Genomic DNA, 115,343 nt, shown 5'->3' on the forward strand with positions numbered 1-115,343 from the left:
CGTCAGGCTCATAACCTGAAGGTCGTCAGTTCAAATCTGGCCCCCGCAACCAAAATTATAGAGAATACAATGCACTAAAGGCCTCCTCCGGGAGGCTTTTCTGCGTTCTGAGCCCCAAATCGTCTAGCACCGGCCTAGCACACGATTAGGTATTTTACCGCAAGGGTGGTAACATCGTCTTGTACTCGTTTTTGCTAGGGGCAGACGATGGCACGACATGAGATTCTGGCTGGCAAGGTCCAGCTCTATCGCCGCACAAACCGGATCTGGCATTGCTCTGCCAGCGTCAACGGCGTGCAGCATCGATCGAGCACGAAGGAAGAAGACCTTGAGTTGGCCAAGGTGGCCGCCGAGGACTGGTATCTCGATCTGCGCGGCAAGTCGCGCTACGGCCTGATCAAGAAGAAGGAGATCACCTTCAACAAGGTCGCCGATCAGTTCGAACTGGAATACGAGACCATCACAGAAGGCTTGCGTAGCCCGCGCTGGGTCGAAGGGCACAAGCATCGCCTCCGGTTGCACTTGCGGCCGTTCTTCGGCTCCATGGGCATCTCAGAGGTGACGGCGGGGCAGGCGCAGGCCTACCGGGTGTGTCGCGCCGGGCAGGCGGGACGTAAGCCGAGGGCCAGGGCTGATGGTGAAGAGGAAAGGGCGGCAAAGCCGCCCTCCCGTTCCACTATCCATGATGAAATCGTCACCCTGCGTCAGGTGTTGAAGACCGCGCAGCGGCACGGCTGGTTGAGCCATCTGCCGGACCTGTCTCCACCCTACGGCACGCGCGGCAAGATCAGTCACCGGCCGTGGTTTAGCCCTGCCGAGTATAAGGCGCTGTACATGGCAACGCGCGAGTACGCGAAGACCGTTCACGGCCGCCACCGTTGGAACGCTGAGCAGGTGCATGACTTCGTGCTGTTCATGGGGAATACGGGCTTGCGGCCCGACGAGGCGAAGAACCTGCAGCATCGCGACATCAGCATTGTGAAAGACCAGGACACGGGCCAACGTATCCTTGAGATCGAGGTGCGGGGCAAGACCGGTGTTGGCTACTGCAAGTCGATGCCGGGCGCTGTGGTGGTTTATGAGCGGCTATTGGCGAGAGCTAAGCCGGAACCTAAGATCAAGCACACCGCCCGGCAAAAGCGGGCAGGGGGCGACATCGTCATGCCGGCCGTTTCTTATCCGCAGCCGAAGGACGCCGTCTTCCCTGGCAACCATATCAAACTGTTCAATAAGCTGCTTGAGCGCAACGGCCTGAAGGGGGACCGCGATGGTCAGTTACGAACGGCCTACAGTCTCCGCCATACCTATATCTGTCTGCGTCTGATGGAAGGCGCTGACATTTACCAGATCGCCAAAAACTGCCGCACATCCGTCGAGATGATCGAGAAATACTACGCCGCTCACATCAAGAACACCCTCGATACCTCCGCTATTAATCGCCGCCGCCCACGGCGCAAAGGTGAGGCGCAGGCCGACCTGCACTCCGATGAGTGGAGCGCGATCTGAAGCGCCGGCACCGGCGCCGCGCGAAACCTGCCAGACCGGTACCGGTCTGGCTTTGCCAGGCGAACGCCGATCAGGCAAACATGGCCGAACGGCCCATTTTATCGTGTGATATTCTGCTTCGGTAATTGGTTCGGCGCAAATCAATCAAGTTAATTGAACGGTAGCCGTCGCAGAGCACGAGACTGAAGCATCGTATCCATATTTCAACTTTCTATTGTAGCTGCGTCACGCTGCACTGAATTGGACAATGATGTGCCCATATTCCGCTCTCAGATTTGGGAGCAAAAAAACTCGCGAAGGTGGCAATGTGGCAGTAGACGCCCCTAGATAACTGATGCTAGCTTATCAAATAGGCTTACAGGTAGATTTGTTGTCGCGTATGCGCGGCATATGAAAGAACGTCTCGACACCACATGAGACGCTATGGACTGCTCGGATTAACGGGCCGTTGGGAATAGGAGTGCCTGTAAGCCGTTCATTTCGGGGGGAACGTATTGTCAAAACTTAAGGCTCTAAAGGCTGCCACGACTCTAATTGATTTTGCTGCACTGCTGGATACGCCGACGAGCACCTTAATTCACACGCTCTACAAGAAGCCTGAGGCGTCAAAGTATAAGACATTTTCGATACCCAAAAAGAGCGGCGGCGATCGAACAATTCACGCACCGATTGGGAAACTGAAAATCTATCAGCATGAACTCGCCCAGCTACTGGCAGATTGTAGGGATGAGATTAATGCGGAGAAGCCTCGTAAACCCCTTTCCCATGGTTTTCGCAGAGGTTTGTCCATCATCTCAAATGCTCATCAGCACAAAAACCGCAGATTTGTCCTCAACCTGGACATTGCCGACTATTTTCCGACCTTTAATTTTGGCCGTGTACGCGGATTTTTCATCAAAAATGGAGAGTTTGAGCTAAGCCCGGAATGCGCGACGATCATTGCGCAGATTGCTTGCTTTCAAGGGGCTTTGCCGCAGGGGAGCCCATGCTCCCCAGTAATCGCAGACTTGATTACTCATATATTAGATGTGCGTTTGGCAAAACTAGCGAAACAAAATGGAGCAACTTACTCACGCTACGCTGACGATTTAACGTTCTCGACCAATGCGAAGACCTTTCCTCCGGGTTTAGCCACGGGAGGAGCCTCGCCGGAAGACCCGTGGCTACTTGCGGAACAACTTGTTTCTCGAATTGCAGGGGCGGGGTTCAATATCAATCACGATAAGACGCGAATGCAAGCCAAGGCCTCGCGCCAGATGGTGACGGGTCTTACTGTCAATGAGAAGGTGAACATCTCCCAAAGCTACTGGCGTGGTGCACGGACGATGTGCCACTCTCTCTTCAAAACCGGTAGTTTTTATCTGCCATCGTCAATTATTGAAGGGGAGGAGCCAAAGCCAATCGACAACCGGAAAATCCTAAGAGGGATTCTCGGTCACATTTACCACGTCAAAAACAAGAGCCCCATAAAGCCAGCCAATAAGCGTAAAGACTTCTTCTTCGGTCAAAAATTGCACGAAGATTTCTGGTTCTATGATTATTTCATAGCACTTGATCGGCCCCTCATTGTGCCGGAAGGGCCTACAGATACAATCTATCTAAGGAACGCAATTCAACGCCTAGCTGTTAGCCACCCCTTGCTAGGAAAGCTATCTGGAAAAGAATTCAAATACGGTATTGGATTCTTCAGCTACGAAAATGCCGCCAATAAGATTTTGCGCGTTGCGGGTGGTAGCGACCAATTAAAGACGCTAGTCAATTCTTATGGAAGCCGCCTCAAGAAATACGGCCACAAGCCACTTGCCCATCCCGTTATTATTCTTCTCGACAATGATGCTGGGCTTAGTGAATTTTCAAAAGCTATAGAAAATGGGTATGGCAAGATAATCAGCATAACCACTACAGATGACTTCTACCATCTGACAGATAATCTATATGTCGTTAAGACGCCAGAAATTGGTGTCGGCGGACAGTCTGCTATAGAAAATATGTTCGATAACACCACCCTTAGCATCCCCCTTGGTGGTAAAGTGCTTCATCTAAATAAGAAAACATTCGATGAGACCAAGCATATAGGCAAGGTGCCCTTTGCAAAGAAGGTAGTCCCGGCACATGCTGGGACGATTTCTTGGGCTGGCTTCGATCCTTTACTAAAAAGGATTGAAGCGGCTATTGCCCATTATAAAACTCTTTAAACTCACCTTCAGACTACAAACAGTCTTTAAATTTGCGCCATCAATGGGGGGCACGCATAACCCGGCAGACTAGAAATGGTTCGGGTTTGCCACTCGAACACCGAAAGCGTTAGCATTACGCCTTTACGTGCCACCGGAATCGAAAGAAGTGCAGAGCCTAGCTGACTTGTCGGCGGCTTATCAAGCAGTTAGTGTCTTACCATGTCAGCAGATCTACTCACTCCCGAAAAGGCGCTTATCTTTAGAATTGTCCATAAGGACAATATTGGTGAAGTCCTACAATCGGGCTGTCACTGCCGCACTACAATGGTGGGGCAATCCAAGTACGTGGAGATCGGAAACCTCGAACTTATCCAGAAGCGGACTCAGCGTGAGGTGCCATGTGAGCCTGGCGGCACGTTAAGTGACTACGTGCCGTTCTATTTCACGCCCTATACGCCGATGCTGTACAATATCAAAACGGGGCATGGCGTTCCACAGAAGCCGGTTGGTGATATCATTATCCTGGTGTCCTCCCTGCATAGGTTGGCAAAAATTGGGCTTCCTTTTGTTTTCACCGATCGGCATGCCTATCTCAAGACCGCGCAATTCTCGAACGACTTGAAGAATCTAGATTGGATCATTTGGAAAGTGTTACAGGCGCGCGACTTCAAAAAAGACGACGTGGACAAGTTCGAAAAATACCAAGCGGAAGCGCTCATACACAAACATGTTCCGATAAGCGCATTGGTTGGCATTGTATGTTATGACAAACATACACGCGATGCGATTCGAGGAATGCCCGCTGCACAAAGCGTGGCCAAAAATATTATTGCTCAGCCGAGTTGGTTCCTATGATGATTAAATTTACCGAAGGAAACCTCCTAGATTCGGATGCCGAGGCCCTTGTGAATACCGTCAATACGGTGGGGGTAATGGGCAAGGGTGTCGCTCTGATGTTTAAGGAAGCGTATCCGGACAATTTCAAGCAGTATGAAGCCGCCTGCCGAGATAAAGTGCTGCATGTCGGCAAGATGTTCGTAACCCACAGAGACTCGTTTATCGGGCCGAGGTGGATTGTCAATTTTCCGACGAAGGCTCATTGGCGTTTCCCATCTAAGATGGAGTGGGTGGCCCAGGGGCTTGACGATCTGAAGGTGGTCATCACCGAGAACAACATTAGATCGATTGCCTTGCCCCCTTTGGGAGCTGGTAATGGCGGTTTAGAGTGGCCTCATGTTCGCAAATTGATGATAGAAAAGCTAAGCGATCTGGAGGATGTCCAGATTGTGATCTATGAACCAACGAAGAAGTATCAAAATGTCGCAAAGAGGGCGGGCGTCGAGAACCTGACGCCAGCACGTGCTTCGATCGCCGAGCTAATTAGACGATATTCCATCTTAGGAATTCAATGCTCGCTGCTTGAAGTTCAGAAACTTGGCTATTTTCTGGATCGGTTTAACGCAAAGCTGAATATAACTGGCTTCGAGTTCAATTTCTCGGCCAACAAGTTCGGTCCGTATTCCGAGAAATTGCGTCATATGCTGGATGGCCTTGATGGAAGCTATTTGCATTGTGATAAGCGATTATCTGACGCGGGGCCATTCGATCCTATCGGTTTTGATGAAGCGAAGCGCGAGGTCGTCGCATTGTACCTCAAGACGGAGGGCAAGAACACATTGCCGGCAATGGAGGCAACTTCAGCTCTGATCGACGGTTTCGAGTCTCCATTAGGTATGGAACTCTTGTCCACGGTGGATTGGCTAGTCCACGAAATGGGGGCGGAGCCGAGTGTGGCGGGCATCAAGTCGACACTTGAGGCTTGGCCAGGAGGAGCAGAGTCTGCCGAGCGCAAAATCCGTTTGTTCGAGGACCGGATTATTGCGATTGCTTTGGCCTCTTTGAAAGACGCCGGTCTTGTGCACTGACATTCGATACGTGGGAACGCAAATTTTTCCCGCAATTGATCATACGATCGCGAGTGAGTTAAGAGTTCCTCCTAAACGGAACAACTACACCGTCCGTACCGGTGGCACGATCCCTTAACTGTGGCTTCAATTGCACCACTTCGCCGGCTTTGGAGGTGAACCAACCGAAGGGCAGGGAAGTGAGCCGTTCGATGTCTTCGCCAGCCATTGTGAATTCGACCGACGCCAAATCTTCTTTGGTGCGGGTGCCAGACTCCACAATCAATTGCAGGGAGTCGCGCAGCAGTCTCGGCTCGGACACTGCCCATAGTTTGTCTAACGGCTCTTCACTGTTCCACCCCTTTGCAGAGTAAAGCTTATACATTTGAAGAGCGTGTTCGGGGGGGATCATATCGAGATAAACCAAGCGACGTATCTGAGCCTTGATCGATACACGCCAGCGTTCCTTCAAGGTTTGCAAAGTTGCAAGTGAAGGACGGAACACGTCCAACGGATAAGTAGTCGAGGGCATGAGGAAAGCGCTTGCTAACCGAAATGCCTGGGCTTCGATTGCTTTCAGATTGTCGCGTAGTTCATCTTCCGAAACGTTTCGGTGTAGAATAGCGTGTGCCAACTCATGGGCCGCGTCCATCTGACGTCTTGGGTAGCACATCTTATCAGTGGCTAGCAGAATATGGGGCCTGTCCTCTAACCGGGACCAACTGCAAAGGCCGTCCAGCTTGGAGGTCCCCATCTCAATCGTGCTTACGATGACGCCTATGCGTTCAAGAAGAGCGATCATGTCGGGGCAGGGGCCTTCACCCAACTGCCAATGCCGGCGTAGTTCCACGGCAATGATGTCCAGGTCTTCATCTCTTAGCTGTTTATAACTGGCTCCCGCTAGCACATCAGGTACATCAACAGCAGGTAAGTCTACATAGTGCTGAACTAGGTCACTTATCTCGTGTAGCCAGTTCATTTGTGAATGTTGGTATGCCAGATCGCCAACGAGAGTGCTCGATAGGCTCCGATGAAAAAGTGGCCTAGAAGGAGAATATGACGGCCTAAGGAAGTACTCGCGACGGAGGCTGAACAAGCGGGACAGTTCACCGAGGGCATCGGGATCGGGAGCGCTAGAGCCGTCTTCCCAGCGCGTAATTGTGCTAGGAGCGACGCCCAGCCGGCGGGCGAGTTCGGACTTGCTCCCGATCCGCCGCGCCTGCCGCGCCTCGATCAATCTTTCCGGTATAAAGCCTGGTGTTCCTACGCGCATATCAGTCCTAAAAGTTTACTCAGTGCCGGTTTTGTCTCCCACACCATTGCGCTTTTCAGGCGGAACAAAGGGGATGACCTTCTTTTTAAGCGCCACCGGGGTTGGTGGGGTAGGCGTTGGGTCCGTTGGATTGCTTGGATGGGGACTCGTCGTGTCCTCCTCGTCAGAGAGGAACTTGTCAAGTGACTCGTAGAGTATGTAGGTGTCATATTCCGCGCCGATCACACCGATAGCTATTTCCTCGATCTGGCCGGCCCGTTCACGATCTCTTGCCACCCCCAATATGGCGTAAATATCGCCTATTTTGGGGCCGGTGCCTTCAAAATCCAGCCTTGGAATCAGATCGTAGTTCAGTACTACCGCTGCCTTTCGGGACTTATTCTTAGACGGGAGTGACCTCGGTTCTGGCAAAGTTGCGAGCCCCAAAATGACGCCTTGCCCTTCAGCCTCCATTCGTACAAATGGCTGAAAGACCTTGAGGTCAGTTCCAGGAAGCACATCATTATCCAGGGGAAGCCAACCATGAAGCTTGGCAACCTCTTCGAATCTATGTTCCATCATGGGGAATCTCAGCCTCCCCTCTGATACTCGGCCACGCCTTGCATCTAGGCCCGTGTGGTCACGAATAACTGTGTGCGCTTTTAATACTTCACCGCGAACGCCATCCTCAACGTCAATGAGGAATTCTTTGGTAATGCAGCGGCGTAAAAGATACTTCAACTCGTGTGTCATGCGAATTATCCCAATTGCGATATAATGGAAATGATGCCATTAATTTTGCGTAAAGCAAGGGTCGTTAATTAAAAATTTTCGCGATAAGGCCAAATCGCCGAGCGTTCATTTAGGACATGCGCTTAGGAAGCGTCTTTGAATTGTACAAAGTTCGGTGGGTATTTTCCCGAGCAAAGAGGCTCCTCGGGTAGGTATTACCGCTTTGTTTCGGTTGCTGGAGAACATCTGCATGCTTGCTAAAGCACTTAAGAACACCTACGCGAATTGGGCGATCGGGCTAGCTATTGCTATGATACCCGCATCGTTCGCCTCGTCTGGCATTAACACGCTATGGGTTGCACGTCTCTGGCTCTTAATTGCCGTGGCGGGCGTCACTTGGGTCGTATTTGGCAGTGCCTATTCACGGTCGTTATCGCGCCGAACTCAGATTATTGTCTGGATCTGTTTCGTTATCGGCGCTGTCGTTATTGAGCGATACGAGACTGCTCACCAACCAAAATCGACTCCGTCAGCAACCGCTATTAATCACGGCAAAGCATCTCTTCCCCCCCTTCGCCTTATGTTTCGCCCCGGCGAACTTTTTGAGGTTCATTCCCCAGTGCTTATAAAAGATGAGGGGCTAATCATTGACTACATATCGTTCCCAGAAAGCGGCTATGCCGGATTTACCTATGATAACGATAAAGACGACGTTATGCTTGGCATTGATCGGATCAGTATTAGTAACGTAAGCGAAAAGCCGATGCGTCTTACCTGGGTGCTCCATATCATGGGCGAAGGCTCAGATTTCGAGCTGAAGGGCGATGGCAAAGGGCGCTGGCAACGACAGCTCAATGTAAACGACGTGCTCAGCACATCGAAACATCAATCGACAGATCTGTACTGGACACTTTCCCCTTACCTCTTGGTGCCAGGTAAGAAAATGACCGGCGCCTTCGCATTTGTCGCGCCGAGCGCAACGCCAGAGCTTCGCGACCTTTTAGTTGATGGCCAATTGGACGCCCGATATAAGGCAGAACTGATTTTTAGTGACATCAATTCTGGGAGGACCTTTTTGTTGTCACTGCCCTTTGGGTCAAAGCCGGTCGTCGATGAGAATTTAAAACGGAGCGTTGAATCACTTGGCGCTCGTTAATTTTTGAATGGCGCCCAGCCGTAAGAGTTGGTGCTGACATGGTATTAGGGCTAATCGCCGAACTCCGGCGCACAATTACGCTAGATCATTTTACCATTTCGCCATATAGTTGCCAGCGAAGCCGCCACATGCGACTTCCGGGCCGTAGTAAGCCTGTTAGCTAGTGGTTAGATGCCGGCCATCTCCGGTACACCTTCCTTTGACCCTACATGGTCGGGGAGCCTATGGCGTATGCAATAGGCTCGTCCAAAGGCCATAGGGACCGTCTAGCTACGGTTTACTAACTCCCCGATCACCAAAGGTTCGAAGCTCCCAGGCGGTTTGCCCGCTTGGCGACCTCGACTAGCGAAGGGGTTAGACATGCGTATCCGTAGAGTAGTGCGCCCAACTGCCGGCGCCTGTATTGTTAAAAACGACCGTAATCCGGTCGATATCCGCCTTGGCGAGCTGATGAAGCAACGCCGAAAGCATTTGGGCCTCACCAAGACCGGCCTTGCCGCTCAGTTGGCCCTCACAAAAGACGACATCCGTAAATATGAACGAGGTGATGTTCCATTCCGAGCCGACATGCTTGCGGTCCTCCCCATTGCCTTGAAGGTGCGGGTGCCATTCTTTACCGACCCAATATCCGGTATGGTCCGGAAGGGTGGGGTGGTGCGGCCATGAACGCGATGATCTACCCCTTGCCGGTAGGCTACATGACGGGCCAGTTCGCTATCGCCGGTCACATCCTGGCTAATTCGCAGTCGCCGGCGCAACTGCTGGATTTACTACTCCTCGCCGATCAGTTCGATTGTCAAAAACACAGCCTCGCTCCACCGCCGGTCGGTGAATGGGATCACTTCCGCGATAAGGTGGGCGGGACGCTCATGCGCTTGATGGGCGTTGATCAAGCTGAAGGAGGGAACGCCTGGCACGACATTCACGCGGTCTGGAAACCGAAAATGTTTCGTCATGCCCTCAAAGCCATCCCGGACATGGCGGGCGGTGATCTGCTGACCCTATATATCCAGGCATCGGAAGTCGCTTATCTCCACCAGGCCGAGCCTATGCAGGCCCGATGGGAAAAAGTGGCGGCCCAATGCCGTGCCGAAGTCGTTCGACGGGCAGGAGACGCTCAGCCTGCCCCCGTTATTGCCGGTATGATCGTTGTCGAGGACATGGAACCGGACTTCGAGTGCGAATGGCAGGACGAAAGCGGATACTCGACCCGCGAAATGCTTCGCGCTGCCGAGACAGCGTTCTCGCCCGATATGTCCGACACAAAACTTCTCGACCTGTATCTGCTTGTCGATGCCTGCGGCGGCCCGGACGATGATGTATTCGAAGAAATTCTTGACGACGTGAAAGCGCTGCTTTTTGCCAGACTCAGTGCAGGGGCACCAGAATTGGAAAACGTTCCGCCCGTCATCGGTTTCGATCCGGGCGAGCAGAGCCGGGCGCTCACACACGTAATGGGCGGCCAATTGTCCCATGCGGATCTGGTGATGGCCTATCGGATTTCATTCGATAATGCGCGTCCGATGAAGCCTGGCGATAAATGGGAAGCGATAAACGCCCTTTGCCGGGCGCAAATTCTCAAGCGTATGGCGCCTGTGAAGTCGTACAGGTGGCAGCAGACCGAATTTATGCTCCGCCTAACCGACACCGCCCCCATCGTCTCTGTAATTTCAGGAGGGACCGATGAAGCGCAAGACTGACATCCGCCTTATAGATGAGCTGCTAGACGTGGACGCACCCGCGCCGGGCTTTGGCCAGCGCGAGCTGGCGGTCATCGATAGGCTGTTTCGTCAAGATATGCCGGATGGCGAGCTTATCAATCTGTACTTCTTGGTGCACGATTGGGCGGATGACGACGCTTGGGTGTATGGCGACCGCTTCAAGCAGATCGAGGATGTGTTGATCGGCCGAATGTCCGGCCAGACGCCAGACGCGGGCGAGGAACGCGAACTGCCGGGCTTTGATCCGGAAGAATATCGGGTCGCGACCGAGGCAATCTGCACCGGGGCATTCTCCGACTGGCAGGTGCTTAAACTCCATGCTCTCGCCCAGTCCAACGCGGTTGACGAAGATATAGGGCATAGATGGCAAGCCATCATGGATATTTGCCGGGCGCAAATCCTCCGGCGCATCAAAGCTACCCGCCAAGCGTCGATGAATCGAAGTGGCAATGAAACGGCGCCGCGTCCCGGTCGTACGCCCGCCGAAATCGAGGCACGGCACGCGGCAAATGAAGTCTACGGCGAGCGCATCGGGGCCGCACGCATTAAACTTGCCATGTATCCAGAAACTTTGGCTGATGCCCTGTGCCTGCCGGACTCTGACGTTAAAGCGGCGGAAAAGGGCAACCCGCCCATGGATGCCCGGCTAATGCTTGCGCCGCTGCTGCTTGCGGCGGATTATTACCCGGACGATGAGGCAATTTGGCACCTGACCTCCAGGACCTATGTAGCGCATTTCTTTGAGGCTCAAAGGCGCATGACCCCGAAGGTACGGGAGATCTGGCTTTTGCATCACGCCGATGGTTTGACCGGACCCGAGATCGCCGAATGGCAAAACCTCAGCAAGTCCATGATCGTGCAGCGTCTGAAGGAAGGGGAAAGGGCCATTAAAATGTTTGGCCCACAGCCGCCGAAACCAACCCGGCGTAAACTTCGGGGCCCCAGGCTATGATGGCCGTAAACCGCCACCGCGCGACGTTGATCGGCGATATCGACGCCGATTTCCGCTTTAGGGGCGGCTGGCTTCGTTTCCAACCGCCTAGCCCAGTTCCCACCTGATCGAAAAACGGACTTGCAGCGCTTAGTTTTGCTTCTCCGATTATGGTGCAATATTACCTGATCGCCAATACTTCCACGGATCGGCATTCCGGGCTTCATGGTAAGACAACTTCTACTCCGTGCCGTCCACCTCGACGTGATGGCGCCTACCGACCCCTAAGACGCAACTCTTGATACCAGGTTACGCCCCGCCCGCAACGAAGTCCTCCACTGCGTTACGGCCCTGCGGGTGCAGGCGGATCAACCTGGCATCCTGATCGAGTAGCCTCGGGGTCACGATAGGCGCGATCCGAATTCAGAAGGATGTTTCTTATGGCTATCATAGGTACCTTTACCGCTTCGGGCGACGGCTTTACCGGCATGCTCAGGACACTGGCGCTGAAGGCGGAGATCCATATCGAGCCCGTTGAGTCGCCGTCCGAACGTGGCCCCGACTATCGATTGCTCGTTGACGGGGTCGAGTTCGGCGCCGGCTGGAAGCGAATCTCCAGGGACGGTGAACGCGATTACCTCTCCGTCAAATTCGACGACCCAACCTGGACTAATCCGGTCTTCGCCAGCCTGGTCGCGAGCCATGATCCGGACATATTCCATCTGATCTGGAGCCGACCATTGGCTACCTGAAAGCCTCAAGGTGGCTTTGTCCAAGTGTTTAGCCGTCCCCGTCAGGGCGGATCGCACCGTCCTCTGAATTCCGGTTGATCGTAGTATCTCAGCTTGCCGGCGAGGATCGGTCTCTGGCCCGTTAGGAACAGCAGTTGCAGGTCTGAGTGCATATTCCGGACCTCGTCCGGTGTCAGCAAGGCCCGGCCGACATGCTGCTCCGAATATGACAGACCGCTGCCTTCACTTGACGGGTTGCGCGACACGTTCTCCCAAACGATGGTCATCTGACCGGTAAGGTCCGAGATCAGTTTGGCGCTGTCCTGGTCGTTTACGCCGAAGACCTGAAGCACGCCGACATTGGACATGAAGGAGCCTGCCGACTTGCCATAAGTGGCTTTCAATTGGTGAATGTCCTGGAGAATGGGCCAGAGTTGCACGCCGTAGCCCGCCATCAGACCCATGGCGCGCTCAATCGGCGCGAGGTGGCCAAGCGCTGCAAACTCGTCCAGCAGGTAGAGGACGGGCGTAGCCGGTTTGCCGGCTACCGACCGCGACAGCTCCATCAGACTGCGCGTAATCATCAGGCGCAACCAGCGGGAATAGGTGTTCATTCGATCCGGCGGTAGTACCAGGAAGACTGTAGCCGTTTTTGTCTTTAAATCCGCGAAGCTGAAATCCGACTTCGACAAAACGTTCGCCATGCGCGGACTGTCTAGGAAATGCGTATGGCGTTGCGCCGACGACAATACACCGGCAGCCTCCCGGTCTGACTTCGCCAAGTGACGGTTGGCCGCGCGCCTGATCAATCCCTGACAGTCGTCGCAAGCCTGCATAATATGCAGAAGATCTTGAAAGGCGTCCGGTGCCAAGGTCAGGCAATCGCGCAATCGTGCCAGGTTTCTTTTGTCTGGTGGCTCACAGGCCGCAATCAACATAATTAGTCCGGTGATCAGCGCCTTTGCTTCTTCATTCCAATGGGCGTCGCCTGATGTACCTGGTTCATCGTAAACCAAAGCATCGGCCAAAGTCGCCGCGTCTTCTGCGATATCGATGCTATCGGCATCAAGCCCATCAAATGGGTTATAGGAGGCTGTTGGATCACCGGAGATGGCGAACGGATCGAGGATGTGAACGGCGCCGAAGCCATATCTCGCCCGACCAGTTACGCGCGTATTTTCGCCCTTTGGGTCAATGCAGATCACAGATCGATTCAAGAGGAGCAAATTCGGTATGACCGTGCCGACGCCTTTACCCGAGCGTGTAGGTGCCATCGTCAACAAATGTGTCGTGGCGGTGGACCGCAATAGTTTCCCTGAGTTCAGATCACGCCCAATCAAAACACCCTCAGAATGGTAGGTTAGAGGCGCAATTTCTTGTGGGGTGGAAAAGCGGGCGGAACCATGTGAATCACTTGGACCATAGTTAGGAAACATTGCGACTATTGGGCCGAATAAAAGTCGAATGAACGTTACCGCCAAGAACGTGAGAACCGCCACGGAGACGGCGATATTAAATGGACCTCTAAGCGGCAGGTGAAGCCAACGTGCGATGCCGTGATAATACAACAAAGACAGGACAATGCCGCACAAGAGGGTCACAACAAATGATCCAATGATGTGGCGAACGATTGCGATAGGCGAGACGACGAGATGGGTTAAGAACCAAATTGGATCGCGAATTGCGGCAACCGTCAGTTTGCATACGGCGTCCAGGATGCGAAGAAACATAATCAGACTTGAACCGGGGCTGCGTCGCGGTTCTTGGTGCCGCTAGGTAGTAAGTCATCGAACAATGCCACATCGGCCTCTCTTGTCAGGAAGCCGGGTAGTTCGCGTTTAAGCCAAGCCTCCAATTGTGCGGCTGAAACTTCGTCACGACGATCCTCCAGACGGTGCAGGACGAGGGCACCCAGCAACACCTTGCGCCGTGTATCTCGCGCACGCTCTTGCTTGGTCAATCGCGCCTGAAGCGCCTTTTTTTGAGCTTCTAGTTGCGCCAGCCGCTCCGCGATGGACTTTCTCGTCATGATGCCCTCCCACATCGGAATACCACTTACGGTATGCGCAAAACGACAACTGGCAAGTGCAAAAATACCACTTATGAGATGTTTCGTTTTTGAAATGAATGGGATTTTCCAAATTCGGGTGTAGACTTTCACTCAATCGGAGGTGCAGATGTGCGGCACACCGGGGTGATCAAGCGAAGCGATGAGCACACAAGGGCGCACTTACGAGTTGCAGGCAACTCAATGCGGCCGCAGGCGCTACAAGGAAGTGCAGGGAGGGCATGGCAATCTATCACTTGAGCATGAAACCCATCGCCCGTGGCAGCGGCCGTAGCGCCGTGGCGGCGGCGGCCTACCGCTCCGGGGAACGACTGGTCAATGAGCGCGATGGCCTGGTGCATGACTTCACCCGGAAGGGCGGCATCGAGCACAAAGAGATCGTCCTGCCTGACGGCGCCGACGCCGAATGGGCGAAAGAACGGTCAGCGCTGTGGAATGCTGCCGAGTTTGCCGAACGGCGCAAGGACGCCCGTGTGGCGCGGGAATTCGAGATTGCTCTGCCCCATGAACTAACGGCAGAAGAGCGTCTGGAACTAACCCGCGACTTCGCTAGGGGGATAGCGGATCGCTACAAGGTCGCGGTGGACTTCGCTATCCATTCGCCGGATGACGACAACACCGATGTTCGTAACCATCATGCGCATGTCATGATAACGACGCGTGAGGTGACAGAAGCCGGCCTGGGCGACAAAACGATCATGGAGCGTGAGAACCGCTGGCTGGTCGATAACAACCTGCCGACCTCGCACCAACAGCTCAAGACTTTGCGTCTGGAGTGGGAGGAACTGTCCAATCTGCATCTGGCGAGGGCTGGTCACGATATCCACATCGATCACCGCTCGCACCAGGAGCGCGGCCTGTCACTGGAGCCGACTCAGCATGTGGGCGTTCACGCGACCCAGATGGACAAGCGCGGGCTCAATGTCGAACGGCAACGGCTTGAAGCCGAAGCCGCCCGCCGAAATGCCGCGCGCATTCGGCAGGACCCCGCTGTCGTGTTCGACATGATCACCAGTGAGAAAAGCGTATTCGACAAGCGCGATATGGCGAGGACGCTTCACCGCTATATCAATGACGATCCGCAGGAGTTCCACGCGCTTCTGACAAGGATAATGGCGTCGGATCAGCTTGTGCAACTGGCGGAGCCAAACGCACAGACATCAGCCAAATATTCAACACGGGAAATGGTTGACCTGGAAACCGGCATGATCCATTCCGCCATGCGTATGAACGAGACCGGTAGTCACGTGACGGATCGCTCTTACGTCGATGCAGCAATCAGCGAACAGAACCGCGCGCTTATCAGGGCCAAACTCACCGATATGAAAGCGGAAATTCAGGCGAAGGGTTTAACGAAGGAGCAGGTCACAGAGCGCATCAAGGGCGTGGGCCTAAGTGCTGAACAGGCCTACGCCATTCGTTATGTGACGGTCGGCCGTCAAGTCAGCGCGGTTGTAGGCTATGCCGGTGCCGGCAAGAGCACTATGCTCACCGCGGCACGGGAGGCCTGGGAGGCGCAAGGCTACACCGTCCATGGCGCGGCGCTGGCTGGCAAGGCGGCGGAAGGGCTGGAGGAATCCTCTGGTATCACTTCGCGCACACTGGCATCTTGGGAACACGGCTGGAAGAAAGGGCGCGACCGGCTGACCACGAAGGACGTCTTTGTCATCGATGAAGCCGGTATGATCGGCTCCCGTCAGATGGCCAAGTTCGTAGACGAGGCCCGACAATCCGGCGCGAAACTCGTTCTAGTGGGAGACCACGAGCAGCTCCAGGCCATTGGCGCCGGCGCGGCCTTCCGGTCGATCGTTGAGCATGTCGGTTGTGCGGAGCTTCAGGAGGTCCGCCGGCAGCGTCAGGACTGGCAGAGAGAGGCGTCTATTTTGTTCGCGTCGCACCGCACGTCGGAGGCGCTGGAGGCTTACATCCGGCACGAGGCGGTTACTATGACGGACACGCAAGATGCCGCCCGTCAGAAGCTTGTCAGGGACTATGTGAGGGACGTTATAGACAATCCAAACGCCTCACGTTTGGCCATGGCACATAGTCGGGCAGATGTACGGCAGCTAAATTCCCAGATCCGGCTGGCCCTTCAGCAATCTGGTCGGCTCTCAGCTGGAGAACCGGAAATGGGGGGCAGCAGCGGATTCGAAATCGAGCACGATTACAAGACAAACGATGGCGCGCGCGTCTTTGTCAAAGGCGATCGGTTGGTATTTCTGGAAAATAGCCGCGAGCTAGGCGTGAAAAATGGCGTATTGGGAACGGTGGAGCGAACGGAAGTTGGGCGCCTGTGGGTAAATCTTGATGGCCGCAAAGGGTCAGTGATGATTGATGCCTCAAAGTATCGGGCGTTTGATCACGGATACGCCACGACGATACATAAAACGCAGGGGGCTACGGTTGACCGCTCCTTTGTTCTGGCCTCTCAATCGATGGACAGGCATTTAGCCTACGTTAGCATGACCCGTCACAGAGAAGCCCTCAACGTTATCGCATCACGAGAACACTTCAATACTGTCGAAGCGATGAGAGCCACGCTAAGTCGATCAACTCGAAAAGAGGTAGTTTTAGACTATACAATATCGGAACGGGGAATACCGTACCCAAGCGGGCGCGCTAAACCCCATGAGCGTGCGGTTGCATTCCGGCGCGATAGAGGTCTGGAGCGATAGGCGACATTGGCGGGGCTGTCACCGGGACCGCCATTGCCGCCTGTTCCCCATTTTGGGAGCGCTTTCGGCGCTTCCCCAGCGTATTCAACTGGCCGCGCGTGTAGTGAATGCCGGCCTTATTATACGCGTGTATGAGTGAAGCATACTGCGAATAAATCCATTTGCTGGGCGGCAATTCTGGATCAGCATCAATTAGTCGGCCGGAAATATACCCATTTTCTTTGTATAGTCGCTTAATGCCCGCAATTAGCTCCTCATTTGTAACTGATAAAACCTTTTTGCGTGGCGGTACACAAGTCGCACTCGGTCCGGCAGCATTTGCTGGTCGCGATCTCAGGAGGCCTCCCGTGATTTGTAAATTTGCCGAGGTCAAAATGCCAGCCGCGTTATATGCGTCAACAATTGTTCCGAAAGTCTTGTAGAACCAATGTACTCCTGGGAGGTGTTTAGAAACTCGAATGAGTGCAATGTTGACGTAGCCATGCTTCAGGTAGAGTGCTTGGATCGCTTTTATTCCCTCTTCCTTTGACATTTGTACGCGCCGGGGCCTTTTCCCCGACTGAGGAGGTCTTTTATATCCAATCAATTGCAGAGCATTCTCAACTGACCCGAAATAGCTGCATATTGTTTGTATACACGGGATGTAGCTACATGCTGCAATCTCGTTACAAGTAATTATACCTTTTTCTCTTAGCAGTCGTCTCATTCCTTTTAGTATTTTTTTCTTGGAATATTGATCTTGGCGGCCTAGGCGCTTCGCTGCCGCTTGAAAGAGCTTGTCGCTGATTATTGGAGGGAGGATAGGGGTTCGTATCCAAAGAGCTTCTGGGTTGTGAACCGTCGGACCTTTCAGAATCGTGGTCGTCTTCCCGAAGACATAGTTTCCAATCACCAGCTCTGAAGCCAATAAATGCCTAATGCGGTGATGTGTCCAATGGCCGGTATCGATCTTGACGCCTTTAAAATTTAATGTTCTCGCGATTGTTAAGATGCTTTGTCTCTGTTCAACGTATGCTCGAAAGATTTGGCGTATAACGGTTATTTCTTCTTTGGGGCCGTGGATTAAGGCCACGCGATCACTTTTCGAAAACTTGTGCTCTCCTGGTTTTAGAATGCGAAGTGGCTCACCCGTCTCGCTCACGAGCAATCTTCGAAAACCGTAAAGGCACGTTGAGCCAAGCTTTAAGCCGCGCTTAGCTTGGTTTCTTACCGCGCGTTGGATTTTTGCCGAGAGTTCGCGACTGTATTCAGCGGCCATTATCCGCTTCAGTCCCTTCATGATTGAAGACGTGGAGCTTCCGTCGTTCTCAAATGGCTCCGCTACGTATTCAATGTTTACGCCCATCTCTCGGCACAGGAATTCATATGCTCCATGTTGGTCGGGGTCCTGAAACCTTCCCCAGCGGCTGACATCCTGCACAAGTATCGTCGAAAATTTGCGCGCGGGATCAGTTACGTCGTGAAGCAGTCGATTGAGGCCGTCCCGTTCCTTGAGAGTTAGTCCACTCTTTCCATCGTCTTGATAACTCGCGATGATCTCATATCCGCGCTCTTGGGCGTATTCGGCAATAAGAATACGTTGATTGTCGATCGAGTAGCGTTGATGTTCGGTAGACATACGCATGTATTGAACTGCGGGCATTCGTCCAGATTTGACAATCTCTTGCATGTGCTTGCTCCAGAACAGCTAGTTGCAGTTAGGGAGGCAGCATACGACGTCCGCGCAGTAAGAAGCGCGAAGTAAAGAAAAATTGAAATGCGAAAATTTTAGCACAAAAATTAGCACAAATATTTTTTGAACACATACAAAATGTTTAGATTCATGAGCCTGTGAGAATTTCTCACAGGCTCATAACCTGAAGGTCGTCAGTTCAAATCTGGCCCCCGCAACCAAAACTACAGCATACCTTCGGGTGTGTCGGAAGTTTGATCAGAAGTCCTAACACAGACCCCCGAGGCGAAAGCTAAGGGGGTTTTTGTTTGCCGGCTACGGTCCGCAAGCCAGAGGAGCAGTTTACAGTATTCCCCGTGTATCGTGGCATAGGTCACATCGGGATCTTCGCCAGGCTCGATGGTAATCTTCTCGATCAATGACCTAAGTGCCTCGGAAGCCGCATTTTGTTCCCTAGAGTTGTTCAGAGCGTCGATTAGGACTTCGACCCGATTTTTGTAGATCGATGCCGGGGTGGGTAAAATGTCATTTGGAACGGCTGTCTCGGCGGCGAGACTGTTTTGCAAATCAAGCCTGCGGTCCTCTAGATTCTTCATTCGCCCCTTCATGTCGGGGGGAGCCGAGCGCTCCGAAGTAGAGGAGGTTCAAAGATTCAATCGAAGCTCACCCGAATTTTATCGTCTGTTTTGGACAAACGAGATTACGGTTCGTAGGGTCAACCGTAAGCTTTCACGGGTTGTCGATGAACCGGAGGCGGTCGCCAGAACTGCCCCATTCACAGGGTAGGAGTTCGCATGCAGATCAAATCGATTGATCCATTTTTTGCCGGCTATGCGGTTATCGTTGTCGCCTTCGCTCTTTTATGTCTGACGAACCGACCAGCCGTGCGAAGCCAGACGCCTGTACAAGAAGCCTCGGCAACCAGTCACAATGACCCCGATCAGATTCGACTCGCAGGTTGATCCTGTTCAGGCTTCGATGATTATGGCGCCCGTCACTCGTCCCACCCTATTGTGGATGGTGTAATTACACCTTAATCTGCCTGAACAGCCAGTCGCGCGCAGCCTTGATGTAAAAGAACTTGCGGGCAGAGGCCATATGGTCCACGCCTTCGAAAGTCAGGAAAGTGATGTTGCCGCCTTTCGCCAGATAGCCATCGACCTGTTGAGTCAGCTTGTCCTGTTTGTCGACGGGGAAGATCAGCGCCGGATCGAGGTGTTCCGCCGGGCGGGTAACTTTCGCGCCGGCATGCTCCCAGATCGGCACGCACTTTTCATTCCATGGCGTGGCCTTGCCGTCCTCGGTGCCGGTGATGATCAGGAGCTTCTGGCTGGCCAGCGTCATGACATCGGCCGGGCGCTGCTGGCCGGCGATGATCAGGCCGGCTGCAAAGGTCTCAGGGTGCTTGGCCATCAGCCAGAGCGAAGTCATGGCGCCCATTGACCAGCCAGTGCAGTAGACGCGCTGCGGATCGATCTTCAGCACCTTGTCGGCGCGATCGGGCAGGTTGGGATTGCCGTAGTTCCAGGTGTTCGACAGAAGCGATTGGACGAGCTTGTAAGTGTTTTCGACGTCGTAGGTGTGCTCCCAGTAGTCGTTCATCGTCGTGCGTTCATAGCGCGGCGTGATGACCACGCATTCGTGCCGATCCTGCTCCTCCGACAGGCTCCAGATGCTGGCGATGCACTGTTCGGTTAGGGTCTGGGCGCAAGTGCCGTCGTAGCTGGTGCCGGAGTGAGTGACCGCTAGAACCAACGGATAGGCCTTGTTTTCGCCGCCAGGCTCGAGGAAGGACTTGGGCAGGTAGATACTGTATTCCAGCCAGGCTGAACGCGTATCGTTCCACCACCAATGGTTTTGCTCCCAGGCGTCAACGCCACGAATGGTGACGCTATTGCCGCGCCGGCCGGCATTGGTCAGCGCGGTGTCGCTGGCAGCGTAGATCTTGCCGCCAGTGGTCCGGACATCCTTGCGCTGGGTCAGGGAGACCTTGTCGCTGTCCTCGGTGGGCAGGCTGAGGTCGGGATCGTGCGCGAATTCGATGATGACGAAACGGCCGGAGGCGCTTTTCCGGTCGGCCAGCAGGGCCGGCGTGTCATTGGTGTAGATGGCGACAGCCGCGCGCGGTTGTGGCGCTTCGGTGGTCGCGTTCTTGTCGGGCTCCTGGGGCATGCCGGGGAAGTAGCCCTTGGCGGCCGGCACGACGCCCGTGGTGTAGGTGTCGAGGGTCAGGCTGCGGGGATCGATGGCGACGTCGTATTCGGCCGCGATGCCGTAGACCTTCTGGCCACCGCCGGTGACCTCGCACACGGCATAGATGCCCTGGAGCCCCGGTTCGCGCTTTCTGTTCTGATCGCCCTGCATCGCGCCAGCGGCTGCCTGGAAGCCGTTGGCATTTTGCGCCCTGGCTTCCTGATGTGCGAGGCCAACCGTGGATACGGCGCCCGCGAGGAGCGAGCCGGCGGTGACGAAGGTTCTTCTGGAAAGGTTGGACATGCGGGGCCTCATTACTGGGAATTCAAAAGCGAATGACTGAGCGGCGATCTATCGCCAAAAAATGGATTTACGACCTTGGGGTCTGCGACGTTTCCACAGGTCGAGGTACATCCACAGGCCAGTGGCGGAGAGGAAGATCAGCGACAGGCCGGCGAACAGGTCCATGAAGCGACCGGGCAGGCCAAGGATGTCGCCGCGGTGGATCTGTTTCATCAGTTCGTGCTCGCGCCAGCCGAACGGGAAGCCTGTATAGATCGTCGTCGGTCCTGTTGCGCTGGCCGGCGTGCCGGTTTGGGCGTTGAAGACAAGTTGCCTGGCGTTCCCGCCGGTAATGACCACTCCTTGTGGCGTGCCTTCAAAGGTGCGCAGACGAATGAGGCGAATGGGGCGGTTCCCGGTTGCGGACAGGGTCGTCTCCAGCATATGGGGCAACGCCTCATACGTCAGGGGACTGGACAGGTCTCTGGACATGCCAGCGGGAAAGCCGTGGATCAGATCCGCGCCCGGCCAGGCGCGGTAGATCTGAAGAGCAAAACTGTCGATGCTGAGGAGTGTGCCTGAGACGGCGACAACGCTGAGAAAGACCGCTGCCACCAGCGCTACGCCGCGGTGCAGGGTTTTCCACACGCTGCCGGCCGACCAGAACAGGCCATTTCGGCCCAGTTTCGCCCGCGCTTGGTAAAGGTGGAAATAGAGCACCAAGCCGGTGACGATCATGACGCCGAGGACGATCCCGACGAGCGCATTGAACCACAGCGCCCAGTCGGTCAGGCCCTGCAGACGGTGCCACTGTTTGGCGCTCCGGTGGTTCGAGGGTTCGGGGCCGTGGCGCTCAGGCGTTGCGGGAACAGTGAGGCGGGCGCCGGTTGTGGCATCAAAGCGCAGGAGCGTATCGCCCGCCATAACCTGGCCGACGCTTTTGCCGTCGATCATGCGCAGTTCAACGAATTTCAATGGGGCCGACGGCACGACAGACCGTGCGGCCTTCAGGGTAGTGGCTAACGCCGTTCGGCGATCCAGCATCTGCGGCAGGACGGCGGCATCATAATCCACGGCCTCGATGACTGAGAAATTGGCGGTGCCGTCTATGCTTTCCCGGATGGCCTTGATGTCCGGGTCAGTGGCCGGGGCATGAGTCAGCAAGGCGCGCAGATCGACGGCTTGCACGATGGTTCCGGTTATCCCGAAATAGAGCAGGAAGATCGCAATCACGGACCCCAGAATGCGATGCCAGGTGCGCGGCGTGACGGGCGTTGCCATATGAAAATCCAAAAGAAGGTCCGGGCTCGCTGTCGCGAGCCCGGACCAGTCAACAGGCGGAAGAATACAAGCGGGATGGAGCGGACTTCATTACCAATGCTTGCTCAGGACGACGCCGAAAGTACGCGGGTCACCCAGAGAGGTGGCGGGCAGGACAGACATCTTGACCGCATAGTTGGAGATATTGTGGACATAGGCGTCGATCGACCAGCTGCTGTTGGCAGGGGTATAGGAAAGAGTGGCGCCTTCGAGGAAATAAGCCGGCTGCCAGCCATAGAGGTTCTCGTCTTCAACCGGGTTCAGCCAGTAGCCGGTCGTGTAGAAGACATTGCCGCCAACGGTCACCGAGCCGCCTGACTGGAAGTCGAAGGTGTGGTTATAGGTCAGGGTACCTGAGAACTTCGGTGAGTGCGGCTGAACGGCGCCGCCCATTTGATAGACCTTAAGCTCATTGGTGGCCTGATCGTTATAACCATCGTAACAGACGCCGTCCGTCGTGTAGCCCGGCAGGGCCGAAGTGATGCCGACGGTGGCGCAGGCGTCCTGTTTGTCCTCGAACTTGGCATCGAGCCAAGTGCCGTTGAAACTCAGGATGTCATTGTTGGTAATGGCGTAGCGGACCTGGGTTTCGAAGCCCAAAACATGGGCCTTCAGATTGAAGCTCGGGGTCACACAGCCGGCGTAAACACTGGTCGTCGTATTGTCACACAGCACCGGATCGGCAATGCCGGGCACGGTGATGTAGAACATGTTGTATTTGTCCAGGTTCTGATAACCGTCCTGCTTATAATAGAACAGGGCCGCGTTAAGCTGGAGGCGATTATCGAGCAGGCGGTTCTTGCTGCCCAGTTCGAAGGCGGTATTGGATTCTGCGTCGAAGGCGGCCGGCTGGCTAGTGATCGGGTTGTAGCTGGAATAACCGCCGGGACGATAGCCCGTCGAGATCGTGAAATAGGCCATCGACTTAGGTGTCACGTCGTATTCGACACCGGCGCGGTAATCGCCACGGTCTTCCTTGTAGGTGAAGGTGGGGGTAACGACGCCGGCATTGACCCAGTTGAACGTCCGTTCGTCGAAGCTCTTGCGCAGGCCGCCGATGACACGCAGCTTGTCAGTAACCGGGTAGGTGACTTCACCGAAGAGCGCATTGGTCGCCGTGGTCGTGGTGGTTGCGGGCGCGTCGAAGAAGGACGCGTTCTCGATCGACAGGGTATTGCTGTAATCCCAGTGATAGAGGCCAAGGTTCCACTGGACCTTCGCGCCAGCCGCACTATGCAGGCGCACTTCGGTCGACATTTGGCGGAACGGATCGAACTCATGCAGCGTGGCGCCGCACAGCGGGAAGGGGCCGCCGCCGACGGTATCCCAGGGTGGGGCATAGATGCAGCCGGTTTCCTCGCCGTGCAGGGTGACATAGGAGGCCAGGACATCGAGTGCCATGGCGTTGTTGATGTTGTAGCTGACCTGGGCGGTCAGGCTGTCCTGGGTGATGTCGGCCGTTGAGGTATTGACGTTCGGCACGCCGGTCCACGGATTATCCTGGTCGTTGATCGAATCCGACGGATAGATGGCCACCTTGTTGGTGAAGATCGGGAAGGCGTTCGAGCCGTTACCGGTGCCACCGATATGGTCGCGCTGGGCCGTCAGCTTGAGGGTGAGATCGTCGGTCGGCTTGAACAGCAGCTTGGCGCGCAGGGACTGGGCGCGGGCATTGCCTTCCTTGGGGTTCTCATAATAGGAACTGCGATTGAGCGTCGCCGCCGAAATGCGCAGGGCTGCCTTGTCGCCGAGTGGGATGTTCTGCGCGATTTCAGTACGCACAAGACCGTAATTACCGAGCGTCACCGAGCCCTGGCCGGACCAGCTGTTCAGCTTCGGATCCTTGGTGATGACATTGACCACGCCGCCGTCGGCATCCGGGCCGTAGCGAGTGGATTGCGGTCCTGGCAGGAATTCGATGCGCTCGACATCGAAGAAGCCGACCGTCGTTGCCTGCGAGTTGATATTGTAGATGCCGTCGAATTCCAGCGCGGTCGAGCCTTGCGTTGAGCCGGCGGGCAGGTCGCCGCCCTGGCCGCGGATATTGATGCTGTAGCCGCCGGGCTGGCCGGTGGCCTGAACGCTTGGCATGTCGGCCACGATCTGGGCGATATTGGTCAGGCCCTGCGACGCGACCTTATCACCGGTGACGACCTGTACGGCCGAAGAGACCTTTTGCAGGTTCTGGGCGTGGCGGGAGGCCGTGACGATGATTTCCTGGATGCCGCCCTTGTCCTTGGGGGCTTCTGGAGCCGCATCCTGAGCATGGGCAATGCCGGCGAACAGGGCCAGGGAACTGGCACTGCCGAGGCAGAAGGCGAGTATGCGATTGGCTTTCATTGGGTTTCCTTTTTCCCCAAGGCGCCGGCCGTGTTTGCTCCGGTCGCCTTTGAACAGTCTGAGCTGCATTCTTATGGTCTTAGTGCACATTCGCCCGGAAGAGACCGTTCGAACGATAACGGTACTATATAAGTTCCATTATTATTCGGGCTATAAGTTATAAGAGGGTGGATATTGATTCATAAGTGCCGGTTATGGCGCGTCCTGAAGGCCCTGAAGCATGTTGACGATCGCTGAAGAGAGGGTTTCGGCCGCTCCCCTGGCATAATGCGAACTGCGCGCTTCATAGGTCAGGCGGTCGTAGGCGTCGGCGGCCGGCATGTATTTGGCGGCGCCATCGGCCATGGTCACGACCAGTGTATGGGCAAAGGGCGAATTCTGACGAATCCAGGTGCCGGTACTGGCGCTTAGTTCCTCGCGCACGCCGACAATGGCGGTATCGCCGACACGCATCAGGATGACCGGCACATCGACGGGATCGGAGGCCTTTAGGTCTACCGTTTTGACCGGGCCTTTCGGCGGTGGGCCGACGGTTACACCGGTCTGGGTTATGACCTGTACGGTCCTGCGCTCGATCCGGATCGTCGGCGTGTCCTGCGCCTGGATAGTTTCGCTGGTCCTGAGCGCATCCTGCCCCAGGCGTTCCCCCTGCAAGGCCAGCAAGTCGAAACCGGCGTCGCGGATATCCTGTCGAATGGCGGTGCCATCGGCTTGCACGACATGGCGATTAGCCTGCAGGTAAGGCGCCTGGTCCGCGGCGGCACCAATCAGGAAGAACGACGTTGCGCCCCTATAGTGGTCTTCGAGGCTTTGGGTGGCGACACCAGCCAGATCGGCGGAGACCTGACGGTTGCCATGGCTGTCGACCGAGAAATCCATCACCGACGATTGCACGCCATAGTTCATGACCACCGCCAGCGGCTGACCATCCGCGCCGTCGATACGTAGCACGCCCAAGGTCGGGTCGCTATAGCCGGCGTCATTGCCGCCCAGCCACCAGCCAAATGGCGTCGGGACGTCGCGATTGACGCCGACACGGCTTATGCCTTCGCCAAAACCGGTCCTTGCTGGTTGCAGCGTCTGTGTCGCGCCTGTGGCGGCGGTGCGGACAGCCGCCTCGATCGCCTGCTTCAGTGCCGCCGTCTTGTCCCTCATTTCGGGCGGCGTGTGGTCGGGCGGGAAGACATGCGGCGCCGAAAAGCCGTGGCTGGCGCAGATCATAATGTTAGCTGCATCCACATGGGCGATGTCCGTCACGATCGCTTTCATGGCAGTGATATTGCCGTCAAAAATCGAGGTCTGGTCGACAACCACGATAGCGGCTCGGGTATGGCCGTCATCCATCAGCAGCACACGCGCGAACAAGGGATCATGCTGGCCGGTGAAACCGTCGATCGGAAAGGTGCTGGCCGGAATCGCGATTTCTGCCCTGGCCGCACCGGCGGTGAAGCCAGCCGCATGAGCGCCGCCGGCAAGGCATAGCGCAGATATTATAACCCCGGTGAAAGCCTTGAGGCGCATGGTCGGCATCTCCCTGCTACAGTTGCGCAATGGCGACGCCATGCTCTATAGCCAATGTGTTATTGGTATTTTTATTATTGGTACTTAATCAGTACCTATAATGTCAAGAAGGTTTTGATGTCGGGTTTGAAAGACGGATCGGCAAGTGATGCGGAAGGCGTTGGGACGGTAACGCCGGGCCGGGGACGGCCGCGCCTGCATGACGACGAGACGCGCCGGGCCATGATCATCCGTGGCGCGCACGAAGCCTTTGTGGAGCACGGATTTCTCAATACCACGACCGCCATGGTGGCGACGGCGGCGAAGGTCTCCAAACGCTCGATCTATGAGGTCTTCGACAACAAGACCGAGCTGTTTGCCGCTGTTATCCGCGAATACCGCCGCCTGATCCTCGACCTGCCGCGCCCCGAAGGTGAAGACCTGCCGGTGCTGGAGACCCTGTTCCTGATCTTCCGGCTGGATATCGACGAAGCGGCCCAAAAGGAACGCGAGGCCATCCTGAACCTGCTGGTGCGCGAATCCGTACTGATGCCGGACCTGTCGGATTATCTCTACGAACATAATATTCTGCGCTCCCGCGAAGACTTGATCGAGTGGCTGAATGAGGAAGCTCGCCGTGGTCGCATGACGATCGAGGACCCGTTGGTCTGCGCAGGCATGCTGATGGATATCGTCTTCGGCGCCCTGTTGCCGCGCCGCCGCATCCACCAGGCCGCCGAGCGAGCGCAACGCCTGGAGCACATCAAGCAACGGCTGGAGATCTTCGTACGCGGCATCGGCGCCGCCCGAAACGCCTGACAGCGTTTGTTTGAGCGCCTTGACCAAAACTTATCGCACCCATTACTCTTTCACTTAACTCCCGCAGGTAATTTGAGCGCATGCTTCGGGCAAGGCCGTTCGAAGGGGATTATCGTCCTGATGTCCGGTTGTTACGGATCTACCATCGGGCGTTAAATGAAACGGACTATCGCGGGCACGAAGCTCAAATCCATCGGCCTGGGCTGCATGAACCTGACGCACCATGCCTATGGCAAACCGCCGTCCGTCGAGACCAGCCGGGAGTTGCTGAGGCATGCCTTCGATATCGGCGTGCAGCATTTCGATACGGCCGCACTTTATGGCTCAGGTCGTAATGAGCAATTGCTCGGCGAGATGTTCCACACTGTCCGCAATCAAGTCTTCATTGCCAGCAAAGGGGGGCTGCGGAGTGTCGGTGCCACGCGGGTGATCGACGGGCGGCCGTCAGTCCTGAAGAAGAGCTGCGAAGACAGTTTGAAACGCCTTCAAACGGATTACATCGACCTCTTTTACCTCCACCGTCTCGACAAGGCGGTGCCGATCGAGGAGTCCGTTGGCGCCCTGGGTGATCTGGTCAGGGCTGGCAAGATCAGGGGGATTGGCTTGTGCGAAGTCTCGGTCGCCACCCTTAGGCGCGCGCACACCACGCATCCGATTGCGGCTGTACAGTCGGAATACTCGCTGTGGACCCGAAATCCGGAATTCGCCGTGCTCGAACTTTGCCGGGAAATTGGCGCCGCCTTCGTGGCTTTTTCACCGGTGGCGCGTGGATTCCTGGCAGGCGGGATTAAGAGCGGTTTTGGTGACCGCGATATCCGTGCCCACATGCCGCGCTTTCAGGAGCCGAACCTGGCCCACAACCTGCGGCGGTACGAAGCCTTTGAAAAGCTGGCGCGCCGGTCCTTTCTGACGCCGACGCAACTGGCCCTGGCTTGGGTACTGTCGCGCGGGGATCATGTGCATGTCATTCCCGGCACGACAAATATCAGGCATGTGATCGAAAACAACCGCACGCCAATGAACATCTCCGCAGATGTCCTGACTGAAGCACAGGCGATCATCAATGAAGAGATCATCCACGGTGCGCGTTACCCGGCCTCGGTACTGGCGGAAATGGATGAGGAACCGGTGCCGCACGGCGGAGAATTCTGAGGCCGCGTTTTATAACTGAAGGCTGCTTCCGCTTACCTTTTGGGGGCGATTGTGGCCATATCCTGCAGGTGATTCTATGGAAAAGATCGAAATCAAGACCCGTGACGGTATCTGCCCGGCCTTCGTTTTCCGGCCTGAAGGGCAGGGGGCATGGCCGGCGGTGCTGATGTATATGGATGGTCCCGGTATGCGTCCAGCCATGCAGGCTGTGGCCGCACGCCTGTCCACCCATGGCTATTATGTACTGTTGCCGGACCTGTTCTATCGATCGGGGCCCTATGAACCTATCGATACCAAGGTCGTCTGGGCCAACAAGGAACTGCGTGAGGCCCACCGGGCAAAATTCATGGACCCGGCCAAACCAGCGGCCATTATGTCCGATACCGCCGCCTTTCTCGATTTCCTGACTGAACAGCCGGATGTCAAGGCCGGGCCGATCGGGGTCGACGGTTATTGCATGGGCGGGCGTCTGGCGCTGATTGCGGCCGGTACATATCCGGAGCGGATCGCCGTAGCGACTGCCTATCACGGCGGCGGTCTGGCCAATGACACGCCGTCGAGCCCGCATCTGCTGGCGCCTAAAATGAAGGCAAAAATCTATGTGGGCGGCGCCACCGATGACGCCAATTTCGATGACAGTCAGAAAACGCGACTGGAAGACGCCCTGACGGAAGCCGGTGTCGATCATCTGATCGAGACCTACCCGGCGAAGCACGGCTGGGTACTCTCCGACATGCCGGTGCATGATCCTGTCGAAGCTGAACATCACTGGCAGACCCTGGTGCCTGTCCTCGACAGTGTATTGAAGGTCTGATCCCAAATCTTATTGTTCCATTATTTGGGGAATTGGTAAAACGCCTTGTCCGGCAAGCGTTCGTGGCAATCAATGACAGCGCTTACTTAAAGCCTTCATAAGCGATTCTTATAACTCGGCCCCCAAAACAGATTACTCAAGCCCGGCCGATCCCCACATATTACCCTCGCCAAAAGGCAGACGAGCCCCAAAGCCAAACGATCTGAAAGCCAGGCGATACAGGGCGTGAGTTTAAGTTTCGGCGAATGCCGGGCACACAACAACGATAAAAAGGGGAATACAAGTGAAACACATCCATAAAATGGCCGGCCTGTTTGCCGGCGTCAGTTGTCTGGCTCTGACAGGCGGCCTGGCCCATGCTGGTGACGCTGATGCGTCGGCGCCTGCAGTGCCTGAAGCCGATACGACGGTTGTCGTGGTTACCGCCATGAAGCGGGCGCAAAGCACGCTTGCGGTGCCGGCCGCTATTACGGCGCTCAGCGGCAATGACCTGAAGGCCGCCGGCGTCAATACGGTTGACGACGTGCAGAATGTGGCGCCCAGCGTCACTATTTCGCGCAATGGCTTTGGCGTCAACACCAGCATCCGCGGGGTGACCACAACCGATACCACCAGCAAGGGTGAGCAGGGCGTTGCCTTCAATATCGACGGCGTTTCCTATGGGCGTCCGATCCAGCAAGGCCTGGCCTTCTTCGACGTAAACCGTGTCGAAGTCCTGCGCGGCCCGCAAGGCACGCTTTACGGCAAAAGCTCGACCGGCGGTGTCATCAACCTGGTCACCAATGCGCCAAGCCTGGCGGGTTTCGATGCCAACGCTACTTTTGATGTCGGCAATTACAATGCCCGTCGCTTTCAGGGCATGATCAATGTGCCTTTGTCTGATCAGGTGGCGGTACGCCTGGCGGCCTCTGTCAATAAACGTGACGGTTACCTGACTCCGACGGATGGCGCGGCCGCTGACGGCTACCATGCCTCCGCCGCCGGTTTGCCCGCACGCAATGACGAGGATAACGAAACCGCCCGTCTGTCGATCCTTTACAAGCCGAGCGACAACGCCCGCTGGCGTATCACCGCCACTGGCGGTCATGTCGGCGGCTACGGTCCAGGTGAAGGCGTCTACGATATCATGGAAGCCGCCGGCAATTCCGGCAAGTCCGCGCTGAATATTCTGCCGAACCCGGTGGTGCGGGAAAAGGATGACAATTTCTTCAACGTCGACAGCGAACTGAACTTCCGTGTCGGTGGCGTGGCCTTTACCTACGTCGCTGGCATCCAACACTTTGACGCCTACGATCCGGTGCCGACCAATAACAATCCGCTGGCCAACTATGCCGGCGCCGGCCCTTTCCAGCCACTGTATGTGCTGGGTGACAACCGTTGGGACGTACATGCGCTCAGCCACGAAGTCCGTTTCGCCAACGCGGAATCTGGCGTCCTGGATTACGTCTTCGGGGCCAATTTTATTAGCGAAAACATTCACGAAAATTCGCACGTCTGGAATATCCCGCTCGCCGATCCGAATAACACCGACACCTGGTTCAACGCGCGCAATTTTCTCAACTCGACGAGCCATGCCTCGGTGGGTCTCTTCGGTCAGTTGACTTGGCATCCGACCTCCAAACTGGACCTGATCCTGGGGCTGCGGGAATCGAAGGATCAGCTGACCCGCTGGGGGATGACCGCTATTGGTCTGATTGCCGGTTGTACCTATCCGGACACCTGCGCAGGCTCGGCCAATAATGGTAAGGAAGAGGCGAGCAAGCTGACCTACCGTGTCGGCATCAACTATCACCTCAATACGACCGACATGATCTACGGTTCCGTCTCTACGGGTTACAAGGCGGGTGGTTTCAACGACTTCGATCCGGCGACCCACGGCATCTCGGCCTATGATCCGGAAGAGCTGACTGCGTATGAATTAGGGTATAAGGGCCGTCCGTTCGCCAACACGACCTATTCGACCTCCCTGTTCTACTATGACTATGCCGGGGACCAGATCTCCAGCCGGATCATCGTTTCAGGCACCGCCGTGCTCTACACCCGCCTGGTGCCGGCCAAGATCTATGGCTGGGAACATGAACTAAGCTATCGCTTCTCACCGGCCACCAATGTGGCTCTGGCGGCGACCTTCGAGCATTCGGAATACAAGACCTTCATGGCCGGCATCGCCCAGAACGTCGACTGGTCGGGCACCTCGCTTGACCGGACCCCGGACGTTTCGGCCACGGCCAGCCTGAACCACACGTTCGAACTGCCGAATGCCGCCACACTGAAATTCCGTGGCGCTGTGAAATACAGTTCGTCCTACTTGCTGAGCGACTTCGTTAATGCCGTGCAGTTCACCCAGAAAGCCTTCACACGCAGTGACATCACCCTGACCTATGCGCCGAGCCAAGGCCATTACAGTGTCGAACTCTATGCGCAGAATCTGGAGAACCAGATTCAGAAGGTCGGTATTCCGGAAACCTACAAGGCTGGCGTCACCAATGCGACAACCTTCCCGATCTCGACGCCGCGCTTTGTCGGCATGCGCCTGAACCTGCAATATTAAGGTTATCCACCTGTATCGCACCAGCCCGCTTCCGCTTGCGGAGGCGGGCTTTCTTTTTATCCCCGCATTCGGAGAGCAGATGCAACGATTACAGATGATGGCAATGATGATGGTCTTAGCGGGCGCTTTGGGCGCCAAGAACGTTTGTGCCGAGGCGCCCGCCGCCCCCATGAGCTGGACGACCCTGGGCACCGCCGGTGGCCCGGTCATTCGGACGGATCGCTCGCAGCCGGCCAATCTGCTGACGGTTGGCAATGACTTGTGGCTGGTCGACTGTGGCGACGGTTGTTTGGAAAGGCTATCTGGCGCTGGCGCCCAGCCGGCCCGTGTCTCCGCCGTCTTTATCAGTCACCTGCACATGGATCATATTGGCGGGCTTCAGGGCCTTATCGGTGTACGTTGGATGCAGAACGCGACAGGCGCGCTGACCATCTACGGGCCGCCGGGCATCGAGCAGGTGGTGGAAGGGATCGTGCAGTCGCTCGCCCCGTCGACGAGGATCGGATTTGGCGAAGGCGGTGCCCTGCCGAAGGACACGGTGACGGTCGTGGTGCTGAAAGGGGGGAGTGACCTGACTGTGGATGGCACTCGCATTCGCGTCGTGCAGAATTCTCACTTCGATACTGACGTCGGGAAACCGGCTGACAACGGCACCCAGTCCCTGTCCTATCGTTTCGATCGCGGCGGGCAGGGCATCGGCTATACCGGCGATACCGGCCCAAGCATTGCAGTTACGGACCTGTTCAAGGGCAGTGATCTGATCGTCAGTGAGGTTATCGACCTGCCGGGGGTCGTGGCGAAGATCGAGGGGCCCGCATCAACTACGCCGCCTCAGTTTCGCGCGGGGCTGATTGCGCATCTGAAGAGCCAGCATCTCACGCCGGAAGAAGCCGGGCAGATGGCAGCGGCAGCCGGCGCCCGTACTCTGGTGCTGACGCATCTCAGCATTATCGGGAAGACGGATGATCTGGCGCCGAAGCTGACGTCCGAGGCGCACAACAGCTTTAAGGGCACGGTTGTTGTCGCGCATGACCTGGATACCTTTCAGCCCGCTAAATAGAAAAAAAAGCCCGGACCGATCATGGTCCGGGCTTTTTCAATCAGACTTTTTCAATCACGCCCCAAGCGCGGCCGTCGTGTCGTCGAACAGTTCATCGACCGACAGGCGGCGCGGGATGATCTTCTGTTCATAGGCCCAGTCGATGGCCATGCCGATACCCTTGCGGTTGGCTTCCAGGCCGAGTGGCGGGATGGTCTTGAGCGCGTCTTCCGGCGCCAGGCCACGGCTTTCGACGATCATGCGGTAGATGTCGCGCACCGCTTCGGGATGGTTCTTCGAGATATCCTCATGCACCACGAACATGTGGTTGATTGGTATGACATCTTCGCGGGCATACCACTTTTTCGCCGCCTCAAAGGGCTCCGGCACCAGGGTCTGGACGCGCGGGTCCTTGGGCATGTCGACGCCCAGGATGGCGGCGGCCAGTTCGCCATCGAGCATCATTTGCGGGATGTTGGCGTCCTTGGGCATCTGGATGCAGTTGGCCGGGTCCTTGTACTCGGACAGATGCGACTCATCGATCGTCATCCAGGTGACCTTGTCGAGATCGACGCCGTATTCGTGCTGCAAGATGCCGCGCACCCACAGGCCAGTCGTCTGGGCATAGGTGCGGACACCTACGCGCTTGCCCTCGATATCCTTCGGATCGAGATGGCCCAATTCCTTGTTAAAGCCGATGCAGTGATGCTGAAAGCGGCCGGAAATCGGCGAGGGGAGAAGGACAAACGGCTTGCCGTAGGCCTTGGCCTGGAGATAGGTGACGATGGCCATTTCGCCGGCATCGAAGGCGTTCTCGCGCAGCATGGGTTTGAAGCCGTTATGCGCCGTCTTCGGGCCGCAGAAGTCGAGCGTGACAATATCTGAGGTGACGCGACCATCCTTCATGGCCATGGTGACCGGATAGTCGGCGAGGTTAGTCTTCAGCGTCAGCGATGAGGCGTGTGGGGCATCCATGTGGTCTTGTCCTTGTAGTCGTGCGCTTCCTGAAACAGGGCGCACCTGTACCTGACAGCACAGTGTTGCCGGGGGCGGAAACCGTCCAATTGAAAGGGGCTTTCAGGAGATAAGTATTGCGGCGCGCCGGCCGAACGTTGAGTCGCCGGCGGGGCAGGCGTGCGCGTTTTTCTTATCGCCGGGCGCTTATCTTATATAAGTCAGGTGATAAGTCAGGTCTTGGATTTGCGCTTAAATTAAGGATTATTCCCTTATATTTAAGGCATTTGGCAGGGTTGCGGGTGATAAGCTTATTGCGCATTTCTTATATGCCTTAGCATAAAGCATAATAGGCGCCTTCCGCTTTTGTGATAGCCTGTGGAAAAATACAGGGAACACACAGGAATGACCGACGATATTGACTCCAAGCGCGAAGTGTCTGTCAGCATCAGGCACCTGAAACTTTTCGAAAGCGTCGCCCGCCTCAGCAGTGTGCGCAAGGCTTCGGAAGAATGCCACCTCTCGCAGCCGGCCGTGACGCAGGCCATCGCCAAGCTGGAAGAACAGCTCGGTTGCCCACTGCTTGAACGCCGGGCCAGTGGCAGCTATCTCAACGATTTCGGCATCATCTTCCATCGCCGCATCGAACGTCTGTTCAGTCAGATCGAGCAGGCCTTGATCGAACTGGGTGTGCCCAATGGCAGGACGCCTCTGTCGCTGATCGGCAGCCGCATTACCCGTTCGCAGATCCGCAGCCTGATCGCTATTGTCGAGAATGGTTCCTTCGCCCAGGCGGCGCGGGCGCTTGGCGTCTCGCAGACCTCGCTGCACCGGGCCGCGCGTGACCTGGAACGCGCCCTGCGCACACCGCTCTATGTCCAGACCTCATCGGGCATTATGGCGACGCCCGGCGGCGCGGAATTCGCCCGCAAGGTCAAGCTGGCCATCGGCGAGATCGATCACGGCATCGATGAACTGGAAGCGGCGAAGGGCAATTTCGGCGGCGAGATCGTCGTCGGCGCCATGCTACTAGCCGGTAGCGTCGTTCTGGCCGGTGTGCTCAACGAGTTCGTCGCCCAGTATCCCAACGCCAATGTGCGCGTCATCAACGGCAATGCCGAGGACATGCTGAAATATTTGGCCGCCGGCGATGTCGATTTCGTCATCGGCCTGGTGCGTTCGCCAGTGCCGGAAGGCCTGGTCAACGAAGTTTTCGCCCAGACGCCCTATGTTGTGGTTGGCCGCCATGGCCACCCGCTGCTCAAGAAGGGCCAACTGACAATCGAGGATATCGCCGCCTATGACTGGGTGGTTGGCACGCCGGGCGCCAACCGTCGCACCGGTTTCGAAAAGATCTTCGAGAGCAGCAAGAAGCCGACGGCGCGCATTGCCACCTGTTCGCTGCCGACCATCCGCCTGCTGCTGAGCGAAAGCGACCGCCTGACGCTTCTGACCTCCTACGAACTGCTGCATGAGGATGACGCGCTGACGGCTCTGCCATTCGGACCGATCACGCCGGTGCCCGAGATCGGCCTGACCATGCGCGAAAACTGGCTGCCGACGCAGATCCAGGCGAGTTTCCTGGAACTGATCCAGAAGCGCATCGTCGGCTCCCTGGTGGTGGCCAAGGAACTGCGCCTGGCCAGCTAGGCCTCTCCTCATGACAAAAGAAAAGGCGCTTCGGATATCCGGAGCGCCTTTTCTTTTGTATTAGGCCTACGCTTACTTCTACGGGGTCCAGTAGAAGAAGCCCATGCCTTCGCCGCTGCCGGCTTCGGTGCGGTAGCAGGGCACGTAATCGACCAGGGTCATCTTGGCGTTCAGCGACTGCATGGCGACCATGACAGGTACGTAGAGCTTCACTTCGGAAGTGCCGTGCTGGTAGGTGCTGTTGTCCATATTGGCCAGCGCATCGAAATTATAGTCTTCGAAATGCTGGATGAAGGTGCGATCCAGTTCCTCGTCACAGACGAAGTGCGACAGGCCGCCTGAAGCAATGATGGCGACGGTCTTGTCGCTATCCCAGGCATTGATGGCATCGAGCAGCACCTTGCCGAATTCGATGCTGCGGCGCATCGACGGCTGGTTGGGCTCGTAGAAGGTGTTCATCAGGATCGGCACGTTCGGCGGCACGTCGTTTTGCATGATCTGGTTGTAGATAAAGCCAAAGGCATGCGGCACGACCGGCTCATTGCCGGTCCAGGTGTTGGGCGGCCAGCTCAGCAGATCGGTCAGGTCAAAGCCGTTCGACTGGAAGGCGCCGATCAGGTAGGTGGCCAGTTCCGGATAGGCGTCATAGGTGACGGTGTGGTCCGGTGCATAGACGGCGCGCTGAGGTGGTCCGTTGAAGATCTTTTCACCTGTATAGAGGGCGATCGACGGATTGTGGTCGATGAAGATTTCCTTCTGGTCCTTGCCGATGATGATGGCGACATCGGGCTTGTGCTCGGCATAGACGCGGCGCAGTTCATCGAGCGCGGCGGTACATTTGGCTGAACGCGTCTGGCGTTCCTCGACCGATAGCGGCGCCACGAAGCCCTCGGCGATGCGATGGGCTTCCAGCTCCTTATAGGTCCACTTCTTGTTGCGGAACCACAGGAAGGGCTTGTCGCGATCGCGCTGGCCGTCCTCCAGCCAGGTTTCGCCGGGCTTGCCCAACATGCCGCTGTGCGGAATCGCCATTCCGAGCACAATTTTAGCCATAGTCGTCTCCTGTACTTCGGGAAGCGGCGAAACACGACATAGCGTGCCTCAAGCCCTTCCGCTGCAAAAATCTCCATTTGGTTCTGTAGCGTTTGCTTATTGGCTTCCAATCAAAACCCTGCGCCTCGCCATAAGAATTGGCTTACCAAGTCTGGGCAAGGAGCGGGAAGGGCGATCGAAAGCCGCGCGGACCCTATAGGATTTGCCTTAAGCTTTGGCGGTCTATTGCGACAAGTAGACTGAAAAATATCATTAAAAACAGATAATAAGGCGAATTCTCTGCGATTGAAACCGTGCTTTTCGAGCATTGGCCGCTCGCTTGACTTGGGCCGTCGATATCCGCCTATCAGGAGCAGATATACCGACTTGACGACCAGGAGAGGCGCACATGGCCGCAGATGACAACCGCAACCTGACCACAACCGCGACCGGCGGCCAGATACTGGTCGATGCCCTAAAGGCGCAGGGCGTGGAGCGCGTCTATTGCGTGCCGGGCGAGAGCTACCTGCCGGTGCTGGATGCGCTGTATGACTGCGACATTGCCGTCTACAACACCCGTCACGAAGGCTCCGCCGCCAACATGGCCGAGGCCGAAGGCAAGCTGACCGGCCGTCCCGGTATCTGCATGGTGACGCGCGGCCCCGGCGCCACTCACGCCTCGATCGGCGTCCATACCGCCTTTCAGGATTCGACCCCGATGATCCTGTTTATCGGTCAGGTGGCGCGCGATGCCCGTGACCGCGAAGGCTTTCAGGAGGTCGATTATCGCGCCATGTTCGGGCCGCTGGCCAAGTGGGCGGCCGAGATCGACGATGCTGAGCGCATCCCCGAATATATCTCGCGCGCCTTCCATGTCGCCATGTCGGGCCGTCCGGGGCCGGTCGTCCTGTCCCTGCCTGAAGACATGCTCTCGAATGCAGTGGCCGCGCCGGTCCAGGCGCCCGCCGCTATCGCGTCTGCGGCCGCACCCCGCAGTGAAGACCTGAAAACCCTGGCCGAGTTGTTGGCCAAGGCCGAGCGCCCCTTGCTCGTGGTCGGTGGCACTGGCTGGACCGAGGCGGGCACACAAGCCCTGACCGCCTTTGCGCAGGCCAATACTCTGCCGATCGCCGCCAGCTTCCGTCGCCAGGACCTGATTGACAATCGCTTGGATGTCTATGCCGGCCATCTGGGGCTGGGCGTCGATCCAACCCTGGCGGAGCGCCTGCAAAAAGCTGATTTAGTGGTCTCAATTGGCTCGCGCCTTGGTGAAAATACCACCAGCGGCTATACCCTGATGACCTCGCCGGTGTCGTCGCAGAAATTGGTGCATATCTATCCTGATCCGAATGAAATCGGTCGTGTCTATCAACCGGCGCTCGGTATCTGCTGCGGTCTGGATGAGTTCGCCAAGTCGCTGGCCGGGCTTGAGGTGGCAAACAAGGACAAGCGCGCCGCCTGGGTGGCCGAGGCGCACGCCGCCTATGTCAGGTTCTCCACGCCCGGCAAGCCGGCAGAAAAGCTGGTCGATATGGCCAAGGTGGTCAACTGGCTCAGCGAAAACCTTGAAGACAACACGATCATCGGCAATGGCGCCGGTAACTACACGGTTTGGGTCCACCGGTATTATCGCTACAAATCACCGCGCACCGAACTGGCCCCTACAAGTGGCGCCATGGGGTATGGCTTCCCGGCCGCTATCGCCGCCCAACTGGTCCATCCGGAAAAGCAGGTTGTGGCCTTCGCCGGCGATGGTTGTTTCCTGATGTATCCGCAGGAGCTGAGTGCTGCCGTACAGCACAAGGCCAATCTGATTACGCTCATCGTCAATAACGGCATCTACGGCACCATCCGCATGCACCAGGAAAAGCGCTTCCCCGGCCGCGTGGTGGCCACGGATATCGCCAATCCGGACTTTGTCGCCATGTCGCAAAGCTTCGGCGCCTATGCTGAGCGCATTGAGACATTCGATGATTTCCCGGCGGCCTTCAAGCGCGCGCAACAAGCGGGCAAGCCGGCGGTGCTGGAACTGATCGTCGATACGCCACAACTGACCCCGGCCTTCCGCATCCCGGAATAGACCGATCACAGAACGGACACGAAAGGCGGTGCTGCGGCACCGCCTTTTTGTTTGCCTGCGGGTTATGAGGCCGTGGTCATAGCCGAAAGTTATGGCCTCGCACCCAGTTCAAATTTCAGGGCCTTGGCGCCTTCGCATAGTCTCAGGTCAACAATCTGCCGCCGGCATTGCGCGTGCGGCGAGGAACTAAAGGTAAGAGACCCATGGCGTCGAAGATTATTGATATCCACCCGCACATCATTTCGGACGACGAGGGGCGCTATCCGCCGGCGCCTTTGTTCGGCAAGCGCTCGGACTGGTCGCAGGAGCGCCCGTCGACCGTCGCGGCTTTGATCGCGGCCATGGACGAAGCCGGTGTCGACAAGGCGGCCGTGGTCCATTCCTCGACCACCTATGGCTTCGATAACAGCTATGTCGTCGATGGCTGCAACCAGTATCCGGATCGCCTGGTCGCTGTCGGCTCTGTCGATGTGCTGGAGCCCAATGCGGTCGAGACCATCCGTAGCTGGGTGGGCAAGGGCCTGAAAGGCCTGCGCCTGTTCACCGGCGGCAGCACCAAAGATTTCGACCCCTCCGAACTGGAAGATCCGCGCGCCTATCCGGCATGGGAACTCTGCGGTGAACTGGGGCTGCCGATGTGCATCCAGACCGGGCCGATCGGTCTGCCGCAGGTGACTTCGCTGGCCGAGCGCTTTGCGAACGTGAACATCGTCCTCGATCACCTTGGCCGCCCGGATGTCCTCGATGGGCCGCCCTATGCCAATGCCGACAGTCTGTTCGCGCTGGAACGCCTGCCCAATATCTACATGAAACTGACTCCGCGGATCTTCGGTGATGTCAAGAAGGGCGCGGCCAGTGCGGAGACCTTCTTCCCGAAGGTGGTCGAGGTCTTTGGCGCCAGGCGCATGGCCTGGGGCTCGAACTTCCCGACCTCGCCCGGTACCATGAGGGAGATCCTGGGTACGGCAAAAGCCGGTCTCGCCACGCTCTCAGCGGAAGATCAGGACTGGATTTTCGGCAAGACGGCACAGAGCCTCTATCCCTCGCTGGCCGATTAGGGCAACAGTCACCGAAACAAGGCGCCACACACCTATAGTGCGTCCTATAAAAAGTAATCTGGGAGGACCTTTATGGTCGATTCTGCTACCGCTTCGAGCGAAACCAGTGTGCCGGGGAAATCCACGAGCCGGTGGATCATCCTGATCGTGCTGGCCCTGGGGGCGATCCTCGGTTTCGTCGATCGCACCAATATCGCGCAAGCGCTTGCGGCGCCTGAGTTCGTCAAGCATTTCAACCTGACCAATATCGATCGCGGCACGCTGAACTCGGCCTTCTTCTGGTCCTATGCCGCCTTGCAAATCCCGATGGGATGGGTGGTTGATCGCTATGGCGTCAAGCTGCCCTATACCATCTGCTTCGCCATCTGGTGCGTCGCCTCGGCCGCCTGCGGACTGGCTGACACCTTCATGGCGCTGATCCTGATGCGCGTGCTGACCGGCGCCGGCGAGGCCATCGTAACGCCGGCGAGCTATCGCTGGATTCGCAGCAACTTCTCCGAAACCCAGAGTGGCCTGGCGGTCGGTATTTACAGCCTTGGCACCAAGATCGGCCCGGCCCTCGGTGGCCCGGTCGCGGCCTGGCTGATCGTCAATCACGACTGGCGCATCATGTTCGCCGCGCTGGGGCTCGGTGGCCTGTTGTGGCTGATTCCGTGGAACCTGCTGGTCAAAAGCGATACGCCCCAAAAAGGCGCTGTGAAGAAGAAGTCGGCGGTACCTTTGAGCAATATCCTGGCCAGCCCCCTGGTCTGGGGCACGATCATCATCAACTTCTGCTACAATTACTTCGTCTTCTACTGCATGACCTGGATGCCGGCCTATCTGGTCGAGCACCGTGGCTTGTCGCTGAAAAAGGAAGGGCTCTATACCTTCTTCAGCTTTGCCGGCATCGCGCTTGTGGCGCTGCTCTCCGGCTGGATCGCCGATATCATGATCAAACGAGGCTGGAACGCGGTGATCGTGCGCAAGACCTTCGTGATTTGCGGTTTCGCCATCGCCTGTACGGAACTGCTGGGCGTGCTGGCCACAACTGAACAGATGGCGCTCTTCTGGACGGTCGTGTCGCTGTCGGGTCTCGGCCTCGCCACCGCCAACCATCTGGCGCTGTGTCGCCTGACCCTGATCCCGGCCCCGGCCGTGGGCCTGGTCACTGGCGTGCAGAATGTCTCGACCAGCCTGGCGGGCATTGTCACGCCCCTGCTGTCAGGCTGGCTCCTGCAGGAAACGGGCGGCTATACCGCGCCAATGATGGTGATCTTTGCCTTCCTGGTGATCGGTGGCCTGACGACCCTGTTCCTGCTGAAGGAAAAATGGGCGCCCAAGGTGCCGGAGATCGCGGCGGACTGAGCCTCGTCAGATTTGAAATGGAAGGCGGAAGGTCAAACGGCCTTCCGCTTTTTTGTTATCCGTACTCACATAGAAAACGCCCGTGCAGGTCATGCACGGGCGCTCTTCATTGCGGAAATCTCAGACGGCTATTGCGGCCCGAACAGGACAAAGACCGGCTTGGGCAGGTCGATGGTGGAGGGTGAGGGGGCCAGCTTGCCGGATTTCGGATCGCGTTTGAAGACGGCCACCGAGCTTGAGGCTTCGTTGGCGATCAGGAACCACTTGCCGGTCGGATCGATGGTGAAGTGCCACGGCTGGTCGCCCTGGCTGGAAATGCGCTGGATTTCCGTCAGCCTGCCGGTTTTGGCGCTGACCGAATAGACAGCGATTGTGTCCTCACCGCGATTGGAGACGTAGAAGAAACGGCCATCCTTCGAGAGGGTGATCTCGCCGGCGCTCTTCTTGCCGTAGAAATCCTTGGCCACTGTGGACAGCGTCTGCACCGAGGTCAGCTTGCCGGCCGTGGCGTCCCAGGCATAGACGCGCAGTTCGGCGGTCAGTTCGGTATTGAGATAGGCGAACTTGCCATTGGGGCTAAAGATCAGGTGGCGAGGACCGGAACCCGCGGGTACGGCCTCGTAAGGCGTGGCGGCCGGCGTCAGTTGGTGCGTGGCCGGATCGATGCGTGAAATGAAGATGCGGTCAGCGCCAAGGTCTGGCGACAGAACATATTGGCCGCTCGGATCGACGGTAACACCGTGAGCATGCGGGCTCTTCTGGCGCGGATTGGGGCCGCTGCCGTCGTGTTGTTCGACCGATACCGCATCGCCGATAGTGCCGTCGTCATTGACCGGGAAGGACACGGCCTGGCCGCTGCCGTAGTTGGCGGCGATCAGGGTGTGGGCCGGGGCGTCAAAAGTCAGGTGCGTGGTGCCGCCGCCTTTGGCGTCGATCTGGCTGAGGATCTTCAGCTTGCCGGTATCGCCATCGGGCGTGAGCGCCAGGACCTGGCCATTGCTCTTGCCATCATTGCCCAGTTCATTGCCGGAATAGATGATCGGCTTGTCCGGGCTGACCACCAGCCAGGTGGGGCGGCCTAGCTCGATGGAGAGGCCAAGCGGCGTCAGCACGCCGGTCTCTTCGTTGAAACGCGCTGCATAAATACCGGTCGGCGGCACGGGTTGACCGGGCCGGACATCGGCCGCCGTCAGGCCATGGGTACCGAAATAGACCATGATGTCGGCGGCGTTTGCCGATCCTGTCAGCAGGGCAACGGATAGCGAGAGGAGGGAGATCGCTCTAAGGCGCATGGGTGTTTCCTGTGTATATGCCCCGGAAGTGAAAGCGCGCGGACATTTGTCCGCGCGCCGTTAGCCTAGGTCTTGCTGTGGTGCGTCCACTGCTTGGCCGGAATATAGAGCGGCATGGAGTCTTCCCAGACCGTGTCGGTGATCTGGCGCTTGTTGCCGCCATCGGCATCCATGATCCAGATCTGGCCGTAGGGCTGGAAGGTATTGTCATACAGCGCGCATTCATCGCGGAAACCGTAGAAGCCGCTGCTCCACATGATCCGGCCATCGGCGGTCCAGACGGCGTGGCCGTCATTGGCGCGAAAGGTGGTCAGGCGCTTGAGGTCGGTGCCATCCGGCTTGATGGTGTAGACGTCGTAGTTTTCATAGTCCGACTTGCGCGTGAAGACGATCTTCGTGCCGTCCGGCGACCAGCCCGGCATGTTGTCGAGCATGGTGGTGAGCACACGACTCTGGCGGGTTTCCAGGTTGAGGATATTGAGCCCCAAATTGGTTCCGCTGAACACGCGATAGACGATCTCCTTACCGTCCGCCGAGTAGCTCGGGAAGCCAGCGTTGATGCTACCGTCAGTCAGCTCTTCCAGTCCGGTGCCGTCACGGCGGATGCGCATCAGCTTTGCCGTGCCCTGACCGCGGGTGAAGAACCATTGGCCGACACCGAAGGCGACCCATTTAGAATCCGGCGACCAGGCGGGCTGGAAGGCGCCGGCCAGACCGTGAGCGACCATTTCCGGATCGAGCTTGGCCTGCTTGGTGACATCAAACAGAGTCTTCTTGTTAGAACCGTCCGGGTCCATCAGAATGATCGAGGAATCGATCGCTTTTTGGGTAACGGCCAGTTTGCCGTCACGCGACAACGCCGGGAAAACATCCATATGGATGTAGTCCCATTCCGGGTCCCAGCTGTAGAGCTTCTGATATTGCGGACGCGGCTTGAAATCGACCTTTTCATAGATGACCGACTTGCCGTCGGGTGACCATGATGGATCGCGCATGGCATTGCCATTGATGGGCGCGGCGCCGGAGGAATAGTAGAGGCCTGGCATGCCGCCCCCCTTGACCACGTAGCCGACATCCTTGTCATTGAGGAACTGCGGCGTGACCTTGCAGCCGGGGCCGGAAGCGTGGATCGTGTAATCGCCGCTCTCCAGATTGACCGACATGATCTCGTTGGTCATTTTCGGCTGGCCTTCCGGACGGTGTGCGTTCCAGGTATCCTCGTCGGACATGGCGTAGAAGATGATGTTTTTGCTGTCCGGCGACCATTTCGGCGCGCCCAGAGCGTAGTCGGCGCGCGAGGCGACTTCGCGGAAGCCGGTGCCGTCCGGGCGGATGATGTAGATGCGGAGTTGCTGGGTGTGCTCCCAGCCGGCGGTGTTGTTATGCCCGCGCCAGTCGGTGTTGCGATCGGACGAGAAGGCGATCCACTGACCATCCGGTGACCATGACGGACGGAAGAAGCAGTCCGGCTTTTCCGGATTGCCTTGGACCTCGGGCGCGATGGTCAGGTTGGTCAGCTTGCCGATGGGAATATCAAGCAGCCAGATATTGTTCTTCCAGGTATCGCGGGTCGAAACGAAGGCGAGCTTGGAGCCGTCCGGCGACAGGGCGCCCTGGTCATCGACGTGCGGGCTGTCGGTCAGGCGTTCCAACGCGCTGCCATCGGCTTTCGCACGATAGATGTCGGATTGGCCGAGACCGTTGCGTTCCGAGGTGAAGACGATCCATTGGCCATCGGCTGAGAAGGAGGAATGGTATTCAAAGACCGAATCGGACAGCAGCTTGCGTTCGTTCGAGCCATCGACATTGGCGATATAGAGTTCGGAGGTCGACGGCCCAATCCGGTTCATCAGCATCACGCCCTTCTTTGCCGGCGCGGCATCGGCAAAGGCGGCTTTCGCCATCGGGGCTGCCAGCAGAGCGGCCGAAGCCACGCCCAGAAATTTCCGTCTATCCATTCGTTTTCTCCACTTCGCCGTTTTGGCCACGACAGGCCCAGGAATAATTCCATATAAATTCTATGGATAATTCCTGATCTCAGTAAAATTGCCGCGTCACCAATAGATTTGTCACGCGCCAATATAGGATTTGGTTATGCGGCCGCGTGTCGCACCTGTTTGCGCAACCCCGACCCAGTTGGTCGCCAGTTTTAGACAATCTGATGTTCATGCCAATTCAATTGGCTGCGGCCGGCATTAGATTTTGTTGCAGCCGGACGCTTTGGAAAAAGAAGCGCGCCATGTTGGGGGACATGACGCGCAATAAGGGCCGGCTGCCATGAACCTTGGGAGGTAACGCTTCAAACGGGAGCCGAATGCAGACAGGATGAGGGGCAGCGGTTGATGGAGCAATTCGGAAATGCGTGGGCAGCGATAGCTTTCCGATCTTTACTTTCACACGCCGGATCAAAAACTTATGGCGGACAGGCGATTTCGATTATGCGAATCCGCACGACGGGCTGATGCTGAAGTACCGCTTGCCACAGGAGTGACGGTTTGCCGCGACCTCAGTTAAAGCCCGGGCCTCAGCCTGTCGAATCCACGCCGGAACCGGCCACGCAGACTCGTCTTTTGCCATGGCTGATCGCCGTCGCCTTCTTCATGGAGTCGCTGGATACGACCGTGCTCAACACCGGCGTGCCGGCCATTGCCACTGCCCTGCATGTCCAGCCGCTGAGCATGAAGGCGGTGCTGTCGAGCTATACCCTGGCGCTGGCCGTCTTCATTCCGATCTCCGGCTGGATGGCAGATCGCTATGGCACGCGACGCGTATTCTCCGCGGCAATCGCCGTGTTTACGCTCGGCTCGATCCTGTGCGGCCTGTCGCCCAATGTGCATATGCTGGTGGCCAGTCGCGTCTTGCAGGGGATGGGCGGCGCCATGATGGTGCCGGTGGGGCGCCTGACCCTGGTGCGCAGCTTCCCAAAGGCCGAACTGGTCCGCGCCATGAGCTTCGTGGCGGTGCCCAGCCTGATCGCGCCGACGCTAGGGCCGCTGATCGGCGGGCTGATCGTCACCTATCTGAACTGGCGGATGATCTTCTTCATCAATATCCCGATAGGCTTTCTGGGGCTGGTCATGGTCTGGCTGAAACTGCCCGATTACCGTAACGACAAGCGCCGGCCGCTCGATCTCGTCGGTTTGATCCTGTTTGGTTCGGGCGTTGCGCTATTGTCCTATGTGCTGGAAGTCTTCGGTGAGCACCTGTTGTCGTGGTCCGAAATCCTGGGGCTCTTGGCGGTCTCGGCAGCACTCATTGCCGGCTACTGGCTGAACAGCCAGCGCGTCACCTATCCGCTGCTGATGCTGAGCCTTTATCGTATCCGCACCTTCGCGGTGGCGACCGGCGGTTCTTTCCTGACGCGGCTGGGCATTGGCGGTATGCCCTTCCTGCTGCCGCTGCTTTATCAGGTCTGTCTTGGCCTCGATCCGGTGCAGTCGGGCCTGCTGATCATGCCCCAGGCGCTGGGGGCGATCACCACCAAGAGCTTCCTGCCGCGCCTGATCGCCTTCCTGGGCTATCGTCGCCTGCTGACCCTGAACACGGTGATCGTCGGGTTGTGGATCATGGGGTTCGCCCTTATTGGCCCGAAGGCGCCGGTGCTGCTGATCGCTGTCATGGTCTATATTTTCGGTGCCCTGACATCGATCCAGTTTGCCGGCATGAATACCTTGACTTACGCCGACGTGCCCGGAAACCGCGCCAGCGGGGCCTCGTCCATCGCCTCGACCCTGCAACAGATGTCGATCTCGTTCGGCGTCGCCTGCGCGGGTATGATGGCGGCGATTTTCCTCCCGCAGGCGGGTGTCGAGAACAGCGCCGGTATGTTGCAGGGCCTGCATTCCAGCTTTCTGATCCTGGGCGGCTATACGGTCCTGTCCTCGGCCATCTTCTATCGCCTGCAGGCCGACGATGGCGCTGGCAATCACAAACCGGCGACCACCTGACAACTTATCGGCGCTTGCCTGAAATCAATCTGACATCTGCCATAAGTGAGCGCATTGTTGAGGTGCGTAACGACCTTCGGTCAACCGCTTCTCTCGATCATGCCCGCTCTCGTGAGCGTGCGTCCCAGCCTCCCTCTTCCGTCCGCGGGAGAGGGATTTTTTGCGTCACACGCCACAAAGCAAAACCCGCCGCTCCCTGAGGAACGGCGGGTTCAGTACGCTTACAGTCGTAAGGCCTTATGCGCTTGCGCGCAGCGCGGCCAGGTCGGTGTTTTCCGGATCGACGAACAGTTCCTCAATCGACATGCGGCGCGGGGTCAGGCCTTGCTTGAAGGCGGTCTCTTCCAGGGCTTCGATGGTCTTGATATTAGCGGCGATTCCGTAGGGCAGAGGGTCGTGACCGACGACCGGGCGCAGACCGAGGTAGCGCTTATCCGAGGCCGTGGTGGCTTCCCCGGCATCGAGGCGGGCCAGCCACTCGTTCTTGGCCTTGGTGAAGGCGTCGAAGATCGACTTGGCGACCCACGGATGGGCCTTCAGGATCTCGTCCTTGACCACGATGGTGCCGTGCATCGGGTAGATGCCAGTGCGCTCGTAATATTCGGCTTCCAGTTCGGCGGCATTGGGGAAGAGGTCGGGATAGTTGGCCTCGACTTCCTTCCAGCCACCGGTCGGGGCGCCGGTGCGGCCAATGCCGGCATTGGCGTGGAAACCGGCGGCCAGTTCGCCGCGTGCCATCATGTCAGCCAGGGAATCGCCCGGCGCGGTGTGGCTGACGTTTTCCGGCAGCTTGAGCTGCGTGACGTGTTCCTCGTCATCGACGATCCAGTTGATCTTGGAGTTATCGACGCCGAATTCCTCGATCAGCACCTGGCGGGTCCACACACCGGTCGTCACCGAATAGGCGCGCACGCCGACCTTTTTGCCTTCCAGATCCTTCGGGGTCTTCACGCCGGAATCGGGGTGAACCAGCAGGCCGGCATGGTGAAAGCGGCGCAGCACGAAGATCGGCAGGGCGGTGAACGGACGGCCATAGGCCTTAGCGATGATATAGGTGGTCGGGGCCAGTTCGCAGACATCGAACTCGACGTCGCGTACCATGCGGCGGAAGGCGCCGATCTGCGGCTGGACGGTGATGATTTCGGCGTCGACGCCCTCGATCTCGATCGAGCCGTTGCGGATGGCGGCAGTGTGCGGCGCTTCCGCCACGGCGATGGTCAGTTTCAGTTTTCCGGACAAACTCTTGTCTCCAGTGGTGTTACAGGCGCGAATAACCGCGGTGATGTCACAATGCCTGTTCTGCCTGCGAAAATCAGATTGGAAAGTCTCCGTCGGTCATAAGTTTTTGTCCAGAAGCTTGCGCCGCCTGGGGTGTGGCCCCGAAGACTTATGGCCGTCATCGCAAAATCAATGCCTCCGGTTTCGCCAAATTCGTTATGTCTTTTCCGCATCGAAGCGGCGCTTGCCGGCTTTCTACTCTATACTGACAGGGCGTCGCCCTGATGCGCAACGGAGACAACATGATTATCGATTGCCACGGGCATTTCACCACGGTTCCGACCTCCTTCCGCGAATTTCGCGCCAGACAGGTCGAGTTTGCCAATGACCCGGCCAATGGCCCGAAGCTCTCCGATGCCCTGGTCACCGACGAGCAGATCCGCGAAGCCATCGAAGGCGGCCAGCTTAAGCTCCAGCAGGAACGCGGCAGCGACCTGACCATCTTCTCACCGATTGCCGGCCTGATGAGCCACCATCTCGGCAATGAGCGCACCTCGCTGGAATGGTCGGAAATCTCCAACAACCTCGTCCATCGCGTCACCGAAATGTATCCGGACAATTTCGCGCCGGTCTGCATGCTGCCGCAGTCGCCGGGCGTGCCGGTCAAGAACTCGGTGCCCGAACTGCGTCGCTGTGTCGAGGAACTGGGTTTTGTCGGCGCCAACCTCAATCCCGATCCGTCCGGCGGCTACTGGACCGGCACCCCGGTCACGGACCGTGAGTGGTATCCGATCTTCGAAGCCCTGTGCGACCTCGACGTGCCGGCCATGATCCACGTCGCCGCCTCGTGCAATCCGTGCTTTCACGGCACCGGCGCCCACTACCTGAACGCCGATACCTCGGTCTTCATGCAGATCCTGCAATCCGACCTGTTCAAGGACTTCCCGACCTTGCGCCTGGTCATTCCACATGGTGGCGGCGCCGTGCCTTACCACTGGGGGCGCTATCGCGGCATGTCGCTGGAAATGGTCAAGCGCCCGCTGGAAGAAATGCTCGACAATATCTTCTTCGATACCTGCGTCTATCATCGCCCCGGCGTCGAACTGCTGACCACGGTCGTGCCCGTCGAGAACGTGCTGTTCGGTTCGGAAATGATCGGCGCCGTGCGCGGCCGCGATCCGAACACCGGTGAATATTTCGACGACACCAAGAAGTATGTCGATGCCATCCCGTCGCTCAGCGCTGACGACAAAGCCAAGATCTTTGAAGGCAATGCCCGCCGTGTCTATCCGCGCCTTGACAAGCGTCTGAAGGCACAAGGTAAGTAAGCGGTACAGGAAGGATAAGCAAAATGAGCATACGTCTGAACGGAGTCATCCGCGCCTGGGAAGAGGGCCGTCCGGCCTTCGCCGCCTTCTCGCAACTCGATCGCCGCGCCGCCATCGAATTTTCGGCCGGCCCCTACGATTCAATCATCTACGAGATGGAGCACAATCCGTGGGATATCGTGGGCCTGCGCGACTCGATGCAGTACCTGCTGAGCCGCAAGCAGATCCTCGACGCCGGCTCTCTGGCGCCGACCGTGACGCCGATCTGCCGCATTCCGCCGAACGGCAACGAGATGGACCAGGCCTATGCCAAACAGGCGCTCGATTGCGGCGTCTATGGCGTGGTCTGGCCGCACATCACCACGGTCGAGGAGGCGCGCAATGCCGTCTCCGCCTGCCGCTATCCGCGCCCTGAAACCGCGCCCAACTATGAGCCGGCCGGTATCCGTGGCGATGCGCCGACCTTCGCCAGCCGCTACTGGGGTTTGGGCCAGCAGGAATACTACAAGAAAGCCGATGTCTGGCCGCTCAATCCCGAAGGCGAAATCCTCGTCTTCCTGATGATCGAGTCGGTCAAGGGCATGAACAATCTCGACGAGATCCTGGCCAATGTGCCGGGCATCGGTTGCGTTCTGATCGGCGAGGGCGACCTGTCGCAAAACCTCGGCTTCCCGCGCCAGTACGATCACCCGGTCGTCCACGAAGCTATGGCGAAGATCGTCGCCACCTGCAAAAAGCACGGTGTGCCGGTCGGCCATCCGCACGTCACCACCAAAAATGTCGAGCGCGTGCTGGCGGAAGGCTTCCAGTTCCTGATGTCAGCCCCTGTGCGGACCTTCAAGGCGATCGACATGGCGCGCGAAATCATCGGCATGAAGGTCGAGACGGCTGCCGCCGGCGCCGCCTACTAACAGGGCTGATCAGTTCCAGCTTTGCGGGCGCCATGTTTCACATGTGCGCCCGTTTCCTTTTTTGAGTCCCCGATAATGACGACCTTTCGCGCCCTCAAAAACCCGAATTACCGTATCTGGGCCACTGGTGCGGCGGTCTCCAATGTCGGCACCTGGCTGCAACGCACGGCACAAGACTGGATCGTGCTGACCCTGCTGACGGCCCACAGCGCCAAGGCGGTCGGTATTGTCATGGCGCTGCAATTCGGACCGCAGGCGGTGTTGCTGCCATTTACCGGTTACGCCGCCGACCGCTTCGATCGCCGTAAGCTGCTGATCGTCACACAGGCCATCATGGGCACGCTCGCCGCCATTCTTGGCGTTTTGACCCTGACCGGCCTGGTGCAGCTATGGCATGTCTATGTCCTGGCGGGATTGCTCGGTGTGGTCACGGCCTTCGACACACCGGCGCGGCAGATTTTCGTGACGGACCTGGTGCCTGTCGAGGAATTGTCAAACGCCGTGGCGCTCAATTCCGCATCGTTCAATGCCGCGCGCCTGGTCGGACCGGCGGTGGCCGGTGTGCTGATCGCCCTAGTTGGCTCCGGCTGGGTGTTCCTGATCAATGCCGCCTCCTTCTTCGGCGTGCTGATCTCCCTCATTGTTCTGCGCGCCAGTACGATGCAGGTGCGCGCAAGACGCACGGCGAAATCGAGCTTCGCCGAGGGTTTTCGCTATATCGGCAGCCGTCCGGACCTGATGGCGATCATGCTGATGTTCTTCCTGATCGGTACCTTCGGCCTCAACTACCCGATTTTCATCTCGACCATGGCGGTCAAGGAATTCCACAAGGGCGTCGGGCAGTTCGGCCTGCTGACGTCGATCCTGGCCATCGGCTCGGTCTCCGGCGCCCTGCTGTCAGCCAGCCGGTCGACACCGCGCCTGCGCCATCTACTGATCGGCTCGGCCTGCTTTGGCTTGGGCTCGACCTTCGCGGCCATCATGCCCGATTACTGGACCTTCGGCGCGGCGCTGATCATGATCGGTATTTCCGCCCAGACCTTCAGCACCTCGGCCAACGGCCTGGTTCAGATGTCAACCGAAAGCCATCTGAAAGGCCGGGTGCAGGCGATCATGATGGCGGTCTTCAATGGGGGCACGCCTCTGGGCGCGCCGATCGTCGGCTGGGTAGCGGATCGTTTCGGTCCGCGCTGGGGCATCATGGTAGCGGCATTCGGCGGCTTCGGCGCGGCTGCTATTATCCTCCATTACTTTGTGAAACACCGAGGGCTAAGTCTTCATATAGAAGACGGACGACTGCAGGCCCGGTTCAAGGACAAGCATTGACCGGAAGTGGAGTGTGGTGAACGAAGTGACCCTCTAGTCAAAACCAATCGTTCTTGCGGGATTTCTGTCTTGCTTGTCGCTCTGGGCATCCCCATCGTTTTGCAATCCGGCCTCAAGAGCCTGCCTTATGGATTTACTTAGATGTTCAAACCTGTTGCCTTTGTTGTCGTTTGTCTTGGTCTGATCGTTTGTACGCCGGGCTTCGCGGCGTCGCCATCATTGGCGAGTTCGGGTTTGAAAGACTTAACGCCTGTTTCCGCCGCCATGCCGTGCGAACAACTGGCACGTACCGATTTCGAAAGCGTGCCTGATGCGCCGACCCGGATCAGCAAGGCGCAGGTCCAGACGGATGATAAAACCGGCGCGGAATTCTGCCGCGTTACCGGTTTTGTTTCACCACAGGTCCAGTTCGAATTGCGCTTGCCAACTAAGACTTGGACGCAGCGCCTGCTCATGACCGGCTGCGGCGGCCTGTGCGGCAATATCGGCCTGTTCGCCGAGCACGCAGATAGCTGTCTGCCCTTGCAACGCGGCGAGATGGCCATTGTCGCCACAGACATGGGGCATGAAGGGCAGGGCGGTCTCTGGGCCAAGGACGATCTGCTCTTGCGCACCGATTTTGCTTATCGCGGCGTCCATGTGGTCACACTGGCGGCCAAGGCCATTATCGCGAAGTACTATGGTCAGCCGCAAGCCTACGCCTATTTCTCAGGCTGTTCCGATGGCGGGCGCGAAGCCTTAATGGAGGCACAACGCTTCCCGACCGATTTTGACGGCATCACTGCCGGGGCGCCTGCGGCCAACTTTGTGGTGCAGAACTCCTTCTACCACGCCTGGAATGCCGTGAAGAACACCGGTCCGGATGGCCAGCAGATATTCAACGCGTCGCGTGTCGCCATCCTGCATGCGGCGGTCCTCAGGGCCTGCGACACGCTCGACGGGCAGGCTGACGGTCTGATCAGCGACCCGACGCAGTGTCATTTCGATCCGGCCACAATCCAATGCCAGCCCGGCGCGGCGACCGATGCCTGCCTGACCAGCGCCGAGGTGGCTGTCGCGAAAGCGTTCTATGAGGGCGCGCACGATGACCAGGGCAACCGCTTCGTGACCGGCGGCCTGCAACCGGGTTCGGAGCTGGCCTGGGTCGGCGTGGAGATTTCGCCCATACCCGGCATGCCACCGTTCGGTGCGATGGCGGCGGGTGACGCGACCAAGTACCTGCTGAATTGGCCATCCCTGCCGACCGACTGGTCCGTACTCACCGACTTCACCTTCGACAAGGCGACCTTTGATAAGGTCACCGCATCCTATCCGCTTTACAATGCCACCAATCCCGATCTGTCGGCCTACTTCAGCCGTGGTGGCAAGCTAATCATGTGGCACGGCTGGTCCGATCCGCATATCTCGCCGACAAACTCGATCGCCTATTATCGCGGCGTGGAGGCGACCGTGGGGGCGCAGGCGACACGTGACCATATGCGCTTCTACTTGTTCCCCGGCCTCTATCACTGTGGCGGTGGCGACGGGCTAAACACCTTCGATATCTTGACCCCGGTCATGGCCTGGGTGGAAGGCGCCAAGCAACCGGAAGCCCTGCAGGCCTCCCATGTCGAGCAGAAGGGCATGCCCGGCATGATGGGACCGCCATCTGCACCGCCCGTCGGCACCAAGGGGGCGCCTCCGCTGGCCCCGAGTGGCCAGTCGTCGCTCGATACCGTGCGACCGGCACCTGTCGTCGCGACGGTCATGATCTCCCCCTATCCACTGCTCGCCGATTTCAAAGGCAAGACGAAGGTGGCTAACGGCTACGCGCTCTATACCCCATTGTCCTGGGCCGGTGATCACCTGTTCAAGCCGTACAAGGCCCAGACCTGCGGTTGGACGGGCAACACCTATGCCTGCGAAACCAACTTGCATTGATAGCTGGAAATATCGCCGCCTCAGGATTGTCTAATCTTCTGAGGATCAGGTTTGCCATTGACGCCAAGACGTAGGACGATGCGTGGACTGGGTAGGCGCACCGGCCGGTGCGCGACATGCCTGCAATTCAGGCGCATGGCGCAAATTGGCCGGTCGATGATGGGTAAGGCGCTGGACTTGCATGGCCACAGTCCTGGCCACCTGATCGGCAACCACGACTGGCTGCATTGTGACGCCAGGCACTTCAGTCCTTAAACTTTCGGCGGCTCTGAGCTTGTTTATAGCTTCGGTGCCTTCCCACGTCCACGGACAGACGCCGGAGGACTTTCAGAATGCGCCCAACACCAACGCCGCTGTTTAGTTTGTCACTGATGCCAGGGTTTGCAGCTGTTTGCGTGGAGGAAAAAAGTACGGCAGGCCAGAAGAGACTGACCTGCCGTATTATTCTTAAATCTGGATGAGCCTAGAATCGTCCGGGCTTACTCAGCCAGCCATCGACATAGTCGTAGGTCGTCTTGACTGTATCGCCGAACTGGCCAGGCGTGGTCTCGCACTTGGTACAGGTCCGGTAGATGTGATCGGCGCCTTCGATAAAGGCCAGCGACTTGTCAGCGCTTTTGGCATGGTCGTAGATGGTCTCGGCGGCCAGGCCTTCCCAGTGACCAGTCATGCCGAGCGCCAGGAAGGGCACCGTAACGCCCTCGACATTGCCCGGAGGGCTGGCATAGGTCGAGGTCCATTCCACACCCTGGATCGAGTCTTCATCATAGCCGAAATCATCGGTGACGCGGATGGCGAAGCTGGACAGATAGTTGCGCACGGTCGTCTTCAGCGCCCCGAACTTGTAGGACGACAGCTGCATCGGCGGGGTTTCCGGCACGCGCACCGAATGGATGATGCCCGTCGTGATCGAGCCATCGGCATGAACCAGCGGCCATGGCTTCTGCGAACGCGACAACAGGCGCGGATCTTCCGGGAAAAGCTTATTGGCAGCGACAAACGCGCCCGGCACGATGAACGGCTCATCATCGGCATAGTTACCCTTGCCGGCTTCGATCAGGGCCAGGCGATCCTGTGCCATCTGGATCAGCTTGTTGGCGCGCGCCCCTTCGGCTTTCTGGAACTTTTTGATGAAGGCCGGGCTATATTTCGCGCCGTTCGGATCGTAACCGTTCTTCGGATTCTTGACGTCGAGATCGGGGTTGGAAACCATGCCGCTGGTCTCGTCGGTCACCGACGGATCGATGCTGAGCAGCACCATTTCGGCTTGGCCCCAGTTGGCATCGGCCAGCACCACGCCATCGGCTTTCGGCATGCCGGCAAGGTTATCCGGGCACTTGTGGATCTTCTGCGCATCCTGGCAGATGGCGACCCCGTTCTCGGCGATATCCTGGTAGGCGGTCATCAGGGTGGCGCCGCCGGAGTGACCGAACAGGACCACCTTGTCGATGCCAGGCGCCTGGCGCAGCCAGGTCACGGCCGCCTTGATCTGCAGCATGACGTCATCGATGATGCCGTCATTGAAGGTGAAGGACTTGCTGCTGGTATTGTTGGCGCAAAGCACCGTGTAGCCGCGCTTGGAAAGTTCGGTACAGGCGGAGAACTCGAGATAGTCGCCATCGGCGTGCATGACGAACAGGGCGATATGGCTCTTCGGACCGGGATTGACCGGCTGGTAGAGCACGCCCGGCACGCCGCCGGCGATATGGACAAAGCTGCTCTTGATCGATGGATCGAGCGGCTGGCCGACCGGCATCTGCGCCTCGGCGGGTAAAGCCAGGGCAAGGGCGGAGGCCGCCGTCATCGTGGCGAAAAGGGTGATGAGTTTCATGAGTGGATTCCCTGTAAGGATCTATTTCGGCGCAGTGGCCAGCAATTGGTTGAGGCCAGTGGAAATGGCCTGGGTGGCGCAGCCGGGTTTGACCGGCGAACCGAAGGCGCCATGACCGGGATGCACGTAGGCGGAGTCATTGAGGATGTAACCGACCGAGCCGGCCGTCATGGTAATGAGCGTGGTATTGGGCAGGGGCGAGGCGCTCTTGATCGACTTCCCGATATCACTGGCAATATCGCCGCCGACACCGGCCAGAACCAAGTCATTGATGCGGATCACTGACAGCGGGATACTCAGCGGGCCGGTATCATCGAGGCTGATTAGTTTGCCGGTGGCGTGATCGACATTGTAATGCTGGCCAGGGCAGGTGACTGGCGCGGAGGCGGCATAGAGCGTCGCCTCGTCGTCACCCGCCGGCATGGCTGAGATGGTTTCCATGGCGGACATGGCGAGGCGGCGGGCCTGAAGATCGAGAATGCCCCAGCCGGCGGCGCCTTCGTCGGTGCCGGGCAGCAGCGAATCCGGCTGCAGTGACTTGAACAGCGGCAACTGGTCGCCCTCGGCCGCGCTGGTGAAAAGCACGACCGGCGCGCCTGTCGGCTGGCCTTCGAGGATGCGCGAGACGGCACCGGGCAGGTCGCCGCTGACCTCATAGCCGCCGTCCTTCGTCACGCTGCGGAACATGACCTCGCCATGCGTCGCGTAGTTCAGCATAAGCGCCAGAGGTTGGCCGTCTGTGGTTTCAACGCGCAGGATATCGAGTGTCTTGTCCGATGAGCCCGTGGCGTCATACCAGTACTTGTGGCCGGCCTCTTCGCCATTGTTCGTGTTTACAAAGGCCTGACCACGGCCGAAGCCAATCTTCGCAGGCTTGAGCGCCGCCACGGCCTCCTTCGTGGCCTCAATGGCGCCATCCTGAAGGCGGGCCATTTCGCGCTTTTGCGTGTCGCTCGGTTCGCCGCCATGGAAGAAGGTCAGGAGGACATTGTGCGTATGGGTGGCGGTGACCATGACATTGGTGACTGGCACATCGGCAGCCTTGGCAACGGCCGCAACCATCTGGTCGGGATTGGGCACCAGGGTTGCTTCCAGGCTGACCAGAACCACGCGTTTGTTGCCATCGTCGAGTACGATGGCGCGGGCATAGACATCATCGTGCACGCCGACAAAGGTCTTCTCGTGCGGCACGGTATAGGGGAATTCGTCGATCGTCGGTGTCACGGCTACCTTACCGGCACCGGCCTTTAATGCACCGGCGCCGGCAGGAAGGGCGAGGGCAGAGACCGCCACGGCGCAGGTCAGCGCCAGTGTGGAAAGGGCTTTGTGGCGAGATGTCATGTGTGTGGAACTCCCTGTGCGCCGAAGGTCTCAAGGCGCTTATCGTTTTGAGCTTAGCGCCTGTTTGGCGGGCGCAAACCATTACTTTTCGTAAAATGCCATAAATATTAGCTACTTATAAGCAAATTGGAGACGTGTCATAAGGTCGGCTTATGATTAAAAAGGCGGACGCCTGCAGGGGAAAGCAGGCGCCCGCGTAGGTGGCGCGGGGAGACGCCAGGGAATAGCCTTTAGAAAGTCGTGCCCAGGCGCACGCCGAATTGACGTGGTGTGGAGATGCCGACATTGCCGTTGCCAGGCTGGAACGGGTTGCCCTGGTAGAAGGTCTCCTGAACCTTGTCCTCGATGTTCTTGACATAGGCCTGAACGGTCAGGCGGCCATTGGGCGCGGTATAGGTCAGATCGAGGCCGGAGCGCGTGAAAGGCGCCTGGCGGTAGGTCTGGCTGTTCGAGATGACGTTCAGGTAGTAGGTCGCCGTATACTGGGTAGCGGCGTTGAAGACGATGTTGCCCCCGTTGGCCAGATCCCAACGGTGGCGCCATGACAGGCTGGCCGTAGTCGTAGGGGCCTTGTCCATAACGTGATCCGACCAGTCGACCACGGGATTGCCGGCATTGCCACCCGATTGCAGTTCGTTGAAGGTGGCGTGGAGGTAGTTCAGGCTAACCGTAATCGAGTCATTATGGGTCGGCGTGAAGGTGGCCTGGTTCTCCATGCCGTAAATGGTGGTCGGGGTATTGATGGTGACAGAGGCGAAATTGGCATTACCGATTTCGATGGTCGAGACCACCTGCATGTCGTCGTAAGCGTAGTAATAGAGATCGCTGTCCAACCAGAGCCATGAGGTCGGGCGTCCCTTATAGCCGACTTCATAGGCGACCAAGTTTTCCGCCGTGTAGCAGCAGGGCGTATCGACGAAACCCGTCGGGGCATTGAAGCCGCCTGGCTTGTAGCCGGTCGAGATATTGCCATAGAGCATGGTCGAAGGGTTTGGCTTCCAGTCTATGCCCAGCTTCCAGGTGAACTTGCTGGCGCTGTAGGTCTGCTTCAGTTCGCTGTCGCCGTAAGAACCGGCTTCGGCGTCCGCATAGCCGGCCGACTGATAGCCGGCAGTGCCGGAGCACAGGTCAGTCTTCAGGTTGGTGAAGTTGCATGGATCGCCGTAAAAGGTTGAGCCGGCTTCACCGAAACCGCCCGTCGAACCATAGGTGATGAACTTGTAGGTAAAGGCGTGCTGACTGATCTTGTCCGCCGATACCCGTCCGCCGGCCGTCAGTTCCAGCGTATCACTCAGATGATATTGCAGAGTACCGTACAGGCTGGCGCTTTGGCGGGTAATGTAGGTGGTGCTGGCCGTATTGACCGGCCCCTGGTCCGCCGACGGGTTGAGGTCGCCGGCGTCTCCGGCAGAGCAGGCGCCTTCCACGGTATTCAGACAGGGCGCGGCCATGCTGGCGGTCAGTGAGTCCGAGTCCAGTTTCAGGAAGCTGGCGCCGACGACCCAGTCAAGCTTTGAGGGCTGGGCGTTGTGCAGGCGCAGTTCCGACGAATAGGTGGTGTTATGGCCGTAATAGGGCACCCAGATCCAGCCTGGACCGCCGGGCGGAATAATGCCGCCATTGTCGATCAGGATGTCGTCATAGGTGACATGCGACACGCCGGTAAGGACCTGAAGGTCGATACCGCCGAGGCGCGTGTTGAAATCATTGTTCAGCGTATAGACATTGTCATTACTGGAAGGGGTGATGGGGCTCGAAGGGGCCGTGCGCTGTTTTTCACCGCCTTCAGCGTGGGCGATCAGAGTGTCGTAGAGAATGGTGCCGTAACCAGCGCCATAAGAATGCTGGCCGGTTGCCTGGATCAGCCAGCTCGTGTCCTCCGAGGGCTTGTAAAGCAGGCTGACGCGGCCAGAATAGTCATGCTCGTCATTTAGCTTCGCGCTGCCATCAGCACCCAGATTGGCACTGCCGTGACCGTCGACTTCCTTGGCCTGGATGATGTAGCCGTCGCGGTCATTGCTGTTGAGCGCTACGCGCAAGGCGAGTTTGTCAGTCAACGGCGTGTTCAGCACCAGATTGGCGCGTTTGGTGTTGAAATTGCCGAACTCCATATCGGCCAGGCCGCCAAAATCGAAGGTGGGGCGCTTGCTGAGCACATTGACGACACCGCCCGGCGAGGCTGCGCCATAGAGCGTGCCCTGCGGGCCGCGCAGGACTTCGATATGGTCGACGTCAAAGAAAGGGATGACGAGGGCCCGCGTATCGAGTTGTTGCACGCCGTCGAGGATGACCGCGACGCCCGGTGTCTGGGTCAGGCCCTGTTTGTTGTCCTGCACCCCGCGCATGGCGATGTTGACGCCCTGTTGACCGTTGCCGCGGTCGACGACGACGTTAGGTGCAATCATCGCCAGGTCATCGAAGGTGTTGACCCCTTTGCGCTTCATGTCTGCACCAGTCATGGCCGAAACTGCCAGGGGCGTACGGGCGGCGACTTCAGCCTTTTTACGCGCCACCACGACAATCTGTTCGGTGCCGGTATCAGCCTCGGCGATAGCATGCGGTCTGGCCACCGAAGCTGGTGCCGGTTCGGCGCCGATCTTGATCACGCCGCCGGGCAAGGGCTCGGCATTGAGGCCGGTGCCCTCCAGCATATCGGATAGCGCAGCATCGACCGTGAGATTGCCCTGTAGCGCGTGGCTCTGGATATTGGCCAGGGCGTTCGAGTCATAGGCGAACTGCTGGCCTGAGGTCAGGGCAAAGGCCTTCAATGCCGTGACCAGGTTTTCGGCAGGTATATTGAACTGGTAATGCGGCGTTGCTGCCTGGGCATGCGCCAGGTGAGGTGCGGCCGAGATCGAGATGAGGGCGGTGGCGGCATACATCATCGCCTTACGCGCCATTTTATTGGCTGTGCTTTTCATTTTTTCCTCCGTGCGCGTGTTTTGTGTGTGGTCACGCTACGTGAGGTAAAACGCTCGCCCGCCGGAAACACGAACCGGGTTATGCGTGTTTCTAATCGGCCTTTTCGGTTATCTTATAGGCGCCATTGTCTTCGTGATAACTGAGATTGGCCACGGCGCATACGCCTTCGACAAAGGCATGGGTGTCGCCGGTGCGATAGATGCCGCTGACGCGTACCTGCCGGTTCAGGCGGTCCAGCATCACCGGCTGGGAGGCATAACGGTTGACCCGGGCGATGGCGACGGCGATGGGCTCGTTATCGAAGGCCAGCAGACCGTTCTTCCAGACATCGTCGATATTGGGGTCCGCTTCCCTCACCTGGGCCTGCGGCGTGGCGTCGTAGGATACGAGTTCCTCGTGACTGCCGATCGAGGTCGTGAAGGCGCTGGACCGAAGGCGGGCGAACTGCAACAAGGCAGAGGGTACATAATCGATGCGGGCCGTGCCGCTTAGCATGGTCACGGAGGTCTGGTTGCCCAGATGCTCGACGCTCAGGACCCCCCCTGCGGCAATGACGCGGCGATCGCCGACCAGAACCGTCAGGGCATGGGCGCGGTCTGGCGTAACTTCAAATCTCGCGCGGCCCTTGTCGACCCAGATGCGTCGTTCAAGGCGTGTCATGCGCACGCGCAGGCGTGTATCGGCATCCAGCCGCAGCACGGAACCATCGGGTAGTTGTAGAACCTGGGTCTGGCCCTTGCCGGTTTCATATACCGTGGCCTGAGCCTGAAGCGTATAGAAGGTGGCGCCGCCCAGGACCAGCATGCACAGGCTTGCGCCCAGCCATTTCCGAATCTGGCGTGGGAAGGCCAGGCGCGAGAATTCGTCAAGCCCCTGGCGCATCTTTCGTTTGGATTTACGTCGCTGGAGATCGGCCAGCGCCGCGCTGCGCATGGCTAGGCCGTCAATGGTTGTGTCTTCTGCCGCTATGCCTTCCCAGATGTCCAGCATTTGCAGAAAGCGGGCGCGGTTATCGGCTGAACGATTTAGCCAGGCTTCCAGCTCGGCACGTTCTGAGGGCGATAACGCGCCTTCGCGGACGCGCAGGCACCAGGCGGCGGCATCCTGGACGGAAATCGGGATGGACGATTCAGTCATGCCGCACCTCCTCTTTCTCGATACGTAGCAACAGGAACTGCATGGCTTTCAATATGTGTTTCTGGACGCTGCGGACCGATATGCCGTAGGTTTCGGCCAGTTCAGCCTGGGGGATACCTTCGAGCCGGAACAGGACGAACAGGTTGCGCGTCATCTCAGGCAGTTCGGCCAGGTGGCGGGTAATATGCGCCAGTGTCTCGCGCGCTTCATGGAACCGCAGGGGCGTCAGTTCCTCGAAAGCCGTCGTGTGGACTTCAAGCGCAGGCGCTGTCCTATGCTGCCGATGCTCTCGCCGATACCGATCCTTGAGCAGGTTGGAGGCAATCTGGAAGATATAGGCGCCCGAATGTTCCGGCTCATTGGCGGCGGTGGCGATGAGCCGGAGGAACACCTCCTGGATCATGTCTTCGGCATCGGTCGATCGGACCTGCCGACGACTGAAGAACGCCATGAGCGGTCCGCGATAGGTCGCACTCAGGCTGCCATATCGCAAGGGTTCGGCAGATTTTCTGTCAGGCTCGGTCATCCACACTATCCCGCTTCACACTCAATAAGACGCTTGAATCGGCGAAAGGCGAACCGAACCGGGCGATTTATTTGTGCCGGAATTGTAGATCGCCGAGCGGCAAGGTGAGGGAAATTGGTATTGTGTTTCGGCCGATTGAAAATGTGCGGGTTCAGCCATAAGGGCATGTTATGCTGGCTATAAAAAAATCTAATTTTAATCGCAATTACAGATACTTATAAACAAGAAGCTATATCGGCGCGGCGAAAATTGATAGGCCCACGGCCACAACTCAGGCCTACATCATGAGAACACGTTCGGCCTGCCGGACGGTTTTATAAGAATTATGCCGCCACGCGGCCGGAGGAATATTAATGCGTAATGGCCTTGCCCCGTTTTCCATGCTGGTTGCGCTGGGTGCGCTAACGGTTTCCCTGCCGGCCGCCGCGCAGGACTACAAGTCCGACAACAGCGACATCGCGCCACTGGTGCACTTCGAAGCCGTCAATCCGAACGAGCCAGCTGGCGACCGGCTGGGTGCGGCGCGGCACTTGGCCGCAGCGATTGTGAAGTCCGACAATGCCTCGCCGAAAATGATCACCGATGTCGGTTCCTTCACTGGCGAATTTCTTGAAGCGTTCATGCAGGAATTCCCCGAAGCCAAGGGACAATGGACTGAGCCGGTCGCGACCAATGAGGGCAATGCTCACAAGCGTTTTGCCCGCTTCGGTGACCGCGTCAGTTATGTCATCGGCTGTGCGGCGCGCGATATCAGCCAGGGCTGTGTACCCGCAGGCACCGACGTGCTGCTGACCTCCTGGTTGTCAATTCACCAGGACCGACCGGGCATCGCCAAGTTCTACAAAGAAGCCGCGGACCTGTTGCCGTCAGGCGGGTGGGTCGTCAATCTCGACCATGTCGGCAATACCGGTAACGCCTGGGAAACCCGCCTGAAGACGGCGCGCGCTGAGATGGTCGGGGAAGGTTTGGCGGCCACGACGGAAGGCCCGCCGGTCCACCATGCCGACTGGACCGTACCGACACTCGATGAGCATTTGGCCGACTTGAAAGCCGCGGGTTTCGATGATGTCCAGGTGGTGTGGCGGCGCCTCGATACGGTGCTGATCATGGCGCGCAAGCATTAGGCCATGAAGGGACTTCACCGTCTGCTCGGCATTGTGGCGGCGCTGGTGCTGCTTTATCTGGGCGCGACCGGTTCGCTGATCCAGATGCTCGATCTGCGCGCCATGCTTGGCCACGCGCCTGAGGACGATCCGACTCTGCTGTCGCTTAATGGTGGTCGGTACGGTGGTCCCGATTACCAGGTGCTGGCAGCGGTGGATTTCAAAGCGCAGGCCTTGCCGGACGGACTGGATGTGGACCAGGCTCTGGCCACGGTCATGCAGGCATTTGGCAAGTCTGAATCGCGCTTTGTCGAATTGCGCATGTCCGGCAATAGGCCGGTCGGTCAGATAGGCATCGGAGAAAAAGTTCTGGCGTTTGACGCCGTTACTGGCGCGCCTGTGGCGGAGGTCGATATTGACCCGCCGGCGGATGTGTCGTCGCTGCGCGAAAGCACCAAGCAATGGCATCGCTTCTGGAGTCGCCCTAACGCATGGGGTGTCTGGCTGGAACTGGCGTGCGGACTTATTCTGTGGGCGATGATCATTTCAGGCCTCGCGATCTATTTCAGACTGCTGAAAACCCGCACAGCGCAAGGAACGCGGCACGGGTTCTGGAGAACTGACGGCACCTTGCATGCCCTCCATCGCAGCGTCGCTACCGTAGCTGCGATCTTTCTCGTGTTCCAGGCAGCCAGCGGTACATGGCTGGCGTTTGAAAGCGTCTGGCACAATTTCAGTAATTTCCGTCATGGCGATGTCGCGAGCCCCGTCAATCTGCTGGATGCGCCGCACTTGGCGGAGGTCACGCTGAAGGCCTTCCGCGAGGCTGAGCCGCAGACACCGATCAAGGTTATTCGTCTGCGTACCTATGCCGGCATGAAACAAGGTGTCGTTATTGCCGGTCGTCTGCCGACAAGGCAGTTCGTCTATAACGCCGAGACTGGCCAACCGGCTGGGCTGAGCGAGCCAGGCTATCCCAGCAGCGGCTTTCCGTTCGGCACAGCTGTGCACGAGGCAGTCAAGCATTTCCATTCCGGCCATATGTTCGGCCTGCCGACCAGCCTGATGAACCTGTTCGCCGGCCTGTCCCTGATCTTCCTGTCGATCTCGGGCGGCTTTCTCTATTTGCACCGTGAAGAGAACGGTGCGATGCAATAAATTTGCATCTATTTGAGTATTTAAATTTAACTAAGTGCATAATAATTGCTTATAGTTGGCATAAGAAATAGTTGTTGTATGTTTAATATCTCAACTAATTTATGTATTGGATAGTCATCTATTAACAAGAATCTATATGTCGTTGTCATAAACCAATCTGTTTGCGACTCTCGCGGCGCGTTACAAGATTAGTGCATAATAAAGATGCAGCCGAAAAAATTATAAACGGCTTACGTAACAGGAAAAGGAAGATCAGATGGCGATGTCAAAGCGCTTGATGTATGCCGGCAGTCTGCTGGTTTTGTCGACTGTATTCGCGGGTCAGGTATGCGCGGAAGAAGCGGCCAAGGCTCCCGAAAGCGGACCTCAGGAAATCATTATCACGGCCCAAAAGACTCGGACCGTCGCTTCCAAGACGCCAATCGCGCTCAGCGTCTTTTCGGGTGACACCCTGAAAGAGCAGGGCGTGGTCAATGTCACTAACCTGCAGAATATCGCGCCTTCGCTGAGCGTCGGTAGCGCCTCGCACGGTGTTAACATTGCCATTCGCGGCGTCGCCACTACGGACGTGACCTCCAAGGGCGACCAAGGCATCGTATTCAGCCTCGACGGCGCGCCCGTTGGACGCCCGCAGGAAATGGGCCTGTCCTTCTTCGATATCGAACGCGTGGAAGTCCTGCGTGGGCCGCAAGGGACGCTCTACGGTAAGAGTTCGACCGGTGGCGCCATTAACGTCATCACGAACAAGCCTAAGAACGTGTTCGATGCATCCGCCAGCTTTGAGGTCGGCAATTTCAATACCCGTCGTGGCGAGGCGATGATCAATCTGCCGATCACAGATAATTTCGCCATTCGCGCCGCCGGCGCTTTTAATAAGCGCGATGGCTACCTGGAAGAAACGCTGGGTAACACGCAAACCTTAGGTAAGCCGATCTCGCTGGACGATGAAGACAACGCGACCGGCCGCATTTCCGCGTTGTGGAAATATTCCGACAATGGCAGCTTGCTGGTCACCGGCACCTTCGGTCATGTGGGTGGTACCGGCCTTGGCGCCGCGCTCTATGATTCGGTCCTCAACAAATCCGGCAAGGATGCCCGCCAAGTCTACTATAATCCGTATGGCGCCAGCATGGATGACGATTTCCAGAACCTGACCGCCGAATTGAATCAAGATTTCGGCGCTGTGCATTTGACCTATATCGGGGCGCATTTGAAATTCAGCGCTCATGACACCTATGCGCCCTCGACCAATAATCCGGACGGCAATGGCGGATACTACAACTGGACAAACTATCTCAGCGACGTGACGACGGACTCGCATGAGTTACGCCTGCAAAACGCGCAACCGCAGCGTCTGGAATGGGTGATCGGCGCGAACTATTATAAAGAATATAACATGGAGCATGACCAAAACTGGTCGTCGGCCGTGTCGTGTTCGCCAAGTCTCGATGCCAGTTGCAACACGCCAAATCCGGGTATCCTGGGGCCGACGACCCACAAGGGCACCGGCATCTTCGGTCAGATCAACTATCACGCCACGGATAAACTCAAGCTGACCCTGGGCTTGCGCGAGTCTTCCGACAGCCTGACCCGCGTGGCCACCATCGCCGCCGGTCCAGGCCCCTTCTATGATGCTTCCGGTAATTTGTGCGCCCCGCCGAATGATTGCGTGGCTTCGGCTAATAATAACGCCTTCATCGCCAACGATAACGGCTCGCAGTCCGCCTCGAAAATGACCTGGCGGGTCGGTGCTGACTATCAAATGACTCCAAGCCAGATGATCTATGCCTCGGTGGCAACAGGGTACAAGGCCGGCGGTTTCAACGACTATGATCCGGCGACCCAGTCGACGGCGCCCTACGACCCGGAAGAGCTGACGGCATATGAAGTCGGCTACAAGGGCCGGCCGACCTCCAATCTCCAGTTCAACTCGTCGCTCTATTATTATGACTATGCCAAGTACGGCGTTACGGCGGCGACCTCATTTGGTGTCGGGCCAACGGGGCCGATCGTCTTTATCTATACCAAGTCGGCGCCTTTGACCCTCTACGGCTGGGAAAACGAAGCGACCTGGCGCGTAACGCCTAACGACACCATTGGTGGCTCACTGGCATTTGAACACGGCAAGTTTGGGGATCTGAGTGTCGGCTTCGTCAAGGATGTGCCGATCGACTGGACGGGCAAGACGCCCGACAACACACCGGAAGTTTCGGGTACGGCCTATTACGAGCACAAATGGACCATGGGTGACGGTGCCATTTACAACTTCCGCATAGGCACCAAATATTCCAGCAGCTATTTTGTAAGCGACCTGGGCGGTCAGGGTAATCCTTTCTGTATTTTCATCCCCAACTATACAGTTTCAGACTGCTATAGCGTCCTGCCGCAACAATATGAGCAGAAGGCCTATACCCGCACAGATCTGAATCTGAGCTATACCTCACCGAATGGCAAATATGTGATCAGCGCGTATGTCCGTAACCTGGAAGACAAGCTCCAGTTTGCCAGTGCGCCGCAGACGGTCAGCAACAATACCGCGTCGGGCGCCGTCAGTGTTCGTGTCAGCGCGCCGCGGACCTTCGGTCTGCGTGTCGGCATGAACTACTAGGATAAGGCATCGAAAGACGCGACTTATGCAAAGAAAAGCCCGCCGTTTTCGGCGGGCTTTTCTGATTTAAAAACTGAAACAGCAATTAGCTGGAAATGCGCGCTTTGAGATAGTCCACGACATGTTGTGCGCGGGCGGAAAGTGGCCATTCCGAACGATGAATCAACCACAATGTATCCACTACAGGGTTCTCAAATTCGATCACCCGGATCGCTTCGGAGCGTACAAAAGCCTGACGGGCGTACTGCGGGATGATCGTGAAGCCCAATCCCCTGGCCACAGGTTCGAGGATCAGGCCTATCTGATTGCTGAACCCCTTGCAGGGCAGGCTACGGATACCCGGATTTCGCGGAAAATTCTTTCCCAGTAGTCGTCCAGCCATGGCCTGACCATCCGGGTGATCGATAAAGCCCAGACGCTCCAGATCACTCCAGTCCTGAACGTTTTCATTCGCCGGTACCACCAGTTCGAGCGGTTCCTCGGAAAAAGGCGTGGCCGTCAGGCGCGGATCATCCGGCTTGAAGCTGGCCAACCCCAGTTCGTAGAGGTTCTGGAGAACGGCATCGAGCACTTCGCGATCCGGCGCGAAGCGGTGACGTACGGCAAAACCGGGGTTGGCTTCCTGCAATTCCAGCAGCAATGGATAGAGCGACAGGCCGACACTGCCGGGGCTGATCAGGCTGATCTCACCGTTTTCGGCTTCATTGTCGGCCAGACGTACCTTCAGCCGTTGGTCGGCCTGCTCGACCTCCTTGCCATATTGCAGAAGCGCAATGCCGGCTGGCGTCAGTTCGAGATTTCTCGGCCGCCGTAGCAGCAACGGCCCCAACTGGTCTTCCAGATGGCCAATATGCTGGCTGACTGCCGCCTGTGTCAGGCCCAGCCGTTCGGCGGCCCGTGTAAAGCTTCCCAATTCCGCCAATACTGTAAAGGTACGCAACCACTGAAAGTTCATCATAATGACTTCTTATGCTTGTTATAAGTATTAATTATCGGCCTGTTCGGCAATTAAGTTTGCACGTTATTCTTTTCCAGGTCACGCGGGTCACAACAAAAAATAATATTCATAAGGGGAATACTAATCACAAGTCGTAGCATCGTCACGTCTAATGTGAAGGTGTTATGCAAGAGTCAAAACCACACGTCGTCATCATTGGAGCAGGGCATGCCGGCGGCACGGTCGCAGCCCTGCTGCGTCAATATGAATTTACCGGCCCGATCACCCTGATCGGCGAGGAGCCGATACCGCCCTACCATCGGCCACCGTTGTCCAAGGCCTGGCTGAAAGGCGAGGCGAATGCTGAAAGTCTGGCGCTGAAGCCGCTGGAGTTTTACGCCGAGAACAATATTGACCTGTGGCTGAATGCGCGAGTCGCCCGCGTCGACAGGGTCGGCAAGAAGGTCGCTTTCCTGAATGGCAATATCCTCGCCTATGATATCCTGATCATCGCCACGGGTTCGCGCGCCATCTATCCGCCGATCCCGCGCGCCGATAGCGGCGGCATCATGCTCCTGCGTACGGCCGCCGATGCCGAGCAGCTTAAGGCGACTATCGGGCCCGGCAAGCGGCTGGCGATCGTCGGTGGTGGCTATATCGGTCTCGAGGTCGCGGCTTCGGTGCGCGGCATGGGCGCCGAGGTGGTGATCCTGGAGCGCGAGGAGCGCATTCTCAAGCGCGTCGCCAACCCGATCCTGGCGAAGTTTTTCCAATCCTATCATGAGGCGCGCGGCGTCACCTTCGAGTTGGGTTGCCACGTCGCCAGCTTCGGCTCGGAAAACGGCCAGGTCACCGGCGTCTGGCTGGGCGACGGTCGCGGTCTGTTATGCGATGCCGTGGTGATCGGCGCGGGTGTCCATCCCAACGAGGATATCGCCAAGGAGGCGGGGCTGGAATGCGACCACGGTATCCTGGTCGATCTGGAGGCCCGCACCTCCGATCCATATATCTTTGCCATCGGTGACGTCACGCGCCGGCCCATGCCAATCTATGACTGCCTGTTTCGCATGGAAAGCGTGCCCAACGCGCTGGAGCAGGCTAAGCAGGCCGCCGCCGCCATTACTGGCCGTCCGGCGCCTGCGGTAGAAGTGCCCTGGCAATGGTCGGATCAGTATGATCTGAAGATGCAGATCGCCGGCTATCCATTCGAGGCTGATACGGTGCTGGTGCGCGGTGAGCCGACCTCGGCGAAGTTCGCCCTGTTCCATCTGAAGGGCGATCAAGTCCAGGCGGTCGAAGCGATCAATTCGCCGCCGGAATTCATGATGGGCCGGCAGTTAATCGGCAGTCGCAAAGCCGTCGATCGCGTAAAGCTCGCCGATCCCACGATTTCAATGAAGGAGGTCGTCGCCGAGCGCGACGCGTAAAGAATGGCACAGATTACCTATATCGAGTTCAACGACAAGGCGCATACGGTTGAGGTCAAAAACGGCATGTCGGTGATGGAGGGCGCGGTGCGCAACAATATCCCCGGCATCGACGCTGAATGCGGTGGCGAATGCAGCTGCGGCACCTGCCAGGTGTTTGTCGATGCTGCATGGTTTGAAAAGACCGGCGTGCGCAACGACACCGAGGCCTCTATCCTCGAATTCACTGACGCTTTCCAGCCGAACAGCCGCCTGTCCTGCCAGATCAAGGTGACGGACGCGCTGAATGGCCTAGTGGTGCGTATGCCGAAGCGTCAGGGATAGGCATTAGAAGCGCTTATTAAGATCATTAGGTCGTCTTATAAAAACGCTTAATAAACAAAAGCCTATACGCCTTTACAGCAAACTTATGCTCTGTATTGTGGCGCGGCAGACTACAACAGTCATGCGATAAAAAACGATTGGTCGTTTGCAGGCCGGGCAGAAGGAAACCGAAGGAAGACGCCGAATATCGGACTGTCTGATTCTGCGTCCGGAAGTTCCGCCAGCGAGGACCGGATCATCCAGGTCAGAGGTTTGCCGCCCGATGCGTACAGTTCACCGAATTCTCTCCGTCTTCGCCATTCTCTTCATGCTCTATCTGGGCCTGACCGGCACCCTGATGCAGATGATGGACCTGAAGGCGCTGTTCTCGAAGGCGCCGGATAACGACATCACCCTGCAATCGATGAACGAAGGCCGCTGGGGCAATGGCGAGATAGCGGTCATCAACAAGAGCGACCTGACGGGCACAGCCCTACCGAAGGATACGGATTACCGGCAAGCTTTCACGACGGTGCTTGCCGGCCTGCATCGCGACATGCCGGGGCTGGAGCCACGGTTCGTCGAGCTGCGCGTCGCCAATGGCGTGACGATCGGGCAGGTGCGGGTGAAGATGCCGAATGCGCCACCGCCTGCCTCGCCATGGGGGGGCGACCCCAGCCAGAAGATCCTGGCCTTTGACGCAAAAACCGGTGCCGCGGTGACGGCGACCGACATTTCCAATATCCAGCCGCCGCAAGGCGTGCGGCAGGTTTCCAAGCAACTGCATCGCTTCTGGGGCGGTTTCCTGGGCGGTGACAAGCCTGGCGTCTATATCGAACTGGCCTGCGGCCTGGCCATGTGTACCCTGATTATCACCGGTCTGTGGATGTACTACAAGCTGCTGGCCGGCCGCATGAAGACTGGCCGCAAGCAGGTCTTCTGGATGGCGGGCGGCACGTGGAAAAGCCTGCACCGAATCTTTTCAGTTGCCGCGTCAGTCTTCCTGATCGCCGTAGCCGCCAGCGGCACCTGGTTGGGTTTTGAAAGCTCGTGGCATACCTTTACCCACAGCGACCCGCACTTCGATGCTTCGCAGCCGCTGAGTGATGCAAAGGTCATGGCCATGCTGGACCAGACCCAGGCCATTGTCGCACGCAACAAGCCGAATGTGCCCCTGAAGGTTCTGCGTGTCCGCGTCTATGGCGGCATGAACCAGGGCGTCATCGTGACCGGCAGCGCGCCGATCGACCAGATCATGTACAATCTCGATAATGGCCGCGTCGCTACCCTCAAGGAGCCAGGCTATCCGAAGAGCCAGTTCCCGCTCGGCACCCAGGTGCACGAGGACGTCAAGCACTTCCATTCCGGCGACATGTTCGGCCTGCCGTCTCGCTTCATGAACCTGTTGGCTGGCTTGGCCCTGATCTATCTCTCGGTGTCGGGTGTCGTCATGTATGTCGAGATGTGGCGCAAGCGCGCCAAGGCCGGCCGTAACGCCCTGATCTGGACGAAGTAGACGCCATGAAAACTGCCATCTGCCTTTTTGCTTTGGTTCTGGCGGGCGCAGCCAATGCCCAGGCCACGTCCGATCCGACGCGTCTGCCGGGCGACAGCCCGCCACCGGCGCTGGCCACCATGCTGCGTCCGCCCAGTGGCCGGCCCTTGCCGCCGCCGGATATGACGCCGGGTGTGCCGGCAGCTCTGGCGCTCGAAGCCGTGCAAACGGCTATCGATACCTGTTCGGCTGAGGGCCTGCGCGTCGGTGTCGCCCTGACCAATTCCGCCGGTTACCTGCGCGCCGCCCTGACCACGGATGGCGCCAGGCCGGGCGTGATCTATGGCGCGGTGCAGAAGGACCTGGCCGCCATGGCCTTCAAGGCGCCGACCTCCGAGGTGCAGACGAAGCTGCGCGCCGATCCGGCACTGGCCTCGCAGGTTCTGCCCAATATGGAGGTGCGCCCAGGCGCCGTGCCGATCATCATCAATGGCCAGGTTCTGGGGGCCATCGCCGTGGATGGCGCCACCGCTCAGCAGGACGAGGTCTGCGCACAGGCGGGCGTAGCGAAGATTCAAGACAGACTGAAATAGGAAAGCGCAGATGCTGGATATCAGGAAATACAGCCGCATTCTGATAAGCGCCGGTATCGGCGCGGCCGCGCTGATGGCGCTGGTTATGCCCTTTGCGGCCGAGGCCGCGGCACCGGCCGTATCCTGCGAAAGCCTGGCGCAGGTGGCCCTGCCCAATGCTACCATTACGATGGCGCAGTCGGTTGGTCCGGATGGTTATCATCTGCCGATGCGTCCGGAACCGCCGGGTCTTAGCCTGATTGGCCGGTTCCAGCATCGCCTCAATCCGGCCTTCTGTCGGGTCGCGGCCACGCTCAGGCCCAGCAGCGATTCCGAAATCAAAATGGAGATATGGCTGCCGGTTGAGTGGAACGGCAAATTCCTCGGCGCGGCCAGTTTCGGCTGGGGCGGCGATGTCAAATATGACAGCCTGTTCAACGGCGTGCTCGAAGGCTACGCCGTCGCCAATAATGACACCGGCCATGACAGTTCCGGCCCGGATGGGGAGGGGGGCAAATTTCTGCTCGGCCACCCCGAAAAGATGACCGACTATTCGTATCGCGCCAACCACGAGATGACCGTAGCGTCAAAAGCTCTCATCCAGGCCTTTTATGGTACGGCGCCGGCGCACGCCTATTTCATCGGCTGCTCGCTGGGAGGCTTGCAGGGCCTGATCGAGGCCAAGCGTTACCCGACCGATTATGATGGCATTGTCGTCGGTGCGCCGCCCAATCCGCTGGCCAATTTCAATGCCGCCCAGCTTTGGCCGGGTTATCTGGTCAACCAGGACCCGAACCGGATGATTCCGGAAAGCAAGTACGCCATGATCCATGCGGCGGTACTGAAGGCCTGCGCCTCGCCGCTGGGGCAGGCACAGGGCTTTGTCGATCAGCCGGACCGCTGCCGCTTCGATCCGAAAAAGCTCCAGTGCAAGGGCGCCGATGCGCCGGAGTGCCTGACGAAGCCCCAGGTCTATCTGATGCGCCAGTTCTACAAGGGACCGGTAAATCCGAAGACCGGCAAGTCGATCTTCCCAGGACCGGCGCGCGGGTCTGAACTGGAACTCTACACCTTCGCCAATGGCAAGCCATTCCACAATGCGATCGATCTTTATCTCTATGCGGTCTTCCAGGACCCGAACTGGGACTGGACGAAGATGGATTGGGACAAGGATGTCTCGGCCGCGATTGCCGCCGTAGGCCCGCAGATGCATGTCGATACCGATCTCAAGCCCTTCTTCGATAATGGTGGCAAGCTGCTGCTCTATGTCGGCTGGAATGATTACCACAATCCGGAGGAGCTGATCGATTATTACAAGGCGCTGGTCAAAACAGCCGGGCCCGAGTCGCTGAAATCGCTGCGTCTGTTCACCATTCCCGGCATGAACCACTGCGCCGGCGGGGCGGGCTGCGACACCTTTAACAAGCTCGGCGTCATCGATGCCTGGGTGGACAAGGGCGAAGCGCCGGACCGGATCGTCGCCCAGAAGATCGAGAACTATAAATCCATCCGCACCCGCCCGCTATGCGCGTATCCGCAAGTCACGAGATATAAAGGCACGGGTGACACTAATGACGCCGCCAGTTTCGATTGCGTAGCGGCCTGAAACATCCGGAGAACATCCATGTTGCGTCGGTCTCTTATCCTGAGTGTGGCCCTGACGGGCTTGCCCCTGGTCGCTATGGCGCAGGCGCCCCTGCAAAAGTTGGAACTGCCGCCCGTCGTGTCCTTTCCCGAGGGCACGACCTATGATCCGGCCAGCAACAGCCTCTATGCCGGCAATGCCGAAAATGGCGCGCTTGTGCGGGTCGATGCCACAACAGGCGTATCAAAGCTGGTGACGCCGGCCGGGCAGATTGTTCCCGCAGGCGGCGTCTTCCCCGCCATGCTCGGCATGAAACTGGATGCCAAGGGCCGCCTCTGGATCGCCGGTGGCAATACCGGTCTGCAAACCGTGGTCGATCCGGCCGATGGCAAGATCATCAAACAGGTGAAGGTGCCGACCGCGCCGAAAAGTCTGCTCAATGATCTGGTGATCGTCGGCAATGCGGCCTATACCACCGATACCTTCGTGCCGATCCTGTGGCGCCAGACCATGGATAGCGACACAATCAGCGAGATCGAGCCGTGGCTGGACCTGAAAAACACGCCGATTGCCTTTGCCGATGGCCCGAATCTCAACGGCATTGCCGCCACGCCGAATGGCAAGGCAATCATCGTCATCCAGATGAACAAAGGGCTGCTGTTCAAGATCGATATTGCCAGCAAGCAGGTAACGCCGATCGATGTCGGCGGCGCGGACCTGACAGGTTCGGACGGTCTCGTGCTGGATGGCCAGACGCTTTATGTTGTCCGCCAATGGTCCGACGAGATCGCCACCGTCTCCCTTGACGCTACTCTGACCCACGGCATCGCGATTTCGCGTTTCAAGGATGCGGGCCTGGCCTATCCGGCGACAGCGGCCATTGTTGGCAGCGACCTGGTGCTGGTCAACACGCAGTTCAATACGCGCGACGACCACAGTGCAGTGCGGCCTTTTACGCTCGTCAAGGTGCCATTGGCGCGGCTGCAAGGCGAATAACCGGCCTTGATGGCGCTTCGGCGCAGTTATATAAGCCTGCGCTGGCTTATGGCACGAGGCATAAATATGCGTGATATTAGAACGGTTGATCTGAACCTGTTGAAAGCGCTCGATGCCCTGCTGGATGAACGCAATGTCACGCGGGCGGCGGCGCGGCTGGCCCTGACCCAACCGGCAATGAGCGGCATGCTGACCCGCCTGCGCGAATCGTTCGATGATCCCCTGTTTGTCCGCACCCAGCGCGGCATCCTGCCAACCCAGCGCGCCCTGGAACTGGCTGTACCCGTCAAGCAGGTGCTGAGCGACATCGATGCGTTGTTGCAGCCGCCGACCTTCGATCCAGCCACGGCCAGTCTGACTCTGAGCATCGCCGCCACGGACTATGCCTTGCATGCCATTGCGGTGCCGTTCCTGGCGGCCCTGCGGCAGCGCGCGCCGAATGTCCGGGTCGCCCTCATGCCGGTGGAAAGCACGCAAGTGCAGACGGAACTGGAGCGCGGGCGTCTCGACCTGGCCCTGATCACGCCGGAAAGCACACCGCAGGATCTGCGCGCCCGACGTCTGTTCGATGAGCGTTATGTCTGCGTCCTGCGAAGAGATCATCCGATGGCGACCGGCCACGAACTGACCCTGGATCAATTCTGCGCGCTGGATCACGCTCTGGTGTCCTATACCGGTGGCGACTTCAGCGGGGTAAGCGACGAAGCGCTGGCGAAGCTGGGGCGTACCCGTCGTGTTACCCTGTCGGTCAAGTCCTTCCTGATCGTGCCGGAAATCCTGCGCGCCAGTGATCTGGTGGCGGTCGTGCCGAGCCGGTTGGTGGCGGATCTGGAAGGGCTGGCCATTTTCGATCCGCCGATTGAGATTCCGGGCTTTACCAAGATCGTCGCCTGGCACGAACGCACGCACCGTGATCCCGGCCATCGCTGGCTGCGCGATCTGCTGTTCGAGGTGTGCGGCGAGACGTGACCTATTGTGCCGCGCCCTTGCCGGGGCCGCGATAGCGTGACAGCCAGTGCGCATATGGCGCGGGCAGGGTAGCCCATTCAGGGCTTTCCACGCCCAGCGTCTTGGCCAGGGCATAGGTATAGTGCGGATCGGCGAGGTGGGCGCGCGCGATCATGACCAGGTCCATCTGGCCCTCGGCCACGGCGCGTTCGGCATCCTGCGGGCCGTCCATGCACCACGAAGACGCCACCGGCATTTTGGTTTCACGACGGACGCGCTCGACGGTCGGCGCCAGAAAGGCCGGGGCCCAGGGTGTCTTGCCGGTGATCGTCGAAAAGCCGATGCTGGCATTGAGCAGATCAAGCCCGCCGTCGCGCATCTGGCGCGTCAGTTCGATCGATTCCTGCAGGTTTTCCTCGTCGCGGCCATCGAACTCGATAACACCGAAACGCGCGGTCAGGGGCAGGTTTTCCGGCCATACCTCGCGCACGGCGGCCAGGGTTTCAAGCAGAAAGCGGCTGCGGCCGGCGAAATCGCCACCATATTGATCGGAGCGCTGATTGGCATGGACCGAGAAGAAGCTCTGGCCGAGATAGCCGTGGGCAAAGTGCAGTTCCAGCCACTTGAAACCGGCATCACGTGCGCGGCGGGCGGCGGCAACGAAATCGGCCCTTACGCGGGCGATATCGTCCAGTGTCATCTCGCGCGGCACACGCGACAGGCCGCCGCCGAAAGCAATGGCGGAAGGCGAGATGGTTTCCCAGCCGCGCGGATCGCCTTCCGGGATATGGTCGTCACCTTCCCAAGGCAGGTTGGCGCTGGCCTTGCGACCGGCATGGCCGATCTGGATGCCGGGCACGGCGCCCGCGGCCTTGATCAGGCTGGCGACCTTGGCCATGCCGTCGATATGGTCGTCGCTCCACAGACCGGTGCAGCCCGGCGTGATCCGGCCATCCGGCGAGACGCCTGTGGCTTCCACGATCACCAGCCCCGCCCCGCCGCGCGCCATGCCGGCATAGTGGGCCAGGTGCCAGTCATTGATGAACCCGTCGGTAGCGCTGTACTGGCACATGGGCGGAATGGCCACGCGATTGCGCAGGGTGATATCCTTGAGATGGAGGGGGGTAAACAGGGAGGACATGTTACGCTTCTCAATTATTTTAAAAGACAGGGGAATAACGGCCAGGCAGCGAAATACCGTTGCGGGTCGCGAGGATAAATTTCACGAATGAAACGACCTTACGCGCCCGCAGGAAACGGACGCGCAAGGCCTGCAAAGCGGCTGAAAGCCTATTGGGTGGGGGATTTGACCGCTTCGAGCGTTAGCTCAGCGACCTTCTCAGATGAGGCGGGGTTCTGGCCAGTGACGAGATTGCCGTCACGGACAGCGAAGGGCTGGAAGTTCGGACCGCTTTCATACTTCGCGCCCAGTTCGCGGATACGGGTTTCGAGCAGGAAGGGGACCTGCTCCGACTTGCCGGCGGACTCTTCCTCGGCATTGGTGAAGGCGCTGACGCGCTTGCCGGCCACCAGCGGCTGGCCGTTCGCATCCTGGACGCTGACCAGTCCGGCCAGGCCGTGGCAGACTGCGGCGACCACCTTGCCATGCGTCCAGGCAGTGGACAGTAGGGTAGCCAGCGCGGTGCTATTGGGCAGGTCCCACATGGTGCCGTGGCCGCCGGGCAGGAAGATGGCGGCGTAATCAGTGTCCGCGACCTTGTCGACGGAGACGGAGGCCTGAAGCTTGGCCATGGCGGTCTTGTCCTTCAGGAAGCGCTCGACACTGGCTGGATTTTGGCCTTCGGGCGCCTGCGAGCCGGGATCGATCGGGATGGGGCCGCCATCGATCGAAGCCAGATCGACCTCCACGCCGGCATCGATGAAGGCATAATAGGGCGTGGTCAGTTCCTCGAACCAGACGCCCGTGGCGTGGCCGGTATCGCCGAGTGTGGCGTGCGAGGTCAGGACCATCAGAATTTTCAGGGTTTTCAACATGGCTACCTCCTTAGGCTTTAGCATGTTTGGCTGTGGCGGCGAGGCCATCGATCCAGTCCTGATGGGCATTCAGCATCGGATTCGGGCGGGTGGCTGCCAGATCACGGGCCGGTTTACCGTTCTGGGTTTCCTGGGTGAGGATGCGCACCCGGCCACCGGGCAGGTCCTCGAATAGCCAGGCATGATGTACATCGAGCCGGCCATCTGCATCGCCTTCCACCCAGCCGTGCCAGGCGACACGCGCCGGTTTTCCGGCCACGGGCGGTTCATGTTCGGTCACCTCGGCTTCAACCGGGAAGCCGAAGGTGGTGAAACGGAAGCGGGCGCCCTTGCTGAGTTCCGGGCCGGAGCCGTCATGGAAGCGTATCTCCGAGGCATTGGCGTAATAGGTTGGCCAGGCCGAGGTATTGTTGAGGTGCGGCCAGACCTCGGCGGCACTCAGGTTGGCCACGGTGATTTCATTGGACACGTAGTTGTCGGTCGTGCCGGCCAGGTAGCCTTCCGGCCAGAAAATTTCGCTCATCTTGCAACTCGTATTTAAAGGAATGGATGCGATGCCGTATGGTCAAGCGCGGCATCGTTTCAGTCGGCAAAATGGGGAGTACTAACCAATAAATCCAATTTGAATTTCTTATAGTCGTAATAATGAAACAATATATCTGACTGATGATGCGCCAAATCTTATGATAAGGTGACGGAATTTAGCTATATAAAACTCTCTAATGGATGCGATAAATTGTCGTAATAAATAATATCACTATTATTATAGCTTCTGACTGAAAACTGTCTTCCCGTCCTTTGTCAAACGTCGAATGCTTTGCTCAAGAAAAGGACCGGCCTTCAAGCGCCTGGTCTCGCAAGGACGCAGGGAAGCGCATCATGTCAATGCTGGTTATCATAGCCGCTATCGTCATCTTTATATACGGCATGCTGGCCTCGATGCTGGGCACGATTGTGCCAGGCCTTGGGGAAAGCCTCGGCCTGACCACGCTGCAGCTTTCGTACCTTGCTCTGGCACAGGGGCTTGGCTTGGCGGCCACTTCGGTTTGTGCCGGCGCCCTGATGGACCGCAGCGGCAAGAAGGCCGGAATCGTGATCGGCCTTGTGGCAAGTGTCGTCGGCCTCGGCATCTTGTCTCACGCGGGAAGTCTGACTCTGGGTATTGCAGCCATGGCCCTGCTGGGTGTCGGCGGCAGCCTGGTCATCGTTGGCGCTAATGCGCTGGTCAATGATGTCAGCGACAAGAATAAGGCTTCGGCGCTCAATATCCTCAACCTATTCGTGGGTTTAGGCGGCATGGCCACGCCCTGGGTGGCCGGCAACCTGCTGCATTCCGACCCGACGAAGGTGGCCTATGCCGGCATCGGCATCGCACTACTGGCACTGGCGCTGACCTTATTCACCGCTATCCCCAAGCCGCAGCCGCTGGAAAAGGCCACCGTTGGTGGCGTCTTCGGCGTGGGCGCGCTCTATATCCTGTCGGCCGTCACCTTCCTCTATACGGCGTGTGAGTTCGCCATGTGGAACTGGCTGCCGAAATTCCTGATCGGCAATGGCATTCCCTCGGTCAGTGCGCTTAATATCCTGTCGCTGGGTTTTGCCGGTGGCATCCTCGTTGGCCGATTCATCGCCGCCAGCGTGCTGGCCAGGTTGTCGCCCTGGGTGGTGACCCTGGTCAGTGCCATCGCTATGTCGGCTATTACCTTCGCCATCCTGCACACAGCGGAAAAGACCGCGCTCTACGCCCTGGTCTTCGCCGCCGGACTGGCCATGGCGCCGGTCTTCCCGACCACCATCGCCATTGTCGGCCGTATTTTCCAGCAACACTCCGGCACGGCGATCGGCTTTGCCATCACCTGCGGTTTCAGCGGCCTGGTGGTAAGCTCACCGGTCATCGGTGTTCTGGCCGGCGATACGCCGCAAGGTATCGGCCGTGCCCTGCTGCTGATACCGGTCCTGTCGGCTGTGATCGCGCTCATCCTCATCCTTTTCCGCAAACCGCTGACCGATACGCCGTCCGCCTGATTTGGAGTTCTTTTTATGCAAATGATCATTGGCGGCCACTTCGTCGATGCCCGTTCGGGGCAGACCTTTGAAATCACCAATCCCGCCACTGGCGACCTGATCGCCAAGGTGCCGCGTGCCAATACCGATGATGTGGCACTGGCGATTCAGAGCGCCATTCGTGGCCGCGATGTCATGCGTGACCTGCCCGCCCATAAGCGCAGCGATATCCTGCGAAAGGTTGCCGATACCCTCTATACCCGCCACGAGGAACTGAGCCAGTTGCTCTGCCGCGAGAACGGCAAGACCATCCGTCAGTGCCGCGGCGAGATGACCGCGACGGCACGCCTGTTCATGGACTTCTCCGAAGAAGCCAAGCGCCTGCGCGGCCAGTCCATCCCCATGGATGCCGTGGCCGGGCTGGAGCATATGATCGCCTATACGATCCGCCAGCCGCTGGGCATCGTCACCGGCATCGTGCCGTTCAACTATCCGGCGGAGCTGTTCGCCCACAAGATTCCCGGCGCCATCGCCGCCGGTAATGCCGTCATCGTCAAACTACCCGAGCAATGCCCGCTGACCGTGCTGAAGATCGGCGAGATCATGCTGCAATCGGGCCTGCCGGGCGATGGCCTGCAAATGCTGACCGGCTTTCCCCAGGACCTGGGCGACCAGTTGATCACCCATCCGGAAGTCGCCATGATCAGCTTTACCGGCGGCGTGGTGGCAGCCAGGATCATCGCCAGGCAAGCGGCGGATCTGCTCAAGCGCACCGCCTTTGAACTGGGCGGCGTCGACGCCATGATCGTGCTCGCCGATGCCGATATCGACGCGGCCGCCACGGCCGTGGTACAGGGGCGTCTGACCAATGGCGCCGGCCAGATCTGCTGCGCGGTCAAGCAGGTGTATGTCGCCGAGCGTATCCTGCAACCGTTTCTCGACAAACTGGTGGAGAAGGTGAAGGCCATCAAGCTGGGCTCTCCCACGGGTGAGGATACGGATATCGGGCCTTTGATCAGCGAGCAGGCGGCCGAACGTGTCCACCGTGAGGTGACCCGCTCGATTGAGATGGGCGCGAAATGCCTGATCGGCGGCCAACGTATCGGCAAGCAGTTCTATGCTCCGACGGTACTGGTCGATGTCAGCGAGGACATGCCCTGTCTGCGCGATGAGGTCTTCGGGCCGGTGGCGCCGATCGTGCCGTTCCGCGATGTCCATGCCGCCATCCGGACGATCAACGCCACGCCCTATGGCCTGCAGGCCAGCGTGTTCTCGGAAAGCATCCATAATGCGCTTGGCGTGGCGCACCGGCTGGAGGTCGGTGGCGTAGTGGTCAATGGCGCCGGCGCTTTCCGGCCGGGCAATGTGCCCTTCGGTGGCGTCAACCAGAGTGGTATCGGCGTCGAAAGCATCACCGATACCGTCCGCGAAATGTCGCACGAAACCGCTATCGTCCTGAACCAGAAGGCGCTCGGCTAGACCATGATGTACTGGCACCGGCTGTGCGTGATTTTAACAGGTCTTCTGCTGACCTATATCGTCCTGACCGGTGCCGGCATCCAACTGGCCGACATGCGCGCGCTCGTCAGCCATGCGCCGGAAACAGATCCGGACATGCTGATGATGCGCCAGCACATCTACGGTCCGCCCAATTTTTCCGTGGTTTCGGCGCCGGACTATACCGCGCCCGCTTTACCAGCCGGGCTGAATTATGTCGTTGCCATGAGTAAAGCTGCCGCGCTTGGCCGTGCGGCAGTACCCGGCGCCGATCTGCGGCTGGTCGAACTGCGCATGGCCGAAGGGAAACCCGCCGCTCATGTTCGCATGGGTGACCGGCAGCTGATTTTCGATCTGGCCACCGGCGCGCCTTTGCCTGCCGCTGATCTGCCACCGCCCCAGCCACCGCGCGACTTCCAGGCGCCGCGTGCCACCTTCAAATATCTCCATCGTTTCAACTATCTCGGCCAGTGGGCCACCGGCCTGAACGGGCTGGCCGGCATCGTCTTTTGCGTGCTGATCTTTACCGGCCTGGCCTATTATGTCCGCATCTATCGCAACCGCCTGAAACTCGACCGCAAGGCGGTGTTCTGGAGCGCGGGGCCGTGGTGGCGTGACCTGCACCGCTGGACTGCCATTGGCGCCGGGCTATTGGTCGTGTGGATCACCCTGACCGGGTTGGCGCTTTCAGTCGATAACTTCAGCGCCTTTGTGCTGGGCCAGATCAATGGCCCGCCCAAAGGCATTGATCCGTTTGCGGGTGACTGGTCTTCGCCGATGAGCGATTCCGAACTGCCAGCCATGACCCGCACCACGCTCGCAGCGTTCCAGGCAGCCGAGCCCGGTACGGGGATAAAGGTGCTGCAACTGCGCCACTTCGCCGTCTATGCGCAAGGCGTGGTCGTGGCGAATGACAGGAATACTTCGCAACGGGTCTTCAATGCGGCGAACGGCCAGCGCCAGTTGATGTCGGAGCCGGGCTATCCCAAGCTCGGCTTCCCGTTCGGCTGGGAATGGCACCAGCGCATGAAGCAACTGCACCGCGGCGATTATTTCGGCCTGCCGGGCCGCTGGCTGGATACGATCGGCGCCCTGGCCATGGTCTATCTGACGCTTTCGGGCCTTGTCATGTATGTTCAGCTCTGGCAGCGCCGCCAGAAGCAGGGACGCAAGGCATTGATCTGGTAAGGAACCGATGTGACAGCCATCAAACCCATTGCCTTGACCTCTCTCCTGCTAGCCCTGGCCCTGCCGGTCCATGCGCAGGAGGGCCGGCCACCGCAAACCCAGACCTTTGCCGATCAGCAACAAGCACAGGCCTGGGCCACGCAAAAACTGGCAGTCTCGCCGCGCCGGAAGGAATGGGTGACGATTCAGCAGGATGGCCGGACGCTACATGCCTGTGTCATCTATCCAGACGCCAAACCAAAAGCCCCGGTCGTTCTGGTGCTGCACGAGGTGTTTGGTCTGACGGACTCGACGCTCAATACGGCGGATGAGGTCGCGGCCATGGGCTATGTCGTCGTGGCGCCCGACATACTCTCCGGTTTCGGACCGAACGGCGGTGGCACGTCAGCCTTTGCCACCACGCATGACGCCGGCGAAGCCATGACGGCGATTGCGCCGGAGACCATGAACGCTAATCTCGATGCCTGGGCCGGTTACGCTCTGGCCCTGCCACAGGCTGAAAACAAGCTGGCCATCGTCGGTCTGTCATGGGGCGGGGGAGAAGCCTTTCGTTATGCCGCCGATCCGTCGCACGACAAGGCGCTGAAACTGATCAGCGTGTTCTACGATGTGGGGCCGCCGGCGGTCACACAAGGACCAAGCCGAATGGCGAAAGATAATCCGCCGGTATCGGTCGAGGCCATCGATGTGCCGGTCTACGGCTTTTACGGCAGCACGGACAGCCGTGTCATGAACAGCCTATCGGCGACAAGAGACTGGATGGCGAAGGCGGGCAAGGCCTATGACCCGGTTGTCTATGACGGCGCCGACCATGCCTTTATGCGCGTCGGCGAAGACCCGGCCAATACAAATCCCGCTAATGCCGCCGCCGTCCAGGCCAGTCTGGCGCGTCTAAAGGCGCTTCTTGGCGGGATGTAAGCTTCTCTTCAATGGGTTTCCTTGATCAGCTTGATCAGGCCATTGACGATGGCCGGTTCGGCGCATCCTTCTTTGAGCAGGGATTTGGTCAGGCCGTGGCCGGGGTGGACATAGCTGGCATCCGCGAAGATATAGCCGACCGACGAGACAGTCTTGAAGTGTGCGCCGATATCGCTGGCGACGTCGCCGCCGACAAGCGGTCTGGTCACCGTGCGACATTGAGAGCACAGAAGACGACCTTAGCTCGGTTGAGTTGCATAGATGGGCAGTTTCGGGCGCGAAAATTGCGAATTCAGATTGTCGACCAGCCAGCGTCTGTATCGACGGATAAGCGGCTGATCCCAACGATCGGAACGCGTGAATATGAAATATTTGCCTTCCGTGGGCGTCTGGAATTGAGGGCAGCCCTTTCCAATCTCCACTAATTGTCCCGACTTTATAAAATTGTCCGCCACCAAATAATTCATAAGCGCGATGCCTCGACCGCACAGCGCTGCATCAAGCGTCAGGTGCCCTTGCCACAACCGGGTGCCAGTCAGGTCGAAATCATCGTAAACGCCATGAGCGACAAGCCATTGTGCCCAGCCGTTAAAATCATGCTCATGCAGCAGGCGGTGGCCGATAAGATCACTGGGGCAGACGATAGGTGGTTTGTCGTCAAGATATTCCGGGCTGGCCACGGCTACAATCGGAACTGTGATAATTTCCTGCCAGCGTACGCCAACGGCAGAAGGGGCCTGAGGGCGGTAACAAGGAATGAAGCGAATTTCGACGTCAGCTTCAAAAAAACGGGTATCCTGCCCATGATCGGAAGGACGCAGTTCAATTTCCACATCGGGGTTCAGTTTTTCGAATATGCCAATCCGGCGTGACATCCAATGCAATGCAAAGCCGGGTGAACATGAGACGTAGAGATGATTGTGCAATCCGCTGCGCATCAGGTCGACCGTCGATGCGGCGATGGCGTCCATCGCCGTGGCGATCTGTTTATGGTAGCGCAGGCCATCCTCAGTGAGCACGACGCCTGTCGGTGTCCGTTCAATCAGTTTGGCACCGGTCCATTGCTCCAGGGTCTTGAGATGGCGGCTTATGACGGCGTGATCCCGTCCGAGATTGCGGGCGGCGTTGCGTATGCCACCGAGCCTGGCCATGGCATCGAATGCTCGAAGCGCCTCAAAAGGGGGAATGGTTGTGCGGGAGGGCGGGCTATAGCCTGTTGTTCCGGCATCAACGGCAGATCTGTCCATCATCAGCCCCTTTAAATGCGTAATGGTTACTAACGATAGCCTCCATTGAACAACGACAGATCTTACTCAAGGTGGCCGGTTGGATATTTAGTGACGATAACAGCACGAGGTGCAAGGACCTTAATCCGTACCCGGATGATTGCCTTGTCACTTTCCGGTGTGATTGTGTAACTATTCTTGAGTTGATGATGGGTGATGATGCCCAGCGACTATTGTCTCTGCCTGTGTAGTTCGAGAGCCCGATCGATAGCGTTGACTACCTGATCCGCATGAACCTGTTCCAAGACAAGTGGTGGTCGAATTTTCAGAACATTGGCGCCGGGGCCAGTCGCACTGATAAGAATACGGTTCTCCCGGAGATTATTGACTAAAAATGCGGCCAGCGCCGCGTCAGGGGTCATTCGGGTTCGATCACTCACAATATCCATGCCGATAAACAGGCCTGTTCCGCGTACTTCTCCAATATGGCTGTGAACAGCGGCCAAGGCCCGCAGACGATCCAACAAATAGCTGCCGACGATACGGGCGTTCTCAATCAGGCGGTCGTCGCGGAGGACAGCCAGCGTGGCCAGGGCGGCCGCGCAGGATACCGGATTTCCGCCGAAGGTGTTGAAGTAGCGGGCTTGTTTGCCGAATTTTGTCAGCAGTTCGGGTTTGACGGCGACCGCACCGACCGGATGCCCGTTGCCCATGGGTTTGCCCATAGTCACCATGTCCGGCACGATTCCGTGACGTTGGAATCCCCACATCGTGTCACCTGTGCGCCCGAAGCCGGCCTGTACCTCGTCGGCGACAAAAAGACCGCCCGTTTCCTGAAAAGAGATGACTGCGTCCTTCAGGAAGCCGGGCGGGTCGGAGATAATACCGTCGCTGGAAAAGAGGGTGTCGCAGAAGAAGGCTGCAGGCTGGTATCCGTTTTTCCGCATCCTGACCATTGCGTCCTGCATCGCCGCCCGAAATCCTTCAGCCCGCGTATGAGGGGGGAAATTGAGTGGGGAGGGGATGGTGAAGATATGCGGGCCTCGGGGGACGCCGTCGCCCAGCGCCGGAGATAGCTGTGATATCGCATCCGTCACGCCATGATAGGCCAGTTCCGTGACGATGACCCCCGCATTGCCGGTAAAGGCGCGGGCGATGCGCAAGGCCAGATCGTTTGATTCACTACCCGTGCAGGTAAACATCACATGTCCCAGTTCGTCGGGCATTGTGCTTAATAGCTGTTCGGCGCAGTCGAGAATGGTTTCGTGCAGATAGCGGGTATGCGTGTTGAGTTTTGCCGCCTGCGCGGCAATCGCTTCGACCACCTCTGGACGGCAATGGCCTAGAGAAGCCACATTGTTATAGGCATCCAGGTAGGGACGATCGTCGGCATCATACAACCAGACGCCTTGACCGCGCACAAAATGGAGTGGCACCTCGTAGAACAGGCGGTAGGCCGGGCCCAGCAACCGGTTACGGCGCTCTATGAGCTGGCGAGTCTCTGAGGCCAGCTCATTGGCAAGATCGGGCGAGTATGCATTGATCATAACGGATTGATCACGTGAGGTCATTTTGTGCCCCTTCCGAAACAGGTCTGTTTTAAAATATCTGTCGCCGCATCCACAGAGATGGTCGCGAATTTTTCAAGGGCCCGGTGACTGGGCGGCGCATTACGCATGATATAGGCGCCGTTGGTTTGATGTCGCCTGGCGCGCGTGTGGGCTATGCCAATCGTGATCGCCCACCGTGTCGCCACCAGACTGACCAGAACATCAATCTCTGCCTCGCTTATCGGCCGGACCGCATGATACTCCGAAGCCATGGCCGCCAGGGCGGATACCGGATCATCGAGGTCAAATAGCTGGTAAGCCGCTGCGGTGGCAAGTTCGCAAATGGCGGGTGCCTTGACGGCGTCCCCGAAATCTATGATGCCGGATAGGGTGCCCGCTTCGTCCACGACGATATTATGCAGATTCAAGTCATTGTGTATGAACTGATGCGGCAGGTTCATGAGCGCGGGATGGATAGAGGCTTCCCAATGCGCGAGTGCGTCGTCAGCCAGGCGCCGCAAATCCCTGTTTTCCACATTGGCAAGCAGGGGGCGTATGCGATCCGCTCGGGCAATGTTCCAGAGCATTTCGTTATCGGAGTAGCCTGATACAAAGTCGGAAAGCGCCAAATCAATTTTGCCGGCGGCAACGGCCACCTGACGGCGCAGGTCCGCGCTTTGACTCACCGCGCTGAGCTGTTTTCCAGGAAGATATGAAATCAGTCTCACAATATGCGTGCTGCCAACAGGGGAAATGTAAATGGCTTCATCCTGCCCCGTCAGGGTCGAAATCAGTCTGGGCAATGGTACATCCGTGCCATGGCTGTGCAGATGGCGCAGCATCGCATTCTGGAAGTGTGTTGTGGCGGGGGCTTCACGGGTATTGGAGACCTTCAGGACGTATTCCCCCTTATCTGACCGCATGCGAAAATTGCGGTCCCGTTCGCCAGTCAGCGGAGAAGCTTTTGCCCGGAGGCCATATAGCTGCCATGCCAGAGTTTCTGCGTCGGTCTCCGTTACCTCTGGCATATCGTCTGCTGAAAGGCTGGATACCATAATCGACATAGGTTCATCTCCGTTGCGAGTGACCCAGTCTACGCAAGCCTTACCGGGTTCAACGAATGCCTAAATGCCGCGTTGCGGTGCGTCCGAAGCACCGGGCTACCTTAGGGATGCTTTCTGGAGGATGAGAGGATTAACTCCAGTTCAGCGACGAGGAGCGGCTTGTGAAAAACCCGGCGCTTTTCGCTAAAATTCCGCTTTAAAGTTGGAACGTAAGACCTGTTAAGCGGCCTGCACCGTTTTCGAACTTAGGTCCGAGTTTGGGCGCAGAGCGGCCAGTAAGGCCAATTCAGACTGGGTAAGCCTGGACCGCCTTGGCCTTTTGGGACCTAAGCTGGACTCTTTGGGCACTTGTTTCCGGGGACCTTGCCTCTTCGTCTGGTTCGGGGGATGATTTGAGAGCGCTTTCAATTTGATTGCAAAGGGGCTTGTGTCATTCGCGAACAGGCCGCATAAAGCGGTAACAAATCTGTCTTGTGAGTGAGACCCCTCCATTGCGTGCCGGTAAACCGACGATCGACGATGTAGCGGCGCTTTCGGGCGTGGCGCGGGCCACGGTTTCGCGTGTGCTGAATGGCGGACCCAATGTGCGCGAAGAAGTGCGCCAGCGGGTGCTCAAGGCCGTCGACAAACTGCAGTACAAGGTCAATATGCAGGCGCGGTTCCTGGCTGGGGGCAAGACGCAAGTGCTGGGCCTGGTCTATGCCTCGGATTTCGATTCGGAACCGAACTCCTTCTATCATTCGGGCCTGGAACTAGGGGCGCTGCGGGCCTGCGCCGAGGCTGGTTTCCAGTTGCTGATGCACACAGTCAACCAGCACTCCCTGGGCAAGACGGCCAAGATCATCGAACTGGTCGAAGCGCGACGTTGCGACGGGCTGATCCTGACGCCGCCCTTTTCCGACGACTGCGACCTGCTGCGCGAACTGGAGGGGCGCAATTGTCCGGTGGTCTGTATCTCACCAGGCCTGCAGGCGCAGAAGATGGCTTCCGGCGTGGGAATTGATGACGAGGTGGCGGGCTACGAGCTGACCCGCTACATGCTGTCACTCGGGCATAAAAAATTTGGTTTTATCAAGGGTCTGGAAGGGCATTTGTCTGCCGAAGAACGCTATTCCGGCTTCCGGCGCGCCATTGCCGAGGCCGGGGTGGACGAGGCGGATGTCACCGTCATGCGCGGCAATTTCACCTTCCGCTCGGGCGTGGAGATGACCGCCGCCATTTTGGGGAACGGTCGGCAGCCGAGCGCCCTGATCTGCGCCAATGACGACATGGCGGTGGGGGCGCTGTTTTCGGCGCACAAGGTGGGGCTGAATATCCCTCAGGACCTTTCCATTGTCGGTTTCGACGACACGCCGGTGTCGGAGATCATCTGGCCGCCGCTGACCACGGTGAACCAGCCATTGAAAGCCATCGGCCAGCGCGCCGTGGAAATGATCGTAGAGCGCATCAAGGCCGGCAAGACATCGGCGGCGCCCCTGCCGGTGCGGTTCGATGTGGTGCCGCACAAGGTCGTCATGCGCGAAAGCGCCAGCCCGCCCAGGGCGTAGACACCCGTCAGAACCCCACGCCATGAATGCCCTGCCTGTGGTCCGATATCCGGCATGGTTATGTATATCCATGTTATTGAGAGCGCTTTCATGTTTTCGTGAAAAGGCGCCCGTCATCCCTGTTTTGGCCTGTTTTGGCCCGGTTTCCGCATCGATCTTGTGTCATATTGGGCACAATGTGGCGGTAATGGCCGCGAAATGTGGCGTAAAGCAGGTTTGTTCATGGCGTTTTACTTGACATGCGAAAGGCGTTGGCGCAGAAATTGAAAGCGCTTCCAATGGCGGGATCAACCCGTCGCCAACCGCACATAAGAACCCGTTAGGGAGGGAACCATGAAATCTGTTACGCGACGCGGACATTCCGCGTCGATTAAAGCCGTTCTGATGACCACCGCCGCCTGTTCGCTGGCCATGGCCGGATTGGCCACGGCGGCCCTGGCGCAAGAGGCTACCGCCACCATCCAGACGAAATCCGACGATCCGGCAACCGCGGATCAGACCCAGACCGTGGTGGTGACCGGTATCCGCCGGGGCCTGCAGGATTCGCTGACCATCAAGAAGAAGAACACCTCGATCGTGGAAGCGGTTTCGGCCGAAGACATCGGCAAGCTGCCGGACGCCTCGATCGCCGAATCCCTGGCGCGCCTGCCGGGCCTGGCGGCGCAGCGCGTCGGCGGCCGGTCGCAGACCATCTCGATCCGCGGCCTGTCTGGCGATTTCGCGACGACCTTGCTGAACGGTCGGATGCAGGTCTCTTCCGGTGACAACCGCGCCGCCGAATTCGACCAGTATCCGTCGGAAATGGTCTCCTCGGCCATTGTCTACAAAACGCCGGATGCCGGCCTGACCGGGCAGGGGCTTTCCGGCACGGTGGTACTGAACACGGTGCGCCCGCTCGATTACAACAAGCGCGTCATTTCGGTGAACCTGCGCGGTTCGGTCAATACCAATGGTTCTGTGGTGCCGGGTTTCAGCGCCAATGGCAACCGCTTCAGCCTGGCCTATATCGACCAGTTCATGGACGGTAAGCTGGGCGTCGCCTTCTCCTATGCGCACCTGGACGATCCGTCGCAACTGAAGCACTCCAAGAGCTGGTGGTGGGACAAGCAGGGCAATGACTCGGTCACCGGCGAACCCCGCCTGGGCGATGCGGATGCCATGGGCCTGCATGGCGTTGAAATCTGGGCGACATCGCGTGAACAGACGCGTGATGGTTACATGGCCGTTCTGGACTTCAAGCCGAACGACAATTTCCGCAGCGTAAATGACTTCTACTATTCGGTTTTTGACCAGACTGAGGAGACACACGGTGCGCAATGGTATCAGTCGCAGTGGGCCGACGACATCCACTTCTCGAATGTGAAGCTCTCCGATATCGGTGGTTCGACCGTTGTGCAGGAGGCGACGATCAGCGGTATCGCGCCAATCATCCGCAATGACAACAACCTGCGCCGAGATGAGATGTTCAGCTTCGGTTCGAATAACCGCTTCAATATCGGTTCGTGGCGGTCTGTCGTCGATCTCGGTTACTCGCGCACCGTGCGTAAGGAGACGATTGCCGAAACCTATGCCGGCTATGGCACAAGCTCAACGCCCCTGACGCGAACCTTCGATACCATAGACGAAAACATCGCCTACGGGGATTTCCCGCAACTCACCCCGGGCCTCAACTATGCCGATGCCGACAATGTCTATCTCGGCGACGTGGCGCCGTGGGGCGGCTGGGGCCATGATGGTGCGATACGCAAGCCCAAGGTGACCGACCAGTTGCTGACCACGCGCTTCAGCGGCGTGCACGACATGGACTGGGCCGGTTTCAAGAGCCTGGAACTGGGCGTCGATTTCTCTCACCGTACCAAGGCCAAGGGCGTCCAGGAGTGGGATCTGTGCCTTAAGGGCTGGGATCAGGAAGCCAATGACTGCCACGGCACCCGCGTCGCCGTCGACGCCTCCGACCTGGAGGAAGCGACCGACCTGAGCTGGGCCGGCTTCGGCAAGGTCCTGTCCTATGACCTCGGCAAGGTGATCGACAAATATTACGATCTGCGCCCCATCCTGAACGAGGACAACCTCAACAAGTACTGGCAGGTGGATGAAGAACTGACGACTCTGTTCGCCAAGTTCAATATCGACTCGACCATGGGCGGGCATGGCCTTCGCGGGAATCTGGGCCTGCAATATGTTGGCGCCAAGCAGACTTCGGCCGGTAACGAAATCATCCAGCGGGGCTCCCCGGCGGTTGGCAAATGGGTATCTCAAAGCACGGATTACGGCGACTTTCTGCCAAGTTTGAACCTGATCTACGATATCAGTGACAACTCGGTCTTCCGCTTTGCCATGGCACGCTCGATGGCACGGCCAAGGATGGAAGACATGCGCGCCAGTCGTAATGCCAGCGTAAGCATTACTGGTGAATGGAGTGGTTCGGGTGGCAATCCGGATTTGAAGCCGTGGATCGCCGATGGTGTCGATTTCTCGTATGAGCACTATTTCAACCGCACCAGCTATATCGGTATCGCCACCTTCCAGAAGGTGCTGCGCAACTACATCCGCAATCTGACCGATTCTAACTTTGACTTTACCGGCTGGACCAACACCAGTGGCATCACACCGGTCAGCAACATCGGCTCTATGACCCTGCCGGTCAATGACAGCGGTGGTAATGTTAGTGGCCTAGAGCTTTCCGGTGCGATCGATGGTCAGTTGATCTGGGATAAGCTGGACGGCTTCGGCCTGATCGGCAGTTTCTCGCGCGGATGGACGAATGTGCAGTCGGGCGATGATATCGATCCCTCGAAACTGCCAGGTTTCTCTGGTGATGTGGCCAGCGTAACCGGCTATTTTGAAAAGGCCGGGTTCTCGGCGCGGATCAGCTATCGTTATCGTTCGGCCTTCCTGGGTGAAGCCTATGCGCTCTATGCCAACCGGGCGGTGACCCGCATCCTGGCGGACGATCAGGTCGATGCCCAGATCAGCTACCAGATGCAGGATGGCCCGCTCAAGGGTATCACCTTCCTGTTGCAAGGCTATAACCTCGCCAACTCCAACTACCAGACTCAGCTGAAGGTATCGGAAAACCGCGCGGCGGACGGGTCGTCCTTCCCTGAAAACTACGAAGAATACGGCCAGACGATCCTCTTCGGGGTCAGCTACCGGTTCCAGTAGGTCCGAGAGGCCGCCTGTCATCTGTTGCGTATGACGGCGGTGATGATCCGGGGAGGGCTGTCTCCCGGCCTTCCCCGGATGTTTTTTGAAAAGGTAACAGACCCGACCGCTCCAAAGACCGGAGACGGGGAGGTACAGGAAATTTCCATGTCCAAATCATCCTTCCGCCGGGCGCTGCTCGGATCGATCTCGCTGTGTCTGTTGTTTGCGCCGATGACGCGGGCTGAGCCCCTGAATGACTGGCCGCATATCGATTCGGCTATCAAGCGGGACGCGGCGATGGAGGCGAAGATCGCCAAAATCGTCAGCCAGATGACTCTGCGCCAGAAGATCGGCCAGATGACTCAGGCCGAGATTAAGGCAGTGACGCCGGAAGATATCCGCAAGAACTATATCGGCTCTGTGCTCAATGGTGGCGGTTCCTGGCCCTATATGATGAAGCACGCAGGGCTCAACGACTGGGTGTCGATGTCGGATGGTTTCTACGACGCCGCCATGACAACCGACATGAAGACGAAGATCCCGCTGCTGTGGGGCACGGATGCGGTGCATGGCCATGGCAATGTTATCGGGGCGACCTTATTCCCGCACAATATCGGCCTGGGGGCGGCGCACGATCCGGAACTGATTGGCGAGATTGGCGCGGCGACCGCTAAGGCCGTGCGCGCCACCGGCATCAACTGGGTGTTTGCCCCGACCCTGGCCGTGGTCGAGGATCAGCGCTGGGGGCGGACCTATGAGGGCTTTTCCGCCGATCCGCTGGAAGTGAAGGCCTACGGCGCGGCCTATGTCACCGGTATGCAGGGCGATTTCTCGAAAGCCGGAAATGTGGTGGCGACGGCCAAGCACTATATCGGCGACGGCGGCACGCATAATGGCAAGGACCAGGGCGTCAACATGTCGTCCGAGGCCGATCTGATGAACATTCACGGCCAGGGCTATTATGGTGCGCTGGGCGCCGGCGTGCAGACCGTGATGGCCTCCTATTCCTCGTGGACCGATGGCGCTACCGGAAAAGATTACGGCAAGATGCACGGTGATACCTATCTGCTGACCGACGTACTGAAGGGCAAGATGGGCTTCGACGGTTTCGTCATTTCCGACTGGAACGCGGTGGGGCAATTGCCGGGCTGCCTGAACTATCACTGCCCGCAGGCGATCAATGCCGGCATCGACATGATGATGGTGCCGCTCGAGTGGGACAAGTTCATCGACGCCACGGTGGCCGATGTCGAGAGCGGCGCTATTCCGATGTCGCGTATCGATGATGCCGTGACGCGCATTCTGCGTGTGAAAATGCGGGCGAAGATTTTTGGCGCGCGCCCTTCGGATAACGCCTACGCCGGCAAGATGTCGGCGCTTCAGGCGCGGGACCTGGCGCGGCGGGCGGTCTCCGAGTCACTGGTCTTGCTGAAGAATGACGGCAATGCCTTGCCGCTTAAGAAGGGCGCGAAGATCCTGGTGGTCGGCAAGAGCGCCGACAATCTCGGCAACCAGACCGGCGGCTGGACCATCACCTGGCAGGGGACGGACAATGCCAATTCGGACTTCCCGAATGCCGACAGCATTCTGGCAGGCATCCGGGCCGAAGCGGGCGCGGGCAATGTCACCTACAGCGCCGATGGGGCGGGGGTGGATGTCGGCCAGTATGACGCGGTGATCGCGGTCATCGGCGAGACGCCCTATGCCGAAACAGCCGGGGATGTTGCCAACCTCGCACACACGTCGCGTTATCCGGAAGACCTGAAGGTGTTGCAGGCCGTATCGGGCAAGGGGCGGCCGGTGATCACGGTGCTGGAATCGGGCCGGACGCTCTATGCCAATGATCTCATCAACCTGTCGGATGCCTTTGTGGCGGCTTTCCTGCCGGGGACCGAAGGCAAGGGTGTGACAGATGTGCTCTTTGGAGAGAAGGACTTCCGGGGCACCCTGTCGTTCGACTGGCCGTCATCGGGATGCCCGGCGGAGGCTAAGCCGCAGTTCGCATTGGGCTATGGGCTGAGCTATGCTAAACCGGGTGCAGTCGGGGCTCTGCCCGTGACGGCGCCGGTGGAGTGTAAATGATCCCTCTGAAGAAAGTCGTGATTGTGGGGGGCGGGACGGCGGGCTGGATGGCTGCCGCCCTGCTGGCCAAGCTCGCCAGAAAAAAGGAAGGCAAAGGTCTGGAAATCGAGCTGGTGGAGTCCGAGGAAATCGGCACCATCGGTGTCGGCGAGGCGACGATTCCGGCGATCAAGCGCTTCAATCACCTGCTTGAACTGGACGAGACCGACTTTATCAGGAGCACGCAGGCGACCTTCAAGCTGGGGATCGAGTTCACAGATTGGGGGCATCTGGGGAATACCTATATCCACGGCTTCGGCAAGATCGGCCAGGATCTGGGATGGCTCAGGATGCACCATTACTGGCTGAAGATGCGCGGCACCGGCCTGGTATCGGATGTCTTTGCCGACTATTCGATCAATACGGCCGCGGCCTATGCCAACCGGTTCATGCGGGCGCGGCCGGATATGAAGGCTTCACCGCTCAACGATATTGCCTATGCCTATCACTTCGACGCCGGGCTTTATGCGCTTTATTTGCGCAAGTATTCGGAAGCGCTGGGTGTGAGGCGGACCGAAGGCAAGATTGTAAAGGTCAATCAGAAGCCTGAGGACGGGTTTATCGAAAGCGTGGCGCTGGAAAGCGGCACCGTGATTTCCGGTGAGCTGTTTATCGACTGTTCGGGAATGCGGGCGCTGCTGATCGAACAGACCCTGGGCGCCGGCTTCGAGGACTGGTCGCATTGGCTGCCGTGCGATCGCGCCGTGGCTGTCCCTTGCACGCCGGCGGGGGAATTGCTGCCCTATACGCGCTCGATCGCGCATAAATCAGGTTGGCAGTGGCGCATTCCCTTGCAGCATCGCATCGGCAACGGTCATGTGTTTTCCTCACGCTATATCAGCGATGACGAGGCGACGGCGGTGCTGATGAACAATCTCGATGGCGAGGCTTTGGCCGATCCGCGCGTCATTCGTTTCCGCACAGGCAAGCGTCGCAAGGTGTGGGACAAGAATGTCGTGGCGGTGGGGTTATCCTCCGGCTTTATGGAGCCGTTGGAATCGACATCGATCCAGCTGATCCAGAGCGTGGTGCTGCGGTTGCTGGCCTTCTTTCCGGACAGCGGTTTTGCGCCGGCGCAGCGTGACAGCTTCAATGCGCTGGTCGATGAGGAATATCGCGAAATCCGCGATTTCCTGATTGCGCACTACAAACTGACGACGCGCGATGACAGTGCGATGTGGCGCTATTGCCGCGACATGGATATCCCCGATGCGCTGCGTGACCGGCTGGCACTGTGGGGTGTGGCCGGGCGGTTCTTCAAGAAGGGCGAAGAGCTTTTCGCTGACGAAAGCTGGATACAGGTGCTGATCGGGCAGGGGCTGATCCCGGAGGGTTACGATCCGTTCGTTGAACTGCGCACGGATGGCGAGATCGTCAAATATCTGAATGATATCAGTGGTGTGATCGGGAAGTGTGTGGCGGCTATGCCTAGCCACGCGCAATATATAGAGGCCACGTGTAAGGCCCAATAGGAGGAGGAGACCATGCGTTTTTCCGCAAAGCTGCTGATGACGGCAGCGCTGCTGGCATTGCCGATGACCGCATATGCCGGTCCGGTCAAGGTATGGGAGACCGATGCCGACCAGTCGAAACTGCTGGCGCCTCAGGCCGATATTGGCTTTGGCAAGGCATCGGGCACGGTCATCACGGTCGATCCGGCGCAAAGCTACCAGACCATGGTTGGCTTTGGCGCGGCCATGACAGACGCGTCAGTCTACCTGATCCGAAACAAGATGACGCCCGTTCAGCGTGATGCCCTGATGGGCGATCTGTTCGGTAAGAATGGCCTGAATTTCAGCTTTACGCGTCTGACGATCGGGGCTTCGGATTTTTCGCGTGAGCATTACTCTTACGATGACATGCCGAAGGGAGAGCGCGATCCGGACCTTAAGCATTTCTCGATCGAAGCGGCGAAGGCGGATGTTATTCCGGCGGTGAAACAGGCGCTGGCGATCAATCCGAAACTGACCGTCATGGCCTCGCCCTGGTCGGCGCCAGGCTGGATGAAGACGACGGACAGTCTCATTCAGGGATCTTTGAAGCCGGAGGCCTATCCCTATTTTGCCGATTATCTCAGTCGCTACCTGACCGATATGCGGGCAGAAGGGATCGATATCACCCTGCTGACCCTGCAGAATGAGCCGGGATTCGAGCCGGATTCCTATCCGGGAATGCGGGTGGAACCGGAGTCGCGTGCCGCCTTTATCGGTGGTTATCTCGGGCCGAAGCTGAAGGGCGATGGCGGCCGGACGAAGATACTGGACTACGACCACAACTGGGACCTGCCATCTTCGCCGCTGACCGTGCTGGATGACGCCAGGGCCAATCCTTATGTGGCCGGTGTCGCCTGGCATTGTTATGCCGGCGATGTGGCGGCGCAGGGGCCGGTCCATGAGGCGCATCCGGACAAGGATGCCTATTTCACCGAATGTTCCGGCGGGGAGTGGGCGCCGAAATTCAGCGACACCTTCGACTGGACGGTGAAGAACCTGATCATCGGGTCGACGCGCAACTGGTCAAAGGGCGTGCTGATGTGGAACCTGGCGCTGGATGAGACCTTCGGGCCGCACAAGGGCGGGTGTTCGGACTGCCGCGGGGTGGTGACGATCAATTCGACGACCGGCGCGGTGACGAAGAACATCGAATACTACGCCTTCGGTCATGCCTCGAAATTTGTAAAGGTGGGCGCGGTAAGAGTCGCTTCCAGTGAAGCGGACGGCATTTCGAATGTCGCCTTCAAAAATCCGGATGGGAAACTGGTGCTGATTGCGCTGAATGGCAATGCGGAGGCGAAGACATTCTCGGTGGTCTCGGGACGAAAGGCGTTTCACTATAGCCTGCCGGCCGGAGCGGTCGCAACCTTTGTATGGAAGCCTTAGCACCGGCTTGCGCTACCGTTCGGCTCTTGCACCTGTCCCCGCAAGGTGCGTACTCGTTCTGCCGCTGCCATGACCTGTGATTGACTTAGGGTACCTTGGGCAATGGCCTTGCGTACCCAGCCGACCGCCCGCTGCGGCAATAAGGGATCATAACCAAAGAGATTTTTGATCATAAGCAGGTCGCTGCCGGCGGCGATCGCCTCTATGACGGCTTCGCCCCGACTCATGACCTGGCTGATGGCCCCCATATCGAGATCATCTGTTACCACAATGCCCTGGTAACCGAGGCGCTGGCGCAGCAGACCTGTCACGATGGGAGCGGAAACGGTTGCCGGCCTGCCGTCTGGTGATATCGGATCGAGGCGGAGATGGCCGGTCATCACCATGGGCGGTGACTGAGGCGACGCGAGCAGGCGCGCAAAGGGCTCCAGTTCCGCTTCGCTCCAGGTGGCGGAAATATCGGCAGCTTCATTATGGCTGTCGGTCATGGCGCGGCCATGGCCGGGAAAATGCTTGGCCGCACAAGCTATTCCGGCAGTGGCAAACCCCTCGACGAAGGCTTGCGCGTAGGTCGCGATGTGCTCAGGATCGGTGCCGTAGGCGCGCCCATGACGTCCGATCGCGGGATTGCCAGGCTCATCGACGTCCAGTACCGGGCCGAAATTCATGTTGAAGCCCAGCTTCGCCAGCTCGCTGCCGGCCTGGGCATAGAGGGTGCGGGCCTCTGCGGGAGACAGGGTGTTGGCGACAGTCCTGGCGGCAGGCACGTGGGTAAAGCCGTGGCTCTTTTTGAGGCGTTGCACGATCCCGCCCTCATGATCGATGGCCAGCAGGGGCTGAACGTTTCCGGACCTGAACAGGCGCAGCAAACCTGTCACATCATCGGCCGAACCGATATTCTGAGCCACGAAGAAGACCGCACCGACCTGACCTCTATGCACTTGCCGGGCCAGGAGGCGTGCGGAGGGCGAGGTGTTATTTGCGCCATAGAAGCCGACCAGCAGGAGTTCAGCAACGGCTGTCGCCAGTTCGTCACGTGGTCTGAACCAGCCGAACCAGGCGATGGGGTAGGTAAACAAGCCGAGTGTCATACCCCAGCCCGCGCGCGCCATGCGCCCCAACCGCCGCAGGGAGGTAAAAACCCTCATGGACATATAACGCTGGCGACGGGCGTCTGTTTGCCATTTTCGAGCTGGGTGCTTTCCGGTTTTCGATGGCAACGGCACATGACAATTATTCAACCCTAAAAGTGAGTCTCTCGACCTGTAAGCCGATACGTCTTCCGGCTGACCCTGTCACCCGATTCTGGCCATGGGCGCCTTGGCTGCATAGGTTGACTCTGAGGTGAGGATTGTGAAAAGCAACGCTTTCTGAACATTGCCGCTGATTCTTTTTCGATGGCAGGCACTTGTCAGTTTGCTGTCCGGTTTCGGTGAATTTCGAGTAGGTGACCGTATGCTTGCATATGACAGTCGTATGGCCATCAGCCGGTTTCTTTTCGTCAATGATCCGCCTGAAGCGGTTGACCTGGCATTTGTGTGTTGCAGTCCCACCGTCAGCAGCCTGGCGCCGGCACTCGCCTTGTACCAATCCGGCCTGACACGACGCATACTCATTTCGGGCGCCGGCATGACCAGGGAAAAGGTCGTGGAATGGCAGCTCTACCACGCACATGCCCTTGCCGCCGGTGTACCTGAAGACGCGATCCTCCTGGAAAAAGCCGCCCGAAACACCGGTGAAAATGGCGCCTTCGGCGCTACTCTGATCGCCGCTGAACTAGGCTGGGGCCAGGTGAATACCGTGGCTGTCTGTGCCAAGCCGTTTCATATGCGCCGGGCCGTCATGACGCTTCGCAAGTATTTTCCCTCACACGTGCGGCTGATTGCGCAGCCGCCGAATGACCCTGGTGATCTGTCAGCCGAAACCTGGTGGCAAACCGAAGCGGGCCGGCAGCGCGTGCTGGGGGAACTCGGCAAGATCAGTGAGTATGCGCTCAAAGGGGATCTGGGGGATGTCTGACTTGCCGGATATGCACCTGATCGGCGTCGGTGGCACCGGCATGCTGCCGCTGGCGCTTTTGTTGAAGCAGGCTGGCTATTCGGTCAGTGGCAGCGACGATGCCCGTGATCCCGCGCGGTTTAGTTTGCTGGCCGAGCAGGGGGTGCAAGTTTCCGGCGCCGCCCCGGCGCGCGTGCAGCAGGCAGGCTGTGTCGTGGCGAGTCCGGCCATTCCCGAAACGCATGTCGAGCGGCGAGCCGCCCGGCGTGAGGGCATACCGGTTAAAACACGTGCCAGGGCATTGGCGGAACTGATCAGGGACCGCGCGACCATCTGCGTGGCCGGCAGCCATGGCAAATCGACCACGACCGCGATGCTGATCCATATCCTTCAAGCCATGCAAGGGGATGGCTTCGGCTATATGCTGGGCGCTTCATTCCCGGCCGCCGATCTGGCACCGGCGCGACTTGGGGCTCCGGGCGTGCCTTTTGTCATGGAAGCCTGTGAAGCCCATGGCGCTCTGGATGAATGGCAACCGGCGCACGCCATACTGACCAATCTCGACGATGACCATGCCGATCATTACGGCGGCCAGAATGCGCTGAAAGCGGCTTTTGTGCGCTTTCTGTCTCGCCTGCCAAGCGAAGGGCGGGCCGTGGTCTGTGGCGATGATCCGGGCGTCAGGGCAGTGATTGCCGAGGCGCACTGTTCCGTTCTGACCTACGGTTTCGACGAACAAAACCAGTTGCGCGCCGTACGCAATATTAATGGCAATGCCACGGTCTTTCTGAAAGGCGAGGCGCTGGGAGACCTTTCCCTGGCGGTTCAGGGGCGCCATAACCTGCTCAATGCCCTGGCCGCTCTTGGTATGGCTCTGGAACTGGGGGTGGATTTCGCGGCAGCCACCACGGCGCTGGCGGATTTTAACGGAATCGGGCGGCGTTTGCAGAGGATATCGACGCCATCTTCACTCCGTATTTTTGACGATTTCGCTCACCATCCGGCTGAAATTACGGCGTCTCTGGCCGCCTTGCGGGAAACGGCACCGGGACGGCTGGTCGCAATATTCGAGCCGCAGTTGAACAGCCGTGTCAGCCGCATGGCGCCCGCCTTTGCCAAGGCCCTGTCAGCGGCCGACCTGACTCTGGTTATGCCTGTCGCGACACTGGGGGAAGCCGTGCAGGGGCGCGATGGCAATACCGCGCTAGGCGATGCCTGCCTGACAGCCGGCGTGAATTACGTGCACGTCGCCGCCTTTACTGACTTGCTTGCGCGGCTGGAAAGCGAGCTGCGAAGCGACGATACCCTTGTGGTGATGGCGGGCCGCAGCGGCGAAGGTCTTGCCCAACGTCTTTCCGAAGCCCTTTCCGTCCGCAGCGTATCGATAGCGCCAGCCACCGTTTTGCGCGGGGAAATAACGCCGCCGTCACCGGATTTGCTGCATATCATCGCGAGCCATACAGCGGCATATCCCGAGGCGCCCGCGGTCGAAATGGGGCATCGTTGCCTGACCTATTCAGCTCTTCTGGCGAGAACCGGCGATTTGAGTCATGCGCTTGCGGTCGCCGGTGTTCGCGAGGGCGATTGTGTCGCTGTCTGCCTGGGGCGAACGATAGACCGCGTGACGGCCTTCCTTGCCATTCTGCAACTCGGCGGCGTTTTCCTGCCGCTTGATCCCGCCCTGCCGGCCGAACGGCAGAAATACATGCTGGAAAACGCCGGCGCGCGCGTGGTCGTCGTCAATGCCGCGAGTCCGGCCTTGCCGGATATTGGGCTCAGCTTCGTCAATTGCGGTCATCTGCCCGAGCGGGGAGACCATTTGCACGAGAGCTTGCCCCTGAATGGCAGATCGTCGGACGCACTGGCCTACATGATTTTCACCTCCGGCACGACCGGGCGTCCCAAAGGCGTTGAGGTGTCGCGGGGAAGCCTGGTGAACTATGCGGTGGCGGCATGCCGCCATTTCGGCATCGATCGCATGGCACGTGTGTCTCAGGTCTGTGGTTTTGGCTTCGATGTGTCGGTTGGGGATATGGCCATGGCGCTGGCGGCGGGCGCCTGCCTTGTTTACCCGACGGACATGCAAGCGGTCTCCGGTGCGCCTGTAGGCCGTTTCATCGCGCAGGCCCGGCTGTCGCACCTGTCACTGACACCATCGGCCCTGAGCATTATTCCTCAAGGGGCATATCCGGACCTGACACATGTGATCGTGGTCGGCGAAGCCTGCCATCCGTCGCTCGTCGAACGCTGGGGCGAGGGGAGGTGCTTCATCAATGCCTATGGACCGACTGAAGCCACGGTGGAGGTGCTTTTCGCCATTTGCCGGCCCGGTGAGCCCGTCACCATAGGCCGGCCGTTCGACAATATGGGCGCCTGTCTGCTGGACGAAAACCTGAGGCCTGTGGCGCCAGGCTGTGAAGGCGAGTTGTGCCTTTTCGGCGTGGGCCTGGCCAACGGATACCGGCATCTGCCGGAGCTGACAGCGGAACGTTTTCCGACCATAGACATTGAGGGCGTAGGTGCTGTGCGCATCTACCGCACCGGAGACCGCGCCAAGGCCGGACCTGACGGGAATCTCATCTATCTGGGGCGGCTGGATAGTCAGTTCAAATTTCATGGCTACCGCATCGAGCCGGGGGATATCGAGGCCGCCCTGTGCGGTCAGCCAGGAATTCTGGATGCCGTCGTTTCCCTTGTGAGCAGTGCGCCTGCGCCCGATCGCCTGGTCGCCCATATCGTCATGATGCCTGATATGCCGCCACTGGACTCCTTGGCTCTACGCGGTCGCCTGGAAGATCTGTTGCCGACCTATATGGTGCCGTCCGTAATCCTTCCGGTTCCGGATATCCCGCGCAATGCCAATGGCAAGCACGACCGGGAGGCATTGCCGCTGCCGCCGCAACTGACACGGCCGCCGGTAGCACGCACCACCGGCAACGCCACCGAAGGGCGGATAATGGCGCTCGTCGAGGATCTGGGCGGTGCCGGTTTCATTGCGGGCACGCGAGACAGCCTTATCGCGGCCGGCATGGATTCCCTTTCCATAGCGAACCTGCTGTTTGCTATCGAAGATACCTTCAACATCACGCTTGATACCGGCTTCGAGGCTGGTTTTGATACGGTTGAAGTCCTGAGCCTGATGGTCGATTCGCGGCGCAGGATCGCCCATTCTCCTTCCCCTCAGGGAGTGGAGGAACGCTTGGCAGCCAGTATCATGTCCCACCTGGCGACGTGGCCTGGGCAACGGCAGGGCAGGGCTGGGCTGGTGCGCAGCCTGCACGGTCATTCCCCCTTGCCAGGGCTTTTCTGGTGTTTCCAGAATGGCCAGGAACTTGCGCAGCTGAGCGCTGCGCTCGAAGGTACAGCCTCGGTGTACGGATTGCGCTCAGGTCATCTGGCCGTCGAGTACAGCGCTGAGAATCTCCAGGGGCTGGGAAAACTCTATGCCGATGAAATCACCGCTATCGCCCCTGCTGGTCCCTTGTTTCTAGGGGGAAACTGTCAGGGCGGTCTCGTCATGCGCGAGGCCGGAATGGAATTGATGCGCCGGGGGCGGGTTGTGGCTCTGACCATCCTGATGGAACAGGGTCGTTTCCCCTATTACCCCGGCCGCACCCTGCTGCTTTTCGGTGCGCACAGCTACCTCAATCCCTATGGTCAGATTGCGGCGCCGGAACAGATATTCCGCACGGCCTATACGGGTGGTCATCGAGTTGAAATCATACCCGGCGCGCACGGTGCCTATTTTAAGCCTGAGAATGTTGAGGGGCTGGCAAGCGTTATCGCGCGGCATCTGAAGCGGCATCCGGTACCGGAATTATCCTGACTGTCTAAATATACCGGGAATTACAACCTGACCACCAGGCCGCCCGCGGGGGCGTTCGCCAAGGTCAGCGTGCCGCCATTGGCGGAGGCAAGCGCACGGGCGATGGTCAGGCCAATGCCGGTACCGTCGCCGCGTACGCTGATCACGACATTGCGGCCATCGCCGGCACACGAAGGGCGCTGCCGCCGTATTTGACGGCATTGTCGATCAGGTTCATCAGGCAGCGGTTCACGGCGTCGGGACGGACACGCACGGGAAACTGCGCGCCCACGATGCACTGGGGCTTCAGGCTCTGGCGCGTCCGGTCAACACCAGGCCGAGGTTCTGCTGGTCGCGGTTGCTACTCTTTGGGTACCGGCTAAGCTGCCAATTTAGAAAAACTCTCTAACCCATATTATTTTGATATGATATTGAGGGCGTCCAGCCAACCGGACATGCCGTGAGTTGACCCATTTCCCCCTGGAGTCCGCGCATGTCCGCTTCCCCCGTTTCTCGCCGCCTGTTTCTCTTTTCCCTGTCCGCCGGCACGGCCCTGAGCCTGGCGGCTTGCGGCACGAAGTCAAAGACCGGCAAGGGCGCCAAATCGGCCGTACTGACCGCCACCATCGGTTATCCGGAGCCGCACACCATGTTCGCACCGGGCGGCGGCGGTGGCGGGCCGGGCTTCACCGGCTCCAAGGTGCTGGAGCGTCTGGGGCGTTTCAACAAGGACCGTACCTTCTCGCCGGTGCTGGCGGAAAGCTGGGTCATCGCGCCCGATCAGAAAAGCGTCACCTTCAAGCTGCGTCAGGGCGTGAAATGGCACGACGGCCAGGACTTCACCGCCGATGACGTCGCCTGGTCGGTGCAATCCTACTGGAAGCCCTTCTACCCGCAGAGCATCCTCGACTATCTCGATGGCGTCGATGTTATCGGGCCGCACGACGTGACGGTGCGCTTCAATCGGCCGGTGCCGCAGTTCAGCCTGCAACTGCTGTTCTCCTTCGGGCCGAACTATATTCTGCCCAGGCACCTCTACGAAGGCAAGGATGTGCTGCTCAATCCGGTCAATGCTGCGCCTATCGGCACGGGCCCGTGGAAGTTCGTGCAGTGGACGCGCGGCAGCTATGCGGAATTTGCCCGCAACACGGCCTACTGGCGGCCAGTGAAATCCAACGTCGACAAGCTGATTATCCGCTGGTGGCGCGAGGCTTCCTCGCGCGCCGCCGCCCTGGAAACCGGCGAACTCGATGCCGGATTCTCCAATCCGGTGCCGCTGAACGATGTCAAGCGCTTGCAGGGCAACCCGAACCTCACGGTCAGCTTCGAGGACGAAGGCCTGGCCATCTCGGCCTATTTCAATGTGAAGAATCCGATCTTCTCGGACGTGAAGGTGCGCCAGGCCCTGGCCCATGCCATCGACAAGGACTTCATCGCCCGGACCGTCTATTACGGTTTCGCGAAGCCGGCCATCAGTCCTCTGCTCAGTTCCAATGCCGAATACTTCACGACCGATGTGCCGAAATACGACTTCGATCCGGCCCTGGCGGCCAGCCTGCTCGACAAGGCCGGTTATCCGGTAAAAGCCGATGGCGCGCGCTTCAAGCTAAACCTGGTGGCCAGTGGCTGGTCGGAAGAAAACGGCAAGGTGGGCGCCTATCTCAAGCAGGTTTTCACCGACCTCAAGATCGACGTTACCTTGCGCGTGCCGGATCGCCCCAATTCACTGAAGGCGCTCTACACGGATTACGATTTCGACGTCGCCTACAGCCAGGGCGGGGGTACCTCCGACGACCTGAGGCCGGAACTGGCGCAACTCTTCACCACCGCGGGGATTCGCAAAGGGATCGTCTTCCGTAACGCCTCGCGCTATTCTTCGCCGGAAATGGATGACCTGATCCGACGTATCACCATTGAAATCGACGAGGCGAAGCGCAAGGACCTGATCCATCAGTTCGCGCGCCTGGCCATGACCGATCTGCCACTGTTGCCGGTCGTGGAATGGCCCAGCCATGTCATCCTCAACAAGGCGGTCAATCTCAATACGGATGCCGCCTATAAGTCCACGGATACCTGGGCGGATGTCGAAAAGGGATGACAGAACAGTCTTGCTAAAGTGATTGTGCAGGAATTATGTCCTCGCAAATGCGAAATTCGCTTTGACACTAATTCATATCAATTTAATATGAATTAGAACGTGACGGACCACCGGCGTCGGAGCACTTTCCAAAAAGTGCATCAATAAAATCAGGGCATTTATCCGGTCAGTATGACCGGTAGGGGGCCTGGGGCGTGTCTTGCCGAGGAACGGCTGACCCCAATTCTGAAATCATCACTGGCACTCATCTGCGCTGGTTCCGCCGCAGAGCGGACGCGCGCATCCCACATACTGGAGAACTCCCTTGAAGGGCACCTATTCCAAGGCGCTGGCCTCGACCAGTGCGCTTATTCTTTCGCTTGCCGGCCTTGCCGGAGCCGCTTACGCCGCCGAGCCGGACGCAATATCAACGGATGCGGCGGTTGCACCAACTGATAGCTCATCCGAGCCGACCGAAATCGTGGTCACCGCCGAATTCCGCAAGACCAACATTCAGAAAACGCCGGTCGCGGTAACGGCGATCTCAGCGGATACGCTGCAGACCAAGGGGCTTCAGACCCTGCGTGACATCACTGTCCGCGTACCGGGCCTGATCATCGCGCCTTCCGCCCTGACCAACTCGACAGGCAGCTACTATATCCGCGGCATCGGTGAGACCGACTCGATCGCCAACCAGACGGTCGGCACCTATATCGACGATGTTTATATTTCGCGTCCGATCGGTGGCACATTCGATTTCAATGACGTGCAGGATATCGAAGTGCTGCGTGGACCGCAGGGAACCCTCTATGGGCGCAATTCCTCGGCAGGGGCGATCAAGATCACCACCAAGCTGCCGGGCAATGACTTCCACGCTTTTGTCGAGGTCGCAGCCGGCAATCGTGAATCGTCGGATTTCCGCGCCGGGATCAGCGGCCCGCTCATCAAGAATATCCTCTCCGGCAGCCTGGCCGTGGTGAAGCGCTATCGCCAGGGGCTGGTGCTCGACAAGACGCTCAATACCTACGTCGGCACGCTTGATACGACAGGGCTTCGCGGCAAACTCAACTTCACCCCGACCGAGCACTCGTCCTATTTGCTGACGGTCGAAAGCTTCGAGGATAAGGGCGATCCGACCCCGCTGGTGCCGCGCAGCCAGCCGGATGGTGTGCTCGATCCCAATGTCAACTATTCGGAAACGCGGATCAGCAACCACACCAAGCTGTGGGGGGCTTCGCTCAAGGCCACCTACGGCCTCAGCGATAAATCGACCCTGAAGCTGATCACCTCGGTGCGCCAGTTCACCCAGCCGGGCCTCTACGATCAGGACGGTTCAGCGACGGTGATCAACCGCACCTATTCCGACCACCGCGACCTCAACTGGTCGCAGGAAGTCCAGTATCTCTATGACGGCCAGCGTTGGCACGTGGTCGCCGGCGTCTTTGGTCTCTACGACAACTTCGAGTCTTACCGTACGAACTATTCGCCGTCGAATTCTACCGCGCTCCTGCCGAATCGCACCTATCTGCAGGACAGCGGCGAAAAGACCCGCAACCTGTCGGCCTACACGCAGGTGACCTATGATGTGACCTCGAAGCTGCACCTGATCTTCGGCGAACGCTATACCTGGGAAGCGCACAACTTCGTCTTCACCGGCAACGAGCAGAATACGTCCGGTCAGTATCTGACGACCCTTTATACCGTTCGCGAGCCATGGAAGAACTGGACCTCCCTGACGCCCAAACTGGGTGTTAACTACGAACTGACGCCGGCTATCTCGACCTATGTCACCTATTCTCAGGGTTTCAAGGCGGGCGGTTACGATGGTCGCGCCAGCTCAAAGGCGGCGGCGCAGATCCCTTACGATCCGGAAACCGTCACGACCTGGGAAGGCGGCATCAAGAGCGACCTGTTCAACCGCGCGCTCCGTGCCAACCTCTCGGTCTATACCAACGATATCGATGGCTACCAGGCCAGCGTGCAGGATGCCGATGGCATTACCCACCGCATCAATCTCGGCCAGGTGCGCACCCAGGGCTTCGAGCTGGAAACGCGCTGGCGGCCGTTTGACGGCCTCAACTGGACCAACAACCTGACCCTGGTTGATTCCAAGGTCCTGTCCGCCGGCGGCGCGGCCAGCAATGCCACCACCTATGACGGCAAACAGGTGCCATATACGCCCAAGTGGCAGTATTTCAGCGGGCTCGACTATGATCTGCCGGTCCATTTTCATGGCACCTATAGCCTGGGCGCCGAGTATTATTATCGTTCGATCCTCTATACCGACCTGGCCAATACGGCGGCTGCGGCCGGCGAGGCGCAGCGCATCGTCAATGTTTCGGCCAGCTGGCGTCCGGATGATGCACATTGGGTGCTGTCGGCGACGATCCGCAATATCGGCAACAAGCGCTACCAGCAGGGCGGCACGGCCGGCAATGGCGTGACCACCATCAACGCCACTACCTTCAACGATCCGGAACTGTTCCAGGTCCGTCTGCGCTATCAGTATTAAGGCCCTCTCATGCAATATACCCGACTAGGGAAAACCGGCCTCAAGGTCTCACGCATCGCCTTCGGTTGCTCCAGCTATGGCTCGACCGACTGGATGCCCTGGGCCCTGCCTGAATCCGAAGCCCTGCCGTTTTACAAACAGGCGCTCGATGCCGGCATCAACTTCTTCGACAATGCCGACAGCTATTCGACTGGCCTGGCGGAGACGATCCAGGGCAATGCCTTCGAGAAAATCGGTGTCCGGCGCGACGAGGTCGTGCTGGGCACCAAGGTCTTCGGTCCCATGGGCAAGGACGTCAACCAGCGGGGGCTCAATCGCAAGCATATCAAACATGCGATTGATGATTCCCTGCGACGCCTCAAGACCGACTATGTCGATCTCTACCAAATCCATCGCCTCGATCCGACCACCCCGCCGGAAGAGATCATGGAAGCCCTGCACGAGGTCGTCACGTCCGGCAAGGCGCTCTATATCGGCGCCTCGTCCATGTATGCCTGGCAGTTCGCCAAGCTGCAGACCATCGCCGAAAAGAACGGCTGGACGAAGTTCGTCTCGATGCAGAACCGCTACAACCTGCTCTACCGCGAGGAAGAGCGGGAGATGATCCCGCTGTGCATCGATCAGGGCGTCGGCGTCATCCCCTACAGCCCTCTGGCGCGCGGCCTTTTGACCGGCAGCCGCCGGCGGGGCACCAAGCGCTCGGAAGTGGTGAAGGACTTCGCCCGGCCGGAAGACGAGGCCGTGGTCGATCGCGTGTTGCAGGTTGCCGAAGCGCGGGGGGAAAGCCCGGCCAAGGTGGCCCTGGCCTGGCTCCTGACCCGGCCCGGCCTGACGGCGCCGATTGTCGGCGCCACTAAGGTCAATCACATCGATGACGCCGTGGCGGCGCTGGATATCCGGCTGTCGGACGAGGAAATCCGGCTGCTGGAAGAGCCCTATGTCGCTCAGCCGCCGCAGTTCGGCCGCGAAACCGTACCGTCGCACAATGCGGCGACGGCTGAAGCCTTTCGCGCCGCGCTCGGCCACGACACGACGGTGTTCTGATCATGAACGGCAGCCGCATTCTTCCCAGTCCCTATACCGATCCGCTGCGCTTTGACGGCGCCGCGAAAAAGCGCGCCTCACGACCGCTGATCCTGCTGAGGCGGCTGGGAAAGCGGCTGCTGACCCATGTGCTGCCGCTGATGCTGACCATCATTGTCGGGACCTTCGTTCTGATCCACATAGCGCCCGGCAGCTTTGTCGACGTCATGACCTCGGAAACGCAGATCGCCGATCCATCGATCGTCGATCATCTCAACAAGACCTATGGTCTCGACCAACCGCTTTATGTGCAGTTGTGGAAATACCTCGAAGCAGTGGCGCGGCTCGATTTCGGCTTTTCCTATCGTCAGAACATCCCGGTGACCGAGGCTATCCTCAATCACCTGCCGGCCACCCTGATCCTGATGCTTTCCGGCCTGGCCGTGGCAGTGCTAACCGGGGTTCTGTCCGGCATCGCCGCCGCCGCCAACCGCAACGGCTGGATCGACCGCCTGCTGTCCATGGCCGGTATCCTGTTGTTCGCCGCCCCCGTCTTCTGGGTCGGGATCATGCTGGTCATCGTCTTTTCCGTGAAGCTGGACTGGCTGCCCATTGGCGGCATGACGACCATCGGTGCCGATGACGGCCTTTTGGGCCAGGCCGCCGATCTCGGTGTGCACCTGCTGATGCCTGCTCTGGCGCTGGGCCTGCATCAATCGGCCATCTATATGCGGGTGACGCGCAACGCCATGATCGAGGCGGCTCAGGCCGATTATGTCCGCACCGCCTTCGCCAAGGGCCTTTCCGGCACGGCGGTGACCTTCCGTCATATCTTCCGCAATGCCCTGCTGCCGGTGGTAACCGTGCTCGGCCTGCAGTTCGCCACGGTCTTAAGCGGCAGCGTGGTCATCGAGGCGGTCTTCGCCTGGCCGGGCCTTGGCAGCCTGCTCTATGACTCCGTTGTGGCGCGCGATTATCCGGTCGTACTCGGCATCATCATCTTCAGCTCGTTGCTGGTGATCATCGTCAATCTTGTGATTGATCTTGTCTATGCGTGGTTGGATCCCCGCATCGTGCTGGAGTAGGGGCATGACCTTTCTCACTCAATTCCTGCGCAATCCACTGGCGCTTGCCGGCAGCCTGATCCTGGGGCTGGTGGTGCTGTCTGCCGTCGTCGCCCCGGTGCTCTTTCCGGCCGACCCCCTGCGCATCGTCGGCCCCGCCCTTGTCGCACCTTTCACGGACGGCCACTTTCCGCTCGGCACCGACGGTCTGGGGCGCGATATCCTCGCCCTGATCCTGCACGGCGCTTCCACCACCCTGGCCATCGGCGTTTCAGCGGCCCTGACTGCGTTAGTTATTGGCGTCACCATCGGCGCCATCGCCGGCTATTACGGCGGCTGGATCGGCAATCTGTTCGGCCGGCTGATTGAGCTGTTCCAGACCATTCCCGGTATCGTCTTCCTGCTGGCCCTCGTGTCTCTGTTCGGCCCGCACATGGTCTTCATCGTGCTGATCATCGGCATGGTGTCGTGGGAATCGATTGCAAGACTTACGCGTGCTGAGGTCATGGCGTGGAAGAAGCGCGATTTCATTCTGGCCTGCCGCACCATCGGCATGACCGATATTGGCATCATCTTCAGCGAAATCCTGCCCAATGCCCTGGCGCCGGTCATCGCCGTCTCGACCCTCTCCGTGGCCGGAGCGATCCTGGTGGAATCGGGCCTGTCCTTCCTCAATCTCAGCGATCCCAATGTCGCCACCTGGGGGCGGCTGGTCGGCGACGGCCGCAGCATGATCACCTCGGCCTGGTACATCAGCGCCATTCCGGGCGTCGCCATCGTCATCACCGTATTTGCCCTGAGTCTGGTCTCCGATGGCCTGGGGGAAATCCTCAATCCGAGACTGCGCCGATGAGCCGAAATGTTCTCGATGTCCGCCGGCTCTCGACCGCCGTCCATACCCGCAAGGGCGACCTGACGATTGTCGAAGAACTGAATCTCAAGGTGAAGGCCGGTGAAACCGTCGCCATCATCGGTGAATCCGGCTGCGGCAAGTCGCTGGCGGCGCTCTCCCTGATGCGGCTGCTACCCAAGGGGCAGGCGCGCATCAGAGGCGGCGAAATCCGCCTCGAAGGCCGCGATCTCACCGCCCTGCCGGAACGCGATATCGCCCGGCTCAGGGGGCGCGACATCGCCATGATCTTCCAGGACCCGATGAGCGCGCTCAATCCGGTCATGACCATCGGTCGGCAGCTGGAAGAAGCCATCCGCGCCCATGTCGACCTGAAGGGCGAAGCCTTGCGCGCACGCTGCATCGAACTGCTGAAGCGAGTCCATATCCCCGATCCGGAAGCGCGCCTGAAGGAATATCCGCATCGCCTTTCCGGCGGCATGTGCCAGCGCATCGCCATCGCCATGGCCATTGCCTGCGATCCGCGCCTGCTGATCGCCGACGAGCCGACCACGGCGCTCGATGTCACCATCCAGGCCCAGGTGCTGCAACTGTTGCAGGAGCTGAAGGCGCGCACCGGCATGGCTCTGCTGATCATTACTCACGATTTCGGTGTAGTGGCGGAAATGGCCGACCGCGTGGTGGTCATGTATGCCGGCCGCAAGGTGGAGGAGGGCAGTGTGCGCGATATTTTCCATGACCCGCGCCACCCATATACGCGTGGCCTGTTGGCCCTGACCCTGCATCCCGGCCAGCCTGAAGTGGACCGTTTGCCGGAGATCCGAGGCGTGGTGCCGCCTTACGAGGCGCGCGGCGCCGGCTGCCCCTTCGCCGACCGCTGCGACAGGGTGATGGAGGCCTGCCGTCGTCAGGCTCCGGCCACGATTGAAGTCGCGAAAGAACATGAAGTCGCCTGCTGGGCGGCGGAGCTTGAAAGCGAGCGCTATGTCGTTGCTGTCGATCACTGATCTCGAAGTTCACCTGCCGACCGGTGCCGGGCTCGTCCATGCCGTTAACGGCCTGTCGTTCGATATCGCCGGGGGCGAAACCGTCGGCCTGATCGGCGAATCCGGCTGCGGCAAGTCGACCCTTGGCCGCGCCCTGTTGCGCCTGTCATCGGCCACCGGCGGACGGATCGAACTCGACGGCCAGGACATCACCCATCTCGACGCAAAGGCGCTGAAGCCGGTGCGGCCGAAGATCCAGATGATTTTCCAGGACAATGCCGGGGCGCTCAATCCGCGGCATACGGTGGGACAGAGCATCGGTCAGCCCCTGCGTCTGGCGGGCTGGAGCGCTAAGGATGCCAGGGCGCGGGTTTACGAACTGCTGGCGCAGGTCGGCCTGCCGAAGGACGCCTACGACCGCTATCCCAATGCCTTTTCCGGTGGCCAGCGCCAGCGGATCGGCATTGCCCGCGCCATCGCCCTCAATCCGAAACTGATCGTTTGCGATGAGCCGGTCTCGGCACTCGATCCTTCGGTGCGCGCTCAGATCATCAACCTGCTCAAGGACCTGCAGCAGCGTCTTGGCATCTCATATCTGTTTATCTCGCATGATCTGGCTGTGGTGGAGCATATCGCCGATCGTGTGATCGTCATGTATCTGGGGCAGGTCATGGAGCAGGGGCCACGCGGGGCCTTCTGGAAGCAGCCGCTCCATCCCTATACCCGCGCCCTTTTGGCAGCCGTGCCGAGCGCAGACCCGGATGCGGTACGCACCCGCACCGTTTTGCAGGGCGAACTGCCGAGCAATCTCAGCCTGCCCGCCGGTTGTCCGTTCCAGGCGCGCTGTCCGCTGGCCACCGATCTCTGCCGCACAGAAAAACCCGCCTTGCGCCGGGCTGTCAGCGGCAATGACGTTGCCTGCCATCTGGTCGAGCCGGCGCCACTTCTTCAATCCAAATCCATAGAGGAAACCACCCAATGCCCAGCACCCTGATCTCTACCCGCGCCGGCTGGATCGAAGACCCCGAAGTCGTGTTCGACGCCGTACAGACCGCGCTGACTGAGAGCATCGGCACGCCGCCCAAGGCGCGCCATATCCGTCTGGTGCAATTTCCGCCCGATCATTTTACGTCGGCAGAAGGCGAGGGCGAGCGCTACACCAATATCGAGATCACCCTGTTCAGCGGCCGCACAAATGAGCTGAAGCAGGCGCTGTTTGCCGCCGTCAAACGCAATCTCGGCGCGCTCGGCGTGCCGGAAAAGGATGTGAAGATCATCCTCATCGAGTCGCCGAAAGAGAACTGGAGCTGATGGCACAGGAACTTTCCGCGCCGGAAAAGCACGATCCGGCCGCCGCCTTCCGCCACCGCGACTACCGGTTCTTCTACATTACCCGGCTGTGCAACATGTTCGGCACCAATATCATGATGCCGACCCTGGGTTGGCAGATCTACCGCCTGACCCACGATCCGCTGTCGCTGGGTCTGATCGGCCTGTTCGTCTTCGTGCCGGTCATGCTGGCTACCCTGCCTTCGGGGCAACTGGCCGACCGTTACGAGCGGCGCAATGTCTATCGCGTCTTCCAGCTGATCCTGATGACGGCGGCCCTGATCTTCTGTGGCCTGACCTTCGCGGGCGTTTCCAATCCGCTGTTCTACTATCTGGCAGCGGGGCTGTTCGGTGCTTCCAAGACCTTTTCCGCGCCCTGCGCCGCCGCCTGGATGCCTCATATGATTCCGCGACAGGCCCTTCCCAACGCGGTGGCTTGGAATTCGTCGGGTTTCCAGCTGACCAATGTCATCGGGCCGGCCATGGCGGGGCTGATGCTGCATGTGGCGGGCGAGGGCGCGACCTACGCCCTGGCGGCCGGGCTCTATCTTTCCGGCTGTCTGTGCGCAACCCTGATCCGCACCCGGAGTCGAGGCGGCGATCGACGGCCGATCGGCCTGGCCCATCTCTTAGGTGGGCTGAACTATATCCGCCATAACCGTCTGATCCTGGGCGCCGTGACCCTCGACTTGTTCGCCGTACTTTTGGGCGGGGCCATCGCCCTGCTGCCCATCTATGCCAGCGATATCCTGCATGTCGGTTCGGCTGGGTTCGGGGTGCTGCGGGGCGCGCCGGCTCTTGGGGCAGTGGTGACGGCGCTTTTCCTGGCGCTGCGGCCCTTCCGCCGCCATGCCGGTCTGTGGATGTTCACGGCCATAGCCATCTATGGCGCGGCGACCATCGTCTTCGGCCTGTCGAAAATCTACCCGCTGTCCTTGCTGTGCCTGTTCCTGCTGGGTTCGGCCGACATGATCGGCAACTTCATCCGCCAGTCGCTGATGCAGCTTACCTTGCACGATGACATGCGCGGCCGGGTCTCCTCGGTGAACATGATGTTCGCCAGCGCCTCGAACGAGCTGGGTGACATGGAGTCCGGCTTTGTGGCCTCCCTGGTCGGTGTTGTGCCGGCGGTGGTGATCGGTGGTATCGGCACCCTGACGGTCGCAGCGCTGTGGGCATGGAAATTCCCAAATCTTCGTCGCATCGACAATCTGATGGCCTTGCGCAGCGAGGTCACCCATACGGTCGATGCCGAGACGGATGCGCCACTCAGAAAATCGGCCTGATTTTATACCTCCCCGGCGAAGCCGGGGAGGGCAGTTTTATTCTACGACGGCCCCTGCGCCGGGGCGGTTTCGGGGAAGCGGGCGCCGACCGTGGCGCCGATCGGGAAGGCCTCTTCCAGTTCGGCAATGATGTCAGCATCCAGCCCCAGGTCATTAGCGGCCCAGTTCGATTCCAGATGCTTGATATGACGCGTGCCGGGGATCGGCACCACGCCCTTGGACAGCACCCAGGCGAGCGACACCTGCGCCGTGGTGGCGTTCAGACGCTGGGCGATATCCTCGACAATGGCGCGGCGGGCGGCATTGACCTGGGCGGCCTCGCCATGGAAACGCGGATGGCGATGGCGCACGTCCTTGTCGTCTTCCGGTGTGGTGGCGCCGGCGAGGAAGCCGCGACCGAGCGGCGAGAAGGGCACGAAACCGATTCCCAGTTCGCGCACAGTCGGCAGGATCTCGGCCTCGACATCGCGCGTCCACAGCGAATATTCGCTCTGCAGGGCGGTGACCGGGTGTTCCTTGTGGGCGCGGCGGATGGTTTCGGCGGTGGCTTCCGAAAGTCCGATGCCGCCGATCTTGCCCTCGGCCTTCAGGCGCGCCAGTTCGCCGACCGTCTCCTCGATCGGCACGCTGTTGTCGATGCGGTGGACGTAGTAGATGTCGACCTGCTCGATGCCGAGACGTTTCAGGCTGCCCTCGAGCTGGAGGCGGGCATAGGCCGGATCGCCCGATACGCGCTTGCCATTGGCCCCCTCGGCGGAGATGCCGCTGCCGACAATGCCGAACTTAGAGGCGATCACCAGTCCGTCGCGCCGACCCTTTATGGCGCGGCCCACCAGTTGCTCGTTATGGCCGTCGCCATAGACATTGGCGGTATCGATGAAATTGATGCCGAGCCCGATGACCCGGTCGAGCGTGGCCAGGGATTCCGCCTCGTCGGCATGGCCGTAATTATGCGACAAGCCCATGGCGCCGAAGCCCTGCTGACTGACTGTGAATTTTCCTAGATTTGGCATGAATTGATCCTTTCTTGCCGATGAGAGATGCAACATGAATTGGCTTAAATAAAGCCGTAAGTCACGTTAGAAAGTCTAATCGCAGGGTTCATTTAAATCATATTGACTGACTATGATATAGGGCATATGCCTGACCCATTCGGACCGCCCGGCGTACCGGCGCACGCGATCTGCTCCCTCCCTGAAACCAGAGATTAAAGACATGTCGTCACCGCAGACTCCTGCCGGCAAGCCGCTCAAGTTCGGCTATGTGTTTTCCCCCGCGGATGTGATCGATCCGTTCAACCCGGCGCAACTGGTGGCCCAGGCGCAGCTGGCCGAAACCGGCCTGTTCGACTTCATCCGCTTCCCGGAGCGCCCCCTGGAACGCCTCCTTTCTGGCGCCGATGCCGGACCGCGCACCGAAGCCTTCACCACGGCCTCCTATCTGGCGACGAAGACGCAGAAAATCGGCCTGATCGCCCAGGCCTCGACCAGCTATTACGAACCCTTCAACCTGGCGCGCCTGATCGCCTCGCTCGACCATGTCACCCACGGCCGCGCCGGCTGGGACATCAATACGGGGGCTTCGCGTGATGCCCATGGCAATTTCAGCCAGCCGCACCTCAAGGCGGAAGACCATCTCTCGCGTGCCGCCGAGGTCGTCGGGATCCTGCGTCAGCTGTGGGACAGCTGGGAGGGGGGCGCCTTTATCCGCAACAAGGCGACGGGCGAGTATGTCGATGGCGCCAAGATCCACCCCATTCATCACAACGGCGCGCTGTTCCGCATCAAGGGGCCGCTCAATGTCGCCCGCTCGCCGCAGGGCCATGCGGTCGTGGCGCAGGCCGTCAGCGATCAATTGACCGCCGATCTCGCCGTGCGTGAGGCCGACCTGATCTTCCAGCCAGCCAGGGCGCCGGCCGAACTGCGCATCGAGGTCGATACCCTGCGCGATCGTCTGAAAGAAGAAGGCCGGCAGGCGCTGATCCTGGCCGATTTCACGCCGCAAGGCGATCAGGCCCGCATCATCGCCGACCGCATCGAGGCCCTGGCCGAAACCGCCGGTCTTGACGGCATCAACCTGCATTTCGGCCGTCCCGATGCGCTTGCCTCTTACGTCGCCGATGTCGTGCCGGAACTACAGTCGCGTGGCCTGCTGGCCCGCGCCTATGCGGGCACGACGCTGCGCGATCACCTGGGCCTTGCCGAGCCCGCGAACCGTTATGCCGCTGCCTGAAAGGTATCTCTATGTCCGAAGATAAACGCGAACTCCATTTCGGCCTGATGTTCTGGGCCAACGGCACCCATCCTTCCGGCTGGCGCATGCCGACGGCGCACGAGACCGCGCCGTTCGATATCGAATTCCTGCAAAAAGTGACGCAGATCGCCGAAGGCGCCAAGTTCGACTTCCTGTTCCTGGGCGACCGTCTGGCCTCGGATCCAGGCCTGCAGACCACCAATCCGTCGCAGATGTCGCGTCTGGAGCCGTTTGTTTCGGCGGCGTCGCTGGCGGCAGCCACCAGCCATATCGGCATTGTTGTCACTGCCAATCCGACCTATTACGACCCGTACAACATCGCCCACCTGACGGCTTCGCTCGATCATCTCAGCGGGGGGCGTGCCTCTTGGAACCTGGTGACCGGCGCCGATGAGATCGCCGCCGCCAATTTCAGCCGTGATGAGCATTGGGATACCGAAAAGCGTTATGACTGGGCCGATGAATTCGTCCAGGTGGCCAAGAAGCTGTGGGACAGCCGCGATGGCGACGAGGTCCGCCCGATCAATCACCGTGGCCGCTATTTCTCGGTCGAAGGCCCGCTCGACGTCACGCGACCACCGCAGGGCCATATCGTTATCCTGCACGCTGGCACCTCGGACCGTTCGCGCGAACTGGGCGCCCGCGATGCCGATGTCATCTTCGCCGCTGGGCCTAATATCGAAACCGCCAAGGCCTATTACGACGACATCAAGACCCGCGCGAAAAAGTATGGCCGTAAGGACAGCGACATCGCCATCCTGCCGGGGCTTCAGGTAATCGTGGCGCCGACGACCGACGAGGCCGTCGCCATCTTCGATCAGCTCAACAGCTTTGTCATCCTCGATTCCGAGGATACGCCCGAGGAGCATAAGCGTTATGGCGCACTCGGCGGCAAGGGCAAGCGCAACCTCTCCAATGTCTCGCGCATCATCGGTGTCGATGTGCGCGGCCATGCGCCGGAAGACCTAGTGGATCCGCAGATTTTGGCCGACAGTAACGAAGACGGCCAGCGCCTGTTCAGGGCCATCACCCGCCTGACGCGCCGTGAGGTGACAGGGGAAAAGCGCATCAGCTATCGCGACCTGATCCTGTCGGCTTCCGGCCAGATTATCAGCGGTGTGGTCGGCAATCCGGTCGAGGTGGCCGATCATATCCAGCACTGGTTCGAGGCGAAGGCCTGCGACGGCTTCAACATCTTCCCGGCCTATAACCCGGACACTGTCACGGCCTTCGCCGATCTCGTGGTGCCGATCCTCCAGGAACGCGGGCTTTACCGCAAGGAGTACAGTGGCCCGACCTTCCGCGATCACCTCGGCCTGGAACGGCCGCAGAATATCCTCGCCGCGCCTTCCGTGGCGGCGGAATAGGAGGCCGTCATGTCGAGGCAGGACGTCCTGATCGAAGCCGTGGAACTGAATGCTCGTCTGCGCGCCGGTGCAAAACTGGTGGTTCTGGCGGTGGGCAGCGCCACGCCCCAAGGCATTCATGAAGGTATTCCGGGCGCGATACCGGTCGATCCGGCGGATTTCGCCGGCGC

At 58.9% G+C, this 115,343-nt stretch carries 89 protein-coding genes and 2 pseudogenes (1 of these 91 running past the window's edge); 59 read left to right on the forward strand and 32 right to left on the reverse strand.

What is annotated here, in order from left to right; genetic code table 11:
• The first annotated feature begins 207 nt into the window (after nt 1-207).
• From QM647_RS09260 to QM647_RS09275, 4 genes are all read left to right on the forward strand, one after another.
• Complete coding sequence (locus tag QM647_RS09260) at nt 208-1,506, forward strand: tyrosine-type recombinase/integrase (RefSeq protein WP_414995229.1); 1,299 nt, start codon at nt 208-210, stop codon at nt 1,504-1,506.
• A gap of 494 nt (nt 1,507-2,000) precedes the next feature.
• Nucleotides 2,001-3,701, forward strand: a complete 1,701-nt coding sequence (locus QM647_RS09265; RefSeq protein ID WP_414995230.1) for a retron Ec67 family RNA-directed DNA polymerase/endonuclease — start codon at nt 2,001-2,003, stop codon at nt 3,699-3,701.
• A 201-nt stretch (nt 3,702-3,902) separates the two neighbouring features.
• Entirely contained in the window at nt 3,903-4,538 is a 636-nt protein-coding gene (locus QM647_RS09270; RefSeq protein WP_414995231.1) for a DUF4433 domain-containing protein, read from the forward strand.
• Nucleotides 4,535-5,608, forward strand: coding sequence for a macro domain-containing protein (locus tag QM647_RS09275; protein ID WP_414995232.1), 1,074 nt, complete (start codon nt 4,535-4,537; stop codon nt 5,606-5,608). Before QM647_RS09270 ends, QM647_RS09275 begins: the two co-directional genes overlap by 4 nt.
• 58 nt (nt 5,609-5,666) lie before the next feature.
• Here QM647_RS09275 and QM647_RS09280 read toward each other — a convergent pair whose 3' ends face one another.
• From QM647_RS09280 to QM647_RS09290, 3 genes and pseudogenes are all read right to left on the reverse strand, one after another.
• The gene (locus QM647_RS09280; RefSeq protein ID WP_414995727.1) at nt 5,667-6,566 is read right to left on the reverse strand and encodes an ImmA/IrrE family metallo-endopeptidase; all 900 of its coding nucleotides are present in this window, start codon (nt 6,564-6,566) and stop codon (nt 5,667-5,669) included.
• Nucleotides 6,567-6,671: 105 nt separating this feature from the next.
• A pseudogene (locus tag QM647_RS09285) lies at nt 6,672-6,860 on the reverse strand (helix-turn-helix domain-containing protein); the annotation flags it as partial.
• A gap of 15 nt (nt 6,861-6,875) precedes the next feature.
• Nucleotides 6,876-7,592: a hypothetical protein gene (locus QM647_RS09290; protein ID WP_414995233.1), complete on the reverse strand. Its 717-nt coding sequence runs from the start codon at nt 7,590-7,592 to the stop codon at nt 6,876-6,878.
• Nucleotides 7,593-7,821: 229 nt separating this feature from the next.
• Between QM647_RS09290 and QM647_RS09295 the strand changes: the two genes are divergently transcribed.
• From QM647_RS09295 to QM647_RS09315, 5 genes are all read left to right on the forward strand, one after another.
• Entirely contained in the window at nt 7,822-8,727 is a 906-nt protein-coding gene (locus QM647_RS09295) for a hypothetical protein (protein WP_414995234.1), read from the forward strand.
• 360 nt (nt 8,728-9,087) lie between these two features.
• Entirely contained in the window at nt 9,088-9,393 is a 306-nt protein-coding gene (locus QM647_RS09300; RefSeq protein WP_414995235.1) for a helix-turn-helix domain-containing protein, read from the forward strand.
• Entirely contained in the window at nt 9,390-10,427 is a 1,038-nt protein-coding gene (locus tag QM647_RS09305; protein WP_414995236.1) for a hypothetical protein, read from the forward strand. The genes QM647_RS09300 and QM647_RS09305 overlap by 4 nt, the downstream gene beginning before the upstream one ends.
• Nucleotides 10,411-11,400, forward strand: a complete 990-nt coding sequence (locus QM647_RS09310) for a hypothetical protein (protein ID WP_414995237.1) — start codon at nt 10,411-10,413, stop codon at nt 11,398-11,400. Before QM647_RS09305 ends, QM647_RS09310 begins: the two co-directional genes overlap by 17 nt.
• A 419-nt stretch (nt 11,401-11,819) precedes the next feature.
• Nucleotides 11,820-12,131, forward strand: coding sequence for a DUF736 domain-containing protein (locus QM647_RS09315; RefSeq protein ID WP_414995238.1), 312 nt, complete (start codon nt 11,820-11,822; stop codon nt 12,129-12,131).
• Nucleotides 12,132-12,172: 41 nt separating this feature from the next.
• On the opposite strand, the gene QM647_RS09320 is transcribed toward QM647_RS09315, so the two are convergent.
• Nucleotides 12,173-13,840, reverse strand: a complete 1,668-nt coding sequence (locus QM647_RS09320; RefSeq protein WP_414995239.1) for a type IV secretory system conjugative DNA transfer family protein — start codon at nt 13,838-13,840, stop codon at nt 12,173-12,175.
• A 2-nt stretch (nt 13,841-13,842) separates the two neighbouring features.
• Nucleotides 13,843-14,139, reverse strand: coding sequence for a mobilization protein (locus QM647_RS09325; RefSeq protein ID WP_414995240.1), 297 nt, complete (start codon nt 14,137-14,139; stop codon nt 13,843-13,845).
• Between the two features lie 260 nt (nt 14,140-14,399).
• On the opposite strand from QM647_RS09325, the gene traA reads away from it, so the two are divergent.
• On the forward strand, nt 14,400-16,853 hold the full coding sequence (traA, locus tag QM647_RS09330) for a Ti-type conjugative transfer relaxase TraA (protein WP_414995241.1): 2,454 nt from the start codon (nt 14,400-14,402) through the stop codon (nt 16,851-16,853).
• On the opposite strand, the gene QM647_RS09335 is transcribed toward traA, so the two are convergent.
• Both QM647_RS09335 and QM647_RS09340 read right to left on the reverse strand, forming a co-directional pair.
• Entirely contained in the window at nt 16,798-18,522 is a 1,725-nt protein-coding gene (locus QM647_RS09335; RefSeq protein WP_414995242.1) for a recombinase family protein, read from the reverse strand. The genes traA and QM647_RS09335 overlap by 56 nt on opposite strands.
• 227 nt (nt 18,523-18,749) lie before the next feature.
• A complete protein-coding gene (locus QM647_RS09340) occupies nt 18,750-19,121 on the reverse strand; it encodes a hypothetical protein (protein WP_414995243.1) in 372 nt (123 codons plus the stop codon).
• Nucleotides 19,122-19,319: 198 nt separating this feature from the next.
• On the opposite strand from QM647_RS09340, the gene QM647_RS09345 reads away from it, so the two are divergent.
• Nucleotides 19,320-19,487 carry a hypothetical protein gene (locus tag QM647_RS09345; protein WP_414995244.1) on the forward strand — a complete coding sequence of 56 codons (168 nt, stop codon included), beginning with the start codon at nt 19,320-19,322 and terminating at the stop codon, nt 19,485-19,487.
• 64 nt (nt 19,488-19,551) lie between these two features.
• On the opposite strand, the gene QM647_RS09350 is transcribed toward QM647_RS09345, so the two are convergent.
• From QM647_RS09350 to QM647_RS09365, 4 genes are all read right to left on the reverse strand, one after another.
• Nucleotides 19,552-21,021, reverse strand: a complete 1,470-nt coding sequence (locus QM647_RS09350; protein WP_414995245.1) for an alpha/beta hydrolase-fold protein — start codon at nt 21,019-21,021, stop codon at nt 19,552-19,554.
• A gap of 48 nt (nt 21,022-21,069) precedes the next feature.
• Nucleotides 21,070-22,281, reverse strand: a complete 1,212-nt coding sequence (locus QM647_RS09355; protein ID WP_414995246.1) for a PepSY-associated TM helix domain-containing protein — start codon at nt 22,279-22,281, stop codon at nt 21,070-21,072.
• Nucleotides 22,282-22,371: 90 nt separating this feature from the next.
• Nucleotides 22,372-24,660, reverse strand: coding sequence for a TonB-dependent receptor (locus tag QM647_RS09360; RefSeq protein ID WP_414995247.1), 2,289 nt, complete (start codon nt 24,658-24,660; stop codon nt 22,372-22,374).
• Between the two features lie 192 nt (nt 24,661-24,852).
• Nucleotides 24,853-26,181 (reverse strand): hypothetical protein, encoded by a 1,329-nt coding sequence (locus tag QM647_RS09365; protein ID WP_414995248.1) that lies wholly within the window; start codon nt 26,179-26,181, stop codon nt 24,853-24,855.
• Between the two features lie 117 nt (nt 26,182-26,298).
• Between QM647_RS09365 and QM647_RS09370 the strand changes: the two genes are divergently transcribed.
• The 5 genes from QM647_RS09370 (at nt 26,299) to QM647_RS09390 (ending at nt 32,556) form a co-directional block, all read left to right on the forward strand.
• Complete coding sequence (locus QM647_RS09370) at nt 26,299-26,979, forward strand: TetR/AcrR family transcriptional regulator (protein ID WP_414995249.1); 681 nt, start codon at nt 26,299-26,301, stop codon at nt 26,977-26,979.
• Between the two features lie 156 nt (nt 26,980-27,135).
• Nucleotides 27,136-28,131, forward strand: coding sequence for an aldo/keto reductase (locus QM647_RS09375; protein ID WP_414995250.1), 996 nt, complete (start codon nt 27,136-27,138; stop codon nt 28,129-28,131).
• Nucleotides 28,132-28,207: 76 nt separating this feature from the next.
• On the forward strand, nt 28,208-28,945 hold the full coding sequence (locus QM647_RS09380) for a dienelactone hydrolase family protein (protein WP_414995251.1): 738 nt from the start codon (nt 28,208-28,210) through the stop codon (nt 28,943-28,945).
• Between the two features lie 283 nt (nt 28,946-29,228).
• A complete protein-coding gene (locus tag QM647_RS09385) occupies nt 29,229-31,496 on the forward strand; it encodes a TonB-dependent receptor (protein WP_414995252.1) in 2,268 nt (755 codons plus the stop codon).
• A 103-nt stretch (nt 31,497-31,599) separates the two neighbouring features.
• Nucleotides 31,600-32,556: an MBL fold metallo-hydrolase gene (locus QM647_RS09390; protein WP_414995253.1), complete on the forward strand. Its 957-nt coding sequence runs from the start codon at nt 31,600-31,602 to the stop codon at nt 32,554-32,556.
• A 54-nt stretch (nt 32,557-32,610) separates the two neighbouring features.
• Here the strand turns inward: QM647_RS09390 and QM647_RS09395 are convergent, their stop codons facing one another.
• Nucleotides 32,611-33,510, reverse strand: coding sequence for a hypothetical protein (locus tag QM647_RS09395; protein WP_414995254.1), 900 nt, complete (start codon nt 33,508-33,510; stop codon nt 32,611-32,613).
• Between the two features lie 384 nt (nt 33,511-33,894).
• Here QM647_RS09395 and QM647_RS09400 point away from each other — a divergent pair.
• Nucleotides 33,895-34,101, forward strand: a pseudogene (locus QM647_RS09400) (helix-turn-helix domain-containing protein); the annotation flags it as partial.
• 153 nt (nt 34,102-34,254) lie between these two features.
• Nucleotides 34,255-35,139, forward strand: coding sequence for a LysR family transcriptional regulator (locus QM647_RS09405; RefSeq protein WP_414995728.1), 885 nt, complete (start codon nt 34,255-34,257; stop codon nt 35,137-35,139).
• 78 nt (nt 35,140-35,217) lie between these two features.
• Here the strand turns inward: QM647_RS09405 and QM647_RS09410 are convergent, their stop codons facing one another.
• Nucleotides 35,218-36,192 (reverse strand): hypothetical protein, encoded by a 975-nt coding sequence (locus tag QM647_RS09410; RefSeq protein ID WP_414995255.1) that lies wholly within the window; start codon nt 36,190-36,192, stop codon nt 35,218-35,220.
• A gap of 388 nt (nt 36,193-36,580) precedes the next feature.
• Between QM647_RS09410 and QM647_RS09415 the strand changes: the two genes are divergently transcribed.
• From QM647_RS09415 to QM647_RS09425, 3 genes are all read left to right on the forward strand, one after another.
• Complete coding sequence (locus QM647_RS09415; protein WP_414995256.1) at nt 36,581-38,251, forward strand: thiamine pyrophosphate-binding protein; 1,671 nt, start codon at nt 36,581-36,583, stop codon at nt 38,249-38,251.
• A 203-nt stretch (nt 38,252-38,454) separates the two neighbouring features.
• The gene (locus tag QM647_RS09420) at nt 38,455-39,309 is read left to right on the forward strand and encodes an amidohydrolase family protein (protein ID WP_414995257.1); all 855 of its coding nucleotides are present in this window, start codon (nt 38,455-38,457) and stop codon (nt 39,307-39,309) included.
• A gap of 72 nt (nt 39,310-39,381) precedes the next feature.
• Nucleotides 39,382-40,656, forward strand: a complete 1,275-nt coding sequence (locus QM647_RS09425; RefSeq protein ID WP_414995258.1) for an MFS transporter — start codon at nt 39,382-39,384, stop codon at nt 40,654-40,656.
• A gap of 128 nt (nt 40,657-40,784) precedes the next feature.
• On the opposite strand, the gene QM647_RS09430 is transcribed toward QM647_RS09425, so the two are convergent.
• Nucleotides 40,785-41,948 (reverse strand): lactonase family protein, encoded by a 1,164-nt coding sequence (locus QM647_RS09430; protein WP_414995259.1) that lies wholly within the window; start codon nt 41,946-41,948, stop codon nt 40,785-40,787.
• 65 nt (nt 41,949-42,013) lie between these two features.
• Nucleotides 42,014-43,906 carry a hypothetical protein gene (locus QM647_RS09435; protein WP_414995260.1) on the reverse strand — a complete coding sequence of 631 codons (1,893 nt, stop codon included), beginning with the start codon at nt 43,904-43,906 and terminating at the stop codon, nt 42,014-42,016.
• A 537-nt stretch (nt 43,907-44,443) separates the two neighbouring features.
• Between QM647_RS09435 and QM647_RS09440 the strand changes: the two genes are divergently transcribed.
• Nucleotides 44,444-45,895 (forward strand): DHA2 family efflux MFS transporter permease subunit, encoded by a 1,452-nt coding sequence (locus QM647_RS09440; protein WP_414995261.1) that lies wholly within the window; start codon nt 44,444-44,446, stop codon nt 45,893-45,895.
• A gap of 237 nt (nt 45,896-46,132) precedes the next feature.
• Here the strand turns inward: QM647_RS09440 and QM647_RS09445 are convergent, their stop codons facing one another.
• Complete coding sequence (locus QM647_RS09445; RefSeq protein ID WP_414995262.1) at nt 46,133-47,134, reverse strand: ABC transporter substrate-binding protein; 1,002 nt, start codon at nt 47,132-47,134, stop codon at nt 46,133-46,135.
• Between the two features lie 281 nt (nt 47,135-47,415).
• Here QM647_RS09445 and QM647_RS09450 point away from each other — a divergent pair, with 281 nt between their 5' ends.
• From QM647_RS09450 to QM647_RS09465, 4 genes are all read left to right on the forward strand, one after another.
• A complete protein-coding gene (locus tag QM647_RS09450) occupies nt 47,416-48,441 on the forward strand; it encodes an amidohydrolase family protein (protein WP_414995263.1) in 1,026 nt (341 codons plus the stop codon).
• Between the two features lie 23 nt (nt 48,442-48,464).
• Nucleotides 48,465-49,352 (forward strand): HpcH/HpaI aldolase family protein, encoded by an 888-nt coding sequence (locus tag QM647_RS09455; protein WP_414995264.1) that lies wholly within the window; start codon nt 48,465-48,467, stop codon nt 49,350-49,352.
• 75 nt (nt 49,353-49,427) lie between these two features.
• Nucleotides 49,428-50,678 (forward strand): MFS transporter, encoded by a 1,251-nt coding sequence (locus QM647_RS09460; protein ID WP_414995265.1) that lies wholly within the window; start codon nt 49,428-49,430, stop codon nt 50,676-50,678.
• A gap of 141 nt (nt 50,679-50,819) precedes the next feature.
• Nucleotides 50,820-52,598, forward strand: a complete 1,779-nt coding sequence (locus QM647_RS09465) for a tannase/feruloyl esterase family alpha/beta hydrolase (protein ID WP_414995266.1) — start codon at nt 50,820-50,822, stop codon at nt 52,596-52,598.
• A 463-nt stretch (nt 52,599-53,061) separates the two neighbouring features.
• On the opposite strand, the gene QM647_RS09470 is transcribed toward QM647_RS09465, so the two are convergent.
• The 5 genes from QM647_RS09470 to QM647_RS09490 form a co-directional block, all read right to left on the reverse strand.
• Nucleotides 53,062-54,429, reverse strand: a complete 1,368-nt coding sequence (locus QM647_RS09470) for an alpha/beta hydrolase (protein ID WP_414995267.1) — start codon at nt 54,427-54,429, stop codon at nt 53,062-53,064.
• A 21-nt stretch (nt 54,430-54,450) separates the two neighbouring features.
• Nucleotides 54,451-55,770 (reverse strand): neutral/alkaline non-lysosomal ceramidase N-terminal domain-containing protein, encoded by a 1,320-nt coding sequence (locus QM647_RS09475; protein ID WP_414995268.1) that lies wholly within the window; start codon nt 55,768-55,770, stop codon nt 54,451-54,453.
• A gap of 230 nt (nt 55,771-56,000) precedes the next feature.
• Complete coding sequence (locus QM647_RS09480; RefSeq protein ID WP_414995269.1) at nt 56,001-58,691, reverse strand: TonB-dependent receptor domain-containing protein; 2,691 nt, start codon at nt 58,689-58,691, stop codon at nt 56,001-56,003.
• Between the two features lie 91 nt (nt 58,692-58,782).
• Complete coding sequence (locus QM647_RS09485) at nt 58,783-59,829, reverse strand: FecR family protein (protein ID WP_414995270.1); 1,047 nt, start codon at nt 59,827-59,829, stop codon at nt 58,783-58,785.
• Entirely contained in the window at nt 59,822-60,355 is a 534-nt protein-coding gene (locus QM647_RS09490; RefSeq protein ID WP_414995271.1) for an RNA polymerase sigma factor, read from the reverse strand. Before QM647_RS09490 ends, QM647_RS09485 begins: the two co-directional genes overlap by 8 nt.
• Before the next feature lie 353 nt (nt 60,356-60,708).
• Here QM647_RS09490 and QM647_RS09495 point away from each other — a divergent pair, with 353 nt between their 5' ends.
• From QM647_RS09495 to QM647_RS09505, 3 genes are all read left to right on the forward strand, one after another.
• Nucleotides 60,709-61,479, forward strand: a complete 771-nt coding sequence (locus QM647_RS09495) for a hypothetical protein (protein WP_414995272.1) — start codon at nt 60,709-60,711, stop codon at nt 61,477-61,479.
• Nucleotides 61,480-61,482: 3 nt separating this feature from the next.
• Nucleotides 61,483-62,616, forward strand: a complete 1,134-nt coding sequence (locus tag QM647_RS09500; RefSeq protein ID WP_414995273.1) for a PepSY domain-containing protein — start codon at nt 61,483-61,485, stop codon at nt 62,614-62,616.
• Nucleotides 62,617-62,872: 256 nt separating this feature from the next.
• Complete coding sequence (locus QM647_RS09505; RefSeq protein ID WP_414995274.1) at nt 62,873-65,224, forward strand: TonB-dependent receptor; 2,352 nt, start codon at nt 62,873-62,875, stop codon at nt 65,222-65,224.
• Between the two features lie 85 nt (nt 65,225-65,309).
• On the opposite strand, the gene QM647_RS09510 is transcribed toward QM647_RS09505, so the two are convergent.
• Nucleotides 65,310-66,182 (reverse strand): LysR family transcriptional regulator, encoded by an 873-nt coding sequence (locus tag QM647_RS09510; RefSeq protein ID WP_414995275.1) that lies wholly within the window; start codon nt 66,180-66,182, stop codon nt 65,310-65,312.
• Between the two features lie 164 nt (nt 66,183-66,346).
• On the opposite strand from QM647_RS09510, the gene QM647_RS09515 reads away from it, so the two are divergent.
• The 7 genes from QM647_RS09515 to QM647_RS09545 all read left to right on the forward strand — a co-directional run bounded on the left by QM647_RS09515 (nt 66,347) and on the right by QM647_RS09545 (nt 73,508).
• Nucleotides 66,347-67,588, forward strand: a complete 1,242-nt coding sequence (locus tag QM647_RS09515) for an NAD(P)/FAD-dependent oxidoreductase (protein ID WP_414995276.1) — start codon at nt 66,347-66,349, stop codon at nt 67,586-67,588.
• Nucleotides 67,589-67,591: 3 nt separating this feature from the next.
• On the forward strand, nt 67,592-67,912 hold the full coding sequence (locus QM647_RS09520) for a 2Fe-2S iron-sulfur cluster-binding protein (RefSeq protein ID WP_414995277.1): 321 nt from the start codon (nt 67,592-67,594) through the stop codon (nt 67,910-67,912).
• A 262-nt stretch (nt 67,913-68,174) separates the two neighbouring features.
• Nucleotides 68,175-69,407: a PepSY-associated TM helix domain-containing protein gene (locus tag QM647_RS09525; RefSeq protein WP_414995278.1), complete on the forward strand. Its 1,233-nt coding sequence runs from the start codon at nt 68,175-68,177 to the stop codon at nt 69,405-69,407.
• Between the two features lie 5 nt (nt 69,408-69,412).
• Nucleotides 69,413-69,979 (forward strand): GlcG/HbpS family heme-binding protein, encoded by a 567-nt coding sequence (locus QM647_RS09530; RefSeq protein ID WP_414995279.1) that lies wholly within the window; start codon nt 69,413-69,415, stop codon nt 69,977-69,979.
• Nucleotides 69,980-69,989: 10 nt separating this feature from the next.
• Entirely contained in the window at nt 69,990-71,564 is a 1,575-nt protein-coding gene (locus tag QM647_RS09535; RefSeq protein ID WP_414995280.1) for a tannase/feruloyl esterase family alpha/beta hydrolase, read from the forward strand.
• A gap of 18 nt (nt 71,565-71,582) precedes the next feature.
• On the forward strand, nt 71,583-72,539 hold the full coding sequence (locus QM647_RS09540; protein ID WP_414995281.1) for an SMP-30/gluconolactonase/LRE family protein: 957 nt from the start codon (nt 71,583-71,585) through the stop codon (nt 72,537-72,539).
• A 66-nt stretch (nt 72,540-72,605) separates the two neighbouring features.
• Nucleotides 72,606-73,508, forward strand: a complete 903-nt coding sequence (locus tag QM647_RS09545; protein ID WP_414995282.1) for a LysR family transcriptional regulator — start codon at nt 72,606-72,608, stop codon at nt 73,506-73,508.
• 1 nt (nt 73,509) lies between these two features.
• Here QM647_RS09545 and QM647_RS09550 read toward each other — a convergent pair whose 3' ends face one another.
• From QM647_RS09550 to QM647_RS09560, 3 genes are all read right to left on the reverse strand, one after another.
• Nucleotides 73,510-74,628, reverse strand: a complete 1,119-nt coding sequence (locus tag QM647_RS09550; RefSeq protein ID WP_414995283.1) for an NADH:flavin oxidoreductase/NADH oxidase — start codon at nt 74,626-74,628, stop codon at nt 73,510-73,512.
• Nucleotides 74,629-74,777: 149 nt separating this feature from the next.
• Nucleotides 74,778-75,482, reverse strand: a complete 705-nt coding sequence (locus tag QM647_RS09555; RefSeq protein WP_414995284.1) for a type 1 glutamine amidotransferase domain-containing protein — start codon at nt 75,480-75,482, stop codon at nt 74,778-74,780.
• Nucleotides 75,483-75,492: 10 nt separating this feature from the next.
• Entirely contained in the window at nt 75,493-76,005 is a 513-nt protein-coding gene (locus tag QM647_RS09560) for an SRPBCC domain-containing protein (protein WP_414995285.1), read from the reverse strand.
• 356 nt (nt 76,006-76,361) lie between these two features.
• On the opposite strand from QM647_RS09560, the gene QM647_RS09565 reads away from it, so the two are divergent.
• The 4 genes from QM647_RS09565 to QM647_RS09580 are packed head-to-tail and all read left to right on the forward strand — an operon-like array spanning nt 76,362 to nt 81,089.
• Complete coding sequence (locus tag QM647_RS09565) at nt 76,362-77,507, forward strand: MFS transporter (RefSeq protein ID WP_414995286.1); 1,146 nt, start codon at nt 76,362-76,364, stop codon at nt 77,505-77,507.
• Between the two features lie 15 nt (nt 77,508-77,522).
• Complete coding sequence (locus tag QM647_RS09570) at nt 77,523-78,965, forward strand: aldehyde dehydrogenase family protein (RefSeq protein ID WP_414995287.1); 1,443 nt, start codon at nt 77,523-77,525, stop codon at nt 78,963-78,965.
• Between the two features lie 3 nt (nt 78,966-78,968).
• Nucleotides 78,969-80,171: a PepSY-associated TM helix domain-containing protein gene (locus QM647_RS09575; RefSeq protein WP_414995288.1), complete on the forward strand. Its 1,203-nt coding sequence runs from the start codon at nt 78,969-78,971 to the stop codon at nt 80,169-80,171.
• 9 nt (nt 80,172-80,180) lie between these two features.
• Nucleotides 80,181-81,089 (forward strand): dienelactone hydrolase family protein, encoded by a 909-nt coding sequence (locus QM647_RS09580; protein ID WP_414995289.1) that lies wholly within the window; start codon nt 80,181-80,183, stop codon nt 81,087-81,089.
• A gap of 8 nt (nt 81,090-81,097) precedes the next feature.
• On the opposite strand, the gene QM647_RS09585 is transcribed toward QM647_RS09580, so the two are convergent.
• The 4 genes from QM647_RS09585 to QM647_RS09600 all read right to left on the reverse strand — a co-directional run bounded on the left by QM647_RS09585 (nt 81,098) and on the right by QM647_RS09600 (nt 84,929).
• Nucleotides 81,098-81,298: a hypothetical protein gene (locus tag QM647_RS09585; protein WP_414995290.1), complete on the reverse strand. Its 201-nt coding sequence runs from the start codon at nt 81,296-81,298 to the stop codon at nt 81,098-81,100.
• 30 nt (nt 81,299-81,328) lie between these two features.
• Nucleotides 81,329-82,336 carry a LysR substrate-binding domain-containing protein gene (locus tag QM647_RS09590; RefSeq protein ID WP_414995291.1) on the reverse strand — a complete coding sequence of 336 codons (1,008 nt, stop codon included), beginning with the start codon at nt 82,334-82,336 and terminating at the stop codon, nt 81,329-81,331.
• A 209-nt stretch (nt 82,337-82,545) separates the two neighbouring features.
• Entirely contained in the window at nt 82,546-83,886 is a 1,341-nt protein-coding gene (locus tag QM647_RS09595; protein ID WP_414995292.1) for an aspartate aminotransferase family protein, read from the reverse strand.
• Nucleotides 83,883-84,929, reverse strand: a complete 1,047-nt coding sequence (locus QM647_RS09600) for a phosphotransferase (RefSeq protein WP_414995293.1) — start codon at nt 84,927-84,929, stop codon at nt 83,883-83,885. The genes QM647_RS09595 and QM647_RS09600 overlap by 4 nt, the downstream gene beginning before the upstream one ends.
• A gap of 491 nt (nt 84,930-85,420) precedes the next feature.
• On the opposite strand from QM647_RS09600, the gene QM647_RS09605 reads away from it, so the two are divergent.
• From QM647_RS09605 to QM647_RS09625, 5 genes are all read left to right on the forward strand, one after another.
• Nucleotides 85,421-86,476, forward strand: a complete 1,056-nt coding sequence (locus QM647_RS09605; RefSeq protein WP_414995729.1) for a LacI family DNA-binding transcriptional regulator — start codon at nt 85,421-85,423, stop codon at nt 86,474-86,476.
• A gap of 333 nt (nt 86,477-86,809) precedes the next feature.
• Entirely contained in the window at nt 86,810-89,641 is a 2,832-nt protein-coding gene (locus tag QM647_RS09610) for a TonB-dependent receptor (RefSeq protein WP_414995294.1), read from the forward strand.
• Nucleotides 89,642-89,788: 147 nt separating this feature from the next.
• On the forward strand, nt 89,789-91,705 hold the full coding sequence (locus tag QM647_RS09615; RefSeq protein ID WP_414995295.1) for a glycoside hydrolase family 3 protein: 1,917 nt from the start codon (nt 89,789-89,791) through the stop codon (nt 91,703-91,705).
• Entirely contained in the window at nt 91,702-93,216 is a 1,515-nt protein-coding gene (locus QM647_RS09620) for a tryptophan halogenase family protein (RefSeq protein WP_414995296.1), read from the forward strand. The genes QM647_RS09615 and QM647_RS09620 overlap by 4 nt, the downstream gene beginning before the upstream one ends.
• A gap of 12 nt (nt 93,217-93,228) precedes the next feature.
• Nucleotides 93,229-94,623, forward strand: a complete 1,395-nt coding sequence (locus QM647_RS09625) for a glycoside hydrolase family 30 protein (RefSeq protein ID WP_414995297.1) — start codon at nt 93,229-93,231, stop codon at nt 94,621-94,623.
• On the opposite strand, the gene QM647_RS09630 is transcribed toward QM647_RS09625, so the two are convergent.
• Nucleotides 94,620-95,714, reverse strand: a complete 1,095-nt coding sequence (locus QM647_RS09630; RefSeq protein ID WP_414995298.1) for a glycoside hydrolase family 3 protein — start codon at nt 95,712-95,714, stop codon at nt 94,620-94,622. The two genes, QM647_RS09625 and QM647_RS09630, sit on opposite strands and share 4 nt — an antisense overlap.
• A gap of 385 nt (nt 95,715-96,099) precedes the next feature.
• On the opposite strand from QM647_RS09630, the gene QM647_RS09635 reads away from it, so the two are divergent.
• Nucleotides 96,100-96,642, forward strand: coding sequence for a YdcF family protein (locus QM647_RS09635; protein WP_414995299.1), 543 nt, complete (start codon nt 96,100-96,102; stop codon nt 96,640-96,642).
• Complete coding sequence (locus QM647_RS09640; protein WP_414995300.1) at nt 96,635-100,447, forward strand: amino acid adenylation domain-containing protein; 3,813 nt, start codon at nt 96,635-96,637, stop codon at nt 100,445-100,447. Before QM647_RS09635 ends, QM647_RS09640 begins: the two co-directional genes overlap by 8 nt.
• Nucleotides 100,448-100,467: 20 nt before the next feature.
• On the opposite strand, the gene QM647_RS09645 is transcribed toward QM647_RS09640, so the two are convergent.
• Nucleotides 100,468-100,593 (reverse strand): hypothetical protein, encoded by a 126-nt coding sequence (locus QM647_RS09645; RefSeq protein WP_414995301.1) that lies wholly within the window; start codon nt 100,591-100,593, stop codon nt 100,468-100,470.
• A gap of 326 nt (nt 100,594-100,919) precedes the next feature.
• Here QM647_RS09645 and QM647_RS09650 point away from each other — a divergent pair, with 326 nt between their 5' ends.
• The 9 genes from QM647_RS09650 (at nt 100,920) to QM647_RS09690 (ending at nt 111,553) form a co-directional block, all read left to right on the forward strand.
• Nucleotides 100,920-102,524, forward strand: a complete 1,605-nt coding sequence (locus QM647_RS09650) for an ABC transporter substrate-binding protein (RefSeq protein WP_414995302.1) — start codon at nt 100,920-100,922, stop codon at nt 102,522-102,524.
• 304 nt (nt 102,525-102,828) lie between these two features.
• Nucleotides 102,829-105,015: a TonB-dependent receptor gene (locus tag QM647_RS09655; RefSeq protein WP_414995303.1), complete on the forward strand. Its 2,187-nt coding sequence runs from the start codon at nt 102,829-102,831 to the stop codon at nt 105,013-105,015.
• 9 nt (nt 105,016-105,024) lie between these two features.
• On the forward strand, nt 105,025-106,059 hold the full coding sequence (locus tag QM647_RS09660; protein WP_414995304.1) for an aldo/keto reductase: 1,035 nt from the start codon (nt 105,025-105,027) through the stop codon (nt 106,057-106,059).
• Nucleotides 106,060-106,061: 2 nt separating this feature from the next.
• Entirely contained in the window at nt 106,062-107,123 is a 1,062-nt protein-coding gene (locus QM647_RS09665) for an ABC transporter permease (RefSeq protein ID WP_414995305.1), read from the forward strand.
• Between the two features lie 4 nt (nt 107,124-107,127).
• On the forward strand, nt 107,128-107,955 hold the full coding sequence (locus QM647_RS09670) for an ABC transporter permease (protein WP_414995306.1): 828 nt from the start codon (nt 107,128-107,130) through the stop codon (nt 107,953-107,955).
• On the forward strand, nt 107,952-108,959 hold the full coding sequence (locus tag QM647_RS09675) for an ABC transporter ATP-binding protein (protein WP_414995307.1): 1,008 nt from the start codon (nt 107,952-107,954) through the stop codon (nt 108,957-108,959). Before QM647_RS09670 ends, QM647_RS09675 begins: the two co-directional genes overlap by 4 nt.
• Nucleotides 108,937-109,932: an ABC transporter ATP-binding protein gene (locus QM647_RS09680; RefSeq protein WP_414995308.1), complete on the forward strand. Its 996-nt coding sequence runs from the start codon at nt 108,937-108,939 to the stop codon at nt 109,930-109,932. The genes QM647_RS09675 and QM647_RS09680 overlap by 23 nt, the downstream gene beginning before the upstream one ends.
• Entirely contained in the window at nt 109,917-110,249 is a 333-nt protein-coding gene (locus QM647_RS09685; protein ID WP_414995309.1) for a tautomerase family protein, read from the forward strand. Before QM647_RS09680 ends, QM647_RS09685 begins: the two co-directional genes overlap by 16 nt.
• Nucleotides 110,249-111,553: an MFS transporter gene (locus QM647_RS09690; protein WP_414995310.1), complete on the forward strand. Its 1,305-nt coding sequence runs from the start codon at nt 110,249-110,251 to the stop codon at nt 111,551-111,553. Before QM647_RS09685 ends, QM647_RS09690 begins: the two co-directional genes overlap by 1 nt.
• Nucleotides 111,554-111,594: 41 nt before the next feature.
• On the opposite strand, the gene QM647_RS09695 is transcribed toward QM647_RS09690, so the two are convergent.
• Nucleotides 111,595-112,566: an aldo/keto reductase gene (locus QM647_RS09695; RefSeq protein WP_414995311.1), complete on the reverse strand. Its 972-nt coding sequence runs from the start codon at nt 112,564-112,566 to the stop codon at nt 111,595-111,597.
• Between the two features lie 202 nt (nt 112,567-112,768).
• Between QM647_RS09695 and QM647_RS09700 the strand changes: the two genes are divergently transcribed.
• The 3 genes in view from QM647_RS09700 to QM647_RS09710 are tightly spaced (at most 11 nt apart) and all read left to right on the forward strand, a layout consistent with a single transcriptional unit that may run on beyond the window.
• The gene (locus QM647_RS09700; protein WP_414995312.1) at nt 112,769-113,785 is read left to right on the forward strand and encodes an LLM class flavin-dependent oxidoreductase; all 1,017 of its coding nucleotides are present in this window, start codon (nt 112,769-112,771) and stop codon (nt 113,783-113,785) included.
• Between the two features lie 11 nt (nt 113,786-113,796).
• Nucleotides 113,797-115,173, forward strand: a complete 1,377-nt coding sequence (locus tag QM647_RS09705) for an NtaA/DmoA family FMN-dependent monooxygenase (protein ID WP_414995313.1) — start codon at nt 113,797-113,799, stop codon at nt 115,171-115,173.
• Nucleotides 115,174-115,182: 9 nt separating this feature from the next.
• Nucleotides 115,183-115,343 carry the 5' portion of a sulfurtransferase gene (locus QM647_RS09710; RefSeq protein WP_414995314.1) on the forward strand. It continues 625 nt past the right edge of the window, so the window shows 161 of its 786 coding nt (coding positions 1-161); the start codon lies at nt 115,183-115,185; its stop codon lies off the right edge, out of view.

The organism is Asticcacaulis sp., from assembly GCF_047605585.1.
Taxonomy (GTDB): Bacteria; Pseudomonadota; Alphaproteobacteria; order Caulobacterales; family Caulobacteraceae; genus Asticcacaulis.

Coding starts and splice junctions, on each gene's coding strand:
- QM647_RS09315 (WP_414995238.1), top strand. CDS start 11,820: ATGGCTATCATAGGTACCTTTACCGCTTCGGGCGACGGCTTTACCGGC.
- QM647_RS09275 (WP_414995232.1), top strand. CDS start 4,535: ATGATGATTAAATTTACCGAAGGAAACCTCCTAGATTCGGATGCCGAG.
- QM647_RS09350 (WP_414995245.1), bottom strand. CDS start 21,021: ATGTCCAACCTTTCCAGAAGAACCTTCGTCACCGCCGGCTCGCTCCTC.
- QM647_RS09560 (WP_414995285.1), bottom strand. CDS start 76,005: ATGAGCGAAATTTTCTGGCCGGAAGGCTACCTGGCCGGCACGACCGAC.
- QM647_RS09455 (WP_414995264.1), top strand. CDS start 48,465: ATGAGCATACGTCTGAACGGAGTCATCCGCGCCTGGGAAGAGGGCCGT.
- QM647_RS09375 (WP_414995250.1), top strand. CDS start 27,136: ATGAAACGGACTATCGCGGGCACGAAGCTCAAATCCATCGGCCTGGGC.
- QM647_RS09685 (WP_414995309.1), top strand. CDS start 109,917: ATGCCCAGCACCCTGATCTCTACCCGCGCCGGCTGGATCGAAGACCCC.
- QM647_RS09690 (WP_414995310.1), top strand. CDS start 110,249: ATGGCACAGGAACTTTCCGCGCCGGAAAAGCACGATCCGGCCGCCGCC.
- QM647_RS09515 (WP_414995276.1), top strand. CDS start 66,347: ATGCAAGAGTCAAAACCACACGTCGTCATCATTGGAGCAGGGCATGCC.
- QM647_RS09650 (WP_414995302.1), top strand. CDS start 100,920: ATGTCCGCTTCCCCCGTTTCTCGCCGCCTGTTTCTCTTTTCCCTGTCC.
- QM647_RS09470 (WP_414995267.1), bottom strand. CDS start 54,429: ATGAAACTCATCACCCTTTTCGCCACGATGACGGCGGCCTCCGCCCTT.
- QM647_RS09310 (WP_414995237.1), top strand. CDS start 10,411: ATGAAGCGCAAGACTGACATCCGCCTTATAGATGAGCTGCTAGACGTG.
- QM647_RS09615 (WP_414995295.1), top strand. CDS start 89,789: ATGTCCAAATCATCCTTCCGCCGGGCGCTGCTCGGATCGATCTCGCTG.
- QM647_RS09575 (WP_414995288.1), top strand. CDS start 78,969: ATGATGTACTGGCACCGGCTGTGCGTGATTTTAACAGGTCTTCTGCTG.
- QM647_RS09565 (WP_414995286.1), top strand. CDS start 76,362: ATGTCAATGCTGGTTATCATAGCCGCTATCGTCATCTTTATATACGGC.
- QM647_RS09660 (WP_414995304.1), top strand. CDS start 105,025: ATGCAATATACCCGACTAGGGAAAACCGGCCTCAAGGTCTCACGCATC.
- QM647_RS09700 (WP_414995312.1), top strand. CDS start 112,769: ATGTCGTCACCGCAGACTCCTGCCGGCAAGCCGCTCAAGTTCGGCTAT.
- QM647_RS09460 (WP_414995265.1), top strand. CDS start 49,428: ATGACGACCTTTCGCGCCCTCAAAAACCCGAATTACCGTATCTGGGCC.
- QM647_RS09495 (WP_414995272.1), top strand. CDS start 60,709: ATGCGTAATGGCCTTGCCCCGTTTTCCATGCTGGTTGCGCTGGGTGCG.
- QM647_RS09300 (WP_414995235.1), top strand. CDS start 9,088: ATGCGTATCCGTAGAGTAGTGCGCCCAACTGCCGGCGCCTGTATTGTT.
- QM647_RS09600 (WP_414995293.1), bottom strand. CDS start 84,929: ATGTCGATTATGGTATCCAGCCTTTCAGCAGACGATATGCCAGAGGTA.
- QM647_RS09590 (WP_414995291.1), bottom strand. CDS start 82,336: ATGGACAGATCTGCCGTTGATGCCGGAACAACAGGCTATAGCCCGCCC.
- QM647_RS09625 (WP_414995297.1), top strand. CDS start 93,229: ATGCGTTTTTCCGCAAAGCTGCTGATGACGGCAGCGCTGCTGGCATTG.
- QM647_RS09705 (WP_414995313.1), top strand. CDS start 113,797: ATGTCCGAAGATAAACGCGAACTCCATTTCGGCCTGATGTTCTGGGCC.
- QM647_RS09360 (WP_414995247.1), bottom strand. CDS start 24,660: ATGAAAGCCAATCGCATACTCGCCTTCTGCCTCGGCAGTGCCAGTTCC.
- QM647_RS09680 (WP_414995308.1), top strand. CDS start 108,937: ATGTCGTTGCTGTCGATCACTGATCTCGAAGTTCACCTGCCGACCGGT.
- QM647_RS09355 (WP_414995246.1), bottom strand. CDS start 22,281: ATGGCAACGCCCGTCACGCCGCGCACCTGGCATCGCATTCTGGGGTCC.
- QM647_RS09370 (WP_414995249.1), top strand. CDS start 26,299: ATGTCGGGTTTGAAAGACGGATCGGCAAGTGATGCGGAAGGCGTTGGG.
- QM647_RS09555 (WP_414995284.1), bottom strand. CDS start 75,482: ATGTTGAAAACCCTGAAAATTCTGATGGTCCTGACCTCGCACGCCACA.
- QM647_RS09425 (WP_414995258.1), top strand. CDS start 39,382: ATGGTCGATTCTGCTACCGCTTCGAGCGAAACCAGTGTGCCGGGGAAA.
- QM647_RS09280 (WP_414995727.1), bottom strand. CDS start 6,566: ATGAACTGGCTACACGAGATAAGTGACCTAGTTCAGCACTATGTAGAC.
- QM647_RS09530 (WP_414995279.1), top strand. CDS start 69,413: ATGAAAACTGCCATCTGCCTTTTTGCTTTGGTTCTGGCGGGCGCAGCC.
- QM647_RS09490 (WP_414995271.1), bottom strand. CDS start 60,355: ATGACCGAGCCTGACAGAAAATCTGCCGAACCCTTGCGATATGGCAGC.
- QM647_RS09450 (WP_414995263.1), top strand. CDS start 47,416: ATGATTATCGATTGCCACGGGCATTTCACCACGGTTCCGACCTCCTTC.
- QM647_RS09635 (WP_414995299.1), top strand. CDS start 96,100: ATGGCCATCAGCCGGTTTCTTTTCGTCAATGATCCGCCTGAAGCGGTT.
- QM647_RS09500 (WP_414995273.1), top strand. CDS start 61,483: ATGAAGGGACTTCACCGTCTGCTCGGCATTGTGGCGGCGCTGGTGCTG.
- QM647_RS09420 (WP_414995257.1), top strand. CDS start 38,455: ATGGCGTCGAAGATTATTGATATCCACCCGCACATCATTTCGGACGAC.
- QM647_RS09340 (WP_414995243.1), bottom strand. CDS start 19,121: ATGAAGAATCTAGAGGACCGCAGGCTTGATTTGCAAAACAGTCTCGCC.
- QM647_RS09410 (WP_414995255.1), bottom strand. CDS start 36,192: ATGGCTAAAATTGTGCTCGGAATGGCGATTCCGCACAGCGGCATGTTG.
- QM647_RS09675 (WP_414995307.1), top strand. CDS start 107,952: ATGAGCCGAAATGTTCTCGATGTCCGCCGGCTCTCGACCGCCGTCCAT.
- QM647_RS09640 (WP_414995300.1), top strand. CDS start 96,635: ATGTCTGACTTGCCGGATATGCACCTGATCGGCGTCGGTGGCACCGGC.
- QM647_RS09540 (WP_414995281.1), top strand. CDS start 71,583: ATGTTGCGTCGGTCTCTTATCCTGAGTGTGGCCCTGACGGGCTTGCCC.
- QM647_RS09395 (WP_414995254.1), bottom strand. CDS start 33,510: ATGGATGCCCCACACGCCTCATCGCTGACGCTGAAGACTAACCTCGCC.
- QM647_RS09290 (WP_414995233.1), bottom strand. CDS start 7,592: ATGACACACGAGTTGAAGTATCTTTTACGCCGCTGCATTACCAAAGAA.
- QM647_RS09550 (WP_414995283.1), bottom strand. CDS start 74,628: ATGTCCTCCCTGTTTACCCCCCTCCATCTCAAGGATATCACCCTGCGC.
- QM647_RS09415 (WP_414995256.1), top strand. CDS start 36,581: ATGGCCGCAGATGACAACCGCAACCTGACCACAACCGCGACCGGCGGC.
- QM647_RS09595 (WP_414995292.1), bottom strand. CDS start 83,886: ATGACCTCACGTGATCAATCCGTTATGATCAATGCATACTCGCCCGAT.
- QM647_RS09270 (WP_414995231.1), top strand. CDS start 3,903: ATGTCAGCAGATCTACTCACTCCCGAAAAGGCGCTTATCTTTAGAATT.
- QM647_RS09695 (WP_414995311.1), bottom strand. CDS start 112,566: ATGCCAAATCTAGGAAAATTCACAGTCAGTCAGCAGGGCTTCGGCGCC.
- QM647_RS09335 (WP_414995242.1), bottom strand. CDS start 18,522: ATGCAAGAGATTGTCAAATCTGGACGAATGCCCGCAGTTCAATACATG.
- QM647_RS09510 (WP_414995275.1), bottom strand. CDS start 66,182: ATGATGAACTTTCAGTGGTTGCGTACCTTTACAGTATTGGCGGAATTG.
- QM647_RS09435 (WP_414995260.1), bottom strand. CDS start 43,906: ATGGATAGACGGAAATTTCTGGGCGTGGCTTCGGCCGCTCTGCTGGCA.
- QM647_RS09610 (WP_414995294.1), top strand. CDS start 86,810: ATGAAATCTGTTACGCGACGCGGACATTCCGCGTCGATTAAAGCCGTT.
- QM647_RS09325 (WP_414995240.1), bottom strand. CDS start 14,139: ATGACGAGAAAGTCCATCGCGGAGCGGCTGGCGCAACTAGAAGCTCAA.
- QM647_RS09345 (WP_414995244.1), top strand. CDS start 19,320: ATGCAGATCAAATCGATTGATCCATTTTTTGCCGGCTATGCGGTTATC.
- QM647_RS09485 (WP_414995270.1), bottom strand. CDS start 59,829: ATGACTGAATCGTCCATCCCGATTTCCGTCCAGGATGCCGCCGCCTGG.
- QM647_RS09320 (WP_414995239.1), bottom strand. CDS start 13,840: ATGTTTCTTCGCATCCTGGACGCCGTATGCAAACTGACGGTTGCCGCA.
- QM647_RS09295 (WP_414995234.1), top strand. CDS start 7,822: ATGCTTGCTAAAGCACTTAAGAACACCTACGCGAATTGGGCGATCGGG.
- QM647_RS09670 (WP_414995306.1), top strand. CDS start 107,128: ATGACCTTTCTCACTCAATTCCTGCGCAATCCACTGGCGCTTGCCGGC.
- QM647_RS09480 (WP_414995269.1), bottom strand. CDS start 58,691: ATGAAAAGCACAGCCAATAAAATGGCGCGTAAGGCGATGATGTATGCC.
- QM647_RS09535 (WP_414995280.1), top strand. CDS start 69,990: ATGCTGGATATCAGGAAATACAGCCGCATTCTGATAAGCGCCGGTATC.
- QM647_RS09570 (WP_414995287.1), top strand. CDS start 77,523: ATGCAAATGATCATTGGCGGCCACTTCGTCGATGCCCGTTCGGGGCAG.
- QM647_RS09390 (WP_414995253.1), top strand. CDS start 31,600: ATGATGATGGTCTTAGCGGGCGCTTTGGGCGCCAAGAACGTTTGTGCC.
- QM647_RS09520 (WP_414995277.1), top strand. CDS start 67,592: ATGGCACAGATTACCTATATCGAGTTCAACGACAAGGCGCATACGGTT.
- QM647_RS09260 (WP_414995229.1), top strand. CDS start 208: ATGGCACGACATGAGATTCTGGCTGGCAAGGTCCAGCTCTATCGCCGC.
- QM647_RS09505 (WP_414995274.1), top strand. CDS start 62,873: ATGGCGATGTCAAAGCGCTTGATGTATGCCGGCAGTCTGCTGGTTTTG.
- QM647_RS09545 (WP_414995282.1), top strand. CDS start 72,606: ATGCGTGATATTAGAACGGTTGATCTGAACCTGTTGAAAGCGCTCGAT.
- QM647_RS09475 (WP_414995268.1), bottom strand. CDS start 55,770: ATGACATCTCGCCACAAAGCCCTTTCCACACTGGCGCTGACCTGCGCC.
- QM647_RS09430 (WP_414995259.1), bottom strand. CDS start 41,948: ATGCGCCTTAGAGCGATCTCCCTCCTCTCGCTATCCGTTGCCCTGCTG.
- QM647_RS09380 (WP_414995251.1), top strand. CDS start 28,208: ATGGAAAAGATCGAAATCAAGACCCGTGACGGTATCTGCCCGGCCTTC.
- QM647_RS09525 (WP_414995278.1), top strand. CDS start 68,175: ATGCGTACAGTTCACCGAATTCTCTCCGTCTTCGCCATTCTCTTCATG.
- QM647_RS09620 (WP_414995296.1), top strand. CDS start 91,702: ATGATCCCTCTGAAGAAAGTCGTGATTGTGGGGGGCGGGACGGCGGGC.
- QM647_RS09305 (WP_414995236.1), top strand. CDS start 9,390: ATGAACGCGATGATCTACCCCTTGCCGGTAGGCTACATGACGGGCCAG.
- traA (WP_414995241.1), top strand. CDS start 14,400: ATGGCAATCTATCACTTGAGCATGAAACCCATCGCCCGTGGCAGCGGC.
- QM647_RS09465 (WP_414995266.1), top strand. CDS start 50,820: ATGTTCAAACCTGTTGCCTTTGTTGTCGTTTGTCTTGGTCTGATCGTT.
- QM647_RS09665 (WP_414995305.1), top strand. CDS start 106,062: ATGAACGGCAGCCGCATTCTTCCCAGTCCCTATACCGATCCGCTGCGC.
- QM647_RS09630 (WP_414995298.1), bottom strand. CDS start 95,714: ATGACACTCGGCTTGTTTACCTACCCCATCGCCTGGTTCGGCTGGTTC.
- QM647_RS09365 (WP_414995248.1), bottom strand. CDS start 26,181: ATGCGCCTCAAGGCTTTCACCGGGGTTATAATATCTGCGCTATGCCTT.